This window comes from Thermococcus sp. M36 (assembly GCF_012027355.1).
In the GTDB taxonomy this organism is placed as follows: Archaea; Methanobacteriota_B; Thermococci; order Thermococcales; family Thermococcaceae; genus Thermococcus.
Map to the genome: position 1 here is coordinate 165,975 of NZ_SNUH01000002.1, position 109,309 is coordinate 275,283.

The window sequence follows — 109,309 nt, forward strand, 5'->3', positions numbered from 1 at the left end:
AACACAGAACCCATCGTTGAAGATCGTATTGGCGTTTCTAAGCGCCCCAATCTGGGCATTGGCAATGGTCTCGGATTTGGCAAGGGTGAAGTTACCGAAGTAGACAGCCAGAACAGTGAGGGCAAAAACTAAAAGGAAGGCACCAACCTTTTTCACGTTCAGCACCTCAGGCACTTCTAAGGAATTGATCAAGCTGGGAAGCAATTTCGTTTGCAATCAGTTTGTATGGGTCGCCTCCGCTCAGCATTCCAACCTTTGCCTTCATGTTCCACCAGTAGGCAACGGCACAGCTCTGGTTGACTATTCTCATCGAGAGAAGTCTCTCTTTGCTTGTCTGGCAGAGCTTATTGGCGGAGTTTGATATCTCGCCCTCAGAGAATACGAGGCCATTCTCAATAGTCTCCACAGCGGATTTGGCATCGCCTGCGTAGGAGTAGTAGAGGATTCCTGAAACGTACCTCTCCTTTGAGAGCATCCAATCACTTCTCCCGATTACCGGGAAGTCGGTAATCACGATCCTGCCCTTCAGGTCATACATTGAAACGTTTTCAACAACAACGGGCTTTAATCCGTGGGAACGGACAACGCTCACCAGCGCTTTCTCAATGTAGTCTCTGTAGGGTTCTAGAACCGGGATGGCTATGTAAACGACCTCCGGGTCTTGAGGGGCACTCTTCCAGCCGTAGTTTTTATCAACTATCGTCATACCCCCGTGCTGAGCCGCTCCAGAATATTCCGAGAGAACATAGGACTCGCTTGCTGTGGCAACGCCAAGGATAAAAAGTACAAGGATTGCAGTGACACCCAAAACAACAAAGATGCGTCTCATTCACCTCACCGAGTATTGGTTTAAGATATTACTTTAAAAAGTTATCGTGTCAAACCTCAGTCCCGATGTAAATCCCGTGCCTCGTCCGGACAATCTTAACCTTCACCCTGTCGCCGACTTCCGCATCGGTGTTTATGACCTCTATGAGCCTGTTCCTTGCCTTAGCCAACATCTCTCCCTGAATCCTGCCGGGGAGAACAATTTCCGCCCTGACAATTTCTCCAGGACGAAACGCTAGGGGGATGAACTCCTGTTTTTCCATTCCGAAGTGCTTCGGCTTCAGGACGAGGGGCTTCATCCCAGTCTTCTCCTCAAGTTTTCTGAGCCAGGCGTAGAACTCCTTGAACGGGACGAGCTTGGCGATGGTGGGGTTCCTCCCGAACTTGTAGGGTATATAGTTCTGGAAGCCCAGGGCCGGCCAGCGCCTCCCTGCCCCGATTTTTCGGGCGAACTCGATAAAAGCTTCGGCCTCGTCGTCGTTTATCCCAAATATTATGACCGGAGCGATGAGCACGTCGATTCCAGCGTTTACCAGTGCCTCCGCCATATCGAGGACGTGCTCCAGGTCGTAGTCCTTCCTGCCCATGAGCATCCTCGCCTTGTCCGGGTCGAGGGAATGGAGCGATAGGTTCACCCTATCCAAGCCAGCCTCAGCTAGTTCTTCGATGAGTTTGTCGTTCAGTAGCGTGCCGTTGCTCTGCATGGAGATTACAGAGACGTTCGGGTGCTCGCGGAGGGCCTGCACCAGTTCGACGCGGAAGGGATAGATCAGCGGTTCTCCCTGGCCGTCGAGGTGGGCCTCCAAACCCCTCCCCTTTATGCGCGCGACATCATTGAACCACTTCATCAGGTAGTCGATGTCAACAACGTAGTCGAGCTTCCTTGTCCTTGAGTAGGGCCCCTCATCGACGGAGCAGAAGACGCAACTCAGGTTGCAGCCGCTTACGCCCCTCACCTGGATGAGGTTTGTCCCCCGGTCAATTAAACCAAAGGCGTTGTATCCAAGGAGGGGAACATCCATACCCTCGTGGATATAGAGAACCTTCCTGCCGGTGTAGCGGTTTTTGAGAAGGGCACCAAGGTTGTTCTGGATATAGATGGCTATGTATTTCTCCATGTCAGGATAGTCCGTATCAATTACAAGGGTGCCATTTTTGACGGCAATATTCGTCTCAACACGGTACTTCTTTTTAATTACCCTTATAAGGTCGTCTTTTCTGAAGTCTGCGTAGAGTGTCTCGCGCCAGATGAGCCTGATGACGTCCCCGATCTCCTGAAAGGCGACGTGGGGAAGACGAACCTCGATCATGTTTGGTGGTTCCAGGGCACGGCTTAAAAAACCGCCGATGGATAAAAAATCCGAACCCTGATGTCCCAAAAAGAAGTCTCATGGGCAAAGATTTTTAAGGAAACGCCTTTTGCGGGCATGTGGACATGGAAACATTTTAATATTATTGAATTAAAGAGTCTAGTGATGGACTATCATGGGTGAGTGGACATGTGGGGGAAGATAGAGCATTATTTTGATGAATATCCTGTCAGGAAGCAGATAGCCAAGACTCTCCTCAAGTACGGTCTGAGGGTCTCGGACGACATGAAGATCAAGGCCGGCGACATTGAAGTCCCATACACTAAGATCGCCAAGGCTCTCGATGTCGACAGGAGGGTCGTCAAAGAAACCGTAGGGATGATACTCAAAATACCCGAGCTCAAAGAAGTGTACACCAACCTCGAGCCGACGGTTCACATGAAGTACGTAGGCAGACACGTCGGCTATGGGGTCATAGAGATAGAGCCTGAGCCGAGGGCGATAGGGATACTCGCCAAAATTGCCCAGAAGATCGCGGAGAGGGACATCAACATCGTTCAGGTTGTTGCGGAAGACCCGGAGCTATACCCCGAGGCTACCCTCACGATAATCACCGAGAAGCCGATTCCGGGCGACCTCATCAACGAGCTCTCAAAGCTTGAGGGAGTCAAGAGGATCTCGATTTATTGAGTGTCTTCCCACCCTTTTCTTCCCAATTGAACTTACATTCAATTTTACAAACATCAAGTAACAAAATTTGGGAGTTCTCCGGCTCTTTTGAGCCATGCGCCATGAAGAACCCTTCCTGCCATCAAAGGACAATTCTGGACGCCTCATTTTAACCAAAAGTTTTAAACCTTTGTTCTTCGTAGGTAACGTTTATAAGCAATTGTTTTGAACCAAAGATTAGCTTCGCTTAACTCTGTTCGGACATGTCCACCAACCGCTGGAGGTTGATGATATGGAAGAAGCAAGCAAAATAAGCAGGTACCTGTACACGGTAATCGTGCTGTTCTTGATATGGCTGTTTCTAACGGCCAGTCTGGACCCCCAGGAGCTTGGATTCGGGCTGCTGCTGTCGCTCATCGCCGCAGCGTTTACCTACGAGATATTCACCACGGGCGGCTTAGCGAACCTCCACCCGAAGAAGGTCGCCTACGCAATAGCGTACATCCCCTACTTCCTCTGGGCCATGATCATGGCTAACCTTGACGTTGCCTACAGGGTCCTCCACCCCAAGAGGCCCATAAGGCCCGGAATCGTCAAGTGCCGGACCGTTCTCAACAGTGACGTTGGCAAGCTTGCCCTTGCAAACTCGATAACACTTACGCCCGGAACAATAACCCTCGACGTTGACGGCGAGAACTACTTCATCCACTGGATATGGGTTCCCGACGAGGCCATGACTGAGAAAGAAGATGAACACGTCAAGGCCGCCTCCGCCAACATAACCGCTCCTTTTGAAAAGTTCCTGAAGGTGATCTTCGGATGATAGGGATAAACGTCTACCTCGCCCTGATAGCGATAGCAACGCTCCTCAGCATGTACAGGGTCTTCAGAGGGCCGACCACCGTGGATAGGCTGGTCGCAGTCGACATCATGACAACAATAACAACGGGCCTGATGGTGCTCTTTGCGCTCTACTACCAGAGGATGATATTCCTGGACGTCGCCCTGGTTTACGCCATACTGGCCTTCGGTGGGGTCATCGCCTTCGCGAGGTACATGGAGGGAGGCCTATGAGCGCGCTCACTGCAATTGGGGAAGTCCTAGTACTGCTGGGAACGTTCTTCTATATCCTGTCCGCCCTTGGCCTCATCAGGATGCCGGACGTTTACAACAGGATGCAGACAGCCACCAAGAGCGCCACCCTCGGTTCCCTCGGCGTCATAATAGGCGTCGGGATCTGGGCGCTCGGCACCGACTTCGGAAGCGCCGCCTGGCTCACCAAGACGATAGTCATCGCGGTCTTTCTCCTGCTGACCAACCCGATAAGCGCCCACGCCCTCATCAGGGCAGCGTACAAGAGCGGCATCCCGCTCTGGGAAGGCAGCGTCGTTGACAAGTACCGCGAGCACATCGATGCCAAGACCACTGAGACCGAAACCCCTGAGGAAACCCCCGAGGAGGGTGGTGAGGAATGAACGGAATAGCCCTTATCGAGTACCTCATAGTTGGCATAATGGTAATTTCCGCAATACTCGCGGTCGAATGGAAGGACCTGCTCGCGGCCGCTGTTGGAATGGCGGCAGTCAGTCTGTTCGCCTCGCTGCTGTTCTTCATGCTCCAGGCCCCGGACGTTGCGATGACCGAGGCTGCGATAGGCGCGGCCCTCAGCGCGGCGATATTCATCTTCGCCATCAAGAGAACCCAGCGCTTTGAGACTGAGGAAGATGAGAAGCCCGGCTGGTGGGTGAGGTGGTGAAAATGCTCAAGCGCGCGCTCGCGATAATCACGCTCCTGATAATCGGCTACTGGCTCGCCCAGGGCCTCGCTGGAGTGCCATTCGGCGAGGACAAGATGCTCGTCGGTCAGTACTACCTCGACAACGTTAAGGAGCAGACCGGTGCGGTCAACGCTGTAACAGCGGTCGTCGTCAACTACCGTGGCTTCGATACCCTCGGCGAAGTCACGGTTCTGTTCATAGCATCAACCGGCGTTGGGGCACTTCTCTGGAAGAGAAAGAAAGAGAGAACCGCAGAGACCCAGGGATCGATAGTCCTCACCACCGGAACGAGGCTTCTGGTTCCCTTCGTGATGCTCTTCGGTGCCTACATCTTCATCCACGGACACCTCACTCCGGGCGGAGGTTTCCCCGGCGGAGCCACAATAGCGACTGCCTTCCTGCTGCTGTACATGGCCTTCGTTCAGTATGAGATACCGCACAAGGCCTTCGAGAAGATCGAGGGAGCCGTCGGAATGGCCTACGTCCTGGTCGGTCTCATCGGCCTGGCCATAGGCGGCTACTTCCTCTTCGACTGGATATGGCAGACCTGGAGCTTCGGCACTGAGAACATCGGCAGGCTCATCAGCGGCGGATTCATACCGATAATCTACACCATAATCGGCCTCAAGGTCGGCACCGAGCTCAGCGGAATCATCGACAACATGGTCAAAGAGGAGGTGAACGAATGATCAGCGTCTACTACTTCGGTTCCATCTCCCTGATACTCATCGGGCTCTACGCGGTGCTCGTCAAGAGGAACGTGCTCAAGATGCTCATCGGGATCAGCATAATGGAGACCGGTGTGAACCTTCTCCTCATCAGCATAGGATACGTCTCCGGAAAGAGCGCCCCGATACTGAGTGAGGGGATAGGCCCGAGCCAGGCCGTCGATCCGATTCCGCAGGCGCTGGTTCTTACGGCGATAGTCATAGGAGTCGCAACCACAGCCATGGCCCTTAGTGTTGCCGTGATCCTGTACGAGAAGTACGGAACCCTTAACGTTGAGGAAATAAGGAGGTTGAGAGGATGAACGGGCAGTACGCTTCACTCCTCATAGCGTTGCCGCTCATCAGCGCCTTCTTCGTACCCCTGATTAAGGGGCTCGGGAAGAAAGCCGTCAAGTACTACCTCGTCCTGGTAACCGCACTCCAGACAGGAATAGCGGTCTGGACCTTCCAGCAGGTCTATGGCACCGGCCAGCCCATAATAGTCATGGCAGGCGCCTGGAGGCCGCCCGTCGGAATCAACCTCTACATCGGCCACTTTGCGGCACTCTTTGTGCTGATAGTGGCGGTCGTCAGCTTCCTCATGGCAGTGTTCAGCGTCAGGGCAATTGAGGTCGAGCCGATAGACAAGTACGTCATGCTCTTCCTGCTCCTCATGCTCGGTGCGACGGGCATGATAGCGACTGGGGATATATTCAACCTCTTCGTCTTCATGGAGATAACGGCAATAAGCGCCTACGCACTCACAGCCTACAACAAGACCGGGGAGGCGGCTGAAGCCTCACTCAAGTACATAGTCCTCGGAGGAATCGGTTCAAGCTTCTTCCTCATCGGCGTCGCCCTCATCTACGGTGCGCTTGGAACCCTCAACATGGCCCAGATAGCCCAGCTCGCGAGTACCATCGACCCGACCGTCGCCCAGGTGGGGTTGGCGCTGATAATCTTCGGACTCGCCGTTGAGGCCGAGCTCTTCCCGCTCAACGCCTGGGCGCCCGATGCATACCAGGCAGCTCCTCACCCGATAACGGCCATGTTCTCCGGCTTTGTCGTCAAGGCGGGCCTCTACGCCATGGCAAGGATACTCTACCTCATGCAGGCTTCCGCAGGCTGGAGCTCCATCCTTGGACTGCTTATAACCCTCGGCACACTGACCGTCATAGTCGGTGAGCTTGCGGCCCTCAGACAGAGGGACGTGAAGAGGATGGTTGCCTACTCCAGCATTGCCCAGGTAGGATTCATCGCGGTGGGCTTTGCCCTCGGCACCCAGGCGGGCGTGAACGCGGCAGTGTTCCACATGGTCAACCACGCGGTGGTTAAGGTTCTGATGTTCCTTGCCATCGGGCACGTGGCAGTGGTTCTCGGAGGGTCCGAGCTGGAGAGGTTCAAAGGGCTTGGAAAAAGGATGCCACTCACGGCGTTTGCCATAACCATCGGGGCCATAAGCATCATCGGAATCCCTCTGTTCAACGTGTTCTGGAGCAAGATGCAGCTTGTAATGGCTTCGATGGCCGCAGGCAAGACTGGAGTCATAGCCCTCATACTGGCCGCCAGCGTCGTGGAGGCGGTCTATTACCTCAGACTGATACACACGATGTGGTTCGCGGGGGAGGGAGAAAAGGCCAGCGAGGGACTGGTCATCAGCCTGATGCTCCTTGTGCTCGTGGCCATCGTGGTGGTCATAGGCATCTACCCGGACTACGTATGGAGCCTTGCCCAGAGGGCGGGAAGCGACATCTTCAACGTGGCTGACTACATCAAGAACGTTCCACTTATGGGGGTGGGAGCATGATCAACGAACTCCTCATTATAATCTTTGCACCCCTGATAGCGGGAGTCATAGCCTGGGCACTTGACATCAAGGGGGTCAGGGAGATAATAGGTGTCATCGGTGCGGCAGTCCCGCTGGCATACCTGATAAAGCTCTACTCTGAGGTTGACGCAGGCAACACCATCCGGTATTCCACCAACTTCGGGGGGTTCACCTTTGATTTTGCGCTGACCCATCTCAGCTGGATCTTTGCCATGATAGCCGGAGTCGTCGGGCTCGCCGCAGTGCTGGGAATGGTCTCCACCTCCAGAAACAGCTACGAGTGGCTCTTCGCCCTCATGAGCCTCAGCGGTGTCTACGGCGTCTTCCTCGCCTACGACCTCATGGGCTTCTTCCTGTTCTGGGAGCTCATGACCTTCGGCTCGTTCATGATGGTGCTTAAGTACAACAGAAGCGCGTCCCTTAAGTACTTCGTGCTCAGCATCATAGGTGCCTACGCCATGCTCCTCGCAATAGGCATGATATACGCGAAAGTTGGATCCTTCAGCTTCATAGAGGTCTACAAGGCCCTATCCCAGGACGCCGCAATGGGGGCAGTGGGTGCGGGCACCATATTCAGCAGGGGCGAGATGGCGGCCATATTTGGCCTCTTCCTGGTAGCGTTCGGCGTCAAGGCAGGAACCTTCCCGCTCCACGTCTGGGCGCCCGATGCATACAGCGAGACCAACCAGAGCTACACCGCGATGTTCAGCGGCGTCCTCAGCAAGACCGGGGTCTACGGCTTTATACTCATCTACATGCTCCTGGGATACAGACTCATCGTTGAGTTTGGAACCTTCAGGAGCGTTCCGAAGTTCGGCTACATCATAGCATTCCTGGGTGGACTTACAATAGTCATCGGCGGCATTCTCGCTGCACTCCAGGAGGACATCAGGAAGCTCTTTGCCTACTCGAGTATCAGCCAGATAGGCTACATTCTCGTTGCCATCGGCGTCGGCAGCGCGCTCAGCATAGAAGCAGGGATCTACCATGCAATAAGCCACGCCCTCTTCAAGGGGCTGTTCTTCCTCATAGTTGCCACGATAGTCTACCGCACCGGCAAGACGGAGTTCAAGGACATGGGAGGACTGGCAGAGAAGATGCCCTTCACCTTCGCCATGGCGTTCGTGGCGATACTGAGCCTCGCGGGAATACCCCCGATGGTCGGCTTCGCGAGCAAGTGGCTGATATTCGAGGCAGTAATAAGCCAGAACATGCCGATCCTGGGAGGCATGGTGTTCTTCGGAAGCGCCATAGGCTTCGTATACCTCATCAGGTTCACCTACGCTGTCTGGTTTGGCCAGAGGCCGACGGACCTCGACGACGTTAAGGATGCTCCCCTACCGCTGGCGATAGGCATGGCCATACTGGCGCTCCTCAATGTGGTCTTCGGCATAGCGCCCGGTATTGTAGCCCAGGAGCTCAACAAGGTGTTTGGAAGCGACGTCATAGGGGGAACCATCTGGGAGCTTAACATCGGGGTCGGCAAGTACAGCGGCCTTCTGATAACCATATGGCTTGTCATTGGCATGCTCGTGGCGGCGATAATATACTTCCTCGGGGCCAGGGTCAGGAGGGTCCCGGTCACCGACACGTACCAGTCAGGCAACCCAGTAACCATGGACTACAACCTCACCATAAGGAGGAACTTCTTCCTCCCGCTCAAGGAGGCCCTGTCATTCTGGCTCAGGATAAGCTTCGACAAGCTCTACAGGGACATCGCCAAGACCACGGAAGATTTTGCTGACACCCTTAGGAACTACGTCTACAACGGCAATGTCCAGAGCTACGCCTGGTATCTCGCAATAGTGCTCCTGATACTCGCAATATGGGGGGTGTGAAAGATGCTTGAGGTGGCCCTGAAGGCTCTCTTCCTCTTAGTTTATGCAACCCTTGTCGGTTTCCTGTTCATGGGAATAATCAGGAAGGTCAGCGCGAGGATACACAGGAGGGTCGGTCCGCCGCTCTACCAGCCGATACTCGATACCATAAAGCTCCTCTCAAAGAAGAGCAACATAACCCACGGCCTCATCTACGACTTCGGCATCGTCTACGCCCTTGGAGCAACGATACTGGCGCTGTTCTTCATACCGATAGGCAGCGTCAGCATACTCAGGGCGTACGGTGACCTCATCCTCATCACCTTCCTGCTTGAGATACCGATGCTGGGAATAATGTTCGCCGCAATGAGCTCGGGCAACCCCTGGGCTGGCCTCGGTGCCCAGCGTGCACTGCTCACGCTGCTCGCCATACAGGTTCCGCTCGGCTTTGCCATAATAGCACTGGCCGAGTTCTACGGAACCTTCAGCACGTACCAGATAGTCATGGCCCAGCAGGTCAGCGGGTGGAGCATAACCCACGTATCGCTCCTCCTCGCGGCGATAGCCTACGACATAGTGCTCCAGGCGATGTTCGGAAAGGAGCCCTTCGACATCATGATCGCGCCGGGTGAGATATCCCTCGGCCCCATGGTCGAGTTCGGCGGCAAGCACATGGGAATCCTTCAGATACAGCATGCCATAGCCCTCTTCGCTGAAACATTGTTCTTCAGCAACATCTTCCTCGGCGGTGCGGTGGTTACCGCCTTCGCCAGCCCGGTGCTCAACACCATAGCAAGCCTCGCAATACTGCTGGTCAAACAGATAGCGGTGCTCATGATTGCAATATTCATCGGCAACATCTTCCCGAGGTTCACCATAGACCAGGCGGCCAAGTTCTACTGGAAGTGGCCGACCATCATAGCGGCCCTCGGTGCCGTGTTAGCGAGTCTGTGAGGTGGTGAGAAATGGATTGGAAGCTCTGGGAACCGCTTATTGAATTCGCAAGGAAAAGGAGCCTTTGGATAGTGTCGTTCTGTACCGGGTGCGGCGGTATAGAGATGCCGCCGCTCATGACCTCCCGGTACGACCTCGAAAGGTTCGGTATGATGCCGAACCCAGCCCCAAGAATGGCAGACCTGTTCCTCATCACCGGCTACGTCACACCGAAGACCCTCAAGAGGATAATCATAACCTACGAGATGCAGCCGGATCCAAAGTACGTCATAGCGCACGGCTCGTGTACCATCAACGGAGGCATCTACTGGGACGCCTACAACGCCATCAAGAGGCTAGACGCGTACATCCCGGTTGACGTCTACATAGCCGGGTGCATGCCGAGGCCCGAGTCGGTCATGGAAGGCATCAACAAGATGATGGAGATGATCGAGAACGGCACAGCCGACAGCTGGAAGCGCTACAAGGAGAACTACGAGTGGTACAAGAAGAACCAGGATGAGCTCTTTGGAGAGGGATGGCGCGAGAAGGAAGCCAGAAGATGGATTCCCTGGATAATGGACGATCTGAAGAGAGCCGAAAAGGAGCGTGAGAAGAATGACTGACTACGAGGCCCTCGTCGCCAAAATCCTCGAAAAGGCCCCCTACGCTGAGGGAGAGGTCAGACGCGAGAGGAGGATAGAGTTCAGGATATCCCCTGACAGGATAAGGGACTTCCTCAAGCTGCTCAAGGACAATGGCTTTGAGCTCCTGCTCCAGATTACGGCCGTTGACTGGCCTGACAGGGGAGAAATCGAGCTAATATACCAGGTCTTCAGCATAACCCACAGGACACACACCTTCGTGAGAACTGCCATACCGAGGGACAACTCAGTGGTGCCCACCGTCATGGACATCTATCCGGTTGCGGAGACCTACGAGAGGGACGCCCACGAGTTCTTCCAGGTCGTCTTTGAGGGCAATCCCAAACTTGAGATGCCCTGGATACTGGAGGAGGAAGACAAAGAGGCTGGGCTTTCCTACAGGAAGGACTTTGACATGCTCGGCTACGTGAAGAGGAAGTATAAGATACTGGACAGGTTCGATGAGGATAAGGGCACCTACGTGATCTGAGGTGGTGATAATGGTTTCACAGAGCGAGCTTATACGTGAGGCAAGGGAGAACGGCATGGATCTGCTCCCCCTCGATAAGGACACCTACGAACTGTTCTTCGGTCCCCAGCATATGGCCACCGAGAACTACAGCATAATCCTTAAAATGGACGGCAACAGAGTCGTTAAGGCTATAGCAAACCCCGGCTTCCTCCACAGAGGGTTTGAGAAGCTCGCCGAGTACAGGCCCTGGCACACCAACATAGCCCTTCTCCTCAGGGTCTGTGTTCCCGAGCCCGATGTGCCGGAGGTCATATACTCAATGGCTGTCGAGGAAATACTCGGCTGGGAAGTCCCGGAAAGGGCGCAGTGGATCAGGACAACCGTCCTCGAAATGGCGAGGGTCTCAGCGTACCTGTTCTGGACGATGGGTATGGCCTTCAAGCTCGGTGTCTACACCGCCGGCCAGTGGGCTGCCGCCTACCGTGAGAGGTTCATGGCTCTCTTCGAACAGCTCACCGGGGCCAGGGTCTACCACATCTACACAATCCCCGGTGGAGTCAGGAGGGACATACCCAGCGACGCCTGGCTAAGGCGCCTCAGGGACACCGTGGAGTACATAAAGAGCAAGCTCCCCGACTTCGACGAGATACTCTTCGAGAACTACATCACCCATAGGAGGCTTGAGGGGATAGGTGTAATGGACAGGAAGTTCGCCCTTGACGAGGGCGTTACCGGGCCCAACCTCCGTGCCACTGGAGTCCCCTACGACGTGAGGCGCGTTGACCCCTACCTCCTCTATCCGGAACTCGACTTCGAGGTGCCTGTACTGAAGGACGGAGATGCCCTCGCAAGGGTTATGGTGAGGCGCTTTGAGATAGAGCAGGACCTATACATTCTTGAGCAGCTCCTCGACATGGGGCCGCCCAGCGGGCCCTACAAGGTCGAAGACCCGAGGCTCAAGAACCTGCCGAGGTTCAAGGTTCCGGCCGGGGATGCCTTCGCCCACGTTGAGAGCACAAAGGGTGACTTCGGCGCCTATGTCGTCAGTGATGGAAAGAACAAGCCGTACAGGCTGCAGCTCAGAGGGCCGAGCATATCCCACGGAATCAGGGTCATCGAACAGCTACTCGTCGGAGCGAGAATAGCCGACGTGCCCGTGATACTCGTAAGCCTTGACAACTGCCCACCGGACATAGACAGGTGATGGGAATGGAGGTCGATTTTAAGGTCGCCCCGGAGAGCAAGATCAGGAAGAAGCCGTCCTACATAAAACCCTGGATGGGGCTGAAGTACCTCTTTAAGAAGCCAGTCACGATAAAGATACCCCAGGAAAAGACCCAGATCGCAAAGGAGTACCGCGGTCTTCACACTCTTGACTGGAAGAAGTGCGTCGGCTGTAACTTCTGCGGCCAGATATGTCCGGCGAGAGCCATAGAGATGACATGGCTAGAAAAGGACGGCCAAATGGAGAAGAGGCCGCACCCCAAGATAGACTACGGAAGGTGCACCTACTGCCAGTTCTGTGTGGACGTCTGCCCCACCGGAGCCCTGGGCTTCGTCGAGACCTTCATGATAACCACCACCTGGCAGGAGGAGCAGCTTGAGGTGTTTGACTGGGTTCCGATACACCCCGACGAGTTCAGGAAGTACCAGGACGAGTACGGCGACTACCGCTTCCCCGTGGAGAAGATAGAGTTCAACAGGGAGACCAAGGAAGTTACCTACCACCTCAGGGACGGCACTGCCTTCAAGTTCAAGATACTCGGCTACGGCATAAGGCCGCCCAAGAAGCCGACCCCCGCCAAACCCGCTCCAAAGCCGGCGGAGAAAAAGGAAGCCGAGCCCGCCGAAAAGGCCGAGGAGAAGAAGGAGTGACTCCTTTCCTTTATCCTAACCCTTTTCTTGGTTTCAATATCAGGTTCAACCTTCCAGACTCAACAACCGCAACTCTTTAAAGTAATAAAGCTAACCCAATCTTGGGCGATTCCATGGTGGTGAACCTCAGAACCGAAAAGAACCTCGGGCTCATTGGGTCGATATTCATTCTGGTAGGCGGATTTGTAGGCGTGATTCCGGCAGTCGGGGTGTTTAGAGGGACGCTCTCGCTCATAGGAGAGATACTGGTGCTGATAGCTCTCAAGGGCATCGGCGACAAGCTCGGGGACGACAGGCCCTTCAGGTACTACCTGTACTCGATAGTAGTCTTCGTCGGTGGGCTTGTCCTGGCCTTGATCCTGGTTCTCATTGGAGTGTTCTCACTTTCCGGCTCGACAATGGCTTTCGGACATGTCCACAGCCCCATGGGGATTTTCGGAGCGACCATGCTGGCCGTTGGCTTCCTTGGGATTGTCGCCGTGCTGGTGCTTGGCATATACTTTACCATCAAGGCCTGGCGCGCGACATACGAGATAACCGGCGTGGATGAGTTCGATAAGGTCGCCACCTGGGCCAAGTGGGGAGCGATAACACTGATAATCCTCGTTGGGGCCATACTGCTTCTCGTTGCCATGGTCTACCAGATAATTGCCTTCGCGAATCTCCCTGAGGAGCTGGAACCGCACTGGAAACCTAAACAGTTCAGCCCCATCTCGTAGTCAGCCCATCCCTTTCTACCTTTTGGGGTAGGTTTTTTAAGCCCTAAGTTGATTTTTCTCTGGTGGTCACCGTGGCCGTGAACGTGAGGAGCGAAAAGAACCTCGGTATGTGGGGTTCGATCTTGGCACTGCTTGGAGTCTTTATACCGTACCTCGGCAGTGTGCTTGCCCTGGTGGGCTTCATCCTCGTGCTCGTTGCACTCCACGGGATCGGGAAAGCCGTCGGGGATGACAGACCGTTCAAAAACTACCTCTACGCGCTGATCGCGGGGATAGCGGTTCTCGTAGTATTCATCTTCGCCGTCTTTGCAATGCTAACGTCTTCCACGATGATGGAAGTTCAGATACATGAGGAGTTCCCCGGGCAGGACATGATATCCCCTGGGGAGCACACGACAATAACCCGCGACTACAGCGGAGGACTTTCCGTGTTGTCCATACTAGGCGTATTCCTCCTCTTCGTCCTTATAGCGATCGTCAACGCCTACTTCGAGATGAGGGCGTGGGACGCTATGTACGAAATAACAGGGACTAAAGAGTTCGAAGACGCCGCCAACTGGTTCAGATGGGGAGCCATAACCGCAATCGTGCTTGTTGGACTGCTTCTGATCTTCATAGCAAAGATATTCGTTATCCTCGGCTTCAGCAACATGCCGGAAGAGCTGGAGGAAAAGAGGCCCGCAGAAGCCTTGGCGGACTCTCCAATAGTGTGAGCACCTCATTGTTCCCCCATTTTTAAATTAAAAGGGAGTCAGAGAACCCTCTCAAGGATTATCGCCGTTAGTGCACCAACGGCCATCCCCGACTCCAGGATGCTTGCTATTATTTCTGGGAACTGGGCCAGGAACTCGGTCGGAAGCTGTGGCGCACCCAGACCTGCTATGAGCGCCGCCGCAAGGATAAGGGTGTTCCTGTCTGTGAACTCGACCCTCTCCTTTATCAGCCTCAAGCCGGTGACGCTTATCATGCCGTAGAGCGCCAGGGTAAGCCCCCCGAGAACCGGGGCAGGCATCGAGGCAAGGATTCCGGCGAACTTCGGGAGCAGGGAGAGGAATATCAGAATAATCGCCCCGACCTGAACCACATGCCTGCTGCCCACTTTGGTGAGCGCCACGACGCCTATGTTCTCGGAGTAGCTCGTCGTCCCGCAGGCGCCGAGGAGGCCCGCTATCGAGCATGCCAGCCCCTCACTCCCTATGCCCCTGGTTATGTGCTTTTCTGTTATTTCCGAGCCGGTCACTGTGGCTATCGCGTGGTAGTCGCCGACGCTCTCGATTATGCTCACCATGAAGGCAAAGAGGAGGAGAACTACCGCGGTGGTGTCGAACACTGGACTGCCCCACGGAAACGGCTTCGGAACGCTGATGACAGGCAGGCCCTCTACCAGCCCGAAGTCCACCAGTCCCAGAGGGACGCTGACGAGGTAGCCCACGAGCGCGCCGACCACAACGGGCATCGCCTTCAGGCTCCCCCTGGCCTTAAGGGCCACGAAGACAGTCGTCAGGAAGGTTATCAGTGCCACCAGGGTAGCCTTGACAACCGTTCCGCCGGAGGGGTCGGCGTAGAAATTGAAGAAGTTCTTTACCGCAACGTCGGCGAGGCTGAAGCCGATGAGGGTTATCGTAACGCCGGTGACCAGCGGTGTGAAGAGCTTCCTGACCTTCCCGATTATCCCAAGCCAGCCTATTGCGGCCTCGATTAGGCCGCCGACTATCAATGCCCCCTGAACCGCGGCCATTCCCAGGGAAGAGCCTATGGCTATCAGTCCCGGTATGAAGGCGAAGCTCGAACCCTGGACTATAGGGTAGCGCGACCCTATCGTGGTCTGGAGGAGGGTCGCTATCCCCATCGCCAGCAGAACCGCCTGTATCATCAGCGCCACCTGGTCGCCGCTCAGACCAATGGCACCGCCAACAACGAGCGGGACCGTAACGGTCGCGCCGAACATGGCAAGAACATGCTGAAGGCCGAAGACTAAAGCCTTCACGGGCTCAACTTTCTCCTCAATCCCAACCTTTAGAACCTGCTTTTCGATTACTTCGACCTTTTCCATTGAAGCCCGCTCAAGCTGTGTAAGAGTTTGTTTAAAAAGTTTTTGGAAAGATGAAAAACCAACAAAAATTTGTCAAAAGCCTGGGCTCACCATCCCTGCACCTTCGCCAAGACGTTGTCTGGCACCTTTCCCTCCTCGACGTCAGATATTGCGCGCTCAAGCCTGTCGAGGCCCTCGTCCAAGAGCTCCTTCTCAATCGTGAGCGGCGGCTGAATCCTAAGCACGTTGCCCTGGAGGAACGCGAGTACGAGACCGAGCTCATATGCCCTCCAGACGACCTTTCTGGCCTCCTCGTAGGCCCTTTCCTTCGTCTCCCTGTCCTTCACAAGGTCAACGCCGAGCATCAGGCCGAGGCCGCGAACGTCACCGATGAGTTCGTGCTCCTCCTTCATCCTTTCAAGCCTCTTCCTGGTGTATTCTCCGAGCTTCTTGGCCCTCCTCAGGAGGTTTTTCTCCTCAATCTCCTCTATCACAGCCAGCGCCGCTCTGCTCGCCACGGGGTTTCCACTGAGGGTGAAGGTGTGGCCCAGGGACGGGAGGGAGTCCATTATCTCCTCTCTCCCTATTATTGCGCTTATCGGCAGTCCTCCTCCGAGGGGCTTCGCGAGGGTTATTATATCCGGTTCAACCCCGAAGTGCTCTATCGCAAACCACTTTCCGGTTCTTCCCATCCCGCTCTGAACCTCATCGACAACCAGCAGGATGCCGTGCTCGTCCAGAATCTTCTTGACCTTCTTGAAATAGCCCTCCGGCGGAACCACCATGCCTGCGTCACCCTGTATGGGCTCGGCAAATAGTGCCGCAACGCCGTCAGCGTACACCTCACCCTCGAACTTCTCCTTTATGTAACCCACGCACTCCATCTTACAGCTCTTCGGCTCCTTTCCAAAGGGGCAACGGTAGCAGTTGGGATACGGGATGTAGTGGACGTCGCTCAGCTCGCCCACCTTCGAGCGGACCTCGAACTCAAGCCCCGTTATGCTCATCGCCCCGTAGGTGGCACCGTAGTAGCTCCTCAGGTAGCTCAGGATTGTCCGCCTACCCGTGTAGGCTCTCGCGAACTTTATGGCACCGTCGTTAGCGTCGCTTCCGCTCATGCCGAAAGAGACCTTTACATCTTTCATAGGAGCTATCTCGGCCAGCTTCTCGGCCAAGAGGAGAGGCTCAACCGGAAAGCCGTAGATGAAAGTGAAGTGAATCAGCCTGTCTGCCTGTTCCTTTATCGCCTGAACAACACGGGGGTTGTTGTGGCCGACGTTCTGAACTGCCGCATCGCTCAAAAAATCGATATATTCCCTTCCCTCGATGTCCCAGACGCGAGCGTTTTCGGCCCTGACGCCCACGATGGGAGCATAGGTGACCCGTGCAGACCTGGGAAAAATCCGGGAGTAACGCTCCACAACCTCCTCTTTGCTCTTTGGAAGCCTCATGCTCTCACCTCTTTGCTGTATGCGTTTGAAACTAATAGGAATTTCGGTCAAATTTTGCGAATTTCGTGAAAATATTTAAAAAGAATTAGCCAACACAACAAAAATTGAGGTGATATAATGCGTAATAATGAGCAGCTTGACAGCCTCGACAGGATGATACTCCACATCCTGCAGGAGGATGGAAGGGCGAGCTATTCCGAGATAGCAAGGAGGCTGAAGGTGCCGGAATCGACGGCTAGACTCAGGGTGAAGAAGCTGGTTGAAAGGGGGATCATAAGGAAGTTCGCGGCGCTGATAAATCCCTTCAAGGCTGGCTACTCGATAGTCGCATTCATAGCCGTGGACGTCGAACCAAGCAGGGTGAAGAAGGCCGCCGAGGAGCTGAGTAAGCTACCGGAGGTGGACGTCCTCGGTATTGCAACGGGTGCCCACGACATCCTGATGCAGGTTACCGTCAAAGACCTCCAGGAGCTTGAGAGCTTCCTCATCGAGAAGCTCGGAAGAGTGGAGGGGATAAGGAGCACGGAGACGTCTATCCTAACGAGCGTACGCAAATGGGGTTACGCGAGGGTCTTTTAGGTGACCCTCTCCAGTCCGTTCTTCTTCACTATGTAGGTGTCCTCGTGCTTTATCGCGCCCTCCGGGATCATCAGTGGCGGGTGAATTATGCTGAGTACCATGTTTTCCTGAACCCTGGTGGCCCTCTGGGGGACGACTATGGTTGTTATCGGGGGTTCCTCGATTAGCAGGCCGACGCCGTGGGTGTAGCCGGCTAGATAAGCGTCGCCGAAACCTTTCTCCTTGAAGAAGTTCGCCAGCTTCTTCTCAACACTGGCCAGGGAAACTCCAACTCTGGTCTCGTCGAGGGCAATTTTAAGGGCCTCCTCTTTTGCCTCGATGGCCCTTCTAACGCGCTCGCCGGGGTCACCAAGGACGAATGTTCTTGCCATGTTGGCGTAGTAGCTGTTCCAGTCAGCACCGATGACAACGGTAACGACGCCATTCCCCGGGACTTTAAGGTCTCTGAAGGGCTCTGCATGGGCCCTCGGGGTTGTTGAGACGTAGACCTTCGGGTCTTCGCTCCCGTTAAGCATGAGCTCCCTAACTACCTCCGCCGCTATCTCAAGCTCGCTCCTTCCGGGCTTGATAGCTTCCTCAGCGACTTCTATGCCCCTCCGCGCTATCTTTCCAGCTTTCCGGATGTTGTCGAGCTCCCACTCGTCCTTTATCATTCTCAGACCCATGGTCAGGTCAAGTACATCGACTATCTCAACCGTAGGGTTCAGACGCTCGAAGAGTTTGAGGAATATTAGATAAGCATCCCTCTCGATGCCGAACTCCAGACCGACCCTTGTCATGCCGTTCCGGCTCACCCATGTTACCACGCCGGCCATCAAATCCTCGACGCGCTGAAACTCGATGACGTTCTCGATCCAGCTCCTCTCCTTGAAGAGCTCGGCCTCGCCCTTAATGACGTAAACGAGGGGCTCTCCCTCGGCGGGGATAAGAAGACTCGGCCTAAGCCACTTGGTTCCGGTGAAGTAGATGAAGCTTGAGAGCGTCCTTATGACCGCACCGTCAATCTCGTTCTCTCTGAGGAGCTCCTGAAAGCGCTCCACCCTTTTTCTGAATACTTTGGGGTCTCCCCTCATCATTTACACCACCTTGACAACGAGGAGGGCCATGTCCAAGCTCCCCTCATTGAACACCGCGTGGGGAACATCCTTTGGAAGATATACGGCGGTGCCCTTTTTAACCTCGACCCTTTCATCCCCAACTTCCACCGTTCCCCTCCCCTTGATGATGTAGAGGAACGCGTCCACGGGTGTGCTGTGCCTCCTCAGAGCCTCCCCGGGCTTGAGGGTGATGTGAAGTATCTGGGCCTTCTCAGTCGCTACAAGTTTTCTCACGTCTACACCGTGGGGATTTTTAACCCTCTCGGCGCTTTCCAGGCTGGACACGAGCATTCTCAGTCCCTCCAGTCGAGGAGCCTCTTCTCACCTTCAATCTTCTTGTACTCAGCGATGTCCATCGTCATCTCAAGCGTCCCGATGTAGTTCCCGTCTTTGTCAAAGAGCGGCACATACTTGATGTAGACGTACTTCGGCCCGAGCCTGAGCCAGAAGGTCGCCTCCTTTTTCCTGCCCTCCTTGAAGGCCTTGAGTATCTTGTTGACAATGTGGACGCTCTTCGGTGGGTGGCACAGCTGGACCGGCCTTCCGAGAACAGAGAGAGTTCTTGTGAATATCCTTTCGCCCGGCGAGAAGAACCTAACACGGTCGTCCTTGTCAATGAAGGTAACATCTACCGGGAGGGCCTCAAAGATCGCCTTGAGCTCCTCAGCGCTGAGGTAGCCGGTTTCAAGGTCTATGTCACCCTCGCGCTTGAGCTGAGTTCTGTCAAACTCAAGGGGCCTTCCCTTCAATGCCTGCTGAACTTCCTTCGGGAGGTCGAGCAACTGTTCAACGCTCAGCTCGGGCTCTATCTCCCAGGGGTGGAGGGGCTTAACGTCCTCACCCGGATCCCAGGCGGGCGGGTTGACCTTGTAGTAGCCTATCTCGTCTTCCTGGAGTCTTATTGCCTTCCACTCGCCCTCGGTGAGGAGAGCTTTAAGCGTCGGATAGTAGATGTTGTTCTCCCTGAACACCATATCGCTGAGCGCAAAAGCGGCTTCTCCTGCCTTGGCCTTGAAGCGCTCGACGAACTCCTCCCACGGCATTTCATCTCTCCTCATCAAAAGTTCCGCCAGACGCTTTATCATGAACCTTATCTCGTCGTGCTTCGTCCAGAGAACGGTCGCTATGGCAGTTAGACCCCTGCGCTCAATGTAGGGGAAGGTGAGCATCTCCTCCCGGTTGTAATGGGTGAAGCCGACTTTTCTGAGGTTGTTCACTATCTCCTCAAGAACCCCAAGAATTTCCTTCCTCATGCGCTCGTCTTTGGTTGTCGCCAAAGTCCTCGCGTAGAGGTTGAGCATCTCCGCGTCTTTCATTATCTCCTTATTCTCAAGGTATAGCGTCTTCAGGGGGTGGCCCTCGGGCAGGCCTTTCTCCTCAAGCTCTTCCGTCCCCTTGACCGCCTCGCGGAAGAGTTCGACGTGTAAATCGCACATCTTGGCGATGTCCTTGGCGGAAATTCCCTCCTTTACGAGCTCCTGCTCGATGAGGGGTATCTCAAGGGGCGAGATGCCGCTGAGAACGGCCCTGAACTCCTCCTTGAGCTTGTTAACATCCTCTCCCTCATGGATCCTCAGTAAGAGCTTCTTGAGCTGTTCTTTCTTATATTCTCGATTGTTCAGTAACTCGGTCATCATTATCACCTTCATGACGAGTGTCATACTGAGTACTTTTAAGCGTTTCTGGACAGATGTGCCCAACAAATTTTATATGTCGCATGTCATAGGTTGGGGTGGTGATGCAAGAATGATGCTCGACGTTCGCGGTTTGAACCCGCCCCAGCCGGCGGTTATGATCGTAGAGGCCCTCGGGAAGCTTAAGACTGGGGAAACGCTCGAAGTAATCGGCGACAAGCCCTTCGTGGGCATTATTCCAAAGCTTGAAGAAGCGGGCTATAAAGTAGAAGTCAAGGAGGTCTCGGGGTTCTTCATCCTCAAAGTCACGAAGACCGAAGAATCAAAGGAGCTGAGCATGGAGGTGGAGGAGTGCGACGATAAGTTAGAGGAGATAACGGAAGACACCAACGTGGCCAAACTCCTAAAGGCCTATCCCGAATCCCTGAAGATACTTGTGAAGTACGGCTTCTCCCCCCTTGAGAACCCCGAGATGAGAAAAACACTCGCAAGGACGATTACTTTGAAGCAGGCAAAAGATCTCATTGGAATGAGCGACGAGAAGTTCAAAGAGATGGTGGAGGAGCTTAAGGCCCTGGAAAAGGGCTGAACGCTTTCTTTAATTCTTGGATTCTTGAAATCAATAATTAAACAATTCTGTGCTCTGGGAATTCAGAAAAGAAAAAACGAGGGTAGAAGATCAATCCAGCTCCTCCGCGAGGGGAGAGTCCTCTTCTACCTTTATTCCCTTGCTGAGCATGTCCCTGAGGTCAGCCTCCGGGTCGCCGGTGAGCCTGAGGTCAAACTGCCTCCTGAGGATTTCAAACACATTGGGAGTCAGGAACTCCGGAGCCTTAGGTCCGATGTAGATGCCCTTGATCCCGAGGTAGAGGAGCGAGTAGAGTATCGCTATGGCCTTCTGCTCCATCCAGCTCAGGACAATGCTCACGGGCAGGGAGTTCACGTCGGTTCCGAGCTCGTTCGCAAGTGCTATTGCAATCTCGATTATCGAGTAGACGTTGTTGCACTGACCGAAGTCGAGGAACCGCGGGATTCCCTCGATGGTGCCGTAGTTCCTCGCGTTGTAGCGGAACTTGCCACAAGCCGCTGAGAGTATCAGGGCATCGTCGGGGATCAGCTCGGTGAGCCTCTCGTAGTAGCCCATGCCCTTGTGCGGGGTGTCACAGCCACCCACGACGAAGATGTGCCTTATCTTGCCCTCCTGAATGAGCTCTATCAGCCTGTCTTTCATGGCCAGAACGTTGGTGTGGTGGAAGCCCGTGAGAAGCTTTCCGCCGTCGTAGGGGTTCATCTCCGGTGTCTCAAGGGCACGCTTTATGAGCGGCTCGAAGTTGTAGTCCTCTATGTGGGGAACCCCCTCAAGGCCAGCTATTCCAACGGTGAAGATTCTGTCCTGATATGCCTTCGTGGGCTGCTGAACACAGTTGCTGGTTCCGAGTATTACACCCGGGAACTCTGCGAATTCCTTCTTCTGGTAGAGCCACGAGCCTCCCCAGTTGCCGTAGAGGGCTTTGAACTTCCTCAGCTCGGGGTAGGCGTGGGCCGGGAACATCTCTGCGTGGGTGTAAACTTTAAGCTCATCCTCAAGACCGAGCTCCTCTATCTGCCTGAGGAGTTCATACAGAGCCTTGTAGCTGTGGCCGGTAACGAGTATGCCCCTTCCTTCCGCAGTTCCGGTCGGGACTTCAATGGGCTCGGGTCTGCCGAAGGTCTCGACGTAAGCTCTGTCGAGAAGCTTCATCGCCTCAAGGTGAACCCTTCCGTTCTCAAGGATGAGCTCCAGAAACCTGTTTTTATCAAAGTTGACGTTGGTGAGCGTCGAATAAAGGGCCTCCGCCAGGAAGTGGCCTATCCTCGGGTCGTCGTAGCCGACCTCAAGGGCATGGTAGTAGTAGGCCGAGGTTCCCTTTATGCCGTACAGCAGGGCCTCCTGGAGCGAGTTGAGGTCAGGATCCTTGCCGCAGACACCCCTTATCGTACATCCTCCCGCCAGGCTCATGGAGCACTGGTTGCAGAGCATATCAAACGCTTCCGGAACGCGTATCGCCATATCCATCAACCTCCGTTTTTATGACACGTGTCATATTCTTCGATCATAAATGAAGTGACCTTCATAAAAGTTTTGCGGTTTATTAACCTAAAGTGGTCTTATGACTTATGTCATGACAAGATCCTAAAAGGCTTGGCAGAAAGGTTTAAATATTCCACGTGTCATAAAGGGTACCATGAAGACCAACGCCTTCGAAGTTGCTTCGCGTTACATCTACCCGTCACTTAGGAGGCGCCTCGTTGAGGTTCTCCGCGAAAAGGGGTTAACGCAGACGGGAATAGCCGAGCTGCTCCACATCACCCAGTCAGCGGTTTCCCGCTACCTGAAGATGGACAGGGGTGCGCTGATAGATCTGAAGGCTTTTCCAGACATTGATGAGGAGGTTAAGGCGCTCGCGGAGAGGATAATCCGAGAGAGGCCTGACGAGTACGAGATACACGCTGAGCTCGTCAGAATATCGCTGAGGCTCCTTGGAAAGGGGTACGCCTGCTCTTTCCATGCCCGGATAGACCCTGACATAGACCCCTCCCTCTGCAACGTCTGTATAGAGCTTTTTGGCTGACCTCAGCGGGCCCAACAGGGGCCCGTGAAGTGACATCCTGTTCAACACCTGGGATGCAACCAGATGAAACATTAAAGCCGGTTCTAAATTCGAAATTGTTATAAGACATGAGGCCCAACTTTTTTAGAACCTCTTCCCCCGGGGTGGTAAATATGGTATCGGGCCCCATACTGCTGCTGTTGCTGGCCATTGCCGTGGCCCTGATCGTGGTGTTTACCTGAAAGTACAGGGTACATGCATTTTTAGTCCTCCTGGGCGCAGCGTACTTCGTTGGCGTATTCTCCGGGATGGGTCTTCCTGAGACAGTGGATGCCATTGCTGCAGGATTTGGGGGCACCCTCAAGTCCATAGGCATCGTGATAGCCGCGGGCACTATGATCGGATACGTTCTTGAGAAGTCCGGTGGTGCGCTGTCCATGGCAGAGGCCGTCTTGAAGGTGGTCGGCAAAGACAGAGTCCCGCATGCAATGAGCATAATAGGATACATCGTCTCGATCCCGGTGTTCTGCGACTCTGGATTCGTCATACTGTCACCCCTCAACAAGGCCCTCACAAAAAGGGCAGGACTATCAATGGCTATAACCGCAATCGCATTAAGTACAGGTCTGTATGCAACCCATACGCTGGTACCTCCCACGCCGGGGCCTATCGCGGCCGCTGCAAATCTGAACGCGGATCTGGGTCTGGTCATAATGCTTGGCCTGGTGGCATCAATCCCCGCAACCATAGCAGGCCTTCTCTACGCCATGAAGGTCGGTGGAAGGATATATATTGAGCCCGACATAGAAGAGAGCTATGAGGACCTGATGAAAAAGTACGGCAAGCTGCCCCCAGCAAGATGGGCATTCGCTCCCCTCGTGGTGCCCATACTCTTGATTGTCCTGAAGTCAATAGCTGACTATCCCTCCCACCCGTTTGGAACGGGCGCACTCAAGAACCTGTTTGATTTCATTGGACATCCAATAACGGCGCTTCTCCTGGGAGTTCTGCTTTCCTTCAAGCTGGTTGACAGTCTAGGCGAACATGTCTATGGCCCAAATGGCTGAGTGGCTGAAGGACTGAAGAATTCAGCTGTCATCATTCTAATAACCGGTGCAGGCGGTTCGTTCGGTTACGTCCTCAGACAGACAGGAATCGGCGAATACATCGGGACAACACTTTCAGCGTATCACATGGGGCTCCTGCTGCCATTCCTCATTGCAGCGCTCCTCAAAACCGCGCAGGGTTCATCAACCGTTGCCATAATCACGACTTCCGCGTTGCTTTCCCCGCTGATGGACTCCCTGGGCCTAGCCTCCACTTACGGAAGGGTACTCACCGTGCTCGCAATAGGCGCAGGTTCAATGGTCGTCAGCCATGCAAACGACAGTTACTTCTGGGTTGTCACCCAGTTCTCCAACATGGACGTTACCCAAGGATACAAGCTTCAGACAATGGCAACCCTGGTGGAAGGTATCGTCGCCGCAGCAGTCATACTGATCCTTGGTGCCGTTCTCCTATGAAGTGCTTTCTTCCTGTTCTTTTTTAACCGTAAAAATTCCAGTCAGTTTCCCAGGCAATCTTAAATATGGGTTGGGGATAGATACAAGTGAGGTGGTACCATGAAAAGGGCCCTCGTTACGCTCACATCCCCGGAGAGCAAGAGGCTGATCGCCAAGGCAGTTGTGGCAATGCCCGAAGTCCAGCACGCCCTCAAGCACGGCTTCGTGTACATAGCCACCGGAACCACGGCGGCTTACATAGCCGAGGAGATACTGGGAGAGGAAATTGAAAAGGAGAAGTGGACGGTTGGAGTAATAAGCAAGGGCAGAACCTGCGTTACCCCAAAGGCCACCTGGCCCAAGCACCTCGTCCTCTACAAGGGCGAGCCCTTCGACGACCCGCTTGAGGCCCTCAAGAGGATGGGGCCGAAGGACGTCTTCATAAAGGGCGCCAACGCGATAGACATCAACTGGAACGTGGCAGTTTTTGCCGCCGCTCCAGATGGCGGAACCATAGGGAAGACCTTCGGATGGACAATAACCAAGGGAGTCTTCACAATAACGCCGGTCAGCCTTGAAAAGTTCGTGCCGACACCGGTCGAGGAGAGCGCAAAGCTCACTGGCATCTACTCCTTCGACTGGGGAACTGGGCTTTACTCCGCCCTCGTGCCGATACCCCACTCCCACCCGGTTACCGAGGTGGAAGCATACAGGATTCTGGCAGGTGTCGAGGCCATACCGATAGCGGCCGGCGGAGCAGGCGGGGCTGAGGGCAGCGTTACCCTCGTCTTGGAAGGCGACGACGAGGCAATGGAGAGGGCGAAGGAGATAACCAAAGCGGTCAAGGGTGAGCCCTACCTCAAGCCGTACACCGAGGACTGCTCGGTCTGCCCGTTCGCCAAGATCTGCGGCCTTGGGAGCGGCGCTTTCTGAGGTGGTGCCGGTGAAGCGGGTTCTCGTTTTCTTTCTTTTGATCCTTCTGATGGCTCCCCTTGTCCTAGCGGACGATGACGGGGAAGAAAATGAGTATGAGGCAGGCTACAGCGGGCTCGCGGCCCTTGGGGTGGGCCTTATAGCGGTTGGCGTCGTCTACTACTCCCTGACCAAGAGAAAGCTCGTCATAGTCCACAAGAAGTCCAGTGAGTGGGGCTTTGAGATAAGGCCAGAGCACCCATACATGACGATTTTTGGCCCGGTGTATCCCCTCACCATCCACCACGTCCTCACCATAACGGGAACGCTGCTGGTCTTTGTCCACTTCTTCTCATGCGACAACTACGCAGGACTCACGGGGGGCACCGGACTGGCGATGGGCATCGTCCTGGTTCTACTTAACCTGAACGGGTTCATCGGCAGGTACATACACGGAAAGGTTCTCCTCGCGGCGAAGAAGCACGACAGGAAAATGGCAAAGAAGTTCGTGGGCATACTGGGTCACTGGAAGAAAGTCCACATAGCTCTGGCCATCCTGTTCGCCGTTCTGCTGGCCATCCACCTTGCAACTGGCGATTAGTGTCCCATGAACTCTTTTTCAAAAATTTCTTTTTAAATTCTCCCGCGCCCTTTTCTCTTGGGGGTGAGAGTATGGACGAGCTTGAGATGATACGGAGGAAAAAGATGCTCGAACTCATGAAGCGGGCCGGGATGATAGAGGTGAAGCCAAAGGGGCCAAGGGTCGTGATAGAGGTCATAACCTCGCCAGGCTGTCCGTACTGTCCGATGGCTGTGGCCATGGCAAAGGAGCTTGAGAGGAAGTACGAAGGGGTCGTTGCGAGGGAGCTGAGCGTGGCCACCCCAGAGGGACAGAGAAAGGCGATGGAGCACAACATATTGGGAACGCCGACGGTGCTCATAAACAACAGGGTGGAGTTCATAGGCGTGCCGAACTTCGTGGAGTTCGAGAGAAGGGTGAAAGAAAGGCTGAATCAGGCGTAGAGTAGCACCCATACTCCAATGGCCACGAGGAGCAGGCCGGCTATCACCGAAAGCTCCCTGCTGTGCCGCACCATGGCCTGAGAGAAGCGCTTGCTCTCGGTCACGCTTCCCATCGCCAGCAGTATGACCACTAAAGGCAGCACGAAAACGAGGTTGTAGAGGCCAAGGAGCAGAAAGGCCAGGGCTTTTCCGGCTTTCGATATTATTATCGCGTACACGAGGTAGCTCCCTGCGGAACACGGGAGGAGGGTCGTGGAGACTATGACACCGAGGGTGAACGCACCGAGGACCGTAGCCTCCGAGCTGAATATCCTTTTCCGTATGCCCCCCTTGTCCCCTATCCTTGGCTTCTCCATCAGCCCCGTGGCTATGGTATAGGCACCAAAGATTATCGCTGCAACGCCCGCAACCCACAGCGGCAGGTATCCTGCGAAATAGAGGAGGCCGATTCCTAGGAGATAGTAGGAGACGTAAACCGCCGCTATAAAGGCAAAGCCTATCACGTAGAGCCTCCTCTTGGATATTTCCCTGACGGAAATGGCTATGAGGAGCATCGTATATATGACGAACGTGCATGGGTTTATCGAGTCGCTCATCGCGAGGGCAAAGAACTTGGGGAGGAAATCAACCATGCCCAGTGCCCACAGGGTAAGGGAGCTGACCCCAAAGGACGCCAGAAGGATAACGGCGAGCCCTTTGACCTCCGTCCTCAATCCACCCACCACCGTATAAAAATAGGGGTGCGTCAGCCGCCCTCCGGCATCCTGTGCTCAACGTAGATCGCGTAGAGCTTGTCTATAACCGATTTGTCCTTTATAATGTACGCTTGGCCCCCTACAAAGAGCACCATGCCATCGTTGTCCATGGCTGCTTTGATTATCCTGGGGGTCGCAGAGACGTTGTACTCCCCCTCTATTATGGCGTAGAGTGTTCCGTTGTACGTTATCGCTATTGCAGGAACCCCACCTATCCCAGTGTACTTATACTGCTCGCTGAACAGTTTGGTGTTCTCCTCGTTGTCGAGCAGCTCATAGTACACCAGGTGATCCGCACCGTACTCTTTTGGTATCTCCTCCTTCATCTTCTGACAGTGGGGGCAGGTCCTCATGCCGTACATGTAGAAGTACACCTCACCGAGGTATATCTTTGTCCCGTTCACGATGACGTACTCCTTGTCACCCATCTGAGTGGTTTGTGGAGTCTGTGTCGCCGGAGGTGCTGTCTCTGTAGCTGAATCCCCACTAGAGATGCATCCCGATGCAAATCCCACCAGAACTATGAGCAGAACAACCAGTCCAATTTTTCTCATACAATCACCGGGTATAACTTGTGCGTCGGGTTATAAAACCTTACCTTTCGGCCGGAGCACGACAGAACGCTTAAATCCTCCGTCATCAAAGATAACCCGGGGATTATCATGCAGGAGTGGTACCGCTCACGGGGCCTTTATGAGGCCGTACTGAAGCTAGTAGATTCGGGGAGGATAGAAGATGCGCTTTCCATGACAGAAGAAATCCCCGACAGGGTCATAAGGTTCAAAGCGTTCTCCCACATAGCAGTGGAAGTCGCCAAGATGGGAAAGAACTTTTCGGAACCCCTGGAGATGGCAGTAAAGGCAGCCCTCGACATAGACAGCAAGGAAGAGAGCACAAAAGCCCTCATGAGCCTGGCGTTTGAGTTTCTCAACATGGACAACCCGGAGGAAGCCCTCCGCATAGCAGGCTACATAACTGACCTCCCAAATAAGTCAAAAGTTGAAGCGGAGGTTGCCCTTGCACTCGCCAAGAGGGGGAATGTGGCAGAGGCTATGGAGATAATCAACGGAATAATGGATGATGACGTCAAAACGTGGGCCATGTCGAGGCTCGCGAGCCAGCTTTAGCTCAGGCCTGTTTATTTTCCCATTAGGGTAGGGCTATTTTGACACAAAACCATCCACAACGCTTTTTTAGCTTCCTTCGTCTCCCGTCCGGGTGAGGAACATGAACGGCGGAGCAATAATAGGACTCATAGGAATGCTTCTCCTAGTGAGCTCATGGGTGCCCCAGACATGGGAGACCATAAAAACGAGGAAGTGCCCCCTGAACATGCAGTTCATCATAATCTACGTGACCGCATCAACGCTGCTGACGATATACTCCTACCTCATAGGTGACTGGATATTCTTCGCCCTGAACTTCCTCGCGGCGTTCCAGAGCGCTGTGAACCTCGTAGTAAAACTGAGAGAGAAGTGACTCACTCCCTCCCGTAGAGGCCCACCAGCTCGCCCGTCTGGATAACGTGGCCTTCCATGGCCCTCTCCAGTTCTTTTCTTGTCGCTCCCGGATCGAGCTCAAGGACTGTGTCCAGCGCATAGACCCTGAAGTGGTAGTGGTGGACGCCATGTCCACGCGGCGGACACGGCCCGCCGTAACCTATCTTCCCGAAGTCGTTTCTGCCCTGAACCATTCTGATGGGAGCCTCAACCACGCCCCTCTGGGGGACACCCTTTGGAATCTCGCCGAGCGGCGGGATGTTCCAAGCTATCCAGTGGGTGAACGTTCCTCCCGGAGCGTCAGGGTCGTCCATGATGCTGGCCAGGCTTTTGGCCTTGGGGTCTATGTGGCCGATGAAAATGGGAGGATTGACGTTCTCACCGTCGCAGGTGAACTCAACGGGTATGGACTCCCCGTTGTGAAATATCGAACCGATCTCCAAATCCATACTAACCCCTCCTTCGGGCTTTTCATGGGACGTGCACCCAGCGGCGAAGGTCCCAAAAATCAAAACCAGCACTACCGCGAATTCCTTCATATGAATAATTCAGTTTTCAAACGTAAAAATATTTCGGCCTTAGACTTTATTAAGTTCAAAGGCAAAGGAGAAGTCGGTGATGCGTGTGGAGCTGACCGGGAAGGTTGCCCTAGTTACCGGCGGCGGAAGGGGAATAGGAAGGGCAATAGCACTTGCCCTCGCAGCGAAGGGGGCAAACGTTGCCGTAAACTACGCCCACAGCAGGGAGAAGGCGGAAGAGACCGCGGAGCTCTGCCGTTCCTACGGGGTTGATGCGATTGCCGTAAAGGCCGACGTGAGCGACAGGGAAGAGGTCAGAAAGATGGTCGAAGAGATCATCAACCACTTCGGGAGGATAGACATCCTTGTTAACAACGCCGGAATCCTTGGAAAAGCCCTGAAGCCGATGGAGGTCACCGACGATGACTGGGACGCGGTTCTCGGCGTTAACCTCAAGGGAGCCTTCATCGTCACTCAGGAAGTCCTCAGATACATGAAGAAGGGAAAGATAGTCAACATAGCCTCGATAGCGGGCAAGGACGGCGGAACCGTGGGGCCGCACTACGCGGCATCGAAGGGCGGACTGATAGCCCTCACATTTAACCTCGCGAGGCACCTTGCACCGGATATTCTCGTCAACGCAGTCGCCCCCGGGCCAGTTGATACCGAGCTGATAAGCCCTGAGATAAAGGAGAGGCTCCGCTCGCTCTCGCTGACTGGGGGGATAGCCAAACCGGAGGAGATAGCCCACACGGTGATTTTCCTCCTCGAAAACGACCACATAACGGGTGAGGTGATAGACGTCAACGGTGGCAGGCTGATGGATTAATTTTTAAGCTCCGGCTCCATTTTTTCTTGATGCCCCATGAAGGTGCTGTGGGAGAAGGAAATTCCAGCGGATGAGATAACCGTCTCCCCCAGACCGGTCTGGAAGTGCCGCTCCTGCCCCATGTACGGCAAGAGGCCGAGCTGTCCGCCCCACGTCCCGGACTGGCGGGAGACCAGAGAGTGGGTTGCTGCCTTCAAAAAGGCGCTGATAGTGAAGTTCGAGATAGATATGGAACACTTTGAGAGAGATAAGCGGGAAGCCCTTCTGTACCTCCTGAAAAAGGAGGAAGAACTCTTCCGGGAGGGAAAGATGTACGCGACAGCCCTATTCCCCGGCAACTGCAACCTCTGCGACGACTGCCCATTTGAGAGAGGAGAGCCGTGCAGGATGCCGACCAAGGTCAGATCAAGCATAGACGCGGTGGGTATTGAGATTGGGAGACTCGTGAAAATTGACTTCTCCGAAAGCGTTTTGTACGGGATGGTGCTAGTTGAGTGAGGAGCACAAAGGCGGCGCACCGCCCGCAGTGCCGGAGGAATAGCGATGGTGAGCCCCAGGAAGATAGCGTACGTTACCCTGCTGGGCCGCTCTGAGTGGGCCCTCGTGAACACATACTACGCGGTCGTTTCAAGGGGAAGAAAGCCGAACAAGGTCTTCATATTCACGGAAGAGACGTACCGCAAAAAGCTCCCCAGAGTTGTGGAGGCATTAAAGGCAATCTCGCAGGCCTACAACTTCACCCCCGAAATTGAGGCTGTCGTGATTCCAGACAACAGCTTTCTTGAGGCTGACAGAAAGTTCAAAAAACTCTTCCAGAGCCTTGAGCGGGAAGGGTACACCATCGGCCTGGACATAACATCCGGACGGAAGGCCCTTGCCACCGCCGCGGTGGTCCAACTCAGGGAGTTCCCGGTGGACAGGATAATATACATGGCTCTCCTCGACATGGACTTCCCGGACAGGCCCTACATGATGATACCCGCCCACATGCAACGCCTCAAGAACTTCCTTGGTGATGGTGATGCGCCCCGCCAGTGAGGTAATTGAAAAGCCCGAACTCCAGATCCTCATGAACGTCCTCGGGGAGATAGAGGTGAGCTATCCCCTCTACGAGCTGCCCCTTATAAGGGCACGTCCCTCGGAAACAGGCTACATCATTGATGTGGTCGCCAGGAGGAGAGAGTTCAACGAGAAGGTTCCGGAACACCTTTCAAACGAGCTGCCGACGTACACTGACTTCTACGGGTGCTTCATGTCCTCTGGGATAATACGCTACGACAACCTGGACGAGTTCCTGCAGAACCTTGAGCTTTACGAGAGGCTGAAAAAGGGCGTCGCCTTTGCCCCAGACACGAACATTTTCTACCACCGCTTTGTATCGTCCTTCCGGCCGCTCGACGGCTACCAGATAGTCGTCGCCGAGGGCGTCAAGAAGGAGATAGAGAACGCGATGAACTACAAGTACAGGAACAAACAGCTGGAGGAGATATGGAGAGAGGTCAGAAACGCCTCGCTCCTGCGGGAGTTCAACAACAGGAGAGCAAAGAAGAGCAGAAAGGCGGCATACATAGCCCTAAAGGAGTTCGAGGCCCTCAAGAGCAGGATAATCATAGCGGAGAGCGTCAAGGAACCGGCCCACAACAACGACGAGATAATTGTCAAAAGCCTAAGGCAATACGACAAAATGACCCCAACCCTCCTCGTCTTCCTGACGGCGGACATAGCGGTAACGGACGTGGCGGAGATGGAGGGCCTTGAGTACTTCCTCTTCAGATACCCACGGGAGAGGCCTGGAAAACACGACGTTACCGCTTACCAGCTCAGGACGCTCCTCTTCAACCTTGCGGCGGTGTTTGGAGTCATAGAGATAAACGGGATACTCGTCTTCGGCGAGTTTGGAGGCAAGCAGGGACTAAACGAGCTGAAGCTGGTCTTCCCGGTGGAGAACAGAATTTACCATGAGTTCGAGTTCCATCTAAAGCTGTCGAGAAAGCTGATTAGGATAATGAACGACTAAGCCTTCAGTTTGAATTTCACGAAAAGGACCGTCAGCTCAAGTATGAACATGAACAGGGCCAGTAACTCCGCAAGAGCCTGGTGGATGGGCATGAGAACAACCGACATCGAGATGCCAAGTGCAATCAGCTCCTCTCCGTCCTTACTCTCGCCGCCGTATCTGTACTCAAGGGCAAAGGTCAGCCAGCCAAGGGTTACTATTATCAGCGGTGTTTCTCTGAGGTCCATGAAGAGATACAAAACCCCAATGGCAAGGAAAGGGAGGGCAAAAAAGAGGCGCCTCATACTACCACCCAAATGAAAGTCGGAAAGAAATTTAAAAATTTTACTGCAGCATCCCCTCAAGCTTCTCGACAAACTCGGTGCTCCTCCTGAGGTCGGCGAAGTACTCTTTAGCCTTCTCAACGTGCTCCTTCTCCACCCTTCCCCCCTTAGCGAGGACGCTCGCCGGGGCGAGGAGCTGAACAGCGTAGCGCAGGCTGGTTTTCTCCCCGAGCTCCGCGAGGTACTCAATGGCATCCTTGCTGACCTCAATCTTCTCCTCCTTCGCGCGGATCTTGACTATCTCGCGAATTTCCTCCTTCCTGTAAGGCTCGGTGTTGATTATGAGCAGTCTGTCGAGCATGTCTATTGGCATTCCGTGAGGCGCTTCAAGGTCGGTTCCCCTGATCTTCGTCCTTCCGCGGTTGGTTGCTAAGATGAGTATCGGCGCCAGCTCGCTCTCCATGGCCCTCGCGAGGAAGGAGAACGCCTCGATATCAAGCATGTGAACCTCGTCAATGAAGAGCACGCCCGGAACGAGGGTGGCTTTACCCTCCTCGATCCACTGCTTCACTGTCTCGTCAACCCTCTGCCTTATCTCGTCGCTTATCTCAGCACCGGTGCTGAAGAGCAGGCCGAAGATGTTGCCCCTCGCGTTCGCCACGTCGAGGTCGTGAAGCGTAACCGTGTAGGTGAACTCCTTTATCTTGAGCACCGGACCGCTCGGAAGGTTGACCTTCCTCTTGAAGAACAGCCCTTCATCCTCCTTGGTAGTCCCAACCTTCGAAACCCTCCCGGTTTCGGCATCGATCTGTATCACGTCTCCCTCCTCGACACCGAGCTCCATGAGCTGGTAGGCTATCTCCTTGCCGGCCCTGATGGTCTTCTCGTCGTCCTTGGTGCGGAGGGTTATGAGGACACTCTCCGGTATCTCAACGTAGGGGTTGAACGGGTGTCTCGTCTTGTTTATCTTAACCTCCCTGACCTCACCCTCGTAGACCTTTCTTTCCTCGCTGATTCTAACGCCAATGGCCCTCCTGAGGGCCTCTTTCAGAAATTCGGTCTTCTTTATCTCGGCAGAATAAATCTCGCTTCCCGCTATCTGGACAAATGGGACATCCTCACCAAGTTCTCTCGCTATCCCCATGGCTATGGCGGTCTTACCGGTGCCAGTCGGGCCGACGAGGAGTATTCCCTTTCCTGCGAGCTTGCCGCGCTTGATGAGCTCAACGGCTATTCCCGCTGCCTCTCTAGCTTTGACCTGTCCCACCATGCCGTCCGCCATAAAGAGGGCCTTCCCATTCTCGTCCAGCCCAAGGCCCTTTATGTGGGAGTGGCTCCCAACGCGCTCGAAGCTCTTCGGGGCAGTCACTTCCTCAATCACTGGCATGGCACCACCCCCTTTATCTTTCCGGAGGTTACTAAAAGAGCAGAGATTTAAAAATTTGACGGAGGCTCAGGCCGTCGATCCCGGGCATCAATTACCCCAAAGGCCAATGTCATCATCGCCGGGAGAAGTTGGGGAGGAGCTTTAAAAACCCTCTCAAAGCACGTTGAGGTACTTGTGCACCTGGAAGCTCAGGCCGACGTTCTTCCCCCCCATAATCCTTGCCGCTTCACGGTAGAACTCCATGAGCCTAGCTTGGGAAATATCTATTGGTTCCATAGGCTGGATGACGAGGGGGGCCAAACCTTTCAAAAGCTCCGCATACCAGCGGACGTTTTCGAGCTTTGTTTCCCTGGTGACCACGAGCTTGGCGTAGGTCTTCGCCCCTGCTTCCTTCAGGATCCTGATGCTCTCGACCTCGCGGAGAACCAGGTTTTTCCAGTCTTCCGCCGCCCAGGCCGTTTCGTCCTTTATGTCAACGCTCGCGTAGTCCACAAGATAGGCTATCTCCTTAACCAGCCCTGGGAGACCGCCGTGGGTTTCAAGGAAGTTATCGAAGCCGAGCTCCTTCATGCGCCCCATGAGGGTTTTGAGGGGTTCTACCTGGAGCGTCGGCTCGCCGCCTGTGTAGCTTATCGAGTGTATATCACCGGTGTCGAGGCGCAGGATGGCGTCAACAACCTCATCGAGCTCCGCTGGGTTTGGTTTGTATTCGAACCTTCCTGTGAAAGGCTCGATCTCGTACCGCCAGCGTGAAACGCGGGAGGCGTCTATATACTCTCGGGAGTCGCACCAGAGGCAGTTAAGGTCGCAACCAGCGAATCGGACAAAAATCTGTCTCCTTCCAAAGGCAGAGCCCTCAACGCTGCCGCCCTCCCCCTGCCAGCTGTTGAAGACCTCGGCCATTACGAGCTTCATGCCAACACCTCACAGTTTATCCACATCAATCCCCTTCACATGTTCGCTGACGTATCCTTCGAGTATCTCAACCTTAACGCTCCTGTCCTCACCGGTCATGTCTGCCATCAGCTGGACGGCCCTCGTATAGTCCCAGAGGCGCCTTTTTGCCTCAAGGGTTACCGATTCAGCCATCACTATGAGCTCCCTCTCCTCAGGGTGGGCGCTCATCCACTCAACTACCTTCCTCGCGTCCTCCTCATTAAAGATGCCCTTCTTCTTGAAGAGCATGCTTTCACCACCTACCAATTAAGTCTGCAATTACATAATTACTGAATCAAACAGTTATTCACTCAAACGTACCTCATCAGCAGCTCGACGGCTTCCTCGAATATCTCCCTGTCGCGACCCTCAAGGACGCTCTCAAGGTAGTGGAGGTTCGCGATGTTAATAATAATGTAGGCAGTGTTCCTGTCCAGACCGAGGTCGTAGGCCTCGTAGAACACCAACTCCCGGCCCAAGGCCTCGTTGAGCATCTCGACAAAGTAGGCTATATCCTCCACCCTTAGCTCGTCCCACTTGCTCTCCATCTCGTCGAAGTAGCGCTCCATGACCCTGAGCGTTTCCAGGTCAACCTTCAGCGTGCCCTCGAAGTAGGGGAACTCACCCACGCGGAAAATCTTGAGGCCCTCCTCGTCCTGGACGCCAATGTAGTCCCACAGGAGAACGCCCTCTATCGGGTTGTGACCGTACTTGGTCGCCAGGTATGAGAAGCGCTCCATTGCGGCACTCATATCATCGAGGAACTCCTCCTCATCGTGAAAGTGGATTATTCTGCTCACGGTTCCGGCCATGTTTTGCACCCATGGGTGAGTTAGCCCAACTGTTATAAGGTTTTGTGCATAGAAAGAACCGCCCGACGAGTATCGGGTTGCGATGACGTCGGGACCCCCAGGGGGCCGACATCTTTACTGGCCCCCTTCCAGCATCGAATTTATAAATCCACCGACAAAAAAGCAGCAGGTGATGGAAGTGATAAAGATCAAGGTTCTTGGACGAGGAATAGAGCGAGAGGTGGAGTGGAGGAAGGGCATGAAAGTAGCGGACGTCCTCAGGGAGGTAGGCTTCAACACCGAGAGTGCAATAGCAAAGCTCAATGGCAGGATTGCCTTAGAGGACGAAAACGTGAAGGACGGAGACTACGTTGAGGTCATCCCTGTCGTTTCTGGAGGGTGATTTTCCTTCTTCAATCCAACGTGATCCACCGGAAAATGAAAAGGAATTACCGGCTCATCCCGCGAGCCTCTTCCTCATGAAGGCCTCGAAGTTGTCCATGGCCTCCTCAAGAACCTCCACAGGCGGCAAGAAAACGGCCCTGAAGTGCCACTCACCCTCTTTTCCAAAGCCCGAACCGTGGACGAAGAGTACATGGGCCTCTCTGAGCACATCGAGGACGAACTCCTTATCGCTCTTCCACCTGGAGCGCTCCTCAATGCGCGGGAAGATATAGAAAGCTCCCTGCGGTTTCTGGGTGCTTATTCCGGGAATCTCGGTGAGGCGCTTGTATATATAGTCCCTCCTCTCCCTGAGCTTGGCCATGTATTCCTCCAGGTAGTCCATTGGGCCGGTCAGACCCGCCACCGCCGCGAACTGGGCGGGGGTATTCGGACAGAGCCTTATCCTAGCCATCTTGTCTATGGCCTCTCTGACCTCGGCGAGCTTGTCCTCTGGATCAACGTAGTAGAAGTAGCCAAGCCTCCACCCGGTGGCAAAGTAAACCTTTGAGAGGCCGTTCATGACTATTACCGGCACGTCCTTCGTGAGCGAACCCGGCGAAACGTGGTTTCCTTCGTAGGTCATGAGGTCGTATATCTCATCGCTTATAACGGGCAGACCATACTCCCCCGCAAGGTCGAGGAGCTCCTTGATGGTCTTTTTCTCGTAAAGCGCACCGGTCGGATTGTTCGGGTTTATGACGGCTATGGCCTTGGTATTCTCGTCGATCTTTTTTCTTATGTCGTCTATGTCAGGCTGCCAGCCGTTCTCTTCAACGGTCAGGTACTCCCTTGGTTCGGCGGCGTAGAACTTAACGAGCCCTGTGTAAGGTGGATAGCTCGGGCTTGGGACGAGTATGTTGTCGCCCGGGTTGAGCAGGGCACCGAATATGAGCTGGAGTGCCTCGGTAACGGCAGCGGTAACGCGGACGTCGTCAGCGGTTATCTCAACGCCGTTCTTTTTCCTCTCGCGCTGGACTATCGCCTCCCTAAGCTCAGGAATGCCCTCGCTAGGGCCGTAGTAGTTGTGACCCTCCTGGATCGCCCTGCAGTAGGCGTCCCTCATATGCTCCGGCGGCTGAAAATCAAACTTGCCAGGGTCTCCTATATTGAGCCTTATGACCTTTATTCCCTTCCGCTCAAGCTCCCTAGCGGGGAGAACAACGTCCCTTATCGCGTATTCAATCCCCATTGCCCGTTCAGATGCACGGATCATGCCAACCACCGTTTGAATGAGGGAAGGTTCATAATAAAAACCTTGGCTTTTGAGGACAGGTTTAAAAGGGTGCGCAGTGAACCCAGATGGGGCAATGACGACTAGCAAGCAAACTGAACGCTCACAAATGATGACGTGAACACCCTCCGAGCCCCTCGATAATTTTATTAACATTCAGAGATATCTCGTTGCATGAACATTTTCATCCCCCTGCTGGCTGGAGTTCTGATAGGATATCTCCTCAGGAAGCGAGGGAAAAAGCTCGGTCTGGATTTACCTATGAGTGCCGCACTTCTCCTGCTGATATTCTTCATGGGCGTCGAGGCGGGGAAGGTGAAGATAGACGCAGGGTGGCTGCTGGTATCGTCCGTCGTATTCGCGGCCCTCACCATAGCGGGAAGCGTTGGAATGGCCCTTCTGGTGGGGGGAAAGCGATGAGGTTCCTGGCGTACGTTCTGGTTTCCCTTATAGCGGGAATTGCCGTCGGGCACTTCTACTCCCCAGACTTCGGCAACCTGTATGAAATTATGCTCTATCTGTTGATACTCATTATTGGCATTGACCTCGGCCAGAGTTTCCGGCTGAAGGAGATCAAAAAGCTTGGAAAGATGGCTGTGAAGCTGCCCCTCGGAACCCTTGCCGGTTCCCTCCTGGGTGGTCTGGCCACTTCGCTCCTCCTGGGCATCGAGCCCAGATGGGGGCTGGCCGTCTCGGCCGGCTGCGGCTGGTACTCCTTGACTGGCCCGCTGATTGGGCAGTATTCAGTGGTTTACGGGACACTGGGCTTCCTCGCAAACCTCACCCGGGAGATATTCACCGTCCTGCTCTACCCCCTGGCCATAAAGAAGATTCCCAAGGAGCTAGCCGTCTCGATAGGAGGGGCGACGACGATGGACACGACGCTGCCGATAATGACAAAGTTCGGGGGAAGCGAGGTTGCCCTGATAGCCTTCGCCCACGGCTTCGTCCTCACCGCCCTCGTCCCATTTGTAGTGCCCTTCATCCTTCAGCTCTAAACAAACCAATAACCTTTTAAGTTCGAATTGTGTTAGTTATAGTGACAAACCGAAAAGGTGATCCCAATGGCCGAGGTTGAACTCGTGTTCAAGGTTCTGAAGGAGGCTGGGAGGCCCCTCAAGAGCAAGGAGATAGCGGAGCTCGCGGGGATTGACAAAAAGGAAGTTGACAAAGCCATCAAGGTTCTCAAGAAAGAGGGGAAGATAATCTCTCCAAAGCGCTGCTACTACGCCCCTGCGGAGTGATGCATACCCCTTCTCCACTAATTTATACCCTGCCTGCCTTCCGCCCATCAGGGCAAAAACTTTTTTAAAGCCTCCCGGCTACCGGGGTTTGCAGGCACTATCATGCCTCATGGCTCGGGGGTGTCCGAAGAAACAGTAGGAACCCGCCGGGCCCTCTCCGGAGGTGAGAGAATGAAGTATCCGAAGCAGATAAGGACTTATTGTCCGTTTTGCAAGAAGCACACCATACACAAGGTCGAGAAGGTCAAGAAGAGGCCGAGGAGCGAGCTCAGCCAGGGTCAGAGAAGGTTCAGAAGGATCATGAAGGGTTACCGCGGTTTCCCGAGGCCGAACCCTGCCGGAAGGGAGAAGCCGGTCAAGAAGCTCGACCTCAGGTTCAGGTGCACCGTCTGCGGCAAGGCCCACACCAGGGGACAGGGCTTCCGTGTTAAGAAGTTCGAGCTGGTGGAGGTGTGACCCATGGCGCTCCCGAAGAACCTCATCCCGATGCCGAGGAGCAGGTTCCTCCGCGTCAAGTGCATCGACTGCGGCAACGAGCAGATCGTCTTCAGCAACCCGGCAACTAAGGTCCGCTGCCTCGTCTGCGGCGCGACCCTCGTCGAGCCGACCGGCGGAAAGGGGATCCTTAAGGCTAAGGTTCTTGAGGTTCTTGAGTGAACCTTTCCCTCTTTTCGTTCTCCTAAACTTTAAATACCTCTTTTCGTAACTTAACCCGGCAGAGAAAATTGCGAGGTGGTTAAAATGCCGAGGAAAGCCAGAGAGTACCCCGAAGAGGGAGAGTTTGTCGTCGCTACCGTCAAGAGCATTCACCCTTACGGTGCGTTCCTCAAGCTTGACGAGTACCCCGGAAAGGAGGGCTTCATGCACATAAGCGAGGTAGCTTCGACCTGGGTCAAAAACATCAGGGATTACGTCAAAGAGGGCCAGAAAATAGTGGCAAAGGTCATCCGCGTTGATCCGAGCAAGGGACATATAGACCTGAGCCTCAAAAGGGTGAACCAGCAGCAGAGGAAGGCAAAACTGCAGGAGTACAAGAGGGCCCAGAAGGCAGAGAACCTGCTCAAGATGGCGGCAGAGAAGATAGGAAAGGACTTCGAAACCGCCTGGAAGGAGGTATGGGTTCCCCTTGAGGAAGAGTACGGAGAGGTGTATGCCGCCTTCGAGGACGCGGCCCAAAACGGAATGGAGGTTCTCGAAGACCTCATAAGCAAGGAGTGGATTGAGGCTCTCAAGCCAATCATAGAGGCCTACGTCGAAATACCCACCGTTACCATCGATGCAGAGTTCGAGATAACCGTTCCAAAGCCGAACGGTATCGAGATAATCAAGGAGGCCCTTATACGCGCGAGGGACAGGGTAAACGAGGAGAAAGACATAGATGTCAAGTTCACGTACCAGGGAGCGCCGAGGTACAGGATAGACATCACCGCCCCGGACTACTACAAGGCTGAGGAGGTCCTTGAAGACATCGCCGAGGAGATCCTCAGGGTCATCAAGGAAGCGGGTGGAGAGGCGACCCTCATAAGGAAGGAGAAGCGCATAAAGAAGGTCAAGAAGAGGGGTAAGTGATGCACTTCAGGATAAAGAGATGTCCCAGCTGCGGGCGCTACACCCTCAAGGAGGTCTGCCCGGTCTGCGGTGAAAAGACCAAGGTGGCCCACCCGCCTCGCTTTTCGCCGGAGGATCCCTACGGCGAGTACAGGCGCAGGCTGAAGCGCGAGCAGCTGGGCATAGCCAGGAGGGAGTGAGATGAAGGAGACAACCATTTACGTGCTGGAGAGGCCCCAGCTCAGGGACCCGGTCTTCATCGAGGGTCTCCCTGGAATAGGCCTCGTCGGAAAGCTCGCCGCCGAGCACCTTATCCAGGAGCTCAACGCGGTGAAGTTCGCTGAGCTCTACTCGCCGCACTTCATGCACCAGGTTCTCATCAAGAAGGGCTCGATAGTCGAGCTCATGAAGAACGAGTTCTACTACTGGAGGAACCCCGACAAGGACGGGAGGGACATCATAATCATCACCGGCGATCAGCAGGTTCCCCCAACGGACAGCCCCGGCCACTATGAAGTCGTCGGCAAGATGCTTGACTTCGTGAGTGAGTTCGGTGTGAGGGAGATAATCACCATGGGCGGCTACCAGGTGCCGGAGCTTCAGGGAGAGCCGAGGGTTTTAGCGGCGGTAACCCACGAGGAGCTCGTGAAGCACTATCAAGAGAAGCTCGAAGGCTGCCAGGTGGAGATTATCTGGAGAGAAGACGAGGGAGGAGCCATAGTCGGTGCCGCCGGTTTGCTCCTCGGCATGGGCAAGCTCCGCTCGATGTACGGTATAAGCCTGCTCGGAGAGAGCCTGGGCTACATAGTGGACGCAAAAGCAGCGAAGTCGGTTCTCTTGGCAGTTACAAGGGTACTCGGCATAGAGCTTGACATGACTGCCCTTGAGGAGCGCGCCAGGGAGACGGAGGAGATACTCAGGAAGGTCCAGGAGATGCAGAGGGCAATGCTCGAACAGCAGATGCCCCCCACACCCGAGGAAGAGGACAGGGGCTACCTCTGAAGGTCTTTCTTCTTGTTTTCAACCCCTTCCCCTTTGTTATGGGCCACTGATGGTGCTGTGAAACCTTAGGTTGATAATACCCAGTTGGGGAAACGCTTTTATTTGGTGCCACTATTCAACACATTGATAACACCAAACGGAGACTGGAGGTGTTAAGCTTGCACATCCCGGACGGACTGCTGAGCATGCCGGTGATAGTAATAACGTACGCGGTAACGATAGCAGGAATAGCATACGCCCTCAGGAAGCTAAGGGACTTCCCGGAGGAAAGGCTGCCCCTGCTGGGCCTGTTCGCGGCAGGGATCTTCGCGGCCCAGATGGTGAACTTCCCGATAATAGGGGGCGTCAGCGGACACCTCCTTGGGGCAACGCTCGTGGCGATACTTCTCGGGCCCTACGCAGCGGTAATAGTTATGACCGCGGTTCTGCTCATTCAGACGCTCCTCTTCGGAGACGGTGGAATCACCGCGATTGGTGCCAACATACTCAACATGGGGCTCATAGGAGCATTTATAGGCTATGGGGTTTACTCAAAGCTCAAGAACACCAACGAGACCCTGGCCATTGCGTTCGCCTCATGGCTATCCGTCGTCCTTGGAGCGGGCATGACCGCAGTGGAGATCGGCCTCAGCAAGAGCCTCCCGTTCATGAAAGTGCTCTCCCTTATGCTCGGCTACCACGCCATCATAGGCATCGGTGAGGCAATCCTGACGGTCGTGATAGTCCACGCCGTGAGGGCGAAGCTTCCATCAGTTGAGGGGGTGCCGGCATGAGGTGGGTCGTAAAGGGTCTTCTCGTGATAGCCGTTGTGCTGGCCGTGGTGCTTCCCCTCGCTTCCAGCAATCCCGACGGACTGGAGGCGACGATGGAGAAGGTAGGCCTTACCGAGAGTCCAGTCTACGAGGCCCCCCTTGACTACGGTGAAACGTGGGGCCAGAGCTTTACAATGGGGCTCCTCGGGATAGGGCTGACGTTTGCGGCCGGCTACGGTTTGGCAAAGCTCGCCAGGAGGGGCTGACGTGTACCTTCCCTTCATTTTTGTTTATTCACTCGGGGTCGTGACGAGGAAGAGCCTCTCAGAGCTGGCGTACTTTGCGCTCCTGTTCGCCGCCGTCACCGTGATGATGCGCCCGCCTAGAGCTACCCTGAAAAAACTCGGCTTTTTGCTCGGTTTTGAGGGACTCCTGTTCGTGCTGGCCCTCTTCAATCCGGGCAGGCCGCTCATGGAGACACCCCTCGGGTCGGTGACCTACGAAGGTCTTCACTCGTTCTTCTTGCTAATAGGAAAGGCCTTCCTTTCCGCCGGAACCGCGGTAGTAATAACGAGCTCCGTCGGTTTCTCGCGGATCATCGCCGAGATGGAGGCCCTCGGACTGCCGAGGATACTGACGGTTACCCTCGCATTCACCTACCGCTATCTCGACCTCTTCGCGGAAGAGGCTGTGAGGATGAAAAGGGCGCTGGACTCAAGGGCATTTGGGGTGGGAAGGAGGGAGTACTACCGGTGGCTCGGATCCATGATTGGAGAGATATTCGTAAGGTCGTACCAGAGGAACGAGAGGGTGTACCGGGCCATGCTTTCCAGGGGCTTCGGAGAGTTTCCGAAACTTGAGGAGCCGAGGACAACCCCGCACACAGCAATGCTCATCGTCCTGGCCTTGGGGGGACTGCTGATATGATCGAGCTCAAGGACGTCCACTTTTCGTATTCCGGAAGGGAGGTTCTCAGGGGAGTAAGCCTCAGGATAGGGAAGGGAGAGCTCTTCGGGCTTCTCGGCCCCAACGGGGCCGGAAAGAGCACACTCCTGCTCCACCTCAACGGGATCCTGAAGCCTGTGAAGGGGGAGGTACTCGTCGGCGGACTAAACCCATCAAAGAACCCCAGGGAGGTCAGGCGGAAGGTGGGGATAGTCTTTCAAGACCCCAACGACCAGCTGTTTTCACCGACGGTTCTGGAGGACGTTGCCTTCGGCCCCTACAACCTCGGCCTCCGCGGGAAGGAGCTCAGGGAGAGGGCCCTTCAGGCGTTAAAGGCGGTCGGGATGGAGGACTACGCCGACAGGGAGACGAAGGATCTGAGCTTCGGCGAGAAGAAGAGGATAGCAATAGCAACGGTTCTGGCAATGGAGCCCGAGGTTGTGGTGTTCGACGAGCCCTTCGCCAACTTGGACTTCAGGGGTAAGAACATGCTCAGGAAAATCATACTCAGGCTCAGGGACGAGGGAAAAACAGTAATTCTGGCGAGCCACGAGGCGGAATACCTTGGAATGTGCGACAGGATAGCCCTCATGGACGGCGGCAGGGTCATAAGGGTAGGAACCCCCGAGGAGATACTGGGAACCCCCGAACTTTTGAGGGAGCACAACCTCGACGTGCCCCCGCTGGTGGAGTTGTTCCTTAGCCTCGGCCTGCCGGTTCCGAGGAGTGTGGAGGAAGGGAGAAAACTGCTGGAAGAGTGGAGAAGGGGCTAAGCCCCAATCGCCTTCTCCAGAAGCTTAAGTCCCAGGTTGAGGTACTCCTTAGCTTTTTCCTCGCTCTTTGCCTCGCTGAAGACCCTGATTATCGGCTCGGTTCCGCTGGCCCTGACCAGAACCCAGCCGTCAGGGAAGAGCACCTTCGTCCCATCGGTGGTGTCAACGGTGTAGCCTTCGGCCTTGGCAAGCTCGGCAACCCTGGCGACTATCGCCTTCCTGTCGCCCTCCACCTTTCTTTTCGTCTTGAACTGGTAGTACTTCGGAAGCTCATCGATAAGCTCGCTGAACTTTTTACCGGATTTCGCGAAAATCTCGACTATCTTGGCAGTGGTCATCGCCCCGTCCCTGCCCAGTACAAAGTCCGGGAAGATAACACCGCCGTTCTCCTCTCCCCCAATTGTCCCGTTGTGCTCAAGCAAAGCCCTCGCCACGATGAGGTCGCCAACTTTGGTTCTCATAACCTCCGCGTTGTTCCTCTTCGCTATATCGTCGAGCAGGTTTGAAGTAGCTATCGTCGTGACGAGAAGCCCACCGCCATTCTCCCTGAGTACCGCGTCGGCGACGAGCGCGAAGGTCTTGTCGCCCTGTATGAACCGGCCGTTCTCGTCTATAAAGACCGACCTGTCGGCGTCGCCGTCCTGGGCAACCCCGAAGTCGGCACCCAAGGCCTTCACTATCTCCTTGAACTCCCGCAGGTTCTCCTCGTTCGGCTCGGGGTTTCTGGCCGGGAAGTGGCCGTCGGGGTGGGCGTTGACGCTGACGACCCTGCACCCAAGCTCGCGCAGAAGGTACGGGAGAGTAAGGCTTCCGGCGCCGTTGGAGGTGTCAACGACGACGAACGGGCGGCGCTTCTTTATTACCCCGACGTCAACCCTCGCCTTTATCGCCTCGATGTAGGGCCTGATGATGTCCTCCTCTCTGACTTCACCTATCTCGTCCCATCTTGCCCTGTCAAAATCCTCGTTGAAGAAAACTTCCTCAACCACTGCCTCGCGCTCCTTTTTCAGCCCCATACCGTTGGGTTCGAGGAGCTTTATGCCGTTGTACTCCGGAGGGTTGTGACTGGCAGTTATAACAGCCCCACCGTCGGCGTTGAAGTGTGCCGTCGCCCACTGTATTGCCGGCGTGGGGGCTATGCCGACGTCAATGACATCACAGCCAGTACTGAGGAGACCACCTATCAGCGCATCCTTCAGCATCTCACCGCTCACCCTCGTGTCCCTGCCGACGACGACCAGCGGTTTCTTCCTGCCTTCCCTTTTGAGCATAGTCCCAAAGGCCATGCCCATCCTAAGGGCGAACTCTGGAGTTATATTCTCGTTGGCAATTCCGCGGACGCCAAAGGTTCCAAACAGTTTCCCCATGGTATCACCTCACGTAAGGGCGCTTGCAAAGTTGATTATCATCATGACGAAGATGTAGAGCCCATAAACGAAGGCTCCCGCCTGGAGGAGGGAGATGAGCACCTTGAGGGGCTTCAGCCTCCCTGACAGCAGCGGGACGGGCAGCCCTATGAGGATCGCCGTGAAAAGGTAGATGACTGAGTTCCTTATCGCCGAGTAGTCGACGGGTATGTTTATCTCGGGGTAAGTTATGGTGACCTCCTGGCCCTGGACGGTGAAGGTTATGTCCGCGTTCTGGAGGCCAACAACGATTATGTAAGACATTATGAGCACGAAGAGGAGCGTAGGTAAAAGGCTGAGCGAAAGCGATGAGATAACCTTGCTGAGCTTTTCCCATCCGTCTTCACAGGGGGGAGTTTTACCATCCATTTCATTCACCAACCCGTACTCAACAAAAAGAGTAAAAAGCTTACGGAAAGCTCACAGCAAAGCAAACTCACCGACGAAGGCCGAGCTCGATATGGTGTCGCCGATTCCCACGGTGCTCCTCGGTCTGGCCACTATCTTCGTCGGGACGAAGGCAAGCTGATAGCTGTTCACCTCGGCGACACCTTTCTTCATGCTGTACTCCTTAACCAGGGCCTCCCCGACGGGCTTCGCTCTCTCGTTGACCGGCACGTCCATTGCCTTAGCAACATCGTCTATGCGCCCCACGTCTCCAAGTTTGGCCTTAGCTGCCGCAGCTAAAGCCGCAAATAGGAGCGCGTCCCTCACGAAGTCCCCTCTGTACTCGGTCAGAGCCAGGTAGTAGCCGTATGTGTGGAAGTGTATCCTCTTCACGCCGGTCTTTTCAGCGAGCTTGAGCATGGCTTCGGTTACCGTAATCGGGTCAACCGGGTCGTGTGAGAGGAGCTTTTCTGCAAGGGCCTTCTCTCCCAGCACATCCATTATCGAGGCCAGCTCGACCTCGTTGAGGCCGACGCTGTGGAACATGCCGAGCACCTCAACGAGGGCCTTTCTGACTGTTTCGTCTGGGGTGAAGGCGAACTCAAGATGAACGGGAATGTCTCTCTTGTTGAGGGTCTCAAGGTGTCCCCTCAAGATCTCAAGGGGCTCCCCGTAGTTCTCCTTCGTGAGCGCCTGAAGGCCGCTGATGATGGCGAGCCGGGCTTTTGAGGCTATCTCCCCAAAATAGTCCCGGAACTCGGGCCTTATGTACACGTTCGGGTTGTAGTCGTCGGCTGAGCCTATGAAGCGGTTCTCCCTCGGTGCCTCGAAGTCGAAAACCCTGAACCCGCGCGGGAACTCGTAGATGTAGTGGACGCAGTTCTCCTCGTCCCCAGCGAAGTCCTTCGGGTGGACGAGCATGAGCTTTCCATCCTCGGCCTTGGGGACATAAATCGGCCCGTCCTTGAAGAGCTCCGCCTGGAGCCTTGACAGCTGGGGAACGTGTGCTATGACTGGGACACCGTAGACTCCGCCGAGGAGGTTGGCCATTATTCCGACCTGGCCACCCATCCTGAGCTCGTCCCAGCCCCAGCGCTTCATGTAGAAGCGCACCCTGCAGCTCTCGACGAAAAGCTCCGCCGCTTTCCCGTGCCTGACACTCCAGAGAATTCCGCCGAATAGATGCTCAAGGGAAGTTATCTTCTCCGGAAGCTCCTCCGAGTATCTCAGAACTTCGCCTTTCCCTATGTCCCCTATCCGCCGCTCCAGGTCTGCGGAGTCCAGGTACTTTATGGCATCGATGTTCGTGTTGTAGGCGAGAAGAACCCCTCCAACCTTCCCGATGTTCCCGCGGACTTTATCAAAGGCCGATGAGTAAAGAGCGTCCCAGGACATTGTATCACCGGGAGTGATGTAACCATTGAAAGTTAATAAGAGTTGCGGTCTCCTGAATCATCATCGTATCCCTTCTTTAGCAGTGCCAGAGTCCTCTTAGTGGTGTAGTGGATCATCACAAACACGGCAAATCCAAAGAGGAATCCCATGCTGAGCACGAGATAATCCACTTTGTAGACTTGATTTACAAACGTCCATAAGATTACATACGACACTATATATTGAAGTTCAAGTCTTTTCCTGAATGTATAGAATGCTAAAGATAGGAGTATTAACCCTATCACTATGAGGCTCTTGTTTGGTATACCAAGACACTCCAACATTGAAAGTGCAAAAACAACAGCATTGATTTGTTTGTCCCCCATCTCTATGTGCCTCATTGAGAGTAGTGGAATCAAAATGATCAAACCTGCCAAAAGCCAGGATAGAGGACTTCTGACAGCATATGCAAATGGATAGAACCCAAAGATCGGTAGCACATCGCTCACCCATTTTATATCTTCTTTTCTATTCTTTGCCAGATAATAGCCAGCAAAGAGGAAGGGCAGGATCACTGTTGAAAACAGAGCTCCAGCGGCTATTCCCTCTTCTCTACCGGAGACTTCTACCATTATCTGAAAAGTGGATACCATTAAAAGTCCCGGAAAAATAAGGGGAAGAGAGACACGAATGCTTACTCCCATATCATCACCCCCCGACTATAGAATTATTGTCATTTTCTCCTGCCCCAGGATCATTTATTCCCCAGTGATACTCACCCCACAGATCCCAGAGGAACATGCCCAACGGTTTTACCACGTATTCTGTTGTTGCAGCCCCAGCAATAAATGTTGCTACAAATGTTAGTGAAAGTGGATTCGAACCAGCAGCTACTGCAACTATTGAACCTCCAACAAAGTCCGCGCCTAAACTGGTTGCTTCATCCTTCCAATCCCCCTCTTTCCCTGTGATCATAATGACATCAGACACCGGATAACCCAGACCTTCCAAGTAAGCTTCTATAAGATAAGATGGGGTCTCCAACAGCTTATGGGTATAACCCCACTGGCCAAAATAATAATCTGCTAGCCCGGCATCTATGTTAATGGTTATTGCCAGGTCCTCCTGCATGTTGGTTGGAGTTAGGGTCACAGTTTGCTTGTTAACTGTAACGCTACTTGGCCCGTTCGGCCACACTTTCTTGCCTCCAATTTTAACTCATAGTCTCAGGCATTTTCTTGCATTCTCATAACCAAGCGCCCAGAGAGTCGGCACAGTAATGATCACAAGCAATCTGAATGGAAGGAGATATCCTCTAGCAAATACCATCATCGGACCAAATAAGACACAAACAAATACTAACCACGAGAGTGTGCTACGCCCTCCAATCAGAAACAGGAATGCAAGAAATAATGGTGCTGAAGTTAGGAATATCTTACCTCCTATGTCAAACGGTCCATTGGCCACAAATATTCCCCATATTATTGCTGAAGCTGAAAAGAAAAGAATAGAGAGCCAGCATTCCCTTTTCATCCTAACCACCACCCATGCTCAGAGCCTTCGGTTATGGCCTTTTCTTTTATCCAGTTGGCAAGCCAGTTAATACTTATCTGTCCGATAATTGGTTTTATCTTCTCTCTGACTTCTGGTGGAAGCTTATTTAGAGCATCTTGAATAAACTTAATGTTGGCGATGGGTGTGGATCTTGTCCTGAGTTCGTATGTTAAGAGTGCATCGGCAGCAATGTCTGCAACTACTGCTATGTGGTCTACTTCTACATAGACACTGCTCTGGAGAGTAAAGCGCTGAATCCCGAGTTTATCAAAGGGCACGTCGTGAATTATTTTTACTGGAACCCTCGCTTTATAAACCCCTCTACCTGAATATCATTCCATGCGTCTTCCCAATAGGGAAATATGTCCCCAATAACAAAGATATCAGGTTTTGATATTTTGAAGTGTGCGATAGACGTTATGGTGGAATAACCTCCGGCCGGTATTGTTTTGGGATCAATGTAACTGACTACTGGTGAAGAGCTTCCTGCTGGAAATTGCAGATACTTGTTTAATATTGAAACATCAATATCCGAAACGATGTCCCCTGTCACTCTTAAGTCGTAGCTGTATCCATTGTAAATTGTTAATCGACAAGTGAGAGTCGCCTCATAGTTTCCCATATTGTACTTGAAGTATATTGGATCACACTCCGACGTTACTTGCTTAAGTTGATCACCAGTTTTCACTTCCACCGTCACCTCGCTCCAGTGCTCCTCTCCTGCTCCGTTTGGTTCTCTGTCATAATGTTGATATAATGTAAGTGTATGATGTATAATAGGGTGGTTATTACTCCTAAACCCACTATTGTGTAATTTCTAATAATCGCTATTAAGGCCCAAAGTCCCAATAGTGTGATCGTTATAGCTACTCTTCCAGGCTTTTGACGTAAGGAGATCATTCCCAGCCCGTCTAGTAGGGCTATAGAGGCTATCTTGAGAACAGCGGTAAAGTCTTTGGTGTCTCCTTTGATCACCATGTAACCTACTCCAATAAACCAAACGAGAAGTACAATAATGTGCTCACTTGGAGATTTTTTGCTTTTCTTGTTTTGGGTTCTAATCAGAGAACAGGGTATCCCAAATGAGAGAATTCCAAATCCCAAACCTATGAGAGGAATCTCAAAGGCCTTGCTAAGTGTTAGCACTTCCAGAGACAGTAGTGAAAAAGCAAAAGAAAGCTGGAGTACTCTCCTCCAGTTAGGATATGCCATGAGTCCTAAAATTGGAATGAGGAAGAGAATGTGGATTATGTCCATTCGCAATCACCCCGTAATGTAGTCAAGGTAACCAAATACCCTCCGTGAATATTCAACTGCGTTCCTTGTCCACACTATTACTTTGTTTGATCCCTTCAGGAATATCAGTGTAATAGTAATATCCGCTGTGACTACTTTGTTGTTTTGAGTTATTTTACCACTACCGTATCCCTTGAACTCAACTGTGCCCTCAGAGGTCTTTAATGTATATGGTAGCTGTAGGGAATACGTGCTCCCCCCAGAGCCCCAGTTCTAATACTAAAAGGGGAACCTCTGCACTCGAAGTGAATTTTATGACAACATAATTTTGTGGGATCACTATGTTGGAAGAAATTTCACCATTGAACTGTTTCAGTCCAACATCTAATGCAGTTGGAGTAGCTGTAGGTTGTCCAATGATTAACTCTTCGATAGTTATCTCTTTGTCAGTGGGGTTATATATTGTCGCTATACATTTAACTTCGGCCTGATAGTTCAGGAAAATATTCTTTGTGGACTCTAGGTTTGCCCCCGTGACTCTTTTAGTGAAATACAAATCATTACATTCAAATCCCACCTGCTCTAACTCTACTCCCCTCATTGGATTCACTTCCACTTTTACTTCACTCCAGTGCTCCTCTCCTACTCCGTTTGGTTTTCCATCGTAGTTATCGAGGAAGAGTTTGAAGGTGTGGTTGTCAACTCCAATGAGATTATATGAGAGTGTTAGTATTGAGTCACTGTTCGCATTAGCTGGAATCCTAGTTTCAACGTTTTTAATAACATCCCCGTCAACTTCGATGTATCCTTTTACTTGAATTGGGGATCTGTCATAATTCCATGCCTTTACTTGCAAATACACCTCCCCACCACCTTCGAGCTCATGAGGATATGCAGTCAAAACAACGTTGAATAAGTTGTTAGGGATCCCGCTCACGGTTATTTCCCCACTCCTCGACGCTTCCAGTTTTCCGTCTTCCCAGACTTCTATCCTCCAGTCGTGGTCTCCAGCCTGAGCAGTTTAGGTTAAGGTAACTACTCTAGAGTCTCCGCTACAACTTATGGTTTTTATTCCCTTTTCCTTTCTGCAGTCTTTTCTCCAGTTCTTCTGGGGTCAAGTATTCAATCTCGGTGGAGTCACCAATGATGTAGGGCTCCTTTGGAAATTTTTTATAGTTTTCAAAGTGTTTAATGTCACATAGAATCCACACTAAGAGTAAAGGCCATGAGGGCAGGAGGGCTAAAACTGCGCTCCATACCATAGATTCAGTCACGAAAAAAAGAGGAAGAAACACAATAATATACGCGAGAAAGAACCTCTTAAGATGTTTGCTCATGAGATATCACCCCCATAACTCTCATCTTCAATTAGATACTGGCCGAGCATGCCGATGAAACCGCCAGTAGAGCCACCTAACACGGTTTGTCCTAACCCTGTTGTCGCCATATTTCCAAAAATTATAGGGGCAAGATATGATGCCCCATACATGGAGACTAGTGTAAATGTAGGAGTTATGATAACACACTCTGTCCATCTCTTCTCCACGTATCCGTCGTATTTGACTGTGATGACTTCTTTCTCGCTTTGTGTTAGTGCTTCTGTTGTTGGCATAAAGTTTATTGCCTTGTAAATTTTTAGGCTGATCGTGTGGTTCTTGGGCAAGTGGTAGATTCTTGTCGAGTTGTAGCATACTCCCCGCCGGCATACAGTTCCGCCGCTTTCCTCAACAGTACGAACAAAGCTCAATGCGGTTGCTGATGGCCCATACATAATCTGAGCCAGCCCATCACTGAACTTAACCTCGTACTTTATCGTCAAGCTGGAATTTCCCGATAGAATCCTTGTATTAAGCCAAAAAGTTTCAATACCGTCGATCACAACTCTTGGAGTTATCTGGATTCTTGGACCGTTATTCTTTATATTTGCAGTGCAGAAAACTTTGTCCTTGTCAATTCTCCATTCATACAGCCCAACTTCTTTTGGCATACAGGCGAAGCCTGTAATTTCCAAGTTTGCATTGTTTGTACTGGACGTGTCTTCCTGAACATCTCCGCTAGAATTAACCTCAATACTCTCACCCCTCGACGCTTCTAAATCCAAACTGTCACCAGTCCATTGATACTCCTGACAAAAATATAATGGGTAAAAACAAAGAATCATTGAACTGTCCTCCACCTATTCCGTGATCTCCTTAGGATATCGTTCACTCAGGCAGTTTTTGACTGCGTATTGGGTAAGGTATGCGGATATGTTCCATAGGGCTATAATAATCCAAAACACTGGCTTTTTGTATGCAATAAAGGCTCCAAAGAAAATATAAAACATTGCCAATACAACAAAGTTCCTTGGAGTAACAGCCCATTCAATAGTATCAGTGATCCTATTAATGTCCTGTGCTGAGGGAATATCCCTGAATATGCAGTTTTTAATAAGGGCTTCAATAGAGTAAGGATTGTATATCACAAGAAGGACAAAATACCCAAATGAAAATTTAAATGCATCAAGGATTGAACTCCAATCCCGGCTAGTTATATGAAAAGAAAAAATAACACTGGAAAGTATTGTCATCGTCCATATAATTGCCAAATGTTTTAGGCGTATTTGTTGAATTGCAGCGTGTATTTTTGGCTTTAAGGTCTCCATATACTCACCCACCCCATTCGTCTATTTGGGAAACAATATAATTCTTAATGGGTTTTGAGGCTTATGAACCCAAGTATAGTCTTGCCTCCGGGGACACTAGAGATTTTGCTAGATATCAGACTGAGATGTGGAAGCTTCGTAGCAAGCCAAACTCCTGCTTTTTCTTCAAGTTTCGGTCCGGCTATAAGTATTACTCCGTCTCCTAAGACATCTGCATACACTGTCCCTTCATACACGCTAACTTTTGTTGTACTAGTAATCACTCCTTTCCCTACTACTTTGTTAACTCCCTCGATCATGCCTTCCGTGTAATCAACGTACAGCGGGGGCCGCTGCGAGAATCAACAGAGAGTACAAAACGGCACGCTGATGGTCTCTACATTTGTTAAAGCCCAGTAGGATTCCAGCACCGATTAAGTAATAAAGGAGGTAAATCACCATGCACAAGGGTTTTCCAGTGAGGTAGAAGTTGTAATCACCGCCAAGTAAATACCAAAAGAAGGTAATAGCGAGTATAGCAACAGATGTTCTTTCGTGATGAGTCCCCAAATGCCTAATGCATCTATGTTCGATGAAAACAATAGTCCATGCTTTTAACTAGATAATGCAACCGTACGCTAACTAAAACCCACAAATACGCGATAACACTATTCATGAAAATACCTAAAAGGAATCTAAATCCTGAAAAATTTGATGGAATTATGTAAATCGCCGAACCCAAGACAAAGTAGTATATGAATAACAATAGCTTCTCAATTGTTCCTAAGTCCAAATCCGAAAAAATAAAGCAATTTAAGAATGTGTAAAATAACACCATGCTCCAATATACAATTAAAAAACCAATACCAAGCATTATCGAGTTCACCTCTCGGAGAGCCACTATTAAAAATGGGAAAATAGTAGCGAGAGAAGCAATAGCACCAGCTTTAACTAAACTAAGCTCTTTCAGTTCACGAGACTTGCATCCAATACTCATCTATTCCACCCCCACAGGGTATCCCAGAATTTTTCTATTGTTTTCTGTGCTTCATCATCGTGGCTCACGACATAATTTTTAGCCATTTCTGGAAGATTAATGAACTTTAGCACTATTCCTAGGCCTCCTACTGTCTTTGCTTTATTTGCTATCCCAGATATCTTTGAAATCTTTGTAAACGAAAAAACAAGAAATGTTCCCTCAATGCCACATTCTAAATATATATCCTTTTTGTCAATGTGTATCATGGTTATGCTTTCACTCACTCCTTTCCCCACTATTTTGCTGGCTCCGTTAATCATGCCTTCTATCATGTAGTCAATGTACAGCGTCGCCGTTGTTCCATCAACTTTGCTATAAGCCTGAACTCTGTTCTCCGCGGGTCGATCCCATAGAAGATCACCATAGATAATTTTTCATTTGTCATCTACAATCCACTTTGTTTAGGTATCTCTTGTAGATGCAGTTTTTGACGGCGTATGCTGTAAGATATGCAGATAATATCCATAAAATAGTACTGAGGACAAATTTTGCATCCCTGTATATCATTGGTAAGCTGAAAAATGTGTATAGTAATGTTATGGACCAGAAGTTCTTTATATCACTCGCCCTGTTAGCGGAGTGGAGTGCTTGTGAGAGGCTTTTTTTATCTGGTTTCCTTCTGTTAATGCAGTATTTAATAATAAACTCTACGATAGTTATCTCGTAGAATACAAAAAAGATTCCAAATACAACGGTGATTATTAGAACACCTTCAATTTTCTCTGGGTCAAGGCCCCAGTTTAAAAAAACAAAAAGAGGCATAGAGCAAATAGTAGCCACCCATAATACTGGGAGTGTTAGTATATCCCACTGATCTACGTACTGTTTAATTTTCATGAACATCATCCTCCGAATAACTTGTCTATACCGTACACAATCGCATTTTTGAACGGTTCCAAACTCAGGAATCCTAGTATTTGCTTTCCACCCGGGATTTTGGTAAGTTTGGTGACAACTGGAATTTTGGTTACAATATCTTCTTCAGCTTTTGGTCCTGCGATAAATATGACTACGTCACCTATCACATCAGTATATACTGTTCCTTGGGACACGCTGACGCTTATATCCATCTTCGCCACTCCTTTCCCTACTATTTTGCTGACTTTGTTAATCATGCCTTCTATCGTATAGTCTATGTAAAGAGTTGCCGTTGTTCCATCAACTCTGAGGAGCATTTGTCGGTCTGTCGTGACGGCTTTGCCCTGTATTTGTATTGTGAGGACCTCACTTGGCTTTACGTTCTCGTTCACTGAGACTGTTTTGTGGTCGAAGATTGCTTCTTCTAAATCCGGGGGGCTAACTGAAATGTCGGCGCTTAGCTCTTTGACGTATATCTGAGTATTCCTAACATTTCGGAATTTAAGAGTGCATTCCAGTGGTGAGACATAGTTTCCTTGAGTGTAATAGTTACTGGCTTCAAAGTTAAAGTCTAGGTTACTGCATGAAATTCCAGTAAGTTCTAAGGGATACTCTAAGGGCATGACTTTAACGCTGACGCTGTCAGTTTTGGTTTTAATGTAGTCTAAGAGACCACTGGTATTTTTGATTTTTAACGTGATATTGTGGTTTCCCACACTTACAGGCCAATCAAACTCCTCTATAACCTTAGTCTCCCCAACTAGCAAGTACATTTCCGTTATCACTCGTATCAAACGAGTGTACTTCCTTGCTATCCAAGTACACACTTTCTTCGAGGTACAGTAAGTCTATCCTATTTCCACCGACATCTGGAAGAGCATTGCAATATGATGCCATTACCTTTACATGCACCTTGCCCTCTCCCACCATCTCAGTTGGACTGACCTCCAGCCATGCAGTCCAGTATTCTCCCTTGGAACAAGGGTCACTTGGATCACTCTCATTAGAAGATGTAATATAAACGCTTCCACTCCTTGATGCTTCGAGTTTTCCATTCTCCCAGACTTCTACCCGCCACTGGTGATAACCAGCTTTAGCACTTTCGGATCCTTGGATCTTCGTTATAAGTAGAGAAGATGCAAGGAAGGGAGAGAACCCCGCAAGGAGACTTTTCGCGAAGCTTACCTCTATCACCTCTGCAGTAGTCTCTTACTTTGTTTTTCTTCATTGCGATTCTTCTGCTTGCTTTGATTCGCGGATAGATGTCCTCACCTCCTCAAACATTAAATAGCCACCAAACACTAGCAGTACTGCACCAATTCCCTCAATCCAGTTGTGGGTTGAAATGCCCTCAATAAAAGGATTCAACGAAAAGAATCCCAAAAGAAGTACCCCAAACCATCTGAGTCTAAAATCAGCATTCCCTATTGCTGGTCCTTTTCTGAGGCCGTAAACAACGAGCAGTATGAAACCTGAGAGGACAAGAAGTACCACCAGCAGCAAAGTCGCGGCGAGAGGCTTGATGACAAAGACGCTGGCAAGGATTGCAATCAAGTTAGCCGTGAGAAAACCGTTTGCGGCCTTCTGTGTATTTCTATCTTCCCGTCGGATTAACCAGAGGATCATCGTCCAAACGTACATCACTGAAAGGCTTACGCTGGCTATGGCAAGGGCCACCTCAATGCCTGAAGAGAAATACAAAAGGAAAAGAGACGTGGAGTAAACAATAACGCCTTTCCATTTCATTTGTTATTCCCCCTATGGCCTTCCCAGTATTCCATGCCACACTACTCCGTATATAAATCCCAAAGTACCCCCAATAATACCCCCAACTGCAGCTCCTGTCATGGTACCAGCTCCTGGAATAATGCTACCGACCACTGCCCCAGCTCCAGCCCCTATAACCGCTCCAGCTACTGTATCTGCAACAATATGCTGAATAACACTGTTCCATTCAACTTTTATCTCTACATATTGAGTTGCCGTGTATGCAAGATCGAGTATACCTTGTGAAGTTTTGACGTATGGATGACCGTTGGCGTAGACTGTGAAGTTCACTTGCACTGGAACCTTAGCCCCTCCTAAGTCCTTCAGTTCCAATCCTGTTTCGATGAACCCGCTCTGGGGCAGGACATCATGGAACTCAAGTTCTAATTCTCCAACTCCTCCCGGTGGAACGGTGTGTGTTATTATCGTCTTAGTTGGCTCTATGGTTAAATCCCTTGTACGCGGTGTCTTGAGTACGTGAGCATCTGTGTCAACGCGAGTTATGTTCCATTGAACCTTAGTTGGATTCGTAAAGTACACCTTGCATTTCATGTCTAAAGTTAAATCCCCCTTATCTGCAGATAGTTCCAGATTACTACAATCCATGAAAGCTTCGTGTACTGTTACAGGCCTAACTTCTACGTATGCTGATGCCATTGGCATGCCTCCGATTTCCAGTGTGAGGCTCGTGTTTTGAGTTATGGGGCCTATGGTCGCCATAATTCTCGCAGTCTTACGGGCGTAGATTGTTAGTTGACCACTGGAGATCGAGTAATTAAGCCCCTGATAGCTCTCGTGAGGCCACTGAACGTTTCCGGCACTGTCAACTATTTGTATCGGCCAAGTCTGCTTATACTCCTTCAAGTTCTGGATAGTAATAAAGACCGTCACATCATTACCTGCTTTTACAACGCTTGGCTCGACCTCAAGCCGAGCAGCCAAACCATTCACCACTTTCGAAACACTCAAACTTCCACTCCTCGACGCTTCCAGTTTTCCGTCTTCCCAGACTTCTATCCTCCAGTCGTGGTCTCCAGCCTGAGCAGTCCACGTTAAAGTAACGCTCCCCGTGCTCTCACCACCGATTGTGAGGCTTTTGCTTGACTTTTCAACTCCGTCAATGAAAAGCTTTACCGTTACTGTCCTAGACCTTGATACTGGGTTTTTCACGCTCACATCAAAGCTCACGCTGTCCCCATGAGTTGGATTTGATGGTGAAACATCAACATTAGTTATTGTCAGAGTCCCTGAAGTCACCGTAACGCTCGTTTCGGCGCTCTTTGACTTTCCGTTCCAGTAGATTGAGGCGTGGGTCTCATAAGTGCTGGCGTCTTCATAGGTTATGGTCTTTTCAAGCAGGACTTTCTCCCCGTTCTTGGGAACATCAACCGTTCCGGAGTACGTTCTGGAATTGGCTGGGGAGTAGGAGATTGTGATCGAGTATTCTAAGCCGTTCAAAGGCGCGTCGTTCTCGTTTTTCACGATAACCTTGTAAGTAACGCTCTCTCCTACTGTAATGCTAGATGGTGAAGCCTCAACCTCAAGGTGCACTTTGTCCCAGTCTACAGAGGACGCTAAATCTACTGTGGCCGAGTAGTCTTTAACTATTGTCCTCTCATCGCAGCCTGCGGGGATTGAAGAAGCCTCCGGGCCCTCTTTTGAAAGCGGGACTGCTCCACAGGAGGGCGTGTAAGTAACCTCAACTTTCCCGGTCACTGTCAGTTTTCCGTCGATGGTGTGAGCGACCTCAAACCTCTTGCTTTCCCAAGTGTATGTTTCTCCGGAGTTCAGGAACGAGACGCTCCCACTGTCGGAATCACCACTGGTGTAGTCATCAACGTTAATCTGAATGTTGTTTATCGCGTTGTTCTCTGCCTTTAGCGAGATTTGAATGTGATACTCAACCTTCCCTGGCTGATTCACGTCAACAATGACATTCACCCCAGTTATCTCCAGAACACCCTCGTTGTCGTTTATGTTTAGTGCTTTTTGTGTTAGTGGGTCCGGAGTTTCGTACTCGCTTGTAGCTGTTGGTACTGCTATTGGAGGCTTGGGAGGCTCAATCGGGTCTGTTGGGTCTTTTATTGGGAGCGTTATTGGATTAGCACTTGAGCTCCTCTTATACACGGTTAAAGAGTGCTTTAGCTCGGCAACTTTTTCATTCAAAATCCACTGGACCTTAGGATTGGAATTGCCATTCATGAGTGCCTTCACTAAACTCTCAACGTTACCTATCAGCTCATAAGACTCTAAAGCTCTCGGCCAGTAATACTCATCCTTCCAATCGAGCGTGGATGTGTTGAGGTTTATGACCAAACCCCCACCCTTAACTCTGAGCATCGGAGAGGGTCTTAATCCGTTTATCCTTATTATCCTGAGGCCCTCCCCGTTGAAAGTCGTAACTATTACATCCCTTCCCGTTTGGTACTCATCCATTATCATGAGCTTGTATGCGTCTTCTTTGAGGGCTTTGATGTAGAGGTTCATTCCTTCAACGTTACCATTTTCGTAAGCCTTGTAAAATTTCACCCACTCGTCAGCCAAGAGCGGGTTAATCATTCTCTCTCCCCTGTAAACTGAGGAATCAATATCAATGGCGTTCTCCCATTTCCATTTTTTCAGCGCCCATGCTTCGTATTCGTTGTATTTGAACGCCACGTCGATGAAGGCCGTCGAGAAATCCTCGAGGAAGGCCGTCATGTTGAAGTCCTCGTTAATCTCACCAGCGTTCTGGACAATGTACTCTTCTAAGGCTTGGATTTGCTCGTCGCTCCAACATTGGGCTTTTAAGGTTTGAACCGTCTCTTCCGGCAGGCCGTTCTGGCTAATATTCTGAGCCATTTCTCTTAACTCTTCGGTGGTATAATAAGTTTTGACTCCAGAGGCTTTCAATTCTTCCAAAGCCTGCCAGATTAAGGCTGAAATGTTGGCAGCGTTTTCAGCTCCAAGGCGAGAATTCTGAATTAACTCTTGAGCGAGGGAGAGATTGCCGTTTTCAACTTCAACTACAAGTTCAGCTTCCTTGTTTAGAATCCGCCAGAATTCCTCGTAAGGGTCACTGGTAGTTGCTGCCACAGGATTGCTGAAGAATGCCATGCTCACACTCATTCCAACAATCAGAAATATTAACCACGCCCCACTCCAACGCTTCATGAACTCCCCACCAAAGAAAGTAACATCCGCGAGTATAAATACTTTTCCTATTCAAATTTTGCACACCACTAGAGGAAGTAAACAAAAAACGGAAAATCACTCCTTCCATCTCGGGTTGTCCACAACTTTAACTTCCCCGTCCTCTTCCACGACCAGCTTGGAGAAGCCCTTTTCGGCTATGCTCCCGTAGTCGTGGCCAGCATCGGCTGGATATATCGCCAGGAATATGAAGGGCTCGTCGCCGGTATTGACCGTCCTGTGCGCCCAGTACGGGGGAACGTAAACGACCGTTCCCGGCTTCATCTCTATCCACTCGGCCTTTCCTTCCGGGGTCTGGAGGAGCATTCCGCCCTTCCCCTTGATGCCATAATATATCTCTGCCCTGTCTGCCTTTGAGTGATAGTGTCCTTTGGTAAAGAAGAACTCCTTGCCAACTTTGCCGGGGTAGAGAACCGTCGTGGCGAAGTTCAGGTCTCCGTCTTTCTCTTCCTGCTCGACGGCGTAGACCTCATAGACGACGGGGTTTTCCTTAAGGAGCTCGCTGTAGGCATCTTCATCGAGGAAATAGCCCTTCAAATCACTGAGCCTTCTGACGAGCTTTTTGGCGCCGGGTATAACCCCGGTTTCGAGGTCAATATCAAGGCCTATCGGGCTCTTGTACTCCATGGGGAACCACCGTGATAGAAGTGAGGGCGGGCCTATTTAACCTTTCCCTTCTATATCACTGGAAGTGTTACAACAGTCTGAAGAGGAGGTACGCAAGGCCGATGGAGACCGCCCAAGCTCCAGCGTTCCAGCGGACAACCTTCGAGCCATCCAAGGGTGGGAACGGGAGCAGGTTGAAGAAGGCCAGCCACAGGTTGACAGTTGCGGTTGTCTTGAGAACCCACCAGAGGGTCGTGAATGGGTGAGTGGTTCTCAAAACAACCAGAGCCACTATGCCAACGGCTATGTTGGTCAACGGTCCTGCGAGGGCTATCCTTCCGAAGGCTTCCCTGGAATCAACGGCGTAGGGGGCATAAACCTGAACGGCACCGAGGGCGGCGAATATCCACGTCGTTCCGGTAAGGAGGCGCGTCGCCATGCCCACGAGGAGGGCAAGGAGTACGCCTGTGTCCCAGCGTTTGTAGTACGTCCTGTAGCCGTAGTGTCTCGCCACCTGTTGGTGGGCGAGCTCGTGGAAAAGAAAGGCCGTCAGAACTGCCACCGCGGCATAAGGGACTGAGTATGGCTCAAAGTTGGAAAACAGCAGAGTAAGGACTAGAAAAGAAATCAGCAGATCTTCGATCTCCCCCCTTCCGGCACCCCGGGGCCTGGCTGTGGCGCGCCAGAGTTCGTAGTTCATCAGAACGCCCCGCAGGGAGGCTCACTTGCCCTTTACTTCAATCTTCCTGCCGATTACAAGTTCCGCCGCCTTAACGGCCGCACCACCGCTCCCAACGGCTATCCTCACCTGATCCTCCGGAACGTAAACGACTATCTTGTCCTCAAGCTCCTCGATTTCAAGAATCTTGACGTTGAGCATTTTTTCGAGTCTGTCCTTCATGGTGGATCCCCAAGAATGCTGGAATGGTTCTAAATATAAAAGTAACGAATCAGTCGAAGTCCTAGATGGTTCTTCCATTGTGGAACATCATAACGTAGCCGCAGTTTCTGCAGATGACATCTTCACCCTGTGCGCCGTAAAGCCCCCACTTGCTGTCTATCTTTCTTTCTCCAACCCTGAAATCCGTTCCACCGCAGAGCAGGCAGACTAGATGCCTTCTCCCATCACAGCAGTCCAGTAGGGTGAGAGGAACCTCCTCTCCTCCGCCCTGTCGAGGAGGTGCTCTATCCCCGGCTTGTGACCTAGGCCGACCACAGCTATAACCTTCGGCCTCCTAACTCCATGTAGCTTCAGGTTTTCGACTATGGAGATCAGGTTTCTTGCCATGACCTCGTTCCGCTCCTCTACCAAGACGCGGTAGAGGTAGGGATATCTCCTCCTGAACTGAACCAGCATGACCCGGTATTCGGCCATAGGGTCAGAAACCTGGCCACTTTTAACCGGAAGGAAAAGGCCCAGCGCTTCCAAGGCCATAAGGAGCTTTTCCCTTCCGGGTGCGGTGGCAATCTTGGAGAGTATGACGTTTATGTCCTCGTCTATAAGGTAGAGTGGAACACCGAGGGTCCGGGCGGCGTTTGTGGCAGCTTTCATCTCCTCACCGGGCTTCATGCCAAACTCCTCTCCGAGCTTCTCCTCGACCTTTGCAAGAACGTAGTTTATCAACCCCCTCCTGCCGAAGCGCAGTGACTCCTCAAGGGTTAGGCGTCTGTTCTCGTTCATGGCCAGGAAGCGCGCCCTGTCGAGCTCTATTGCAACGGCATGGGGTCTCTCATTGAGTATCATCCTGACGACCTCTTCCCTGCTCTTCGGCGACACATGCATCGTGCCTATGAGCTTGACGTAGCGAAGGTAGCTCATCTTCTCTCCTCCCGAAGGTTTCTCACGCTGAATTTACCCGATTTAAAGGTTAAAACGTCAAAATCCCGCGGAACTATGAAGTTAACCCCGAACTCCCGGCATATCCGCGAGGCCTCGCTCAGGTATTCATCGTAGGTGTAGCGGAAGGCCCTGTGAAATAGGGCAAGGAGCTTTACTTTGGCCTTCTTGGCTATCTCGCAGGCCTCTTCAACGGTGGAATGGTAGCTCTCGCCCCTGTCAACGGGATTCAGATAAGTGGCCTCGTGTATGAGGAGGTCGGCCTTTTCCGCGAAGAGTCTTGTCCTTTCAGTGGGTTCGGTATCGCCGGTGTAGACGACCTTGACCCCCTTTCTCCTTGGCCCGGTCACGTCCTCAAGACGGATTATCCGACCGTTCCACTCGATTTGACCTTCCCGCTCAAGCTTTCCAAGTATCGGCCCCTCGCTCAGGCCATACTCGGCGAGCTTCTCCGGAAGAAACTTCCCGCGCCGGTCCTTCTCCCTGAAGACGTAACCTAAAGCAGGAACGCCGTGCTCGACCTTAAAGCTCCAGATTTCATAATCATTGAACTTCAGCCTCGTCTCTCCGAGCTCGTGGACGTGCACATCGAAGCCCGGCCTGAAGAAGCCGCTCTGAAGAAAGTGCTGGACGAAATCAAAGGTGTACTTGGGGCCGTAGATGTGGAGGGGCTTTTCCCTGTCCCAGAGGTTCATCGTCTGTATCAGGGCAGCCAGACCAAGGTAGTGGTCGCCGTGGAAGTGCGTGATGAAAATCTTCTCCACCTTCATGGGGCTGAGCTTTGCGCTGTTCATCTGCCTCATCGTCCCCTCTCCGACGTCGAAGAGTATAATTTCCCCCTTGTAGCGCAGCGCTATGGCTGGAACGTTCCTCTCGCGCGTTGGCATTATGCCGCCTGTGCCGAGGAAAATCACTTCAAGCATGTTATGTGTTCATCACCAGTGCTTTTAAATGATACCCGAGCCAAAGTGTTAAATACTCCGCTGGACTTAGTCTATCCGAGGTGTTATGGTATGGACGAAATTCTGAAGGCCATTGAGGAGAGGGACTGTAAAAAGGTCTCGAAGCTCCTCTACTACAAGGTGGACGAGCTTTCGGATGAGGAGCTTAAAGAGATCCTTGAAAGGGCCGAGAAGCTTGCCCTGGAGTGCAAAGACCCCGAACTGTACAAGCTCATCGTTTACTACTTCCACGCCCTCCTCGATGTGGACAAAATAAGTGAGTTCGAGAAGCTGGCAGAGGAGATGGACACGTTTGAGGCAAAGTTCAACCTCGCTGACCTCTACTACCTGATAGGAGAGCTTGAGAAAAGCCTTGAGCTGTACAGGGCCCTCCTTGAGGAGGAGACCGCCAGGGGCAGAAAAGAGAACGTGGCAAAGGTGTACTACAACATGGCGCTGATACACGAGGAAATCCAAGAGTACGAGAAGGCCCTCGAACTTCTGGAGAAGGCCGAGGAGGTTTACAGGGAACTCGAAGACGAGGGGGAGCTCCTGCACATAGCTGTGTACAAGGCATACGTCACCTTCGAGGCGGGTGAACCGTACAGGGCCAAGGCCATGCTCGCCGGTCTCCTCCCAAAGGTCATGGGGAACAGCAGACTTATGTCAGAGATACACCTGAGCTTTGAGGAGATATTTGAAGAGGATGAGAACTACGACGCGGCACTGCAGGAGTGTCTCTACGCCCTAATGAGCGCCAGGGGTATGGAGTACTGGGACATCGCCTTTGACGCCCTTATAGATGTCATCTGGCAACTGATGCTCGAAGACGATTTTGAAACGGTTTACCTCAACATGGACATGTTCGCCAGCGCCATGCCGGAGCTTGCGGACTTCTTTGAGGCCATAAAAGCAGTCGCCCTCTACAAGGACGGTAAAATAGACGCTGAGGAAGCCAGCAGGGCCGTAGAAAAGGTAAAGGACAGACGGCTCATCGACCTGCTTGAATTCCTCGGAGAGGCCGAGTTCTGAATTATTTTTTTCATTTTCACCTTTCATATGCCTGTAAGTTCTGTCTCCTGGATACTCAGTGCGGTGGACTGTGCATATGCACAAACTTTATATCTGAAAATCTATTCATTAATATGGTGATGAGTATGAGGATAGCGGTTCCCGCTGAGGATGGTAGAGGGCTGGAGAGCAACGTCAACGGACACTTCGGCAGGGCCAAGTACTTTGTCTTCGTTGACGTGGAGGAAGGGGAGATCAAGGATGTCAAGGTAGTCAAGGTTCCCTTCGACGAACATGGGACCGGTGACCTTCCGAACTTCGTAAAGGAACACGGTGGAGAGGTCGTGCTCGCCTACGGCATGGGACAGAAGGCGATTGCGTTCTTCAACCAGCTTGGAATTGAGGTTGTCACCGGTGCCTACGGCCCCATTAAGGACGTGGTAAAAGCATTCATAAAGAATGTTCTCGAGGTCGACCCGTACTGGAAGGAGAAGATAGAGAGGGAGAAGGGGCACAAGAAGTGTGAAGAGCCTGAAATCCAAACCGGTTCCAAACTTTGAGTTTGAGAAACATTTTAAAATTTTTTCATATGAAATTTTTGATGAAAGTGCATGGGAATCAACGTTAAAGTCAACACCGCGCTGTTCTTCATCCCCCTGATTCCGTGGCTCCTTCGCTGGCTCAAATACGGGAAAGAAGCTTCCGATTCTCTCTTTACGGCACTCATCAGTACTCCTCAAAACCACTCGATAATGGAAAGCGGGAGGAGGCTTAAAAATATCCTGTGAATTCAGGAAGCCTCAGAAGAACTTCCCGAAGGTGTGCTGGGGAATCGGACACTGGACAAGCTTTCTGGACCAGAGACAGTCAGCACAGCTCGGCTCGTTGCCCCAGCAGTCTATGTCGCTCGTTTTAACGAAGTCGCAGGCATCAACCAGATCGCAGTCGGTGCAGGAGGGGTACATGTAGTTCTTCATTGTGAAGCGGAACCAGGTATAGCGCTCGCTCGTCCATATCTCGGCCAGGCTCCTCTCCCGGACGTTGCCGAAAGAGTAGGCGTTCACTTTCTTCTTTCTGCCGAAGATATACTCGTAGTACGTGTGGAGGAAGCGGTAGCATGGAGCTACTTCACCGTCCCATCTGACTACGGCAACGTTGTTCTCGTCAAAGTCGCAGGCGCGCTCGGTCTTCAGCTCGAACTTGGGGAGCTTGATGTATAGGCCATTGTGTGCTATCTTATACAGCTCGTTGAGGATGGGGCCCATGTCGACGCTCCCGTCGTAGATTATGTCCTTCGTCTGCTCCTTCGTGAGGGGGAGAAGATTAGAGATCAGCATGGAATCAACGCCAAGATCGAGCAGGAAGCGTGCCATATCGGGCAGCTGTCTGTAGTTCTCTTTGGTCACAACCACCTCGACACCTATGCTGGGCCTGTGGGTCCCCGTTTCCTCGCGGTACTTCACGAGCTTTTCTATCCTGCTGGCGGTCGCGGCGGCCGCAAGATGGCCGAGGGTTATGGCGTTCTGGGCTGTCGGAACAGTGTCCATGGAAAAGTATACCAGCTCGACGCCGAGTTCGGCGAACTCCCTCAGCATGTCATCGGTCAGAAGGGTTCCGTTGCTGCTTATTCCGAGGGCGAAACCGCGCCTTTTTACTTCCCTCACCATGTCCATGAAGCGCGGATGAACGGAAGGCTCTCCGATTCCACCGAAGTATATCATCTTAAGCTCCGGAAACTCCTCGGCATCGTCGAGAATCTTGAGGAACAGCTCCCAGTCCATGTCGCCCTCTCCATCCTCCCAGTACTGCTTGAAACACATCTCGCACTTGAGGTTGCACCTGCTGCTTATCTCGATGTAGAGGTACTTCATGTCGAGCTTCGGGCGAACTGTGACCTTCCCGTCCCAGAGGGAGAAAGTATACTCCTTTTCAACTCCATTCCCCAATTCAACCGCCCCCAGTTGGAGGATATAGGTTCGATTGAAGCATGAAAAGGCTCGAATATTGCATGTCACCACCTTAAAACTGAGCTGTTCCGGGAAGGTCTAAAAACCTTACTGGACAAAAACGGGTAAAAAGAGGGAAGTCACAGGAACTCCTCCAGGCCCAGCTCCTTAGCTTTCTCCTCCGGAACCCTTCCGTCCTCCGTCCATCCGCGGAGCTTGTAGTACTTGGGCAGCATCTCCTTCAGGCGAACGACGTGTCCCTTGTTCGGCCCCTCAGGCATGGGCTCCTCAAGGAAGCGCTTGGGCAGTGTGTCGTCCCTCTCCGGGTCGAGGCCGGCCTTGAGGTTGAATATCCTCTCGGCGTTCCATATGCGCTCTCCAATCTTGAGGTAGTCTTCCGTGCTGAAGTCCCAGCCCAAAGCGGCGTTCAGCATGTCGCGGTAGTCGTCGGCTCCAAGGCCGAAGGTCGTGAATATACACAGTCCAGCGGCATCAACGAGGGCACTGAGGTGCTGGAAGATGATGAGCATTTTGATCTTCTCTTCACCTATGTCGTGCGGATCCATCTTATACGGATAGCCGAGAATCTCGGGGCTTATCATGTAGTTCTTGATATGGCACCCACCGCGGTTGTTGGTGGCATACGCCAGCCCGTGTCCCTCGGCACCGCGCGGGTCATAGGCTGGAAGCTCAAGCTTCTTGACGCCCATGAAGTACTCGGTTCCGTTGAACATCTCGGCCAGGCGGTAGCCACCCTCGGCGAGCTTGTCGCCGAAGCCTTTCCTGTAGGCGATCTTCTCGATGTAGTAGTGCAGAACCTCGGTGTTGCCCCACCTGAAGGGCGGTGCTTCTTCCTCGCCCACGTCCTCAGGCTTGAGCAGTCCCTTCTCCCAGAGCTCCATGGCAGTTGCCAGGGTTCCGCCGGTCGAGATGGTATCGAGGCCGTACTCGTCACACATATGGTTTGCCTCGATTATGCTCGCAAGGTCGTTTATGCCGAGGTTGGCGCCGAGCGCCCATATGCTTTCGTATTCCGGACCTTCGGTGACCCCAACGGTGGGGAGCTTGTTGACCCTTCCGCAACCGATCGGACAGGCGTAGCACGGCTTGTTCCCGATCAGGTATTTGGCAGTCATCGCCTCACCGCTCTGCTCCTCGGCGTACTCAAAGACACCGGTCTGGAAGTTCCTCGTCGGGTAGAGGCCGTTCTGATTAATTATGTTGACGAGAACCGCTGTACCGTAGTTGGGCAGTCCGCCGCCGGCAACCGGGTCGTTCTTGAGCTTGTTTATCTTCTCCCTGACGACCAGCATGAACTTCTGCTTGTCCGCTATGGGAACCCTCTTGCTGCCCTCAACGGCTATTGCCTTGAGGTTCTTACTGCCCATGACGGCTCCAACACCGGCCCTTCCGGCGGCGCGGTGGCCGTCGTTTATTATTGCCGCGAACCTGACGAGGTTCTCACCGGCGGGCCCGATGGTGGTTATCCTAAGCCTCTTGCTTCCGATCTCTTTCCGTATGGCCTCCTCCGTCTCGCTGACGAGCTTGCCCCATAGGTGGCTCGCGTCGCGGATCTCAACGTGGTCATCCTTTATGTAGATGTAGACAGGCTTCTCAGCCTTGCCTTCAACGACTATGGCATCGTAGCCCGCAAACTTCAGCTCAGCACCGAAGTAGCCTCCGGAGTTGGCCATTGTTATGAAGCCCGTCGCGGGGCTCTTGGTCACGACGTTGTACCTGCCACCGGTCGGAGCGCTGGTTCCGCTCAGCGGGCCAGGAGCTATGATCAGCTTGTTCTCGGGGCCCAGAGGGTCGACCTTCGGGTCCATCTCCTTCAGGAGGAGGTATATTGCCAGTCCTCTGCTGCCGAGCCACTTCTTGGCCAGCTCTTCATTGTATTCCTCAACTTTCACCTCTCCGGTGGAGAGGTTTACACGTAAAAATCTTCCCCAGTTGCCATACATGGACATCGCCAAAAATATTGTGTACATTAATGCATATAAATTTTGGCGAAAATAAAGGACATTGCGAAAGCAGATGTGTTAAACAGTTGTGTTGACAGAATCGGGGAAACACAGGAAGAATGAAACAGGAATCATCCGTCTGGAAGCCTTTTCGGAACCCCGTACACGTCGCCAAACAAATGGCAGGACAAAAGCCGAACTGTTTTAAACCCGGCCCGCCAAGATTCTGCGGAGGGATTGAAAATGCACGAGTGGGCACTGGCCGATGGTATAGTTAGGACTGCCCTCGATTATGCCCAGAAGGAGGGAGCGACAAAGCTCCTCGCAATAAGGGTCGTCCTTGGAGAGCTCCAAGATGTGAACGCGGAGATAGTCGAGTTCGCCATGAAAGAGCTCCTAAAGGGGACGATAGGAGAGGGGGCGGAGATAGAGTTCGTTGAGGAGGAGGCGGTCTTTAAGTGCCGCGACTGTGGACATGAATGGAAGCTGAAGGAAGTCAAAGGGAGCTTTGATGAGCGCATAAAGGAGGACATACACTTCATCCCCGAGGTAGTACACGCGTTTCTGGCCTGTCCGAAGTGCGGGAGCAGGGACTTTAAGGTCCTAAAAGGTAGAGGGGTCTATATCAGCGGCATAAGGGTAGAAAAGGAGGGGGAGGCATGATCGTTGACCCGCGCGTCAAGGGCATCGAGGGAAGGCTTGAGAAGGTGAAGCGCATCATCCCCGTCGTCAGCGGGAAGGGCGGTGTAGGAAAGTCCCTTGTCTCCACCACGCTGGCCCTCGTCCTGGCCGAGAAGGGTTACAAGGTTGGACTGCTTGACCTCGACTTCCACGGTGCCAGCGACCACGTGATTCTGGGCTTTGAGCCGAAGGAGTTCCCAGAGGAGGAGTATGGGGTTGTTCCGCCCACAGTTCATGGAATAAAGTTCATGAGCATCGTCTACTATTCTGAGGACAGGCCGACGCCAATGAGGGGCATGGAGGTTAGCGACGCCCTCATCGAGCTCCTAGCCATAACCCGCTGGGACGAGCTGGATTACCTGATCATAGACATGCCTCCCGGCCTTGGCGACCAGTTCCTCGACGTGCTGAGGTTCCTCAAGAAGGGCGAGTTTCTGGTCGTTGCAACGCCGTCGAAGCTGTCAATCAACGTCGTGAGGAAGCTCCTCGAAGTTCTCAGGGAGAGGGACTACACCATCCTCGGAATCGTCGAAAACCTCAAGCTCAACGAGGAGACGGAGATAGAAAAGCTCGCGGGAGAGTTCAGCGTGCCATACCTCGCTGGAATCCCGCTTTACAGGGATCTGGAGGCAAAGGTCGGAAACCCAGAGGAGCTGCTGAAGACGGAGTTCGCGGACAGGATAAGGGAGATTGCTCAGAAGATCTGAGCCGACCAAGGGTTTTTCTTTTATTAAATTCAAAATTCTGCGTGGTGGGGTGTTGAGATGGAACTCTCTGACCTCCTCAAAAACGCCGAAAGGGTGGTAATCTGCGGCATAGGGAACGATGCCCGGGGGGACGATGCCTTCGGAGTAATCGTCGCAGAGAGGCTGAAAAAACTCGTAAAAAACCCGAACGTCCTCGTCCTGAACTGCGGAGAGGTTCCGGAAAGCTACACTGGAAAGATAGTGGAGTTCAAACCCGACCTGGTGGTCTTCGTGGATGCCGTTGACTTCGGCGGTGAGCACGGCGAGCTGGTAGCGGCCGACCCGGAGGGGACGCTGGGAGATGCCGTCTCAACGCACAGCCTGCCGCTGAGGGTGCTCGTGGGATACCTGAAGTCCAGAACGGGTGCAGGGTTTGTCCTCATAGGCTGTCAGCCAAAGGTTCTGGGCCTTTTCCAGGCACCGAGCGAAGTCATCGTGGAAAGGGCGGAGGTCTTGGCGGAGTCTCTAGCAGAGCTCCTCAACGGGATGTGATCCAATGGAGCTGAGGGCGCTCCTGCTGGTGGCCAGCGCCTTCTCCATCCTCTCGTTCCTCCTTGACCTAAAGGCGGGAGAAAACCGTAGCGAGACCCTAAAGGACCTTTTTATAGGAATAACCCTTCTGGCGTGGTACATGGACAGGCCGCTGATAGGCTCTCTGTTTGCGATCTCCGCCGCCGCTGTCTACTATCCAGAGATCAAAAAGATATGGATCAGAAGAAAGTACGGCTGGGCTTTTTCAGGTCTTCCTTCCTGTTGACGTTAAAGAGGCTGACAAGCCACTCCTCCGGAACGGACTCAAGGCCGATGTAGCAGGCGTCCGTAGACCGGATAGCCCTGTTCAGGGCGTAGTCGCCGTCTCCAATCCTTTGTTCGAGCACTGACCGGAATTCAGCTGGATATACCGCATGGAGCGGTTCAAGGTAGCCGTTTTCCCACCTTGGGACGCATATTCTTCTCCCGTTTCTTTTGAACCGGGCGATTATGTAATCAACGAATTCAGGAACTATTAGGGGCATGTCGCCGGCGACTATGAAGACATCTCCCAGCCCCAGCGCCGTGTAGACGCCGCTTATCGGGCCCAGGAGCATCCTGTCAACCACCACCCGGTAGCCCAGCTCCTCCAGCGCACGGGCGTTTTCGGGGGAGGCAACAACCACCACCTCGTCAATGCCCTCCGCAAGGGAGAGGCGCTCGACAGCGTGCTGTATGAGGGGAGCCCCGTTTACCCTGAAGAGCAGCTTGTCCCCGCCGAAGCGCCTGCTCCTGCCGCCGGCCAGCACCACCCCTATCATCGGCCACCACTTTCCTCCTCGTCGAGGGATATGTACTCTATCGTGCTTATGTACTTGACGTACTCTATTGTCCTCTCTGGATTGAGCATGTCCCGAACCAGGTTCTGGAAGTAGTTGTCCCTGTCATAGGCGACCTCGTACGCTTTCACCACGTCCATAAATGATGAATGAAAGTTCTCCGCCTCCTCACGGACGTAAAGCTCGAAGGCGACGAAGTACCCAAACTCCCTCTCAACCGGCTCTTTTATGTTCTCGATGAAGTCCGCGACCCTGTTGAGCTTGACCGGGTCGTATGGCTCGTCTATTATAACGAGCACGTCGATTTCATTGAGCTCCCCCCTGAGGTGGGCACCGTAGAATATGACCGAGAGCAGGTTGTCCCCATAGAACTCCATTATCCTCCTGAGGAGACTCTCCTTTGCCGCTTCTATGCTCATCCCATCACCTCCAAAAAGTTAAATCAGGAAAAGAAGGCGGAAGCATACTCAACGGCAGCCTTTATGTAGCCCCCGTAGTCCATCATCTGCGCCGCGGCGGGATCAACGTAGTGCTGGAGCAGGAGCGGTGCGGCAAGGCCCATCAGCACGACGGCCGCAGAGAGGAGAAGCAGCACAAAGGCCATGCTTGCGTGCTCACCCGCCGTGATGTCCTCCCTCGGCTTTCCAAGCCATATCCTGTAAAGGACCCTCATGTAGGCCACCAGCGCTATCACCGAACTGAGCACAATGACCATCGCAAGCGCCAGGCTCCTTTCCATCAGTGCATCGAACAGCAGAACCTTGCTGAAGAAGACGTTGAGCGGTGGGATCCCCACGAGGCTTAGGGTAGCCACAGAGAGCCCAAAGGTAGCCACAGGCATCCTCCTTCCGAGGCCCGTTAAGTCCCCGATGTCCCTTGAGCCGGCTGCGTGAATGAAGGCGCCAGCAGCGAGGAAGAGCAGGGCCTTGGCAATGGCGTGGTTGACCATGTGGAATATCGCCGCCTGCAGGGCCAGCTGGGTTCCGGCACCAACGACCATCGCTAGGTAGCCCATGTGCATTATCGTTGAATACGCTATCAGCTTCTTGACGTCCCTCTGGGCGTTCATCATGAGGGCCCCGAAAAGCGCCGAAACCGCACCGAGCGCCACTAGAACGGCCGCCACTCCGCCGACGACCCTCTCAAGGCCCGGCACAAGCTCACCGCCATAGACGGTGTACAGGAACCTCATGAGTGAGTATATGCCGACGTTAACCACGAGGCCCGACAGGACAGCGGAGATGGGGCTTGGAGCTGCGGGGTGGGCCTCCGGAAGCCAGAAGTGGTTGGGGAAGATGGCAGCCTTAATGAGGAACGCCCACGTGGCAAGGGCCAGCACTATTCCGGAGGCAAGAACAACCTCTCCGACAGGGTTCCCGCTCACGGGGAAGGGAATATCATGGATCTTTGCGCTCAGGTCGGCAAAGTTGACGGTTCCAAATGCCCCGTAGAGGATTCCGAGGGCCAGGAAGTACATCGTCGTGCCGATGGCGCCTATGAAAGCGTACTTTAGTGCCGCATGAACCGCGTCCCGCCTGCCCCTATAGAACGCGACCAGCGCGTAGGAGGCTATGCTGGTAACCTCTATCATGACAAAGAGGTTGAAGGCGTCGCCCGTGAGTACAACCCCGAGCAGGCCGGCCTCAAGGCCGAGGTAGAGCGTGTAGTACCACTCCAGCCCACTTTCGCCCTCAAGGTACCTGTAGCTGTACACGGCTATGACGAACATCAGGAAGGCCGTTACCAGTGCCATCAGTGCCCCAAGCCTGTCCACCTCATAGATTATGCCGACGGGGGCGACCCACTTGCCGAAGGTGTAAATCAGGGGGCTGTCTGAGGAGTACGCTCTCTGGAATAACGCGAACGAGCTTATCAGGGTGAGCCCCGTGCCCAGGAGGGCATAGGCCTGGACGACCCTCCTGTTCCCCTTTATCAGTATCGACGTCAGGGGGAGGGCAAAGGCAAAGAGCAGGGGTATGATTGGAGTCAGCCCTACCGCGTCCATTCTACCACCTCACTCAAAGATTTTTCTCGCAAACTTCTCAAAGTCGGCTGAGATCTCTTTCCTTGCCTCCTCAGGATCCCTCGTGGCGATGTCTATCCAGTTAACGTAGACGTACCTCTCGTCCATATCCACCACAACCGTCCCGGGGGTGTTGGTTATTGAGTTGGCCACGAGGGTTCTCGCGTAGTCCGTGCTGACGTCAATGGGGACCCTCACTATGCCGGGCCGGTAGTTCCCGGTCAGCGTGCGTATTATGACGTCAATGTGGCTCTTGGTCTCTGCCACCAGCATGTACCACAGGAAGTAAACGGCCATCCACAGCCACCTTATCGGGTTCAGGGCCTTTGAGTCGTCCCTGACGGTGTGAGGGCCCATCAAAAGGCCCACCACAACCGCAACTACCGCTCCAGTGGCCAGGTCGTAGGAGGTGAGGGAACCCGTGAACACGATGTAGGTGAGGAACGCCATGAGTGCCGTCGGAAGTACGCCCCTCATTCACCACCACCCCTTCTCGCTATCTCCCTGACGTCAAGGGTCCCGTACAGGCGGTACAGCTGCACCGTCAGGATCGCCAGGAGCATGTTGACGGCCATACCTATGACGACGGCCGTTATCACCAGGGCCTGCGGGAGCGGATCAACTGCCGAACTCAGGAACGCTCCCAGGGCGTCCCTCGATAGGGATGGCAGTATCGGGGGTGCTACCGGGTAGGTGAAACGGTAGCCTATTAGGACAACCATAACGTTCACGGCATCCCCGAGAACCGTGAGGGCTATTATCTTCTTCAGAAGGTTCGGCCTGGCAATGACTCCGTAGAGCGCGACGCCCAGCGTCAGCAGGAGGACTGCCCACATGTATGCCCAGAGGAACTCCTGAACGCTCATTCGTCCACCCCCAGGAGCTTCTTGAACTTCTCCTCAGGAATGGCCAGCAGGAGGAAGACTGCGGTAAATCCGGCACCCACGGCGAGGAACTCGAACAGGTTGTAGTAAATCAGCGAACCGCCGAGGGGCTGGCCTCCAAGCTCGGCCGGAAAAACTGGCTGGTTCTGCATTACGTATCCGCCGTAGAGGAGCGGGATCACCGCAACCAGGGCTATTCCCAGAAGACCGACTGAACGGAGTATAAGTGCCCTCGTCTTGTCAAACCCGCTCTTTTCAAGGGCGTACTTTGAATAGGCGGCTATTATCAGGAGCGGGGCAACCGCGAGGGCTGAACCGCCCTGGAACCCGCCTCCAGGGGTCAGGTGGCCATGGAGCGCTATGGACGCCGAGACCGCGAGGATCATCACAACTATGACCCTTGTCACGTCCCTGACTATGGAGGTCATTTCGGTGGGGGGCCTTTCGGGCCTCTTGACTTCCTCCTCTTGCTCCTTCGTGAGCCTGAAGACGGTCAGGCTGCCTATTATCGCGAGGAAGAACACTGCGGTCTCGAAGAGCGTGTCAACGCCACGGTAGTCCCAGAGAATCGAAGTCACCACCTCCGGGCTCTTCGCAGAGTAGTCCCCGAAGTAGCTGTTGACAAGGTAGAACTCCCCCAGGGGCCTGACCTCAGAACCCGTTCCAAGGAGCCCCGCAGAGAGGACGGCATAGGTCATGAGGGCCGCAAAGGAGAGGATGGCGACTGCTGTGAGGATCGACCTGCCGGCCATTCACACCACCTCGTACCTCTCGGTCTTGCTGATGGCAAAAACCAGGAGGGCGGAGTATATGCCGACCGCTATGGCAACGTAGGCCAGCACTATGTCCGGGGCCATCAGGATGTAGAAGACTATAGCGTAAGCTATCGCCTGAACCGACGAGAACCCCACCGCCTTCAGCAGGTCCCTCTCAGTCACCGCAAGGTAGCTGGCAACGAAGCCGAGCATCAGTGCAAGCACCAGGATAACGAGGTGGAGCTCAACCATCCCCCTCCACCCCCTCCAAGTGATCCACTTCCGGCTCCCACTCCACGAGTCCGGCCTTATGGGCGGCGTAGGCCAGCGCATGGCTTCCTGCGGGAGAAACAATGAGAACCACTATCCCCGTAACGAAGCTTGCACCGGCTATTGCGTACCTGTGGGGAAGGAAGTCCGCCCCAAGCGCCAGAAGGGCGACTCCAAAGAGGGGCACCGCTGCACCGCCGATTATCCCCACGGTCGCGGCATGCAGTCTAACGTAGAAGTTGGGGAATCTCAGCAGTCCCAGCGCCCCGAAGAAGTCGCACAGTGCGCCTATGACGATCAGAAAGGCCCCCATATAGAACAGTAGGCTCACGCTCCCACCTCCCCTTCGGCTATGTGCTTGGCGACGTATATGTCCAGCAGGTAGCCCCAGAGTGCGAGAACCATCGCCCCGCTGACGAGGTAAACGCTCCTGAAGTAAACCGCGAGGATGGCCATGAAAGCGGCAACATCGAAGGAAAGGCAGTCAACGGCGAGGATTATGTCGGCTATGGTCGGGCCTTTGAATGCTCTGACGGCGTAAAGGACGAAGGCCAAGAGGTATATGGGTATGACAAACTTCATGAGCAGCATGAACTGGGATTCGAGGCTCATACGAATCACCTCCTAACTATTTTCAGCTTGGCATCGGGTTCAATGGCCTGGGCGACCTTCAGCAGCAGTTCTCTGTCGGCATCTGGAATCTTCCCCATTGGGATCAGCACGAAGTCGCTCAGGGACAGGTCTATCTCATTTCCCTTTGCCCCGAGGCTCTCCTTGATTATCTCGACGGTTTTCTCATTTAGCGTTCCTATTTCCTCTAACACGGCCATGTCGCCGGCGAAGTGCGCCATCGCCTTCGAGACGTAAGGTGGATTAACGTACACCAGCTTTAACAAGTGCCAGGTGCCTCTTTTCGTAGGCATCCTTCAACCTCCAGTACTCGTTTTCGAGGAACCTTATCGCGAACTTCACACGGGAGTCCTTCTCCCTCAGGAAGTAGCCGATGACCAGCTCGTGGAGCCTCTCCCTCGGGTTCTCGCTCTCCTGGGCCTTCTCCACGAGGGCCATGAAGTCCTCGAGAACCTTCTCCCTGTCGAAGTACCCCACGACACGCCTCAGGGATTCTCTGAGCGTCAGGTAAATCCTCTCCTCAATCGGTCTCTCTGGAAGAACGAACTCAATCTCGTCTGCATAGTAGTACTCGCCCTTCATCTTCTTCTCCTTCAGGCCGAGAAGCTGGGCCAGTCCATAGAGTATCTCCTCCGGACTCGGTGGGCATCCTGGGATGTACATGTCGGGCTTTTTCCCGTACTCCGCCAAAAGAACCTCTATTCCGCCCGTCCTGAGCCTGTCGCTTCCCCTCTCCGGGTTCGGGTTATAGATTGGGTAACCGTTGTAGAATATACCCCCGCTGGACGCGCAGGTGCCTATGGCCACAACTATCCTCGGCTTCGGCGGCATCGCCTCGTAGGCGGCTTTGACAGCGTAGTAAGTCTGCCTCGTGAGTGGGCCTGAAACGAGGAGGGCATCGGCATGTCTTGGACTCGGCACGAGCTTTATTCCGAGCCTCTCGGCGTCGTAGTAGGGCGTGAGCACGTCGAGTATCTCTATGTCGCAGCCGTTGCAGCTTCCACTGTCAACGTGGAAGACCCAAACGGACTTCAACCCGCTCATCTCCTCTCACCCATCACCTTTGAGCCTCTCGGATAGAGGGAAAGGAGAAGGCTATCCGCATAGGGCCCTTGAACCGCCAAGGTCTTGGCGCTCTCCTCCATCCTGCACTCCCTGCAGAGAAAAGCCCTCTCGGCTATGCCGTGCTGGTCAATGACTTCCTTCGGCAGAATCTGGAACATCTTCTGTATCTGCCTCTCGGTGAACTCCTCGTACCGTCCACAGCGCGGGCATTTGTAGAGCTTGTGGTCGACGACCTCGATGAGGTCCTCCTTGTTCGGCGTCGCTATCTCGAACCTCGTTGTGCCCTGCATTGCACCGGTGGGACAAACCTCGACGCAGCGGTGGCACCTTATGCAGCGCGCGGCGTTGAAGACGATTCTCTTCCTCCCGTTCTCGAAGTCCCACTCTATCGTGAGCGCGTCCGGTGGACAGGCCCTAACACAGGCGCCACAGCCAATGCAGAGGTTGGGGTCTATGTGAGGTATGCCCCTGTACTCCGGCGGCTTTTCGATATCAACAAAAGGATAAGGAGTCGTGACGGGGGCCTTCTTAACGTCCTCCTCGGGCCGCTTCCAGAACTTGAGCCTGTCGGTGAATGAAATCGCCTGAGCCATCAGGCCACCTCCTTGCCCTTCTGTATTGAGAGCATGTTGAACTGCTGCTCGTTCAGGGTCTGGGCCTTTCCGGTCTCAACGTCCACTATCTGGACCCTCTCCGTACAGGAGTAGCACGGATCTATGCTCGCTATGATGAGCGGAGCATCGGCGACGCTGTAGCCCTTGAGCATCTCTGGAACGGCGGGCAGGTTGTTGTAAGTCGGCGCCCTGACCTTCCAGCGATAGACCTTGTTCTTCCTGTCAGTCATGACGTAGTGGACGACCTCACCCCTTGGAGCTTCACTGTAGCCAAGGGCCTCTTCATACTCCGGAAGTTCCCCTATCGGCACGAAGACGTCTCCTCCGGGCATTTGGTCGATGGCCTGCTCAATTATCCATATGCTCTCGAACACCTCGTCCATCCTGATGAGGAACCTTGCCAAGACGTCGCCCTCCTTGTAAACCGGCACCTTGAAGTCCAGATCCTTGTAGGCCGCGAAGGGCTGGTCTCTCCTAACGTCAATGTTCCTTCCGCTGGCCCTTCCGTTCGGACCAAGGACTGAGTAGGCCTTGGCCACCTTGTACGGCAGAATTCCAACCCCCTCGGCCCTCTTGACGAAGGTTGCCGTACCGGTGGCTATCTCGATGAACTCCTCGACCTGCCTCCTGAGCTCCTTGATCTTCTCCATTATCATCTCCTTGCGGTAGTCGAGGAAGTCCCTCCTAACTCCTCCGACGATGTTGATTCCGTAGGTCTTCCTGTTTCCTGTGAGCCTCTCTGCGAGCCACATGACAGGCTCCCTGATGCGCCAGGCGTGCATGAATCCCGTGTCAAAGCCCGTCAGGTGAGCCGCAACACCAGCCCAGAGCATGTGGGAGTGAATCCTTTCTATCTCCAGCATTATCGTCCTTATGTACATGGCCCTCTCGGGGATTTCAACGCCGGCTATGTTTTCAACCGCCTGGGCGTAGCTCGTCGAGTGCTGGAAGCCACAGATTCCACATATCCTCTCGGCTATGAAGAGCACCTGATTGTAGGTCAGTCTCCCCTCGCCTATCTTCTCGATTCCCCTGTGGGAGTAGAAGCCGCGGTAGTCAACGTCAACCACCGTTTCCCCCTTGACGAATATCCTGAAGTGGGCCGGCTCGTCGAGCGCCAGGTGGTACGGACCAATCGGAACCGTCATCGTGTCGGGCGGCCCGGGCTTGTAGTAGCACTTTGGCGTATCCATCGGCGAGGCCTTGTAGTCATGGTCCTTCCTGAGCGGGTAAACACCCTCCGGCCAGTCCTCCGGCAGGACGAGCCTCCTCAGGTCGGGGTGGCCTTTGGGGTTGAAGCCAAGCAGGTCGTAGACTTCCCTCTCCGCCCAGAGGGCTGCTGGAAGCTCCGCAGCTATGGAGGGGAACTCCGGGTTGTCCTCGTCGAGGTAGGCCTTCAGAATAACCCAGTAGTTCCTCTTCCCGTTTCCAGGCTCAACGGCAACGTTTATCACCGGAGCGTAGGCGAACTTTCCGGCGATGCTCCTCTCATCGGTTCCGATTCCCATTGAAAAGTGGGGTTCCCCCAGATCCGGATGGTTGTGCCAGTGGAGGACCATCTCCGGAAGTGCCTCCCTATCAACGACGAACAGGTACTGGTTCCTCGTCAGCTTCTTGCACTCGAAGATTGCCCTCCTAAACTTCTCCACGAATTCCTTTAGATGACCATCCTCAAGGACGTCCTCAACTTCAGCTGATCTGCATCCACCTGCACACACGCTGCACTCCATAATTCACCACCCCACCAGCGCTATTATCAGGACAGCAAGGGACATCAGGAAGACCTTCTTGTTAAGGGAAACCGCCTGGTCGATCCTCAGGCGGGCGTTTGCGGCCTCAACGGCCACGGCAAGCGAATAAAGCAGAAACGTAACGACCAGCTGGGCGACGAGCAGTGCCACTGGACCCGTTATACCGAGAGACCTCATGGCGGGAATCACAATCATAGACGCCAGCAACCAGAGCAGGACAACCCTCTTGACGAGCAGGGCGTACTTGAAGACTCCGAGGAGCCTTCCGCTGTACTCGGTGAGCGGGCCCCCGATTACTTCGGTTTCCGCCTCAGCTATGTCAAATGGAACGAAGCCGCCCTCAACGTAGACCGCATAAGCCAGCAGGATGTAAGCGAGGGCAACGGAAAGCGAGAGGCCAGCGCTGAATGGCATCTCAGCGACGTTGAGCGTTCCAAGCTTGAATGCCAGGACACCGAAGACGACGGCCAGCACTGGCTCAATCGAGAGTATCAGCATGACCTCCCTGTGTCCGCCTATGTGCGAGAACGCGTTCTGGACGGAGAAAGCAGCAAGTATCATCACTACGCTGACCATCGCCATGACGTAGAAGAACACTAGGAGGCTCTTTCCAAAAGCTAACACCGGCTCGCTTCCGAAGGGAAGCATTAGGCCGCCGGCAATGGCAGATGCCAGGGCTATGTACGGGGCCAGCCTAAAGATTGGGCTGTCAGTGGGGAGCACTGACGACAGCTTGAGAAGCTTTTCGAGGTCGTAGAACGTCTGCATTATAGGAGGTCCTCTCCTGTACTGAATCCTTGCTTTTATTCTTCTCCCTATTCCGTCAAGGAACGGTGGAAGGAGGAAGAGGACGATTGGAGCGGCGATAATGCTTACGTAGTCCATCACCATCACCTCACAACACGAGGAGTGCGAGTATTATCACAGTGGTCAGCATTGAAGCCAGGAAGAGCTCGTCCATGGACACCGAGATGCCCGCTGCCAGCACGGCGATGTTTTTGACTAGATCCATCATCGGCGCGAAGAATGCCTCGTCCAGGTACCTGACGGTGCGGTGGCGAAGCTCGTCAAGGGTGAAGGAGCGCTTCTTCTCCCTGCCGGTGTAGACGAGGCCCCCGGCGAGAACGAGGTAGACGGACATCAGAGCAGAGAGAAGGACCCTTCCGACCTTGCCAGCGGCGCTTCCAAGCTTGTAGATGCCCTCCATCTCGGTAAAGTACTGCCTGTAATAGTCCCTGGCCTTCGCTCCATACCTCTCCTCCGGCAGGAAGAGCGCTCCAGTGTTCCAAGGTTTGACATCGGCGGTCTTTGGCCTGAAAACGAAGTATGAAGCAACCGCAATGAACGAAACTGCAAGGAGCAGGGCTATTGGTGAGAAGTACTCAAAGTCAGTGGATATCGAGCCCATTGTAACGGTGACGTCGCCGCCATTCAATGAAATCGTTAATATCGGGTAAGCGATAGCCGGAAGTACTCCAACGGCAAGTGAAGTTAAGGCAATGATTCCCTCACCGAGGAGCATGCCCGACGGGACTTCCCTGGCGTTCTCAGTCCTCTCGTTCGGTTCACCTCCAAAGGCAGAAGTGTAGAACTTAAGCGAGTACGCAAGAGTCACCGCACTCATAAACACCGCCATTACGGAGCCAAAGACAAAGAGGCCGATTCCAGAGTAGTAGCCGGCCTGGTAAATCATCCACTTCGAGAGGAAGCCGCTGAAGAGGGGCACTCCAGCGAGGGAAAGCGCACCTATGACGGTGAAGAGCGACGAGTACGGCATTGCCCTACTCAAGCCACCAAGCTCGTTGAGGTCAGCCGTTCCGGCGGAGTACTCGAAGTTGCCCGAGATGAGGAAGAGCAGCCCCTTGAAGAGGGTGTGGTTGAAGGAGTGGAAGACTCCGGCGAGGAAGGCCAGATAGGCCAGGCTCTCTATGCCCCTCGTTAGGAAGACCATACCCATGCCCACCGCGAACCAGATGTAGCCCATTTGTCCAACGCTTGAGTACGCCAGGAGTCTCTTCGCGTGGGTCTCTCTGAGGGCATAGAGGGTTCCGAAGGTCATGGTGAGTATGCCGACGATGACGAGAATGTAGCCAACGCTCTCACTGCATGGCAGGGCGTTGCAGAGGAGTCTTATCAGACCGTAAACCGCCATCTTCTCCATGACGCCGGCCATCAGCGAGGCTATATTGCTGGGAGCGGCTTCGTAGGCATCAGGTACCCAGAACTGGAAGGGCACGCTTCCAGATTTCGCAAGGAAAGTTACGAGGAACATAGCGTAGAGCAGCTTGAGCTGGGCCGGAGAAATGGACGATGCAACCTCCTTAAGCGTGGCGTAATCAACGCTGAAGCTTCCAGTGGCGGAGTAAATTATGCCGAGGGCCACGAAGAGGGGCACCGTGTTGGCGAGCTGCATGGTAAGGAGGTATTTAATTCCAGCGTCCTGCTGCCTCCAGCTCACGAAGACGAAGGAAGTTAGAGTCATCAGCTCCCAGAAGAAGACGAACCAGAGCAGGTTTGACGTCAGAGCCACGAATACAATCGACAGCACGAACGTGCTGTAGAGGAGGGTGTACGCCAGTGGTCTTCCGATATCTCTGTGGACTTCCATATAAGAGATGGAGTACACTGAAACCACGAGGCTGAGCAGGGCGATGATGAACAGGAACGGGAGGGAGAGGCTGTCTATGATTAGGGGAATGCCCAAAAAGCTCTCCTGAACGGGAAGCCCCCTGGATAGGGCATCAGCAGCTATGCTCAGGAGGGATAAGGATGCCATGGCTGAGAGGACGCTCGAAATCTTAATGCTCCGCTTAAAGTCCCCAACCAGGCCGGAAATCGCTGAGAGTGAGTAGAGCGCGATCGGAATTTCCATCATCCCGCATCACCCCATGAACCCTATCTGAGTCACGAGCTTCACGCTCAGGAACGGCGCAACGATGGACAGGACTATTAGGACTACGAGGACAAAGCGCATCAGAGGAGAAACTTCTGCACTCTCCTGGAGGGGCTCGCTGAACACCATCCTCTTAATCCACCCGAGCGATACCGCAAGGAAAACCGTGGCATCGGCCAGCACTAGGAAGAGCGGAATCCAGCCAACCCAGCTAGTTATTGAAGACGCGTTCATGAAGAGATACGCTTTACTGAAGAACAGGCCGAGCGGAGGAACTCCAGCCAGACCGAGAAGGGCTAAGAACCAGCTTGCACCAACGACCGGAACGAGCTTTCCGAGGCCCTTAATCTTCTCCATGTCGAGCGTTCCAAAGGCGTAGCTGAAGGTTCCCGCGGTGAGGAAGGCGAGCCCCTTGACGAAAGCGTGGTTGGCCAGCTGGAACATGGCCGCCTGGAGGCCGTAAGCCGAGCCGAGCACGGCATAGAGCACGCCGACGTACATCACTCCGGCCTCTGCTATGGTGGAGTAAGCAAGGAGTCTCTTGGCGTCCTTCTGGAGCGGGTAGTAGAGAATTGCTATGAGCAGGGTCAGCGAGACGAAGACGAGCATAATGTAGAAAGCTGTCTCTGGAATCGGCTGCATGAACTGGGTAACCCTGGCGAGCAGATAGACACCCATCTCAACCATCGCTGCACCGTGGAGGAAGGCACTCGCTGGGGTAGGAGCGGCCATCGCGTCCGGAAGCCATGAATAGAGCGGGAACTGGGCGCTCTTGGTAAAGGCCGCAACCATTACGCCAAGGAACACGAGAAGCTTGAGCTCATCATTCAGGTTCTGGAGCGCATAGATGCTCAAATCATGGAGCTTGAGGATGCCAATGCCAACGGTGGTATAGAGGCCCACCATGGCACCGAAGTTCGGCACGAGCAGGGCCTTGTACGCAGCCCTCTCGGCTTTCGGACTCTTATAATACCCAACGACACCCCAGCAGGCGAGTCCCATTATCTCGAAGAATATGAGCAGCTGAAGCGTCGTGGAGGAGTATATGAACGCCAGCGTAGCCCCAACGAAGATGACCATCCAGGCGTAGAACCTGCCCTTATCAGAGTAGACAGGGTGCTGCTTGTTCCTCTCGCTCATGTAGTCCACCGCGTAGAGAAGGAACAGCACGCCAGCCAAGCTCACGACAAAACCGACCAAAACGCTCATTGGGTCGATTATAATGCCGTAGACTTCACCGAGGGTGGACGTTTCGAGGTAAACGATGTGATGGGAGCCACCGACTTTCAGGTATTCGATGACTCCGACTAGATTGGCCAGGAAGGAGGAGACAACGGCGATGAGCATGAATACATCAGCCTTTCTTCCGTCCAATTTAAACAGGAACGGACCGAGGAGCAGGGGGATCAAAAAAGATATGATGAAGGGAGAGGCGTTCATCCCGGCACCTCCTTTCATCTGATGATGTAGGCCTCGAGGACGTTGGTCCTGTCGCCGATGTCCTTAAGCTCGGCGACTATCTTTCCTTCTCTGGCCCAGAGGACATCGTTTATGTCGCCGTACTTGAGGGCCTCAGTTGGACACGCTGAGACACAAGCTGGAAGCTTTCCTTCGGCTCTCCTGTGGGCACAGAGGTCGCACTTGTCCATTATCTTGTTGTACTCGTCTATCTTCGGAATGCCGAATGGACAGGCAAGGCCGCACATGAGACAGCCGATACACTTGAGGGGGTCGAGAACGACTGCGCCATCATCGTCCTTGGAGAGTGCGTTGACCGGACAGACCTCCATACACGGGGCCTTTTCACAGTGGCGGCAGTTGAAGGCGACGCTGGTCAGGTCGGGGAACTCAAAAACCCTAATCCTCGCTTCCCCGTGCTCCATTTCACAGGCGACTTCACAGGCCTTACAGGCGATGCAGCGCTTAAAATCGATAAATATCTTCTTGCTCATTTAAATCACCCCTCAACCTTGGAGATTCTACATGCGGCCGTCTTCAGCTCGGGCATCTTGGCGTATTCGTCGAGGACGTCCTTGGTCAGGTAGTTGAAGTCCCAGTGCCACGGTGCGGCAACGACGCCCTCCCTGATGTGCGGTGTGACCTTAGCCTTGAAGACGAGCGCCCCGCGCCTGGTCTCGACCCTCACGAGGTCGCCGTCCTTTATGCCGAGCCTCTTCGCGTCGTTCTCGTTGATCTCAATGTACTCCTCCGGCCACCTCTTGCTCAGGCTCTTGCTCCTGTGACTCATGGTTCCGGTGTGGAAGTGGCCAACGAGCCTGTAGTTGGTGAGCCAGAAGGGATACTCCTCATCGGGAACCTCTCCGGGCTCCTTGTACTCAACTGGTATGAGCTGGGCCTTCCCGCTGGGCGTGAGGAACCCGTCAACGAAGAGCCTCGGGGTCTCTGTCTCCTCGTCGGGACATGGTATCATACAGCCGGAGAGCTTGTTCTTGAGCCTCTCGGGGGTCGCACCCGTGAGGAAGGGTATGGTTCTGTTGATCTCCCTCAGGATGTCGTCAACGTCTGAGTAATTGAAGTACTCCCCGAGACCCAGCTCCCTCGCGAGCAGAACCAGGATTTCCCAGTCAGGCTTTGCCTCTCCGGGAGCATCGGCGGCTTTAAAGCTCCTCTGCACCCTTCTCTCGAAGCTTATGGCGGTTCCGTCTTTCTCAAACCATGCAGCCGCTGGAAGTACTATGTCGGCGTATTTCGCGGTCTCAGTAAGGAAGATATCCTGGACGACGAGGAACTCGATGTTCTTAAAGGCCTCCTCAGCCTTCTTGAGGTTCGGAAGGGCCTTGGCAGGATTGGTTCCCATGACGTAGAGGGCCTTGAGCTTGCCCTCAAGGATTGCGTCAATCATTTCAACGTAAGTGATTCCAGGCTTCTCTGGGATCTTGAAGCCCCATGCCTCCTCGATTCTCCTCTTGTGCTCCTCTGCGTGGAGCGGGAATCTTCCTGGCAGTTCGTGTGGTCCAACACCCATGAGGCCAGCGCCCATACCGTTGTGGGCACCGGGTATAGCTCCAGACATAACGCCCTCCTTTCCAAAGTAGCCGCAGAGAACCATCATCTCAGTGATAGCCATAACAGTCCTCGTTCCGTTGGCGTGCTGGTTCACGCCCTCGTTCGTCAGCAGGGCGGCGGTTCCGGCCGTTGCAAAGGTGATTGCGGCCTTCCTTATGAGTTCAACGGGAACACCGCTGACCTTTTCAGCCCACTCCGGGGTGTACTTTTCGACGGTCTTGGCGAGCTCCTCAAGGCCTTCCGTGCGCTCCGCCACGAAGTCCTTATCATAGAGCTCCTCGGTGATTATGACGTTGAGCATGGCCAGGGCAACAGCAAGGTCGGTTCCAGGATAGGGCTGTATGTGTATGTCCGCGTACTTCGCGGTCTTTGTCTTCCTCGGATCAACGACGATTAGCTTGGCACCGTTGTCGAGGATTGCTTTCTCAATGTACTGGCCGAAGAAGACCGGGTTGGTCGCAGCCGGATTGTATCCCCAGAGGACGATGACCTTGGCCTTAAGAATGTCCTCGAAGGGGTTCGTCAGGCCGGGGTGTCCAAGAACCATTCCTTTACCTGCAACGGCGGTCGACTGACACATCCTACATACATACTCGATGTTGTTGGTTCCCAAAGCCCTTGCCAGCTTCTGGAGAACGTAGTTCTCCTCTATGGAGCACCTTTCACTTCCGAGAAAAGCGAGAGCCTCCGGGCCATACTTCTCCTTGATTTCCTTGAGCTTCTGGGCAATTTCCTTAATAGCTTCCTCCCAGCTTATCTCCACGAACTTGCCCTCGCCCCTCTCGCCGACTCTCTTGAGAGGCTTCTTAAGCCTGTCTGGGTGCCTGAGGTACTGGAAGGCAGCGACGCCTTTCGGACAGAGCTTGCCGTGGTTTCTGGTCTCGTGGTCGTAGTCAAACTCAATCTTCTTTGGATACCCGTTGACGTTCACTATGTAGAACCTACAGCCGACGGAACACCACGGGCAGACCACTGGTACGAGCTTCTCTGCCATACCCACCACCAGCCTGATGACTGACTAGTCAGTTTATTCGAACGGTTTCAGCATGAATCGTTTAAATAATTTTCCCTAACTTTGTGTCCCACACAGGATCCAGTTTTTAATGCAATTTTATGGCCATTCGGTCAATTAGTAACAAAATGTACACATTTTTCCGAATTGGGGAAATCATAGTGTTCAGACGGCCGTGATAATGCTAAAATTCGTAATATCACACGAATATCCATGTACAATCCGAACCTTTTATATCGAAGGACAACAGTGAGCATGATGCAGTAAATTAAACCTCTAAACAAAAGCCGAAGGTGTAAATACAATAGTATACACAGCCCCCAATTTTCCACACCTTAGCAAAAAATTTCGAAAAAATTGGGAAACACAGAATATCAGACATACAAACAAATTAGTTTTTCAAGCTTCTCTCTATCAGGTGTATAATTTCCGAAACATAATCGACATCCGGCTCACAGGAGTAACCCGCGAAGATGAGCCTGGAGAGCAGGGCCCCGTAAAAAGCCTTGAACACAACCATCGCCGTCTGTTCGTCAACCCCTGCAAGCTCCGCTATTTTCTTTGCACCCTTTGATATGGCCTCGGTGCAGAATGTCCTGTGTATCTCCTCAACCTCCCTGATCTTGTTCTTGACCGCGAGGGTATAGAAAAAGAGCGATCTAAGTACCGGGTCGCAGTAGTATCGTATGTACGCGTTGGCGATGCTCTCAAGGAACTCCCGCAGGCTCCCGTGTTCCTTCTCAAGCTCCTCCCTTATGGCAGAGTATGGGAGGGACTCAAGGGCCACGATTTTTATGAGCTCCTCTTTGCTCCGGAAGTAGTTGTAGAACGTACCCTTTGCAACACCTGCTTTCTCAACTATCTCGTCCACGGTTGTCTCATCGTACCCTTTTTCAGCAAAGAGCTTTTCTGAGGCCTTTAAAATCCTCTCTCTGGTGTCCATAGTCCGCACTCCCCGCACACTACTGGATGCGGTTTATACGGCATAATTAAAAAGGTTGCGGAACCACAAAACAGAAAGAACATCCTCTCCTCCACCGATGGCCAATTCAGGGGGGCTCCCGTTGTCCCCGGTTCATTGCATCCCGCTAAAAACCAGCACTACACCCACGGTTACCATTTTTGTCCAGTTAATCCCTTAAACCGAAAGGCACGAAGGAACTCGATGTCATGCAACATTTAAAAAGACCCGGGTAAAGGTAGGGGTAGGTGACACAAAATGTGCTTGGCGGTTCCCGCAAAAGTACTTGAAATAAAGGGAAACGTCGCGATAGTCGATTTCGGCGGCGTTAAGAGAGAAGCGCGCCTTGACCTGCTCCCCGACGTTAAAGTGGGGGACTACGTCATAGTCCACACGGGATTCGCGATAGAAAAGCTGGACGAGGAGAGGGCGAGGGAGATACTTGAAGCATGGGACGAAGTCTTCAGAATAACCAGGGGTGAGGGACTCCCGGGAGGGAACTGAGATGCTGGAGAAGTTCAAGGACAGGGAGCTCGCCCAGAAGATAGTCAGGCAGATACACGAGGAGGCAAAGGGCCTCGACGAGCTGCGGTTCATGCACGTCTGCGGAACCCACGAGGATACGGTAACGCGCTCCGGGATCCGCTCCCTCTTGCCGGACAACATCAAGATAGTAAGCGGCCCGGGCTGTCCCGTCTGCATAACCCCCGTCGAGGACATAGTAAAGATGCAGGAGATAATGAGACAGGCCTACGCCGAGGGGGACAGGATAATCCTTACCACCTTCGGGGACATGTATAAGATCCCGACCCCAAGGGGTAGCTTCGCCGACTTAAAGAGCGAGGGCTACGATGTTAGGGTTGTCTATTCGATCTTTGACACCTACAAGATAGCCAAAGAGAACCCCGACAGGACGGTCGTGCACTTCTCACCGGGCTTCGAGACGACCACAGCCCCGGCCGCGGGAATGCTTAACGCCGTTGCCGAGGAAGGGCTGGAAAACTTCAAGATATACTCGGTCCACCGCTTAACTCCCCCAGCTGTCGAGGTGCTCGTAAAGCAGGGGACAAGGTTCCACGGCCTCATCGACCCTGGCCACGTTTCCACAATAATCGGCGTGAGGGGCTGGGAGTACATAACGACCGACTACGGCATACCCCAGGTCATAGCCGGCTTCGAGCCGGTTGACATGCTACTGGCCATACTCCTCCTGGTCAGAATGGCCAAGAACGGGGAAGCCAGGATAATCAACGAGTACACGCGAGTCGTTAAATACGAGGGTAACGTTACCGCCCAGATGCTCATAGACAAGTTCTTTGAGGTTAAAGACGCCAGGTGGCGCGCACTCGGCGTCATGCCCAGGAGCGGCCTTGAGCTGAGGAAGGAGTGGAAAGATCTGGAGATAAGAACCTACTACGACCCTGAGGTCCCCAAGCTCCCGGATCTCGAAAAGGGATGCCTCTGCGGTGCAATCCTCCGCGGCCTTGCACTGCCCCCGCAGTGTCCGCACTTCGGCAAGACGTGCACGCCGAGGAGTCCGATAGGCCCGTGTATGGTCTCCTACGAGGGGACATGCTCGATATTCTACAAGTATGGGGCGTTATTCTAACACCAAAGGTTCAAAACTCCCCTCCCGTTTTCAACTTTTGGTTTTAGAAACCTATAAAGGCCCGGATCACCAAGAAAAAAGCGGTGGGAGGAATGAAAGCTTACAGGCTTCACGTTCAGGGTATCGTTCAGGCCGTCGGCTTCCGTCCCTTCGTTTACAGGATAGCACACGAGCACGGGTTGAGGGGCTACGTCAAGAACCTCGGCGATGCAGGCGTCGAGATAGTGGTCGAGGGCGATGAGGGAAACATAGAGGCCTTTATCCGCGACCTCTATGCAAAAAAGCCCCCGCTTGCGAGGATAGAAAGTGTGAAGAAAAAAGAGATACCCATCCAGGGATTCGACCGCTTCTACATAGAAAAGAGCTCCCAGGGCGGAGGGGGTGGAGACTCGATAATCCCTCCAGACATAGCGATATGCGACGACTGTCTGAGGGAGCTTTTCAACCCAGCGGACAAGCGCTACATGTACCCCTTCATAGTCTGCACCAACTGCGGGCCAAGGTTCACGATCATCGAGGATTTGCCATACGATAGAATCAACACCACGATGAGAGAGTTCCCGATGTGCGACTATTGTGAGAGCGAGTACAAAGATCCCCTCAACAGGCGCTATCACGCGGAGCCTGTCTGCTGTCCCGTCTGCGGACCATCTTACAGGCTCTACACGAACAATGGAGAGGAGATAACCGGAGACCCGCTGAAAAAGGCGGCAGAGCTCATTGATAAGGGATACATAGTGGCGATAAAGGGTATCGGCGGGATCCACCTCGCCTGTGATGCCACCAACGAGGAAGCTGTTGCGGAGCTGAGGAGGAGAACCCACAGGCCCCAGAAGCCCTTTGCTATAATGGCAAAGGACGTCGAGACTGTGGAGGAGTTCGCCTTCGTCTCGCCGGAGGAGCTTGAGGAGCTGACCTCTTACAGGAGGCCAATCGTGACCCTCCGCAAGAGGGAGCCGTTCCCGCTGCCGGAGAACCTTGCCCCGGGACTGCACACAATAGGCGTCATGCTCCCATACGCGGGAACCCACTACATCCTCTTCCACTGGAGCAGAAGCAAAGTCTACGTCATGACCTCCGCCAACTACCCGGGAATGCCGATGGTAAAGGACAACGAGAGGGCCTTTAGGGAGCTGAAGGACGTTGCGGACTACTTCCTGCTCCACAACAGGAAGATACTCAATAGGGCTGACGACAGCGTTATACGCTTCGTGAACGGCAGGAGGGCGGTTATAAGAAGGAGCAGGGGCTTCGTGCCTCTGCCGATAGAGATACCCTTTGAATACCGCGGCCTGGCCGTTGGGGCCGAGCTGATGAACGCCTTCGGCGTGGCAAAGAACGGGAAGGTCTACCCGAGCCAGTACATAGGCAACACATCCAAAGTTGAGGTTCTTGAGTTCATGAGGGAAGCCATAGGGCACTTCCAGAGGATCCTCCGCGTTAAGGACTTCGACTTAATAGTCGCCGACCTGCACCCGAGTTACAACACGACCAAGCTGGCAATGGAAATGGCCAATGAGCTGGGGACCGAGCTCCTGCAGGTCCAGCACCACTACGCTCACATAGCGAGCGTTATGGCCGAGAACGGTCTGGATGAAATCATAGGGATAGCGGTTGACGGGGTTGGCTACGGCACCGACGGAAACACCTGGGGCGGTGAGGTAATATACCTGAGCTACGAGGACGTGGAGAGATTGGCCCACATAGACTACTACCCGCTCCCCGGCGGAGATCTGGCAAGCTACTACCCGCTGAGGGCGCTTATGGGTGTGCTCAGCAAGATATACGGTGTTGAGGAGCTGGAGGGGATAATAGAGAGGTGCTGTCCCAAGGCGGTAGAGAGCCTCCGCTACGGGAAGGTCGAGTTCAAAGTGATTCTGAACCAGCTCGCGAAGGGAATAAACACGGGCTATGCGTCCTCAACGGGAAGAGTTCTCGACGCTTTCGCTGTGCTCCTCAACGTGGCATACAGAAGGCACTACGAGGGCGAGGCCGCGATGAAGCTTGAGAGCTTCGCGATGCGCGGCAAGAACGACCTCAAGTTCGAGGTTCCGGTCGAGGGCGAGCTGATAAAGGTTGATGAGCTGTTCAGGGACGCTTTGGAGGTTCTGGACAGGGCTGCCCCGGCGGACATAGCCTACTCAGTCCACCTCGCCCTGGGAAGGGCCTTTGCGGACGTTGCGGTGGAAAGGGCGAAGGAGTTTGGCGTGAGGAACATCGGCATCAGCGGTGGGGTCGCCTTCAATGAGCTGATAGTCAAGACGGTGAGGAAGATGGCTGAAGCGAACGGCCTGAACTTCTACACCACCCACGAGGTGCCGCGCGGCGACAACGGGATAAACGTGGGACAGGCTTTCCTCGGCGGCCTGTACCTTGAGGGATACCTCACGAAGGAGGACCTGATGTTGTGAGGAAAGGTTAAATTCAATTTATTCACAACGATAACTGGGGGGAGAAAGATGAAGATCAAGCTCGAACACGGAGCAGGCGGGGAAATAATGGAGGAGCTCTTGAGGGACGTCATACTGAGGACACTGACCCTCAAGAGCGCAGGAGGAGTTGGACTGGATGCCCTCGACGACGGGGCGACGATACCCCTCGGAGATAAGCACCTCGTCTTCACGATAGACGGGCACACAGTGAGGCCGCTCTTCTTTCCGGGGGGAGACATTGGCCGTCTTTCAGTCAGCGGAACAGTGAACGATCTGGCAGTTATGGGGGCAAAGCCCCTCGCTCTAGCCAACTCTATGATAATCGGTGAGGGCTTCGACGGCGAAGACCTGAAGAAAATCCTCCGCTCGATGGATGAAACGGCCAGAGAAGTCCCGGTTCCGATAGTCACCGGCGACACCAAGGTCGTCGAGGACGGCATAGAGATGTTCGTCATTACAGCAGGAATAGGGATAGCCGAGAGGCCGATAACCGACTCGGGGGCGAAGGTCGGTGATGTCGTCCTCGTCAGCGGCACCGTTGGCGACCACGGCATCGCCCTGATGAGCCACCGCGAGGGGATAGCTTTCGAGACCGAGCTGGAGAGCGACGTGGCCCCGATATGGGAAGTGGTTGAGGCCGTGGCAAAGGCCATTGGCTGGGAGAACATCCACGCCATGAAGGACCCGACGAGGGGCGGGCTGAGCAACGCCCTCAACGAGATGGCCAGAAAAGCGGACGTCGGTATACTCATAAGGGAGGCGGACGTCCCAATAAGGCCAGAGGTCAGGGCGGCGAGCGACATGCTTGGAATAAGCCCCTTCGATGTAGCCAACGAGGGCAAGGTCGTCATGATAGTCCCGAAGGAGCACGCTGAGGAGGCCTTAAGGGCTATGAGAGGCACGGAAAAAGGCAGGAACGCCGCGATAATCGGCGAAGTGATAGACCAGTACCGGGGCAAGGTTCTCGTTGAGACCGGAATCGGGGGTAAGAGGTTCCTGGAGCCGCCGGCCGGGGACCCCGTCCCGAGGGTCTGCTGACCTTTTTTCCCAATTCTCACTTTTGTCCCCAACCTTCGGTTTGAGAAAGCCGTATAAGGCCACTTTTCCAAATTTCAAACGGGTGGTGGACATGATAATCGCAAAACCCTGCACCACGATGAAGGGCATCGTTATAAGCGGCTACTCATGGGAGAAGCAGGTTAAGATAGACCTGACGAAGACGGCCCAGTGTCTCAAGCAGAGGGGCTATGCAGTCAAAAAGCTCATCCCCGGCATGATGCTGATCCTTGAGATGGAGGGCTACGAGACGAGCGTTTACCCGAGCGGAAAAATAATAATCAAAATGCTCGAAGACTCCAACAAGGGCCGCGAGATGGCAAAGGCCATATACGACTGTGCCGGAGTTCTGGAGGTGGTTGCATGAGGATCCCTGATGATGTAAGGAAGGACATACCCCTGACTTCTGAGGTCATATACTTCGACAACACCGCAACCTCTCTCACCCCGAAACCCGTGGTAGAGGCCATGGACGAGTACTACCTGAAGTACCGTGCCAACGTCCACAGGGGGATCCACAGGCTCTCCCAGATGGCGACCCACAAGTACGAAGAGAGCAGGAAGATTGTTGCCGATTTCCTCAACGCCAAGTTTGAAGAAATAGTGTTCACCAAGAACACCAGCGAGAGCCTCAACCTCGTGGCTTTGGGGCTCGAACACCTCTTCAAGCCCGGCGACAAGATAGTGACCACGCCCTATGAGCACCACTCCGATCTGCTCCCCTGGCAGAGGCTGGCCAAAAAGCTCAGCCTGAAGCTGGAGTTCATCGAGGGCGACGACGAGGGCAACCTAGACCTGAGCGACGCGGAAAGGAAGATTAAGGGGGCAAAGCTCGTCGCGGTTCAGCACGTCTCCAACGCCCTCGGCGTCATCCACGAGATCGAGGAGCTCGGAAAGATGGCCAAGGAGGAGGGGGCGATATTCGTCATTGACGCTGCCCAGAGCGCTGGCCACATGGAGGTTGACGTCAAGAAGTTCCGCGCCGACTTCCTGGGCTTTTCTGGCCACAAGGGGCCGATGGGGCCCACGGGAATTGGGGTCCTCTACATCAATGAGGAGTTCTTTGACACCTTCGAGCCTCCTTTCCTTGGAGGTGGAACCATAGAGGATGTTGACCTGTGCTGTTACAAGCTAACCGAGCCGCCGGAGAGGTTTGAAGCAGGAACGCCCAACATAGGCGGAGCAATAGGTCTCGCCGCTGGAATAAAGTACATCGAGAAGATAGGCCTCGACAAAATCGAAAGGCAGGAGTACAAACTCGTGAAGCGCATCACGGAGGGCCTCGACGAACTTGAAGTCCCGTGGTACGGGCCGAGGAACCTGAAAAAACACGCCGGTGTTGTGAGCTTCAACGTTCCGCCGCTCCACCCGCACGACGTCGCGGCGATACTCGACGAGCACAGGATAATGGTTCGCTCCGGCCACCACTGCGCCCTGCCGGTCATGAAGAGGCTGGGCATCAACGGAACCGTGAGGGCCTCGTTCCACGTTTACAACAGCATTGAAGAGGTGGAGACCTTCCTGGGAGTCATGGAGGAAATAGTGAAAAGTCTGAGGGGCTAAAGGGGCATCTCGCCCCACTCCACACCTATTGTTTCGGGCGTGCGGTATATAAATGCCCCCGCCCATTAGGACGTGCTTTCTCATCGGGCCGGCGGAACGCCGTTGGCCTCATAGGCCTTATCATTAAGTCCCTCCTTTTTCTGACCACGCGCTCACGACGAGGAAGGCCATTCCCGCGATGGTTATGCTGTAGGTCTCTCCTAGATCCACCAGGATGTTTCCTCCAAACTTCGGCGGGTTTCCGGAGTAGAACGCTTCGTCCAGGGGTGTGTATCTCTTCTGGATGCCTTCTGCATACTTGTTCTCGGACTTCGCCACCTCCAGAAGGCTCTTCACCTTTCCCGGCCACTCGTCCATCCCGAAAACCTTGGGGGTTCTTCCGCGATAGACCGAGTCGTAGAAAACGTCCTCGCCCTTCCTCTAAAAAAGCCTGACGGCTATCTTGGAATACCCCATAAGTCCACCGGTTAAAAATACGGGGAGGTTGTATAAACGGGTTCTGGTTCGCTCCCCTAAACGACCCTGACTACCCGCTCCATCCACGGACTCACGCGAACCCTGATGTAGCCCCGGAGCTTTTCGTCAACTTCCCTGTCGCCCGTGTAGACCCGAACCGCGCTGCCGGCTATCTTCGATGGCGTTGCCACAACGAGGATGTTCTCCTTCGGGATCCTCCTCAACACCTCGGCGGAAAACTGCTGGTTACCCCTTCCGAAGAGAAAGCCGAGACCCCCTATCACCGTAACGACTATTTTCGGACCTCTGTCAGTGAAGTGGAGGAGGTCCCTTTCAGCCGCGTCCTTCACGAGCAGTTCCGCCTTCCCGTCCCTGACTTCAACGACATCAACACCAAGGAGAGTTCCATCTATACCAAGCCTGTCCTTTATCCTCTTGATTGTCGAACCGGAGCCAAGGAAATAAACTCCATCCCTTTCAAGTATCTCCTCTGCAACCGCTTCGGCTATGGCCTCAAGCTCTTCCTCTTCATCGAGTGGAAGTCTCTCCTTGCTCCCCTGGACAAGGGTCTCGACAACCGGGACGATGGCCTTCCCGTAGGTCCTCGCTTTAACCTCGTCGTGGCGGTAGGCGTCTTCATCTATGTCCCTTACCTCACGCTCTTCAAGCTTTACACTACCATGGAGAAACTCCACCAGAACCCTCGCCGCGTCCTCTGGCGAGGTGGCAAAAACACCAGAGTACATCTTAACCCCGGTGGGGATTCCGAGGATCGGGAGATTCTCATCGATTGCCTCAACCACATCCCTGGCCGTTCCGTCTCCGCCCGCAAAGAGGAGGAGGTCAACCTTTCCGAGCATCCTTCTCGCGAGCTCCTTGGTGTCCTCTGAAGTCGTGTCGGGAATTTCGACACCGTCAAGGACGCGGTAGCCTATCTCCCTGTGCCCGATTACCTCAAATGGGATGTCAAACTCCTTTAAAACGTCCTCACCGAGCGGCCTCGGGCCGGTGAGGAACTCGATTTTTCCAGCTTTACCGTAGTGGTCCAGCTCGGCCAGGAAGAGCCTCACCAGGTCGGCCGCCACGGGTCTGGCACCCCTCCTGACGGCCTCATCAACAACACCGTCCGTGCCCTTGAGGGCGACCTTCCCACCCATCCCGGCTATCGGGTTGATTATAAGCCCAACGCGCATGGGATCACCTCATGTACTTTCTCGCGAAGACTGTCAGGAACACTGCCCACATAAACATTCCAAAGAGGGCCTCCACCGAGGCGATGACCCTGCCGACGCCTATCGGGTGGTAGTCACCGTAGCCCAGGGTCGTGGCCGTTACGACGCTGAAGTATTCGTAGTCGAGAAAGGCCATGCTGCTTGATAGTCCCTCTACACTGTTAGTCAGGAAGAACAGAACCGGGAAGAAGACGTTGACAGCTAGGATCCATATGAGTATCGGCCTCTTCCAGTCGGTTCCATACCTGCAGGTCAGGTCGGCAAAGAGCCACTCGAAAATGCCCTCCAGTTTGAGAAAGAACTTTTTGAGGCCCTTTCTCCTGCCGCTCAGCCGGGAGTTCCTCTTGGCGACCATCTCAAGGTAGTAATACCCGTCCGCCCTCTCAAAGTCCCCGTTCCTCTCCCAGCTTATCCTGGCAAGACGGTAGAAGACTTCCGCCGCGCGGTAACTGTTGAACCTGCAGTCTTCAACTTCAACAAAACCCTCAACGCTCAGTTCGACAGGTATGTTGGGAAGGACAGTGGAATTCCACGTGAAGTCCCCGTGAAAGGACGTCTTCCGGAATATCATGTTGCCCATAACCTTCGTATGGACGAACTCGGGGTTCTTAAGCCAGCTACCAAGTATCTCGGCGTGGCCGAAGACCCTTAGGTTCTCGAATACGAGACCGCCGTGGAAGCGCCTCACGCTCAGCCTGACCTGCCTCTTAAACCTCGCCGACTGGTCGAACTCTATGTCCCGCAGCATTAACGCCGTTACCTTCACGCTTCTTTCAGAGGATGTTGCCGGCTTTATGCCGTGCTCCTCCAGAATGCGTTTCATGAGCGGGTAGCGGACGTTGATTCCAATTCTCCTTACGTCTCTGAGGCCGCCCAGCTCTATCCGCCCGAGTGCCCTCTTTTCGCCGTACTCCTCCTCCCCCCGGAGGCCCCTCCCGATGTACTCGACAGAGTTTATCATGACGTAGCGGACGCTTGAATCCCAGACGTATACCGAATTTGAGAACTTTACCATGATGATGTTTAGGCCGAACACCTGCGAGTTGTGAATCAGTATCGTCCCGAGCTCACTCCCAAAAACGACAATTCTGCCAACGTGGGAACTGTAGACAGTCAGGCCCCTAAGGCTTACGGAGTCCAGAAGCAGGTTCATGATCCTGGAGTTCTTGAACACCAGGGGCCTCTCCGCCCTAAAACCGCTTACCTTAATGTCATACAGGTAAACGCCTTCGAAGTACGTCTGGCCTGCTTTCAGCCTCCTCAGAAAAGCCTTCTCCTTGATTTCTCTTATTCCCTCCCCCAGAAGCCGCTCGCCTTCATCGTAGGGGATGTGCAGGGGGCAATACTTTGAACCCTCAACTGGTTTTAGCCTGCATCTGTGCCCGTTCTCGTAGACGTACTCGCACATATGCCTCCCGGACAAACTGGGTCTGGGGATTAATTAAGGTTTTCTCCACTATCGGGATGAAGCACAGTATGCTAGGTAGCCACACTTGAACATCCAGGTAGGTTTTCCACCAGCAACCTTTTTAAACCGATCCCCACTCCCGAAGCCCTCAGGGTGAAAAAATGAGTCAGAGAACGGCGGTCGCAGTGAGAAACGCCACCATAGCAAACCGCTACCGCTATATACCCACCATCCCAAGGTGGTTCTACTCCTTCGTGCCCTTCAAGGTAGCCACGGGTGGAAGCTCAGCGCTTGTCAGCCTCTACCTCCTCCAGCTCGGCGGGAGTGCCTCAACGGTCGGGGCCGCCTTTGCCCTGGCCAGCCTTGCCTCGATGCTAGGGGCCCTCTTCTGGGGCAGGCTCAGCGACAGAACCCTGAGGAGAAAACCCTTTATAATCCTCGGCTTCATCAGTGTGCCGGTATTCCTCCCTCTTATGGCCTTTGCAAAAACTCCATCCCAGCTCATAGCTGTCAACACAGCGTACGCCTTCTTTCTGGCATCCACCCTTCCGGTTCCCATAGCGTTGGTCTTGAGGAGCGTTAGAAAACACAGCTGGGGCTACGGCATAGGAAAGTTTAACGAGGTAAGCGGCTGGGGCTGGGTTCTCGGCTTGGTCCTTGGTTTCGGTCTTTCGCGCTTCCTTACCATACCTCAGCTATTCCTTGCGTTCGGCCTGATAGGCCTCCTCGCTGTACCAATGGCCCAACGCCTGATACGCGAGGCGCCCGTGTACATCAACAGAAGGTCAATAGCCGCTTTCGGAAACTACGTTATCGAAAAGGCCCGTTATATGCCCTCCTTTATACTCCACACCAACTTCAGCCTGCCCAACGAGCTGAAGAGGTTCTACGTAGCGTTTTTCCTGTTCTGGGTAGCGGCAGGGCTGTACTTTCCCCAGATACCGGTTCTCCTCACGGAGAGCGGCTTTGGCAGGGGAACAGTTTACCTCGCCCTTATCGTGAACTCCACCATAGCGGCACTCAACTACACTCGTGTAAGTCTCAGTATGGGGCAGGAAAAAGAGAGAACCCTGAGGAAGGGTCTGCTACTCCGCGCCGGGGCTTTTGTGACGGTACTGGGTGGACTGGTTGCATCGCCGGCCCTGTTGCCCCTCATCCTCGTGTCATACGCCCTGGCTGGCTACTCCTGGACTTTTATCGGGGTCTCCTCGACGGCCATAGTGAGCGAGAGGGCGGGAGAGAAGGAGAAGGGCAGCGCTATGGGAACCTACAACGTGGTTAGTTCGGCGGGATACATAACGGGTAGCGCCCTGAGCGGGGCCGTCATATCAGGGGCAGGATTTGGGGGTGCCTTTGGCCTGGGACTGCTCCTTCTCGGGGGCAGCCTAGTACTGATGAAGAGGTAAAAGAAAAGCTCAGAACTTCAGAACCCTAGCGAGGACTATTAGCGGATCCCATACTGGAGCGAAGGGCGGTGCGTATGCCAAGTCAGTGAAGAACACATCCTTCGTGGTGAAGCCGGCCTGAATCATCACCGCCGCTGAATCAATCCTCGGCAGTATCTCGGCACCGACCGCCTGAACGCCGAGGAGCCTGTTGGTCTCATTGTCAACCACGCCCTTGAGCCAGATTTCCCTGCCCCCCGGGTAGTAGTGCGGCTTCGTTCTGGCCTTTATGAAAGCAGTCCTGACGTCATAACCTTCTTTGATTGCCTCCGCCTCGGTGAGGCCTGTCTTTCCTATCTCAAGGTCGAGGAACTTGGTTATGCTCGTGCCCAGAACACCGGGGAAGTATATTTCCTTTCCGGCTATGTTGCTTCCAGCCACGTAGCCCATCTTGTTGCCGGCCGGTGCGAGGGGCATCCAGACGCGCCTGCCGGTTATTACGTGCTTGGTTTCAGCGACATCGCCGGCGGCATAGACGTTCTCAACACTCGTCTGCATCTTCTCGTTCGTCCATATTGCACCTGTCTCCCCTATCCTGACGCCGAGCTGCCTCGCAAGTTCTGTGTTGGGCTTTATTCCAGTCGCTATTATGACAAGGTCGGCTTTGTACTCGCCGGCGTCGGTAACCACCTTCTCGACCCTCTCCCTGCCCTCGAAACGCACAGTGAGCTCCTGAAGGCGAAGGTTGAGGTTGCTCCTGAGTTTCTCCTCAACGATGTCGGTTATTTCCTTGTCAAAGGTTTTCCTCAGCACCCTCTCGCTCCTTCCGATAAGGGTTACGTTTTTCCCGCGTTCAACGAAGGCCTCGGCCATTTCAAGGGCTATGTAACCGGTACCTATGACCACAACGTCCTTGACATCGTGCTTCTCCATATAATCGGCTATTGCAACCGCATCCGGTGGGAGATCCGCGGTGAAAACTCCCTCAAGCCCAATAACCTCAATCCCAGGAACCTGTGGCGAGGCACCGTTGGCAAAGACCAGGTAGTCCCATTCGTAGGTGTGCTCCCCATCCTCTTCCCTGACGCGGACACTACCCTGCTCGACCTCTATGACTTCGGCCTTCATGTGGAGGTCTATGCCGCGCTTCTTGATGAAGACTTCGGGGGGATAGTGCATGAGCTTCTCCTTCGGTGAGATGCCCTCGACGACGTATGGCACGCCGCAGGGAGCGTGGCTGACCCATTCCGTTGCCTCGAAGACCTTGACGTCCCACTCAGGTTTGAGCCTCTTGACGCGAGACGCGGCACTCATTCCGGCCGCTCCACCGCCTATGATAACCACCGTTTTTCTCATTCTCCATCACCGAGAAGGGTTCAAAACCAAAGGTTAAAAAGGTTGATGTGCAGAAGCGGGTCATTCCTTCTTGGAGAGGAAGTACCTCTTCCCATTAACCTCAATCATGCTGTAGATTTCCCCTTCACGAAGGCTTATCCCGGGCTTTTCAAGCTCGTAAGTCTCGTAGGTTTCCATGTCCATGAGCTGAACCTCCTTTGGAGTAATGCTCGTCACCATGGCCTCGCTCCTCTCGTGCTCTACAATCTCTATGCCCTCCCTCTTCACGGTCTTCCAGTCCCTGTGCTCCTCCCTGTGGGTGGAGAGGTTCTTGATTCTGAGTCCCTTCCCGTCGACCTTCTTGACCTCGTAGACGTTGCCCCGCTTATCGGCCACTATATCGCCCTTCTGGAACTTTGGAATCCTTACGCTGACGCTTGTCCTGTAAACTTCCCTGCTCGTCTGCCTGTCCACCCCAACGAGTTCGTAGGCCTCACTTATCGTCCCGCCAAAGCGCTCCTTTATGGCTTGGGCGAGCTTTCTTGCTGAAGAAGTCGAGCCCATGTAAAAGTCAAGCCCTTCCTCCTTCTCTATCGTGTCCTGGATGAAACCCATCCTGTCCTTTCTCATTATCTCATCTACCTTCTCCTCGACGAGCTTTCCGATGACCTTCCTCTCCTCCTCGGTCAGGGGCCTGTCCTCGGCGCGAACCTGGAGAATGGCCTCAAAGTAGCCCCCAAGGAACTTCTGACAGCGTGGACAGACAGTCTGGCGGACATAGACCGTGACGTGCTTTCTCTCGTTGTGGAGCTCCATCTGGAGTTCATGGGTCCTGGCCTTAACGCGGACTTCGTAGGTTATTATCGCGGGGAAGTACTCGATGTGCCAGTCCACGGGCTGGAACGCTATGACGGCTCTCCCCACAGGAAGGCTCTCAATTCCCTCAATCTCCTCAGCAGGAACGACTTCGTACTCCCTAACTACCCCGCTCAAAGAGTCTTCCATGGCCTCAATAAGGGCGCTGTCAGCAACCTCAAATATAAGCTCCTCCAGCTCGTAGCTGCTGGGGTCGACCCACACGCCCCGTTTCCGATAGCTCCCGCAGTTCTGGCAGAGTTCTGTGCTTATCTCGCTCTCTATGAGCAGTACGGGGTTCTCCTTACGGTAGCAGACCTGACAGAGTCCCTCTATGAGCGGGCCACCCTCACTCTCGCTTATTCCACACCGATAGCAGAATCTCTCACTCATACGTCTCACCGGAGGGAGAATCGAAAGGAGAGTTTAAAAACCTTCAGAGAAACAGCCTGGCCATCTGGGCGTGGGGGACTCCGTCTATGTACAGAATCCGCTCTCTGTCAACGTAGCCCAGCTCAATTGCCTTCGACACGCATCGCTCTCCGGTAAGGTTGGCTATGGTGGCCTCCTCCAAGAGGTTCTCCAGTGCGTCCTCCTCCACCAGATTGCCCTTATAAAAGCGCTCCTTCACCTCCAGCTTCAGTTCGCCCTCGCGGAATGTCTTCCCGAGGAGCTCTTCGTCGCATGCCGCAAGAAGGACCTCACCCTGAACGCGGTAGATTTTAACGTATATCATGGGAGCCACCGGGTCAAAACAACGTATCTACTCTTAAAAACCTTGGGGAGATGGAAAAATCGTAAAGTAAAAAGAGGGGAAGTTCAGCCCTAAGAGCTCTCAAGAGCCTTTATGGCATCCTGGAGCAGCTTGGTTGCCTTGTATATCGAGCTGTACGCTGTGCTGAGGTACTGAAGTGCCAGTATCTCCATCACAGATGGCTGGTCAAACCGCTGGGTTCCGTGGAGGTATACGGATGCCTGCTGGTAGTACTCTTCCGCCTTCTTCTTGTACTCCATGGCTTTTGCGAGGGTCTCGTTGTCAACGCCCATCTTGACGGCTTTCTCATACAGTTTGTCGAAGTCCGAGCTGTACTGGTTGTAGAGCATGTTCCAGACGTAGTTAATCGTAGTTATTGCCATCAGATCCTCCCTGCTGATGAACGTAACCTTGATGTCTCCTGGCGAGTGGAGGCGGATCTTGACGTAGAGGATAAGGGCTCTGGGCGTCCTGTCTTCCGTAATGCCGAGGAGCGTCGCGTCCTCAACCTGGATGTTGTAGTTTATCGTGTCGGGCGGCAGGAGCATCAGTACCGTGACGATTGTTCCGTGGTCACCGTCCACAGTCACCCGGTAGGATCTCCTTGTCTCAATGGTGGTGGTTATCTGAGCCTCTCCAAGGCTCTCAGCTATCTCGACGTTCTCCTGAGCGGTTGTTTCCTCTGCAGGTGTGGCTTCAGGACTCTCTTCGAACTGAGTGAGGTCAATGGCCTTAATGTAGACACTCTTCTGGTTATTGTCGAGATTGATATCGTCGGAGGTCTCCACGACGACGGTGTACTTGTGCTGCTCAGTGTCTGCTATCGGTACGAGGAACGATGCTGAGTACACCTCACCGGGCCCTATAACTGGGATCACTGCCTCAAGCTCCGTTGGAACACCGTCCTTCATGAGGTACACCCTGACGTTGGTGGCGTTCAGCACTCCATCGTTGGTTATGTAAGCTGTCAGGTTGTAGGTCTCGCCAACCTTGTTCTTACCGTTGGTCTCAACGCTAGTAATCCTGACGTCCACCGGGCTTGGCAGGAGCTTTACTGGAACCGTGAACATTATCGGGAACTTGTCGCTTCCGATGATTATCATTCCCATCAGCGGCTGGGTAGCGTTCATGTTGGTCTCGGTGAGGTTGTATGCCGCGGTTATGGTGTAACCGTCCTCCCCTGGGGTTATGTTGGTTACCTCAAGCTCGGTTCCCTCGACCTTTGTGATGCTGAGGTCATAGGTTGCCGCCCCAGGGGCGGGGTTGCTCCAGGAGTAGACTTCAATGATGTACTGGCCGGGCATCGGGTACTCAATGGTAACGCTCTCATCCGATGTGGAGGTGGTTGAAAGCCCCATCAGGATCCAGGAACCGTTGTAGTTATAGTATACGTAGAGGTCGAGGTCAACGCCGGCCATGTCATCCCAGTCGCTCTTGAGTTCGATGCTCAGGAGCGGTGAGTCAGTGATGTTAACTGTGTAGTAGTCCGAACTGCCGGTCTCGGGTGCGGTTACACCGTAGTATTCTATGGGTGCGCTGAATCCGTATGCGGTCGCGGTGATGTCACCGATCCAGTCTGGAACTGTCAGGTGGAAGGTTGTTTCGTCGCTGTCCTCCTTAACCACAACCCACTGCTCAGGATAGAGCTTGGCGATGTCCACACGTCCCTGGAAGGGTATTACCGGTACCATTGAATGTGGAGTGTAGACCCAGAGAGCATTGAGGCCGGGTACAGCTTTTGCCATTACGACGCTTTCGCCCCTTACGCCAATGTACAGAGTGTCTCCTCTGGCAGAGTCCACAAGGGTGTACGGGCCGAAGACGTCGGGGTACTCAAGGCTCCATGCGTCCACCATGGGCTGGAGCAGTGCGGGCTCGACTGTTGCCACTCCTGTCCAGTTGACATCCACGAGTATGTACCCGTTCTTGGCATCTTCCTCAGGGACGTTGAAGTAGTACAGCCTGGCGTCTTTTACATAATCTGCACCCTGTGTACCATAGAGGTAGGAGTTGTCGTAGAGGCCAGTGGAGTTGGCTCCACCTCCAAAGGCGAACGATGGGCTCGGCGACGCCACAATGACGCTGACCGGGATAGTCACTGTTCCTGTTCCGTAGTCAACGTATATGGCGCCCTCATAGAGGCCATACGGAGTGTCCTTCGGGACGGTCAGGGTTGCCTTGAACGTCATGCTGGCCTTGGAGTCCAGGTCAATGCTGGTTGGCCACACCTGAACCCACTTCCAAGGCACTATCCTGTAGAACTCAAGCTTGATAGTGCCGTTGAAGGTGGCGTCTCCGTACTGCCTGACCTGCAGGTAGAGGCCCTCCGACCTCTCAAGCGGCTTCTTAACTGTGAACGACACGACGGACCCAAGTCCACCCTGCTGGATGAGCCCGTAGTCACCGTAGAGCCTGACCAACATATCAACGCCGCTCATCGGGGTGTCCGAGTAGACAGTTACCCTCATCATGTCGGTTCCGCTGGGAACGTAGCCTGATATCGGAACGAACGGCCAGTTTGTTGCGTTGACATTCTGAACCGGTATTTCCACCTCTCCGACCTTCTCCAGCACGCCAGTCGTTATGTTGACCCTCGTGGGTTCTGGGTTGTAGTTGGTGATTGTGAACTCCTGGGTGTCCTTCTCGCCTGGATACATCACATTCGGGAATGCCTTGTGATCCTTGCCTTCGTATGATCCTGCCTGCCAGTTGTTTGGACTTACCAGCACTCCACCAATGCCCATGGCAAGTTCAACTGCCCTAGTAGCGTTGAGGTAACCCGCACCCTGCTGGAAGACGTCGTTGTACACGTTTTCAGCCGATGACATGAGTATTGACCTCATCTCCTCGGTGGTCGGATATCTTCCGTGGGCCTGGTAGAACGCCTGAGCGACCAGTGCACCCACACCTGCGGCCATGGGCGTGGCGAGACTGGTTCCGGACCAGACCTCATTGGCATACTTGCCTCCAAGGACCGGCCAGAACCTCCATGCCTGCATGTTGAGCGTGGTGCTTCCAAGTCCGAACATTCCAGTAGCAAGGACATCCGGCTTAGGTTGCCCGAGGGCGTTGGGTCCCCTGCTGGAGAACTCAACAACGTCTCCGTAGTAGTCAACAGCGTTCCATCCAACCGCTATGCGGTAGCCCCACTCGGTGGCAGCTCCCACAGTTATGGCACCGGGTGAAGCGCCCTCACTCGGCCCCGTTGCATACCCCGGTCCCTCGTTAGCGGCGGCGAAGAAGTGAACCGTTCCCGGCCTTTCCAGTGTCAGGTTCATCAGGAACCTGTCCGGGAAGCTGAATCCTCTGTCAAAGGAGTAGTAGAGTCCCCTTCCGTAGCTGTTGCTGGTTATCTGGGCCTCATCGCCAGTTCCTGGAACGCCGTCGTACCCCTCAGTGGCAAAGTACATCATGTCAATCCAGTTGGCAGTCCACGTGTACAGGTCTCCTTCCGCTATTATCTTCGACTCGTATGCGTTTCCGACCACAGGATAGAAGTTGCCCGGAAGTCCAAACTCTGCAGGCCCAATAGTCCTTCCTCTAGCGGCGATTGCTGCAGCACAGAGGGTTCCGTGCTCAAGACCTCCTGCAAATACCGTACCGAGCATGAATGCAACGAGGGAACCGTCTTCAGGAACCAGCTTGCTTTCATTAACACCGTAAGCGCCGAGGTTCCACCTGTCATACACCTGCTGGGCATAGGGTATCGGAGTTTCGCCGTCAGCTATGTAGTAGATCATTCCTCCGGATATGTCAGCGTATCCGTCCTGTCCCGGGAAGCTGACCTCCCCGTAGTACGGGACGAACTCAGTCTGGAAGATGTCCCATGCGACGACGGGGTTGTCCTTTGTGTGGCCCTCATCCTCGTTGAAGTCTATGAAGTAACCCCACTCGCTGGTCAGGTCAACGTAAACCTTGTCGGTTACATTATCGCCGTTGGAGTCGACAGCGAGTACCATTCCGGGATAAAGGTAGTATGAATCCGGTGGGGTGTTTATGTAAGCCAGGGCAAAGTCCGGATGGAGTCCTATGTGGAGGGTGCTGTTGTAGTTGAAAGGCAGTGTCAGGTCAGTGTTGAGCGGCAGTCTGAATGGCAGGAGCCCATAGTCGGGGCTGTATGGAAGTGCCATATAGCCAATGCTTATCACAGTTCCGTTTGCATCGGGTATAACAGGGTCTGCCAGGAAGTCCGTTAAGGACGGAACCAGGTAGTTGTAGAGGATTCCTATGTATCCCAGTCCAAGGTCAACTGCACCCCTATTGATAGCCGAGACGCGGAAGGTTTCACCTCCCACCTGGCCGACGCTGGGTATTCCAAAGTTCATCGTGGAGAGAGTGTCAATGCTTATGTGGAGGTAGTCGGAGGTGAACTCCTCGGGCTCAGGCGGGTAGTATTTTATGGTGTTTGCATGTATTGTGTAGGTGGTATTGCCCGGGTTGTACCAGCTTAGAACCATTATTGTATAGTTGCCGATCATCGGGGAGTCTATGGTCACGCTCTCGTTGGAACCGGCATATGCTGAGAATCCAATGAGAGTTCCATTTACAACCGTTCCGTTCACTACCGTGGCATTGTAGAAGACGAGGAGATCAACGTCAAGGCTCTCGTTGGCACTGTGTGTGTGGACAAATAGCTCATCAACGGAGGAGTTTATCTGCACCTGGTAGAGGTCATAGTACCCCGTGGGCGGGGCTGGAACGTCCGGGGCATAGAGAAGGGTGTCCACGGCGTACGGGAACTCGAACCCGCTGGTGTCAAGGTAGTTAGTGCTTATGAGGAACAGCCTCCCACCGCCATCGAGGTATGCGCTGAGGTTTTCAAGCTCATAATAGTAGAACGGCTTCTCGTTCATTCCGGTGAACCACACGACGGCAGAGTAGTTAGAAAGCACCGTGGAGTTCGGTCTCGGACCGTCAACGCCCACACGGTACATGGTGTAGTTGTAGCCCAGCAGGTCAAAGGCCTCCGTATAGTACTGGTCAAAGTCATACCACATTGACCCGTTGTTGTTGGGGCCGTCGTCATCATCGACGAGGAGTATCGTTCCGGTGGGAGTCCCATTGAAGAGGAACTGCAGGACGCTGTCGATGACGTATGCCCTGTAAGTCGCGTTTGGTATGTTGGCCAAGCTCATTCCCGAGAACGCCGTGGAGAACGTGTCACCCTGATAGCCCGTTATGTATGGAGCGTACATGAGGTAAGGAACCGCGGTTATGTAGGATGTGTTGGTGTACCATGGCATGATACCGAAAAGAGGTACTGCCTCTGGGAACACGAGGTCGTACATAAGGTAGTCCATCATGGACGCACTGTCAAAGGCTATAGGCCAGCCGTAGTAGGGGGAGTCTGGATTGGTGTCAACGGCGTAGGCATCGTTCAGGTCGGGGTTTCCGAAGTCAACGCCGCTATCTATAACTGCAACGTTAATTCCTTTTCCAGTTATGTTGAACTTGTCCCAGACATCGGCTGATCCAAGGTTGTAGACCGCATAGGCATCCTGCGGACTGGGAACCGGGTAGTTCTGCCTTATCTTCTGTCCAAGGCCGATTTTGGCTTTTAGAATTGGGGAAACCTCCGGGACTGTCATGAACTTGGGCAGAACCGCCTTCATGTCAAAAAGCGTCTTACCGTCGAACTGAACCGGCCTGCGGGCCATAGCAGGGTACACACTGCTGAGCCCCGGAGAGTTGTGCTCTTTGAGGGCCTTAATGAGTTCTGAAACGTCCAAGCCCGGGGCGTCTGCTTCCCTGATGGTTTCAATGAGGGGCTCAACATCGCTCATTGGAGAGATCTCAATGACCCCTTTGATCTTTGAAATGCTCTCTACGGTTCTCAGGGCGTCCTCTGAAATCTTGATTCCAAGTATATAAACGTCAACACCCCCGATCCTCGCGTGCCCCATGACCCGCACTCCGCCGATCTTCAGGTTCTCAAGGGGATACTGCGACACGACTCTGACAGGGAACCAGAATTCGTGGTCAAACTTGGCCTTTTGGAGTTCCTTAATAAGGTCTATCAAATCCTGACTTACAGTCGCACCTGGAACCTGCTGGAATTCACTGGTTGATGGGGAACTGCCGGATGGCACTTTCTTTAGAATCACTCTGCTCGACGGCACCGCCTGTGAATACGACGCGCCGGAGACAACGGGAGCTGGTAGCATTGCTGGTATTATGGACAGCAGCATCACTACCGCGATCAAAAGGCTCAAGGCCTTCTTATTCATTTTGACACCTCCCAGTCGTAATGCTCATCTTTATTGTGATAGAAGCATTAATATAAAGATTTCGCCTTTCAGGTAGTGTTTGATACCGAACAGGACTGATAAGAGCATGACAGAGTAAATATGGGCATTAAGGTTTCATTTCCAGTGATAATTTATTCAATGATCAGTTACGCCCAGACACAAGGGTGGCACATGACCAAAATGTATAAAATATTGTTCTCACAGAGGCCAATAAGCAGGAAGTGTGGTGAGTCTCGATGGAGACACGAAAGCTGGTAATTCTCATAGTGGTGGCCCTGGGCCTGGCAGGGATGCTGTTTAACTACTACATCCCCCATTATCAGGGAGGCGAGATTTATGAGGCAGCCAATGATGCATTCCACCTGCTGACCCAAGGGTTTAATGTGACCGTGAGTGTAAACACAACGGAGGGAAAAACGGTAACTGGAACCCTGGTAAGCGTCCAAGGCTCCACGATAAAGATAAACGTCAAAGGAAAACTGTTCACTGTCGGTGGTCCGAGTTCCACAAAAGAAGACCTAAGGGCGCGGTTTATAGGGGTGGAGTACCATGGGAAGGTCTATGTCTACGAGCTCCCCCCGAGACAGGGCCCTTTCAGGGAGATAATTAATTCCATAACCGTGGATGCATACTCCGAGAGGTTTACTGGAATGATATATATAGAAGGGAACGTGTCCCCGATAGAGCTGGGCATGCTGAAGTATCAGGCGGATTACATGGCATACGGTTCTATAACGATAAATCAGATAGCCCCAAACGGGGCGATAATAACGGCGAATATGGTCCCCATCGAATACCTAAAGAGGTACCTCGGAAACCATATCGCATACGTATACGGCATACTTTACGTTAACTCCGATAACAGAACTCTTCCCCTAAAGATAATTGAGGTGAGAAGTGGATGATAAGACCCTCCTTTCTTATACCCGTCTTCTTCATGGTGTTCCTGGCTGTTGGGCTGTCCCAGCCAAAGACCCTGCTTGTGGCATCTGCGTTTTCCGTGGCAATGGTGCTGGGGATATCACGTGGGGATCAAATAGAGTGGCGAGATGAGGGGATTCCCATAGAGGAGAGGCATGTTTTATGGGCGTTCTGGGCGTCCATATTGATCGTGATTATCCAGATCATAATGGTAAAGTCCGTTCCCCTCCTGAATCCATCAGTGAGGACACTGCTGAACCCAAGACTCACCGCCATAACGTATTTCCTCGGGGTTCCATCAAGCATCTACCTGTTCCTCAGGGGAAAAAAGTACTCGCTGGTTTATCCCGCGGCAGTTGCGCTTTATGCATACCGAACGCCCGTGGTCGTCAGCCTCTTGGGTATCGGGATCGCGTACTATGAGTCCTCAGGAGGGCTCAAAAAGATCAGGCGCTGGTACGTTCTCGGCCTTGTCGCCCTCCTCTTGGGGATGGGTCTTCTAGTCACTGTCATGAGGGGAGAATCCCTTTCCACCCTTGCGGTCAGAGTCCAGGCAACAACCTCCGCCCTGGATGTGATAGTCTGGAGGGCCGGATGGAAGGGCCTGTACCATGGGCAGCTCCAGTGGAGCGGGGTAGCATCGTACATCACGGGGGGGTACTCCCCGAGGGGCCTGATAGCCAGGTTTCTGTACGTTAAGGACGTCACCGTCACGGCCACCCTCATGGGGGGCATGTACCTAGATTTCGGGGTGTTCTCGATAGTAGAAGGGTTCCTGCTTGGGGTGTACTACGGGCTTATCCAGAACTCCAGAACCGTTCTCAGTAAGTCCATATATTACTCCACACTTGCTTATGGATTGGTGGGAATAGAAACCGGTATACTGGACCTTCCTGTGTACATGTTATTTATAATAGGAATATACATCGTTGTCAGGGGCACGCTGTTAAGGGGTCTGAATGTTAAAAAATCCGAAACGTGGTGAATAATGGGGTCTGACCGAGTCTTCTGGGCTGCTGCCATAATATACATTGCAGCTGCGGTGGTGTCAAAGGCAGTATACTCGAGCCTCCTTCCGGGACCCGCCCCCGGGCCCCTTGCGTATTCGCTGCTGTTTCTTGGGGTGATGAGGGGTTCATACCTGCTGGCGCCCAGGATAGACCCGCGCTTCAAGCTCGGAACTTACGGAGCACTTTTGGTCACTATAATGGTTCTAAGCCTGGGCCCGGAAGCTCTCGCAATACTGGCCAGCCTCGGCATTATAGCCCTGTTCCTGATCAGAAGACCAGCTCCTGCAAGGACAGCCCTGCACTTATCGCTCGCCATTACCGGGATTCTCCTCAGCGCCGTCCCGATATTCATGGGAGCCATCCCCCTGGCCCACCCTGAACTCAGGTACTCGTCCTACAGGGTTCTGTACCTTGCGGCGGGGTACCTCATAGTGGCCGCGATTTCAATACGTGCGGATTTCCGGCTGTTCCTGATAGGTGAGGTGATTGCTCTCGTCTCAACGTTTAGGACGACGGGTCTGGCGGTTGCACTGGCCTATTTCCTGAAGCTCTTACAGAGGGGCCGGCCCAGAACATGGGGCATTAAACGGATCCTTGCCCTCAGCGTGGCGCTATCAGTCATAGCAGGTGTTTTTTTGGCAAGGTACCTGGCAACTGTGAATACCTACTCCCGTTGGGAACTGGGCTTCTTGGAAACGCTCCTTTACCGGCCCGGCGCAACATACACCGTCTACGAGAGGCTCTTTGATCTGGGGATGCCATGGGGGAAAGGATGGATACTCCTCCGGACAGACCCCAAGATGTTCGTGGGGGCGCTTTTCGGGAGGGACGTGGGGTACACCTACACACTCTTTGGCCAGCCCGTCTACGACTTCGGAGTGGTTGGACTGGCCGAGGCAGTAATCCTCGGTGCTGCTCTCCGCGATTCCATGACAATGGAGGAGGCAAAAATCCTGTCAGTCGTGTTGCTGACGCTGGCTATTCCCATAGGGCTTGATGCATTTTTCATGTCTGGCATTGTCTACCTGGCGCTCCTGTCCACGTGGGACAAACTATCGAGAGAAACTACGGCAACCCAAAAGAGGCCATCTTGATCGGAAGGGCTCGATGAACACATTTTAAACCAATTCCATTTCTGTACTCCATAGAACAGCCATGGATAGTTAATTTTAAATACGGGCCCTCGATATATCACCCGCAGTAATAGTTGTGGAGGGATTCGCATGAGCGAATACAAGTTTATAAAGTGGTTTGAGGAGCTCAGCAAGAAGGATGTGCCCCTTGTCGGTGGAAAGGGTGCCAACCTTGGAGAAATGACCAACGCCGGAATTCCAGTTCCGCCCGGGTT

The 109,309-nt window shown here is 53.5% G+C and carries 129 protein-coding genes and 1 pseudogene (2 of these 130 only partly in view); 60 read left to right on the forward strand and 70 right to left on the reverse strand.

Annotated features, from left to right (window positions below; translation table 11 throughout):
* The 3 genes from E3E36_RS08665 to E3E36_RS08675 all read right to left on the reverse strand — a co-directional run.
* A protein-coding gene (locus tag E3E36_RS08665; RefSeq protein WP_167895037.1) for a hypothetical protein crosses the window boundary here: on the reverse strand, positions 1 to 156 show its beginning. It extends 423 nt beyond the left edge of the window; only the first 156 of its 579 coding nucleotides appear in the window; its start codon is at positions 154 to 156; its stop codon lies off the left edge, out of view.
* 10 nt (positions 157 to 166) lie between these two features.
* The gene (locus tag E3E36_RS08670) at positions 167 to 706 is read right to left on the reverse strand and encodes a hypothetical protein (RefSeq protein ID WP_167895038.1); all 540 of its coding nucleotides are present in this window, start codon (positions 704 to 706) and stop codon (positions 167 to 169) included.
* A 172-nt stretch (positions 707 to 878) separates the two neighbouring features.
* The gene (locus tag E3E36_RS08675; protein WP_167895039.1) at positions 879 to 2,138 is read right to left on the reverse strand and encodes a radical SAM protein; all 1,260 of its coding nucleotides are present in this window, start codon (positions 2,136 to 2,138) and stop codon (positions 879 to 881) included.
* Positions 2,139 to 2,327: 189 nt separating this feature from the next.
* Between E3E36_RS08675 and E3E36_RS08680 the strand changes: the two genes are divergently transcribed.
* The 16 genes from E3E36_RS08680 to E3E36_RS08755 all read left to right on the forward strand — a co-directional run bounded on the left by E3E36_RS08680 (position 2,328) and on the right by E3E36_RS08755 (position 14,292).
* Positions 2,328 to 2,828, forward strand: coding sequence for a regulator (locus E3E36_RS08680; RefSeq protein WP_167895355.1), 501 nt, complete (start codon positions 2,328 to 2,330; stop codon positions 2,826 to 2,828).
* A 271-nt stretch (positions 2,829 to 3,099) separates the two neighbouring features.
* Positions 3,100 to 3,630 (forward strand): Na+/H+ antiporter subunit E, encoded by a 531-nt coding sequence (locus E3E36_RS08685; RefSeq protein WP_167895040.1) that lies wholly within the window; start codon positions 3,100 to 3,102, stop codon positions 3,628 to 3,630.
* Complete coding sequence (locus E3E36_RS08690) at positions 3,627 to 3,881, forward strand: monovalent cation/H+ antiporter complex subunit F (protein WP_167895041.1); 255 nt, start codon at positions 3,627 to 3,629, stop codon at positions 3,879 to 3,881. The genes E3E36_RS08685 and E3E36_RS08690 overlap by 4 nt, the downstream gene beginning before the upstream one ends.
* Positions 3,878 to 4,282, forward strand: coding sequence for a monovalent cation/H(+) antiporter subunit G (gene mnhG / locus E3E36_RS08695; RefSeq protein ID WP_167895042.1), 405 nt, complete (start codon positions 3,878 to 3,880; stop codon positions 4,280 to 4,282). The genes E3E36_RS08690 and mnhG (E3E36_RS08695) overlap by 4 nt, the downstream gene beginning before the upstream one ends.
* Positions 4,279 to 4,563: a DUF4040 domain-containing protein gene (locus E3E36_RS08700; RefSeq protein ID WP_167895043.1), complete on the forward strand. Its 285-nt coding sequence runs from the start codon at positions 4,279 to 4,281 to the stop codon at positions 4,561 to 4,563. The genes mnhG (E3E36_RS08695) and E3E36_RS08700 overlap by 4 nt, the downstream gene beginning before the upstream one ends.
* Positions 4,564 to 4,565: 2 nt before the next feature.
* The gene (locus E3E36_RS08705; protein WP_167895044.1) at positions 4,566 to 5,273 is read left to right on the forward strand and encodes a Na(+)/H(+) antiporter subunit B; all 708 of its coding nucleotides are present in this window, start codon (positions 4,566 to 4,568) and stop codon (positions 5,271 to 5,273) included.
* Positions 5,270 to 5,614 carry an NADH-quinone oxidoreductase subunit K gene (locus E3E36_RS08710; RefSeq protein WP_167895045.1) on the forward strand — a complete coding sequence of 115 codons (345 nt, stop codon included), beginning with the start codon at positions 5,270 to 5,272 and terminating at the stop codon, positions 5,612 to 5,614. The genes E3E36_RS08705 and E3E36_RS08710 overlap by 4 nt, the downstream gene beginning before the upstream one ends.
* Positions 5,611 to 7,098 (forward strand): proton-conducting transporter membrane subunit, encoded by a 1,488-nt coding sequence (locus E3E36_RS08715; RefSeq protein WP_167895046.1) that lies wholly within the window; start codon positions 5,611 to 5,613, stop codon positions 7,096 to 7,098. The genes E3E36_RS08710 and E3E36_RS08715 overlap by 4 nt, the downstream gene beginning before the upstream one ends.
* Positions 7,095 to 8,957 (forward strand): proton-conducting transporter membrane subunit, encoded by a 1,863-nt coding sequence (locus tag E3E36_RS08720; RefSeq protein ID WP_206203568.1) that lies wholly within the window; start codon positions 7,095 to 7,097, stop codon positions 8,955 to 8,957. Before E3E36_RS08715 ends, E3E36_RS08720 begins: the two co-directional genes overlap by 4 nt.
* 3 nt (positions 8,958 to 8,960) lie before the next feature.
* Positions 8,961 to 9,890: a respiratory chain complex I subunit 1 family protein gene (locus tag E3E36_RS08725; RefSeq protein WP_167895047.1), complete on the forward strand. Its 930-nt coding sequence runs from the start codon at positions 8,961 to 8,963 to the stop codon at positions 9,888 to 9,890.
* A gap of 11 nt (positions 9,891 to 9,901) precedes the next feature.
* On the forward strand, positions 9,902 to 10,495 hold the full coding sequence (locus tag E3E36_RS08730; protein ID WP_167895048.1) for an NADH-quinone oxidoreductase subunit B family protein: 594 nt from the start codon (positions 9,902 to 9,904) through the stop codon (positions 10,493 to 10,495).
* Positions 10,488 to 11,003: an NADH-quinone oxidoreductase subunit C gene (locus tag E3E36_RS08735; RefSeq protein ID WP_167895357.1), complete on the forward strand. Its 516-nt coding sequence runs from the start codon at positions 10,488 to 10,490 to the stop codon at positions 11,001 to 11,003. Before E3E36_RS08730 ends, E3E36_RS08735 begins: the two co-directional genes overlap by 8 nt.
* A 10-nt stretch (positions 11,004 to 11,013) precedes the next feature.
* The gene (locus E3E36_RS08740) at positions 11,014 to 12,189 is read left to right on the forward strand and encodes an NADH-quinone oxidoreductase subunit D (RefSeq protein WP_167895358.1); all 1,176 of its coding nucleotides are present in this window, start codon (positions 11,014 to 11,016) and stop codon (positions 12,187 to 12,189) included.
* Between the two features lie 5 nt (positions 12,190 to 12,194).
* Positions 12,195 to 12,860 (forward strand): NADH-quinone oxidoreductase subunit NuoI, encoded by a 666-nt coding sequence (nuoI, locus tag E3E36_RS08745; RefSeq protein ID WP_167895049.1) that lies wholly within the window; start codon positions 12,195 to 12,197, stop codon positions 12,858 to 12,860.
* Between the two features lie 113 nt (positions 12,861 to 12,973).
* A complete protein-coding gene (locus E3E36_RS08750; protein WP_167895050.1) occupies positions 12,974 to 13,579 on the forward strand; it encodes a DUF996 domain-containing protein in 606 nt (201 codons plus the stop codon).
* Between the two features lie 62 nt (positions 13,580 to 13,641).
* The gene (locus E3E36_RS08755; protein WP_342764399.1) at positions 13,642 to 14,292 is read left to right on the forward strand and encodes a DUF996 domain-containing protein; all 651 of its coding nucleotides are present in this window, start codon (positions 13,642 to 13,644) and stop codon (positions 14,290 to 14,292) included.
* Positions 14,293 to 14,330: 38 nt separating this feature from the next.
* Here the strand turns inward: E3E36_RS08755 and E3E36_RS08760 are convergent, their stop codons facing one another.
* Positions 14,331 to 15,632 (reverse strand): uracil-xanthine permease family protein, encoded by a 1,302-nt coding sequence (locus E3E36_RS08760; RefSeq protein ID WP_167895051.1) that lies wholly within the window; start codon positions 15,630 to 15,632, stop codon positions 14,331 to 14,333.
* 86 nt (positions 15,633 to 15,718) lie between these two features.
* Positions 15,719 to 17,062, reverse strand: coding sequence for a leucine/methionine racemase (locus tag E3E36_RS08765; RefSeq protein WP_167895052.1), 1,344 nt, complete (start codon positions 17,060 to 17,062; stop codon positions 15,719 to 15,721).
* 117 nt (positions 17,063 to 17,179) lie between these two features.
* On the opposite strand from E3E36_RS08765, the gene E3E36_RS08770 reads away from it, so the two are divergent.
* Positions 17,180 to 17,641, forward strand: a complete 462-nt coding sequence (locus E3E36_RS08770) for an Lrp/AsnC family transcriptional regulator (RefSeq protein ID WP_167895053.1) — start codon at positions 17,180 to 17,182, stop codon at positions 17,639 to 17,641.
* Here E3E36_RS08770 and E3E36_RS08775 read toward each other — a convergent pair.
* Genes E3E36_RS08775 through E3E36_RS08785 form a run of 3 tightly spaced genes read right to left on the reverse strand, consistent with a single transcriptional unit; the run spans position 17,638 to position 20,372 of the window.
* Positions 17,638 to 18,714, reverse strand: coding sequence for a Xaa-Pro peptidase family protein (locus E3E36_RS08775; protein WP_167895360.1), 1,077 nt, complete (start codon positions 18,712 to 18,714; stop codon positions 17,638 to 17,640). The two genes, E3E36_RS08770 and E3E36_RS08775, sit on opposite strands and share 4 nt — an antisense overlap.
* Positions 18,715 to 18,717: 3 nt before the next feature.
* Positions 18,718 to 19,029 (reverse strand): cupin domain-containing protein, encoded by a 312-nt coding sequence (locus tag E3E36_RS08780; RefSeq protein ID WP_167895054.1) that lies wholly within the window; start codon positions 19,027 to 19,029, stop codon positions 18,718 to 18,720.
* 2 nt (positions 19,030 to 19,031) lie between these two features.
* Positions 19,032 to 20,372 (reverse strand): DUF438 domain-containing protein, encoded by a 1,341-nt coding sequence (locus E3E36_RS08785; protein WP_167895361.1) that lies wholly within the window; start codon positions 20,370 to 20,372, stop codon positions 19,032 to 19,034.
* 112 nt (positions 20,373 to 20,484) lie between these two features.
* Between E3E36_RS08785 and E3E36_RS08790 the strand changes: the two genes are divergently transcribed.
* The gene (locus tag E3E36_RS08790) at positions 20,485 to 20,961 is read left to right on the forward strand and encodes a DUF1858 domain-containing protein (RefSeq protein ID WP_167895055.1); all 477 of its coding nucleotides are present in this window, start codon (positions 20,485 to 20,487) and stop codon (positions 20,959 to 20,961) included.
* A 90-nt stretch (positions 20,962 to 21,051) separates the two neighbouring features.
* On the opposite strand, the gene hcp is transcribed toward E3E36_RS08790, so the two are convergent.
* Complete coding sequence (hcp, locus tag E3E36_RS08795; protein WP_167895362.1) at positions 21,052 to 22,422, reverse strand: hydroxylamine reductase; 1,371 nt, start codon at positions 22,420 to 22,422, stop codon at positions 21,052 to 21,054.
* Positions 22,423 to 22,597: 175 nt separating this feature from the next.
* Between hcp and E3E36_RS08800 the strand changes: the two genes are divergently transcribed.
* From E3E36_RS08800 to E3E36_RS08820, 5 genes and pseudogenes are all read left to right on the forward strand, one after another.
* A complete protein-coding gene (locus E3E36_RS08800) occupies positions 22,598 to 22,984 on the forward strand; it encodes a transcriptional regulator (RefSeq protein WP_167895056.1) in 387 nt (128 codons plus the stop codon).
* A 233-nt stretch (positions 22,985 to 23,217) separates the two neighbouring features.
* A pseudogene (locus E3E36_RS13220) lies at positions 23,218 to 24,486 on the forward strand (GntP family permease); the annotation flags it as partial.
* Between the two features lie 99 nt (positions 24,487 to 24,585).
* Complete coding sequence (locus E3E36_RS08810) at positions 24,586 to 25,398, forward strand: hypothetical protein (protein ID WP_167895057.1); 813 nt, start codon at positions 24,586 to 24,588, stop codon at positions 25,396 to 25,398.
* Between the two features lie 4 nt (positions 25,399 to 25,402).
* The gene (locus E3E36_RS08815; protein ID WP_342764400.1) at positions 25,403 to 25,978 is read left to right on the forward strand and encodes a hypothetical protein; all 576 of its coding nucleotides are present in this window, start codon (positions 25,403 to 25,405) and stop codon (positions 25,976 to 25,978) included.
* A gap of 71 nt (positions 25,979 to 26,049) precedes the next feature.
* The gene (locus E3E36_RS08820) at positions 26,050 to 26,400 is read left to right on the forward strand and encodes a thioredoxin family protein (RefSeq protein ID WP_167895058.1); all 351 of its coding nucleotides are present in this window, start codon (positions 26,050 to 26,052) and stop codon (positions 26,398 to 26,400) included.
* On the opposite strand, the gene E3E36_RS08825 is transcribed toward E3E36_RS08820, so the two are convergent.
* Positions 26,391 to 27,113 (reverse strand): cytochrome c biogenesis protein CcdA, encoded by a 723-nt coding sequence (locus E3E36_RS08825; RefSeq protein ID WP_167895059.1) that lies wholly within the window; start codon positions 27,111 to 27,113, stop codon positions 26,391 to 26,393. The two genes, E3E36_RS08820 and E3E36_RS08825, sit on opposite strands and share 10 nt — an antisense overlap.
* A gap of 32 nt (positions 27,114 to 27,145) precedes the next feature.
* Positions 27,146 to 27,709: a glutaredoxin domain-containing protein gene (locus E3E36_RS08830; protein ID WP_167895060.1), complete on the reverse strand. Its 564-nt coding sequence runs from the start codon at positions 27,707 to 27,709 to the stop codon at positions 27,146 to 27,148.
* A gap of 108 nt (positions 27,710 to 27,817) precedes the next feature.
* On the opposite strand from E3E36_RS08830, the gene E3E36_RS08835 reads away from it, so the two are divergent.
* Both E3E36_RS08835 and E3E36_RS08840 read left to right on the forward strand, forming a co-directional pair.
* On the forward strand, positions 27,818 to 28,282 hold the full coding sequence (locus tag E3E36_RS08835) for a hypothetical protein (protein ID WP_167895061.1): 465 nt from the start codon (positions 27,818 to 27,820) through the stop codon (positions 28,280 to 28,282).
* A 100-nt stretch (positions 28,283 to 28,382) separates the two neighbouring features.
* Complete coding sequence (locus tag E3E36_RS08840; protein ID WP_167895364.1) at positions 28,383 to 28,634, forward strand: hypothetical protein; 252 nt, start codon at positions 28,383 to 28,385, stop codon at positions 28,632 to 28,634.
* Position 28,635: 1 nt separating this feature from the next.
* On the opposite strand, the gene E3E36_RS08845 is transcribed toward E3E36_RS08840, so the two are convergent.
* Entirely contained in the window at positions 28,636 to 29,103 is a 468-nt protein-coding gene (locus tag E3E36_RS08845) for a YbhB/YbcL family Raf kinase inhibitor-like protein (RefSeq protein WP_167895365.1), read from the reverse strand.
* Between the two features lie 169 nt (positions 29,104 to 29,272).
* Here E3E36_RS08845 and E3E36_RS08850 point away from each other — a divergent pair, with 169 nt between their 5' ends.
* Genes E3E36_RS08850 through E3E36_RS08865 form a run of 4 tightly spaced genes read left to right on the forward strand, consistent with a single transcriptional unit; the run spans position 29,273 to position 32,018 of the window.
* Entirely contained in the window at positions 29,273 to 30,001 is a 729-nt protein-coding gene (locus E3E36_RS08850; protein ID WP_206203585.1) for an SDR family NAD(P)-dependent oxidoreductase, read from the forward strand.
* A 36-nt stretch (positions 30,002 to 30,037) separates the two neighbouring features.
* Entirely contained in the window at positions 30,038 to 30,499 is a 462-nt protein-coding gene (locus tag E3E36_RS08855) for a DUF2284 domain-containing protein (RefSeq protein WP_167895062.1), read from the forward strand.
* Between the two features lie 45 nt (positions 30,500 to 30,544).
* Positions 30,545 to 31,039 carry a hypothetical protein gene (locus tag E3E36_RS08860; RefSeq protein WP_167895063.1) on the forward strand — a complete coding sequence of 165 codons (495 nt, stop codon included), beginning with the start codon at positions 30,545 to 30,547 and terminating at the stop codon, positions 31,037 to 31,039.
* A complete protein-coding gene (locus tag E3E36_RS08865; RefSeq protein WP_167895367.1) occupies positions 31,023 to 32,018 on the forward strand; it encodes a PIN domain-containing protein in 996 nt (331 codons plus the stop codon). Before E3E36_RS08860 ends, E3E36_RS08865 begins: the two co-directional genes overlap by 17 nt.
* On the opposite strand, the gene E3E36_RS08870 is transcribed toward E3E36_RS08865, so the two are convergent.
* The 5 genes from E3E36_RS08870 to E3E36_RS08890 form a co-directional block, all read right to left on the reverse strand.
* Positions 32,015 to 32,302 carry a hypothetical protein gene (locus E3E36_RS08870; RefSeq protein ID WP_167895064.1) on the reverse strand — a complete coding sequence of 96 codons (288 nt, stop codon included), beginning with the start codon at positions 32,300 to 32,302 and terminating at the stop codon, positions 32,015 to 32,017. The two genes, E3E36_RS08865 and E3E36_RS08870, sit on opposite strands and share 4 nt — an antisense overlap.
* 40 nt (positions 32,303 to 32,342) lie before the next feature.
* Positions 32,343 to 33,668: a RuvB-like helicase gene (locus E3E36_RS08875; protein ID WP_167895065.1), complete on the reverse strand. Its 1,326-nt coding sequence runs from the start codon at positions 33,666 to 33,668 to the stop codon at positions 32,343 to 32,345.
* A gap of 153 nt (positions 33,669 to 33,821) precedes the next feature.
* Positions 33,822 to 34,583, reverse strand: coding sequence for a 7-carboxy-7-deazaguanine synthase QueE (locus E3E36_RS08880; RefSeq protein ID WP_167895066.1), 762 nt, complete (start codon positions 34,581 to 34,583; stop codon positions 33,822 to 33,824).
* A 9-nt stretch (positions 34,584 to 34,592) separates the two neighbouring features.
* Positions 34,593 to 34,853 carry a hypothetical protein gene (locus E3E36_RS08885; RefSeq protein ID WP_167895067.1) on the reverse strand — a complete coding sequence of 87 codons (261 nt, stop codon included), beginning with the start codon at positions 34,851 to 34,853 and terminating at the stop codon, positions 34,593 to 34,595.
* A gap of 62 nt (positions 34,854 to 34,915) precedes the next feature.
* On the reverse strand, positions 34,916 to 35,416 hold the full coding sequence (locus E3E36_RS08890; RefSeq protein WP_167895368.1) for a hypothetical protein: 501 nt from the start codon (positions 35,414 to 35,416) through the stop codon (positions 34,916 to 34,918).
* A 178-nt stretch (positions 35,417 to 35,594) separates the two neighbouring features.
* Between E3E36_RS08890 and E3E36_RS08895 the strand changes: the two genes are divergently transcribed.
* Entirely contained in the window at positions 35,595 to 35,798 is a 204-nt protein-coding gene (locus E3E36_RS08895) for a MoaD/ThiS family protein (protein ID WP_167895369.1), read from the forward strand.
* 54 nt (positions 35,799 to 35,852) lie between these two features.
* Here E3E36_RS08895 and E3E36_RS08900 read toward each other — a convergent pair whose 3' ends face one another.
* The gene (locus E3E36_RS08900) at positions 35,853 to 37,052 is read right to left on the reverse strand and encodes a pyridoxal phosphate-dependent aminotransferase (RefSeq protein ID WP_167895370.1); all 1,200 of its coding nucleotides are present in this window, start codon (positions 37,050 to 37,052) and stop codon (positions 35,853 to 35,855) included.
* Between the two features lie 192 nt (positions 37,053 to 37,244).
* On the opposite strand from E3E36_RS08900, the gene E3E36_RS08905 reads away from it, so the two are divergent.
* The 12 genes from E3E36_RS08905 (at position 37,245) to E3E36_RS08960 (ending at position 43,334) form a co-directional block, all read left to right on the forward strand.
* Positions 37,245 to 37,490 (forward strand): hypothetical protein, encoded by a 246-nt coding sequence (locus E3E36_RS08905; protein WP_167895068.1) that lies wholly within the window; start codon positions 37,245 to 37,247, stop codon positions 37,488 to 37,490.
* Positions 37,487 to 38,068: a lysine exporter LysO family protein gene (locus E3E36_RS08910; protein WP_167895069.1), complete on the forward strand. Its 582-nt coding sequence runs from the start codon at positions 37,487 to 37,489 to the stop codon at positions 38,066 to 38,068. The genes E3E36_RS08905 and E3E36_RS08910 overlap by 4 nt, the downstream gene beginning before the upstream one ends.
* A 66-nt stretch (positions 38,069 to 38,134) precedes the next feature.
* Positions 38,135 to 38,314, forward strand: a complete 180-nt coding sequence (locus tag E3E36_RS08915; protein ID WP_167895070.1) for an HTH domain-containing protein — start codon at positions 38,135 to 38,137, stop codon at positions 38,312 to 38,314.
* A 171-nt stretch (positions 38,315 to 38,485) separates the two neighbouring features.
* Positions 38,486 to 38,770 (forward strand): 50S ribosomal protein L44e, encoded by a 285-nt coding sequence (locus tag E3E36_RS08920; protein WP_012571193.1) that lies wholly within the window; start codon positions 38,486 to 38,488, stop codon positions 38,768 to 38,770.
* A 3-nt stretch (positions 38,771 to 38,773) separates the two neighbouring features.
* Positions 38,774 to 38,971: a 30S ribosomal protein S27e gene (locus tag E3E36_RS08925; protein WP_167895071.1), complete on the forward strand. Its 198-nt coding sequence runs from the start codon at positions 38,774 to 38,776 to the stop codon at positions 38,969 to 38,971.
* 84 nt (positions 38,972 to 39,055) lie between these two features.
* Entirely contained in the window at positions 39,056 to 39,883 is an 828-nt protein-coding gene (locus E3E36_RS08930; protein WP_167895072.1) for a translation initiation factor IF-2 subunit alpha, read from the forward strand.
* Positions 39,883 to 40,062 (forward strand): RNA-protein complex protein Nop10, encoded by a 180-nt coding sequence (locus tag E3E36_RS08935; protein WP_167895073.1) that lies wholly within the window; start codon positions 39,883 to 39,885, stop codon positions 40,060 to 40,062. The genes E3E36_RS08930 and E3E36_RS08935 overlap by 1 nt, the downstream gene beginning before the upstream one ends.
* 1 nt (position 40,063) lies before the next feature.
* A complete protein-coding gene (locus E3E36_RS08940) occupies positions 40,064 to 40,864 on the forward strand; it encodes a proteasome assembly chaperone family protein (protein ID WP_167895074.1) in 801 nt (266 codons plus the stop codon).
* Between the two features lie 158 nt (positions 40,865 to 41,022).
* On the forward strand, positions 41,023 to 41,637 hold the full coding sequence (locus E3E36_RS08945; protein ID WP_167895075.1) for an energy-coupling factor ABC transporter permease: 615 nt from the start codon (positions 41,023 to 41,025) through the stop codon (positions 41,635 to 41,637).
* Positions 41,634 to 41,882 (forward strand): PDGLE domain-containing protein, encoded by a 249-nt coding sequence (locus E3E36_RS08950; RefSeq protein ID WP_167895076.1) that lies wholly within the window; start codon positions 41,634 to 41,636, stop codon positions 41,880 to 41,882. The genes E3E36_RS08945 and E3E36_RS08950 overlap by 4 nt, the downstream gene beginning before the upstream one ends.
* Before the next feature lies 1 nt (position 41,883).
* A complete protein-coding gene (locus E3E36_RS08955; protein WP_167895077.1) occupies positions 41,884 to 42,543 on the forward strand; it encodes a CbiQ family ECF transporter T component in 660 nt (219 codons plus the stop codon).
* Positions 42,540 to 43,334, forward strand: coding sequence for an energy-coupling factor ABC transporter ATP-binding protein (locus E3E36_RS08960; protein ID WP_167895078.1), 795 nt, complete (start codon positions 42,540 to 42,542; stop codon positions 43,332 to 43,334). The genes E3E36_RS08955 and E3E36_RS08960 overlap by 4 nt, the downstream gene beginning before the upstream one ends.
* Here the strand turns inward: E3E36_RS08960 and glmM are convergent.
* From glmM to E3E36_RS09085, 24 genes are all read right to left on the reverse strand, one after another.
* Positions 43,331 to 44,701 carry a phosphoglucosamine mutase gene (gene glmM, locus E3E36_RS08965; protein WP_167895079.1) on the reverse strand — a complete coding sequence of 457 codons (1,371 nt, stop codon included), beginning with the start codon at positions 44,699 to 44,701 and terminating at the stop codon, positions 43,331 to 43,333. The genes E3E36_RS08960 and glmM overlap by 4 nt on opposite strands.
* Before the next feature lie 9 nt (positions 44,702 to 44,710).
* Positions 44,711 to 45,109, reverse strand: coding sequence for a hypothetical protein (locus tag E3E36_RS08970; protein ID WP_167895371.1), 399 nt, complete (start codon positions 45,107 to 45,109; stop codon positions 44,711 to 44,713).
* 51 nt (positions 45,110 to 45,160) lie between these two features.
* Complete coding sequence (locus tag E3E36_RS08975) at positions 45,161 to 46,522, reverse strand: ADP-specific glucokinase (RefSeq protein ID WP_167895080.1); 1,362 nt, start codon at positions 46,520 to 46,522, stop codon at positions 45,161 to 45,163.
* Between the two features lie 32 nt (positions 46,523 to 46,554).
* Positions 46,555 to 47,205, reverse strand: coding sequence for a hypothetical protein (locus E3E36_RS08980; protein WP_167895081.1), 651 nt, complete (start codon positions 47,203 to 47,205; stop codon positions 46,555 to 46,557).
* A 4-nt stretch (positions 47,206 to 47,209) separates the two neighbouring features.
* The gene (locus E3E36_RS08985) at positions 47,210 to 47,632 is read right to left on the reverse strand and encodes a hypothetical protein (protein WP_167895082.1); all 423 of its coding nucleotides are present in this window, start codon (positions 47,630 to 47,632) and stop codon (positions 47,210 to 47,212) included.
* An 87-nt stretch (positions 47,633 to 47,719) separates the two neighbouring features.
* A complete protein-coding gene (locus E3E36_RS08990) occupies positions 47,720 to 48,043 on the reverse strand; it encodes a hypothetical protein (protein ID WP_167895083.1) in 324 nt (107 codons plus the stop codon).
* Positions 48,031 to 48,333 (reverse strand): hypothetical protein, encoded by a 303-nt coding sequence (locus tag E3E36_RS08995; protein WP_167895084.1) that lies wholly within the window; start codon positions 48,331 to 48,333, stop codon positions 48,031 to 48,033. The genes E3E36_RS08990 and E3E36_RS08995 overlap by 13 nt, the downstream gene beginning before the upstream one ends.
* Before the next feature lie 14 nt (positions 48,334 to 48,347).
* Positions 48,348 to 48,749, reverse strand: coding sequence for a hypothetical protein (locus E3E36_RS09000; protein ID WP_167895085.1), 402 nt, complete (start codon positions 48,747 to 48,749; stop codon positions 48,348 to 48,350).
* 2 nt (positions 48,750 to 48,751) lie between these two features.
* On the reverse strand, positions 48,752 to 49,312 hold the full coding sequence (locus E3E36_RS09005) for a hypothetical protein (protein ID WP_167895086.1): 561 nt from the start codon (positions 49,310 to 49,312) through the stop codon (positions 48,752 to 48,754).
* Positions 49,313 to 49,502: 190 nt separating this feature from the next.
* Positions 49,503 to 50,228, reverse strand: coding sequence for a hypothetical protein (locus E3E36_RS12900; protein ID WP_206203571.1), 726 nt, complete (start codon positions 50,226 to 50,228; stop codon positions 49,503 to 49,505).
* 115 nt (positions 50,229 to 50,343) lie between these two features.
* Positions 50,344 to 50,628, reverse strand: coding sequence for a hypothetical protein (locus tag E3E36_RS09015; protein WP_167895087.1), 285 nt, complete (start codon positions 50,626 to 50,628; stop codon positions 50,344 to 50,346).
* The gene (locus tag E3E36_RS09020; RefSeq protein ID WP_167895088.1) at positions 50,625 to 51,392 is read right to left on the reverse strand and encodes a hypothetical protein; all 768 of its coding nucleotides are present in this window, start codon (positions 51,390 to 51,392) and stop codon (positions 50,625 to 50,627) included. The genes E3E36_RS09015 and E3E36_RS09020 overlap by 4 nt, the downstream gene beginning before the upstream one ends.
* A gap of 75 nt (positions 51,393 to 51,467) precedes the next feature.
* A complete protein-coding gene (locus E3E36_RS09025; protein WP_167895089.1) occupies positions 51,468 to 51,935 on the reverse strand; it encodes a hypothetical protein in 468 nt (155 codons plus the stop codon).
* Between the two features lie 972 nt (positions 51,936 to 52,907).
* The gene (locus tag E3E36_RS09035) at positions 52,908 to 53,225 is read right to left on the reverse strand and encodes a hypothetical protein (protein ID WP_167895091.1); all 318 of its coding nucleotides are present in this window, start codon (positions 53,223 to 53,225) and stop codon (positions 52,908 to 52,910) included.
* A gap of 109 nt (positions 53,226 to 53,334) precedes the next feature.
* Positions 53,335 to 53,799, reverse strand: coding sequence for a hypothetical protein (locus tag E3E36_RS09040; protein ID WP_167895092.1), 465 nt, complete (start codon positions 53,797 to 53,799; stop codon positions 53,335 to 53,337).
* Positions 53,796 to 54,578, reverse strand: a complete 783-nt coding sequence (locus E3E36_RS09045; protein ID WP_167895093.1) for a hypothetical protein — start codon at positions 54,576 to 54,578, stop codon at positions 53,796 to 53,798. Before E3E36_RS09045 ends, E3E36_RS09040 begins: the two co-directional genes overlap by 4 nt.
* Positions 54,559 to 55,005, reverse strand: coding sequence for a hypothetical protein (locus E3E36_RS09050; protein WP_167895094.1), 447 nt, complete (start codon positions 55,003 to 55,005; stop codon positions 54,559 to 54,561). The genes E3E36_RS09045 and E3E36_RS09050 overlap by 20 nt, the downstream gene beginning before the upstream one ends.
* 30 nt (positions 55,006 to 55,035) lie before the next feature.
* Positions 55,036 to 55,557: a hypothetical protein gene (locus E3E36_RS09055; protein ID WP_167895095.1), complete on the reverse strand. Its 522-nt coding sequence runs from the start codon at positions 55,555 to 55,557 to the stop codon at positions 55,036 to 55,038.
* A 12-nt stretch (positions 55,558 to 55,569) separates the two neighbouring features.
* Positions 55,570 to 58,731 carry a hypothetical protein gene (locus tag E3E36_RS09060; RefSeq protein ID WP_167895096.1) on the reverse strand — a complete coding sequence of 1,054 codons (3,162 nt, stop codon included), beginning with the start codon at positions 58,729 to 58,731 and terminating at the stop codon, positions 55,570 to 55,572.
* A gap of 96 nt (positions 58,732 to 58,827) precedes the next feature.
* The gene (pgiA, locus tag E3E36_RS09065) at positions 58,828 to 59,397 is read right to left on the reverse strand and encodes a glucose-6-phosphate isomerase (protein WP_167895097.1); all 570 of its coding nucleotides are present in this window, start codon (positions 59,395 to 59,397) and stop codon (positions 58,828 to 58,830) included.
* A 67-nt stretch (positions 59,398 to 59,464) separates the two neighbouring features.
* Entirely contained in the window at positions 59,465 to 60,076 is a 612-nt protein-coding gene (locus E3E36_RS09070; protein ID WP_167895098.1) for a site-2 protease family protein, read from the reverse strand.
* A gap of 21 nt (positions 60,077 to 60,097) precedes the next feature.
* A complete protein-coding gene (locus E3E36_RS09075; RefSeq protein WP_167895099.1) occupies positions 60,098 to 60,277 on the reverse strand; it encodes a KH domain-containing protein in 180 nt (59 codons plus the stop codon).
* A gap of 207 nt (positions 60,278 to 60,484) precedes the next feature.
* Positions 60,485 to 61,195 (reverse strand): TraB domain-containing protein, encoded by a 711-nt coding sequence (locus E3E36_RS09080; protein WP_167895100.1) that lies wholly within the window; start codon positions 61,193 to 61,195, stop codon positions 60,485 to 60,487.
* Positions 61,192 to 62,136, reverse strand: coding sequence for a ribonuclease Z (locus E3E36_RS09085; RefSeq protein WP_167895101.1), 945 nt, complete (start codon positions 62,134 to 62,136; stop codon positions 61,192 to 61,194). Before E3E36_RS09085 ends, E3E36_RS09080 begins: the two co-directional genes overlap by 4 nt.
* Before the next feature lie 90 nt (positions 62,137 to 62,226).
* Between E3E36_RS09085 and E3E36_RS09090 the strand changes: the two genes are divergently transcribed.
* From E3E36_RS09090 to E3E36_RS09100, 3 genes are all read left to right on the forward strand, one after another.
* Positions 62,227 to 63,186: a tetratricopeptide repeat protein gene (locus E3E36_RS09090; RefSeq protein ID WP_167895102.1), complete on the forward strand. Its 960-nt coding sequence runs from the start codon at positions 62,227 to 62,229 to the stop codon at positions 63,184 to 63,186.
* 125 nt (positions 63,187 to 63,311) lie between these two features.
* Complete coding sequence (locus E3E36_RS09095) at positions 63,312 to 63,725, forward strand: NifB/NifX family molybdenum-iron cluster-binding protein (RefSeq protein WP_167895372.1); 414 nt, start codon at positions 63,312 to 63,314, stop codon at positions 63,723 to 63,725.
* 51 nt (positions 63,726 to 63,776) lie between these two features.
* Positions 63,777 to 63,953, forward strand: a complete 177-nt coding sequence (locus E3E36_RS09100; RefSeq protein WP_167895103.1) for a hypothetical protein — start codon at positions 63,777 to 63,779, stop codon at positions 63,951 to 63,953.
* A 12-nt stretch (positions 63,954 to 63,965) separates the two neighbouring features.
* Here the strand turns inward: E3E36_RS09100 and E3E36_RS09105 are convergent, their stop codons facing one another.
* Entirely contained in the window at positions 63,966 to 65,036 is a 1,071-nt protein-coding gene (locus E3E36_RS09105) for a tungsten cofactor oxidoreductase radical SAM maturase (RefSeq protein WP_206203587.1), read from the reverse strand.
* Between the two features lie 215 nt (positions 65,037 to 65,251).
* The gene (gene aor, locus E3E36_RS09110) at positions 65,252 to 67,075 is read right to left on the reverse strand and encodes an aldehyde ferredoxin oxidoreductase (RefSeq protein WP_167895373.1); all 1,824 of its coding nucleotides are present in this window, start codon (positions 67,073 to 67,075) and stop codon (positions 65,252 to 65,254) included.
* Positions 67,076 to 67,318: 243 nt separating this feature from the next.
* On the opposite strand from aor, the gene hypA reads away from it, so the two are divergent.
* The 4 genes from hypA to E3E36_RS09130 are packed head-to-tail and all read left to right on the forward strand — an operon-like array spanning position 67,319 to position 69,259.
* Positions 67,319 to 67,738 carry a hydrogenase nickel incorporation protein HypA gene (hypA, locus tag E3E36_RS09115; RefSeq protein WP_167895105.1) on the forward strand — a complete coding sequence of 140 codons (420 nt, stop codon included), beginning with the start codon at positions 67,319 to 67,321 and terminating at the stop codon, positions 67,736 to 67,738.
* Positions 67,738 to 68,463, forward strand: coding sequence for an ATP-binding protein (locus E3E36_RS09120; RefSeq protein WP_394353051.1), 726 nt, complete (start codon positions 67,738 to 67,740; stop codon positions 68,461 to 68,463). The genes hypA and E3E36_RS09120 overlap by 1 nt, the downstream gene beginning before the upstream one ends.
* Before the next feature lie 57 nt (positions 68,464 to 68,520).
* Positions 68,521 to 68,994, forward strand: coding sequence for a hydrogenase 3 maturation endopeptidase HyCI (locus tag E3E36_RS09125; protein ID WP_167895107.1), 474 nt, complete (start codon positions 68,521 to 68,523; stop codon positions 68,992 to 68,994).
* Positions 68,995 to 68,998: 4 nt separating this feature from the next.
* Positions 68,999 to 69,259, forward strand: a complete 261-nt coding sequence (locus E3E36_RS09130) for a hypothetical protein (protein WP_167895108.1) — start codon at positions 68,999 to 69,001, stop codon at positions 69,257 to 69,259.
* On the opposite strand, the gene mobA is transcribed toward E3E36_RS09130, so the two are convergent.
* From mobA to E3E36_RS09225, 19 genes are all read right to left on the reverse strand, one after another.
* On the reverse strand, positions 69,213 to 69,794 hold the full coding sequence (gene mobA, locus E3E36_RS09135; RefSeq protein WP_167895109.1) for a molybdenum cofactor guanylyltransferase MobA: 582 nt from the start codon (positions 69,792 to 69,794) through the stop codon (positions 69,213 to 69,215). The genes E3E36_RS09130 and mobA overlap by 47 nt on opposite strands.
* A complete protein-coding gene (locus E3E36_RS09140; protein ID WP_167895110.1) occupies positions 69,791 to 70,231 on the reverse strand; it encodes a nucleotidyltransferase in 441 nt (146 codons plus the stop codon). Before E3E36_RS09140 ends, mobA begins: the two co-directional genes overlap by 4 nt.
* Positions 70,232 to 70,254: 23 nt before the next feature.
* The gene (locus E3E36_RS09145; RefSeq protein WP_167895111.1) at positions 70,255 to 71,817 is read right to left on the reverse strand and encodes a proton-conducting transporter membrane subunit; all 1,563 of its coding nucleotides are present in this window, start codon (positions 71,815 to 71,817) and stop codon (positions 70,255 to 70,257) included.
* Between the two features lie 9 nt (positions 71,818 to 71,826).
* Positions 71,827 to 72,312, reverse strand: a complete 486-nt coding sequence (locus tag E3E36_RS09150) for a Na+/H+ antiporter subunit E (protein ID WP_167895112.1) — start codon at positions 72,310 to 72,312, stop codon at positions 71,827 to 71,829.
* Positions 72,309 to 72,701 carry a sodium:proton antiporter gene (locus E3E36_RS09155; protein WP_167895113.1) on the reverse strand — a complete coding sequence of 131 codons (393 nt, stop codon included), beginning with the start codon at positions 72,699 to 72,701 and terminating at the stop codon, positions 72,309 to 72,311. The genes E3E36_RS09150 and E3E36_RS09155 overlap by 4 nt, the downstream gene beginning before the upstream one ends.
* Positions 72,698 to 73,417: an MnhB domain-containing protein gene (locus E3E36_RS09160; protein ID WP_167895374.1), complete on the reverse strand. Its 720-nt coding sequence runs from the start codon at positions 73,415 to 73,417 to the stop codon at positions 72,698 to 72,700. Before E3E36_RS09160 ends, E3E36_RS09155 begins: the two co-directional genes overlap by 4 nt.
* Positions 73,418 to 73,471: 54 nt before the next feature.
* Entirely contained in the window at positions 73,472 to 73,726 is a 255-nt protein-coding gene (locus E3E36_RS09165; RefSeq protein ID WP_167895114.1) for a hydrogenase subunit MbhD domain-containing protein, read from the reverse strand.
* Complete coding sequence (gene mnhG, locus E3E36_RS09170; RefSeq protein ID WP_342764401.1) at positions 73,719 to 74,075, reverse strand: monovalent cation/H(+) antiporter subunit G; 357 nt, start codon at positions 74,073 to 74,075, stop codon at positions 73,719 to 73,721. The genes E3E36_RS09165 and mnhG (E3E36_RS09170) overlap by 8 nt, the downstream gene beginning before the upstream one ends.
* Positions 74,072 to 74,356, reverse strand: coding sequence for a monovalent cation/H+ antiporter complex subunit F (locus tag E3E36_RS09175; RefSeq protein WP_167895115.1), 285 nt, complete (start codon positions 74,354 to 74,356; stop codon positions 74,072 to 74,074). Before E3E36_RS09175 ends, mnhG (E3E36_RS09170) begins: the two co-directional genes overlap by 4 nt.
* 5 nt (positions 74,357 to 74,361) lie before the next feature.
* Positions 74,362 to 74,628 carry a hypothetical protein gene (locus tag E3E36_RS09180; protein ID WP_167895116.1) on the reverse strand — a complete coding sequence of 89 codons (267 nt, stop codon included), beginning with the start codon at positions 74,626 to 74,628 and terminating at the stop codon, positions 74,362 to 74,364.
* A complete protein-coding gene (locus E3E36_RS09185; RefSeq protein WP_012571232.1) occupies positions 74,618 to 75,418 on the reverse strand; it encodes an NADH-quinone oxidoreductase subunit B family protein in 801 nt (266 codons plus the stop codon). The genes E3E36_RS09180 and E3E36_RS09185 overlap by 11 nt, the downstream gene beginning before the upstream one ends.
* Positions 75,415 to 76,032, reverse strand: a complete 618-nt coding sequence (locus E3E36_RS09190; protein ID WP_167895117.1) for an NADH-quinone oxidoreductase subunit I — start codon at positions 76,030 to 76,032, stop codon at positions 75,415 to 75,417. The genes E3E36_RS09185 and E3E36_RS09190 overlap by 4 nt, the downstream gene beginning before the upstream one ends.
* The gene (locus E3E36_RS09195; protein ID WP_167895118.1) at positions 76,032 to 77,783 is read right to left on the reverse strand and encodes an NADH-quinone oxidoreductase subunit C; all 1,752 of its coding nucleotides are present in this window, start codon (positions 77,781 to 77,783) and stop codon (positions 76,032 to 76,034) included. Before E3E36_RS09195 ends, E3E36_RS09190 begins: the two co-directional genes overlap by 1 nt.
* A gap of 3 nt (positions 77,784 to 77,786) precedes the next feature.
* On the reverse strand, positions 77,787 to 78,695 hold the full coding sequence (locus E3E36_RS09200) for a respiratory chain complex I subunit 1 family protein (RefSeq protein WP_240911834.1): 909 nt from the start codon (positions 78,693 to 78,695) through the stop codon (positions 77,787 to 77,789).
* Positions 78,696 to 78,699: 4 nt separating this feature from the next.
* Positions 78,700 to 80,679, reverse strand: a complete 1,980-nt coding sequence (locus tag E3E36_RS09205; RefSeq protein WP_167895119.1) for a complex I subunit 5 family protein — start codon at positions 80,677 to 80,679, stop codon at positions 78,700 to 78,702.
* A 6-nt stretch (positions 80,680 to 80,685) separates the two neighbouring features.
* On the reverse strand, positions 80,686 to 82,137 hold the full coding sequence (locus E3E36_RS09210) for a hydrogenase 4 subunit D (protein WP_167895120.1): 1,452 nt from the start codon (positions 82,135 to 82,137) through the stop codon (positions 80,686 to 80,688).
* Positions 82,138 to 82,151: 14 nt separating this feature from the next.
* Positions 82,152 to 82,649 (reverse strand): 4Fe-4S dicluster domain-containing protein, encoded by a 498-nt coding sequence (locus E3E36_RS09215; RefSeq protein WP_167730515.1) that lies wholly within the window; start codon positions 82,647 to 82,649, stop codon positions 82,152 to 82,154.
* Between the two features lie 5 nt (positions 82,650 to 82,654).
* Entirely contained in the window at positions 82,655 to 84,718 is a 2,064-nt protein-coding gene (gene fdhF / locus E3E36_RS09220; protein WP_167895121.1) for a formate dehydrogenase subunit alpha, read from the reverse strand.
* A 409-nt stretch (positions 84,719 to 85,127) separates the two neighbouring features.
* Positions 85,128 to 85,679, reverse strand: coding sequence for a TetR/AcrR family transcriptional regulator (locus E3E36_RS09225; protein ID WP_167895122.1), 552 nt, complete (start codon positions 85,677 to 85,679; stop codon positions 85,128 to 85,130).
* A gap of 276 nt (positions 85,680 to 85,955) precedes the next feature.
* Between E3E36_RS09225 and E3E36_RS09230 the strand changes: the two genes are divergently transcribed.
* From E3E36_RS09230 to E3E36_RS09255, 6 genes are all read left to right on the forward strand, one after another.
* Entirely contained in the window at positions 85,956 to 86,201 is a 246-nt protein-coding gene (locus E3E36_RS09230; protein ID WP_167895123.1) for a HypC/HybG/HupF family hydrogenase formation chaperone, read from the forward strand.
* Between the two features lies 1 nt (position 86,202).
* Positions 86,203 to 87,306: a hydrogenase formation protein HypD gene (gene hypD / locus E3E36_RS09235; protein WP_167895124.1), complete on the forward strand. Its 1,104-nt coding sequence runs from the start codon at positions 86,203 to 86,205 to the stop codon at positions 87,304 to 87,306.
* A 92-nt stretch (positions 87,307 to 87,398) separates the two neighbouring features.
* The gene (gene hypF, locus E3E36_RS09240) at positions 87,399 to 89,717 is read left to right on the forward strand and encodes a carbamoyltransferase HypF (protein WP_167895125.1); all 2,319 of its coding nucleotides are present in this window, start codon (positions 87,399 to 87,401) and stop codon (positions 89,715 to 89,717) included.
* 48 nt (positions 89,718 to 89,765) lie between these two features.
* Positions 89,766 to 90,776: a hydrogenase expression/formation protein HypE gene (gene hypE / locus E3E36_RS09245; protein ID WP_167895126.1), complete on the forward strand. Its 1,011-nt coding sequence runs from the start codon at positions 89,766 to 89,768 to the stop codon at positions 90,774 to 90,776.
* 91 nt (positions 90,777 to 90,867) lie between these two features.
* Entirely contained in the window at positions 90,868 to 91,161 is a 294-nt protein-coding gene (locus tag E3E36_RS09250) for a hypothetical protein (RefSeq protein WP_167895377.1), read from the forward strand.
* On the forward strand, positions 91,158 to 92,357 hold the full coding sequence (locus tag E3E36_RS09255) for a cysteine desulfurase (RefSeq protein ID WP_167895127.1): 1,200 nt from the start codon (positions 91,158 to 91,160) through the stop codon (positions 92,355 to 92,357). The genes E3E36_RS09250 and E3E36_RS09255 overlap by 4 nt, the downstream gene beginning before the upstream one ends.
* A gap of 123 nt (positions 92,358 to 92,480) precedes the next feature.
* On the opposite strand, the gene E3E36_RS13230 is transcribed toward E3E36_RS09255, so the two are convergent.
* The 3 genes from E3E36_RS13230 to E3E36_RS09270 form a co-directional block, all read right to left on the reverse strand.
* Positions 92,481 to 92,714, reverse strand: a complete 234-nt coding sequence (locus tag E3E36_RS13230) for a hypothetical protein (protein ID WP_240911835.1) — start codon at positions 92,712 to 92,714, stop codon at positions 92,481 to 92,483.
* 155 nt (positions 92,715 to 92,869) lie between these two features.
* The gene (locus tag E3E36_RS09265; protein WP_167895128.1) at positions 92,870 to 94,006 is read right to left on the reverse strand and encodes an ATP-NAD kinase family protein; all 1,137 of its coding nucleotides are present in this window, start codon (positions 94,004 to 94,006) and stop codon (positions 92,870 to 92,872) included.
* Positions 94,007 to 94,010: 4 nt separating this feature from the next.
* Positions 94,011 to 95,453 (reverse strand): potassium channel family protein, encoded by a 1,443-nt coding sequence (locus E3E36_RS09270; RefSeq protein WP_167895129.1) that lies wholly within the window; start codon positions 95,451 to 95,453, stop codon positions 94,011 to 94,013.
* Between the two features lie 161 nt (positions 95,454 to 95,614).
* On the opposite strand from E3E36_RS09270, the gene E3E36_RS09275 reads away from it, so the two are divergent.
* Positions 95,615 to 96,859: an MFS transporter gene (locus tag E3E36_RS09275; protein WP_167895130.1), complete on the forward strand. Its 1,245-nt coding sequence runs from the start codon at positions 95,615 to 95,617 to the stop codon at positions 96,857 to 96,859.
* Positions 96,860 to 96,868: 9 nt separating this feature from the next.
* On the opposite strand, the gene cdr is transcribed toward E3E36_RS09275, so the two are convergent.
* From cdr to E3E36_RS09295, 4 genes are all read right to left on the reverse strand, one after another.
* Entirely contained in the window at positions 96,869 to 98,194 is a 1,326-nt protein-coding gene (cdr, locus tag E3E36_RS09280; protein WP_167895131.1) for a CoA-disulfide reductase, read from the reverse strand.
* 60 nt (positions 98,195 to 98,254) lie between these two features.
* Complete coding sequence (locus tag E3E36_RS09285; protein ID WP_167895378.1) at positions 98,255 to 99,421, reverse strand: 60S ribosomal export protein NMD3; 1,167 nt, start codon at positions 99,419 to 99,421, stop codon at positions 98,255 to 98,257.
* 43 nt (positions 99,422 to 99,464) lie between these two features.
* Entirely contained in the window at positions 99,465 to 99,764 is a 300-nt protein-coding gene (locus E3E36_RS09290; RefSeq protein ID WP_167895379.1) for a DUF424 domain-containing protein, read from the reverse strand.
* A gap of 89 nt (positions 99,765 to 99,853) precedes the next feature.
* Positions 99,854 to 106,009 carry a S8 family serine peptidase gene (locus E3E36_RS09295; protein WP_167895132.1) on the reverse strand — a complete coding sequence of 2,052 codons (6,156 nt, stop codon included), beginning with the start codon at positions 106,007 to 106,009 and terminating at the stop codon, positions 99,854 to 99,856.
* 257 nt (positions 106,010 to 106,266) lie between these two features.
* Between E3E36_RS09295 and E3E36_RS09300 the strand changes: the two genes are divergently transcribed.
* From E3E36_RS09300 to ppsA, 4 genes are all read left to right on the forward strand, one after another.
* A complete protein-coding gene (locus tag E3E36_RS09300) occupies positions 106,267 to 106,935 on the forward strand; it encodes a hypothetical protein (protein ID WP_167895133.1) in 669 nt (222 codons plus the stop codon).
* Positions 106,932 to 107,936, forward strand: coding sequence for a hypothetical protein (locus E3E36_RS09305; protein WP_167895134.1), 1,005 nt, complete (start codon positions 106,932 to 106,934; stop codon positions 107,934 to 107,936). Before E3E36_RS09300 ends, E3E36_RS09305 begins: the two co-directional genes overlap by 4 nt.
* Before the next feature lie 141 nt (positions 107,937 to 108,077).
* Entirely contained in the window at positions 108,078 to 109,055 is a 978-nt protein-coding gene (locus E3E36_RS09310) for an oligosaccharide repeat unit polymerase family protein (protein WP_240911836.1), read from the forward strand.
* Positions 109,056 to 109,184: 129 nt separating this feature from the next.
* Positions 109,185 to 109,309: the beginning of a phosphoenolpyruvate synthase gene (gene ppsA, locus E3E36_RS09315; RefSeq protein WP_167895136.1), read on the forward strand. It continues 2,230 nt past the right edge of the window; 125 of the gene's 2,355 nt are visible here — the first part of the coding sequence; the start codon lies at positions 109,185 to 109,187; the stop codon falls past the right edge of the window.

Bases quoted from the DNA above. Each gene is read 5' to 3' on its own strand.
- E3E36_RS08740 (WP_167895358.1), top strand. From the start codon at position 11,014: ATGGTTTCACAGAGCGAGCTTATACGTGAGGCAAGGGAGAACGGCATG.
- E3E36_RS08980 (WP_167895081.1), bottom strand. From the start codon at position 47,205: ATGGGAGTAAGCATTCGTGTCTCTCTTCCCCTTATTTTTCCGGGACTT.
- E3E36_RS08670 (WP_167895038.1), bottom strand. From the start codon at position 706: ATGACGATAGTTGATAAAAACTACGGCTGGAAGAGTGCCCCTCAAGAC.
- E3E36_RS08790 (WP_167895055.1), top strand. From the start codon at position 20,485: ATGATGCTCGACGTTCGCGGTTTGAACCCGCCCCAGCCGGCGGTTATG.
- E3E36_RS09205 (WP_167895119.1), bottom strand. From the start codon at position 80,679: ATGATGGAAATTCCGATCGCGCTCTACTCACTCTCAGCGATTTCCGGC.
- E3E36_RS08905 (WP_167895068.1), top strand. From the start codon at position 37,245: ATGAACATTTTCATCCCCCTGCTGGCTGGAGTTCTGATAGGATATCTC.
- E3E36_RS09310 (WP_240911836.1), top strand. From the start codon at position 108,078: ATGAGGGGTTCATACCTGCTGGCGCCCAGGATAGACCCGCGCTTCAAG.
- E3E36_RS08925 (WP_167895071.1), top strand. From the start codon at position 38,774: ATGGCGCTCCCGAAGAACCTCATCCCGATGCCGAGGAGCAGGTTCCTC.
- E3E36_RS09145 (WP_167895111.1), bottom strand. From the start codon at position 71,817: ATGGACGCGGTAGGGCTGACTCCAATCATACCCCTGCTCTTTGCCTTT.
- E3E36_RS09035 (WP_167895091.1), bottom strand. From the start codon at position 53,225: ATGATAGAAGGCATGATTAACGGAGCCAGCAAAATAGTGGGGAAAGGA.
- E3E36_RS08675 (WP_167895039.1), bottom strand. From the start codon at position 2,138: ATGATCGAGGTTCGTCTTCCCCACGTCGCCTTTCAGGAGATCGGGGAC.
- E3E36_RS08865 (WP_167895367.1), top strand. From the start codon at position 31,023: ATGCGCCCCGCCAGTGAGGTAATTGAAAAGCCCGAACTCCAGATCCTC.
- E3E36_RS08710 (WP_167895045.1), top strand. From the start codon at position 5,270: ATGATCAGCGTCTACTACTTCGGTTCCATCTCCCTGATACTCATCGGG.
- E3E36_RS08690 (WP_167895041.1), top strand. From the start codon at position 3,627: ATGATAGGGATAAACGTCTACCTCGCCCTGATAGCGATAGCAACGCTC.
- E3E36_RS09190 (WP_167895117.1), bottom strand. From the start codon at position 76,032: ATGGCTCAGGCGATTTCATTCACCGACAGGCTCAAGTTCTGGAAGCGG.
- E3E36_RS08860 (WP_167895063.1), top strand. From the start codon at position 30,545: ATGGTGAGCCCCAGGAAGATAGCGTACGTTACCCTGCTGGGCCGCTCT.
- E3E36_RS09140 (WP_167895110.1), bottom strand. From the start codon at position 70,231: ATGAGCATAGAAGCGGCAAAGGAGAGTCTCCTCAGGAGGATAATGGAG.
- E3E36_RS08680 (WP_167895355.1), top strand. From the start codon at position 2,328: ATGTGGGGGAAGATAGAGCATTATTTTGATGAATATCCTGTCAGGAAG.
- E3E36_RS08915 (WP_167895070.1), top strand. From the start codon at position 38,135: ATGGCCGAGGTTGAACTCGTGTTCAAGGTTCTGAAGGAGGCTGGGAGG.
- E3E36_RS08715 (WP_167895046.1), top strand. From the start codon at position 5,611: ATGAACGGGCAGTACGCTTCACTCCTCATAGCGTTGCCGCTCATCAGC.
- E3E36_RS09285 (WP_167895378.1), bottom strand. From the start codon at position 99,421: ATGAGTGAGAGATTCTGCTATCGGTGTGGAATAAGCGAGAGTGAGGGT.
- E3E36_RS08900 (WP_167895370.1), bottom strand. From the start codon at position 37,052: ATGATCCGTGCATCTGAACGGGCAATGGGGATTGAATACGCGATAAGG.
- E3E36_RS08935 (WP_167895073.1), top strand. From the start codon at position 39,883: ATGCACTTCAGGATAAAGAGATGTCCCAGCTGCGGGCGCTACACCCTC.
- E3E36_RS08820 (WP_167895058.1), top strand. From the start codon at position 26,050: ATGGACGAGCTTGAGATGATACGGAGGAAAAAGATGCTCGAACTCATG.
- E3E36_RS08940 (WP_167895074.1), top strand. From the start codon at position 40,064: ATGAAGGAGACAACCATTTACGTGCTGGAGAGGCCCCAGCTCAGGGAC.
- hypE (WP_167895126.1), top strand. From the start codon at position 89,766: ATGAAGATCAAGCTCGAACACGGAGCAGGCGGGGAAATAATGGAGGAG.
- E3E36_RS09225 (WP_167895122.1), bottom strand. From the start codon at position 85,679: ATGGACACCAGAGAGAGGATTTTAAAGGCCTCAGAAAAGCTCTTTGCT.
- E3E36_RS08785 (WP_167895361.1), bottom strand. From the start codon at position 20,372: ATGACCGAGTTACTGAACAATCGAGAATATAAGAAAGAACAGCTCAAG.
- E3E36_RS08930 (WP_167895072.1), top strand. From the start codon at position 39,056: ATGCCGAGGAAAGCCAGAGAGTACCCCGAAGAGGGAGAGTTTGTCGTC.
- E3E36_RS08970 (WP_167895371.1), bottom strand. From the start codon at position 45,109: ATGGATGGTAAAACTCCCCCCTGTGAAGACGGATGGGAAAAGCTCAGC.
- E3E36_RS08725 (WP_167895047.1), top strand. From the start codon at position 8,961: ATGCTTGAGGTGGCCCTGAAGGCTCTCTTCCTCTTAGTTTATGCAACC.
- E3E36_RS08800 (WP_167895056.1), top strand. From the start codon at position 22,598: ATGAAGACCAACGCCTTCGAAGTTGCTTCGCGTTACATCTACCCGTCA.
- cdr (WP_167895131.1), bottom strand. From the start codon at position 98,194: ATGAGAAAAACGGTGGTTATCATAGGCGGTGGAGCGGCCGGAATGAGT.
- E3E36_RS08830 (WP_167895060.1), bottom strand. From the start codon at position 27,709: ATGAGAAAAATTGGACTGGTTGTTCTGCTCATAGTTCTGGTGGGATTT.
- E3E36_RS08950 (WP_167895076.1), top strand. From the start codon at position 41,634: ATGAGGTGGGTCGTAAAGGGTCTTCTCGTGATAGCCGTTGTGCTGGCC.
- E3E36_RS08850 (WP_206203585.1), top strand. From the start codon at position 29,273: ATGCGTGTGGAGCTGACCGGGAAGGTTGCCCTAGTTACCGGCGGCGGA.
- E3E36_RS09195 (WP_167895118.1), bottom strand. From the start codon at position 77,783: ATGGAGTGCAGCGTGTGTGCAGGTGGATGCAGATCAGCTGAAGTTGAG.
- E3E36_RS09175 (WP_167895115.1), bottom strand. From the start codon at position 74,356: ATGAGCCTCGAATCCCAGTTCATGCTGCTCATGAAGTTTGTCATACCC.
- E3E36_RS09165 (WP_167895114.1), bottom strand. From the start codon at position 73,726: ATGGTTGAGCTCCACCTCGTTATCCTGGTGCTTGCACTGATGCTCGGC.
- mobA (WP_167895109.1), bottom strand. From the start codon at position 69,794: ATGATAGGGGTGGTGCTGGCCGGCGGCAGGAGCAGGCGCTTCGGCGGG.
- E3E36_RS08765 (WP_167895052.1), bottom strand. From the start codon at position 17,062: ATGAGGCTTCCAAAGAGCAAAGAGGAGGTTGTGGAGCGTTACTCCCGG.
- E3E36_RS08750 (WP_167895050.1), top strand. From the start codon at position 12,974: ATGGTGGTGAACCTCAGAACCGAAAAGAACCTCGGGCTCATTGGGTCG.
- E3E36_RS09130 (WP_167895108.1), top strand. From the start codon at position 68,999: ATGGAGCTGAGGGCGCTCCTGCTGGTGGCCAGCGCCTTCTCCATCCTC.
- E3E36_RS08960 (WP_167895078.1), top strand. From the start codon at position 42,540: ATGATCGAGCTCAAGGACGTCCACTTTTCGTATTCCGGAAGGGAGGTT.
- E3E36_RS09105 (WP_206203587.1), bottom strand. From the start codon at position 65,036: ATGAAGTACCTCTACATCGAGATAAGCAGCAGGTGCAACCTCAAGTGC.
- E3E36_RS09300 (WP_167895133.1), top strand. From the start codon at position 106,267: ATGGAGACACGAAAGCTGGTAATTCTCATAGTGGTGGCCCTGGGCCTG.
- E3E36_RS08735 (WP_167895357.1), top strand. From the start codon at position 10,488: ATGACTGACTACGAGGCCCTCGTCGCCAAAATCCTCGAAAAGGCCCCC.
- hypA (WP_167895105.1), top strand. From the start codon at position 67,319: ATGCACGAGTGGGCACTGGCCGATGGTATAGTTAGGACTGCCCTCGAT.
- E3E36_RS09040 (WP_167895092.1), bottom strand. From the start codon at position 53,799: ATGATGTTCATGAAAATTAAACAGTACGTAGATCAGTGGGATATACTA.
- E3E36_RS09025 (WP_167895089.1), bottom strand. From the start codon at position 51,935: ATGGAGACCTTAAAGCCAAAAATACACGCTGCAATTCAACAAATACGC.
- E3E36_RS08855 (WP_167895062.1), top strand. From the start codon at position 30,038: ATGAAGGTGCTGTGGGAGAAGGAAATTCCAGCGGATGAGATAACCGTC.
- E3E36_RS09055 (WP_167895095.1), bottom strand. From the start codon at position 55,557: ATGAAATGGAAAGGCGTTATTGTTTACTCCACGTCTCTTTTCCTTTTG.
- E3E36_RS09080 (WP_167895100.1), bottom strand. From the start codon at position 61,195: ATGAGCTACCTTCGCTACGTCAAGCTCATAGGCACGATGCATGTGTCG.
- E3E36_RS08705 (WP_167895044.1), top strand. From the start codon at position 4,566: ATGCTCAAGCGCGCGCTCGCGATAATCACGCTCCTGATAATCGGCTAC.
- E3E36_RS08920 (WP_012571193.1), top strand. From the start codon at position 38,486: ATGAAGTATCCGAAGCAGATAAGGACTTATTGTCCGTTTTGCAAGAAG.
- E3E36_RS08700 (WP_167895043.1), top strand. From the start codon at position 4,279: ATGAACGGAATAGCCCTTATCGAGTACCTCATAGTTGGCATAATGGTA.
- E3E36_RS08885 (WP_167895067.1), bottom strand. From the start codon at position 34,853: ATGCTCTTCAAGAAGAAGGGCATCTTTAATGAGGAGGACGCGAGGAAG.
- E3E36_RS09290 (WP_167895379.1), bottom strand. From the start codon at position 99,764: ATGATATACGTTAAAATCTACCGCGTTCAGGGTGAGGTCCTTCTTGCG.
- E3E36_RS09185 (WP_012571232.1), bottom strand. From the start codon at position 75,418: ATGAGCGGGTTGAAGTCCGTTTGGGTCTTCCACGTTGACAGTGGAAGC.
- E3E36_RS09060 (WP_167895096.1), bottom strand. From the start codon at position 58,731: ATGAAGCGTTGGAGTGGGGCGTGGTTAATATTTCTGATTGTTGGAATG.
- E3E36_RS08985 (WP_167895082.1), bottom strand. From the start codon at position 47,632: ATGCAGGAGGACCTGGCAATAACCATTAACATAGATGCCGGGCTAGCA.
- E3E36_RS08775 (WP_167895360.1), bottom strand. From the start codon at position 18,714: ATGAGGGGAGACCCCAAAGTATTCAGAAAAAGGGTGGAGCGCTTTCAG.
- E3E36_RS08730 (WP_167895048.1), top strand. From the start codon at position 9,902: ATGGATTGGAAGCTCTGGGAACCGCTTATTGAATTCGCAAGGAAAAGG.
- mnhG (WP_167895042.1), top strand. From the start codon at position 3,878: ATGAGCGCGCTCACTGCAATTGGGGAAGTCCTAGTACTGCTGGGAACG.
- E3E36_RS08780 (WP_167895054.1), bottom strand. From the start codon at position 19,029: ATGCTCGTGTCCAGCCTGGAAAGCGCCGAGAGGGTTAAAAATCCCCAC.
- E3E36_RS08770 (WP_167895053.1), top strand. From the start codon at position 17,180: ATGCGTAATAATGAGCAGCTTGACAGCCTCGACAGGATGATACTCCAC.
- E3E36_RS08845 (WP_167895365.1), bottom strand. From the start codon at position 29,103: ATGGATTTGGAGATCGGTTCGATATTTCACAACGGGGAGTCCATACCC.
- hcp (WP_167895362.1), bottom strand. From the start codon at position 22,422: ATGGCGATACGCGTTCCGGAAGCGTTTGATATGCTCTGCAACCAGTGC.
- E3E36_RS09200 (WP_240911834.1), bottom strand. From the start codon at position 78,695: ATGGTGATGGACTACGTAAGCATTATCGCCGCTCCAATCGTCCTCTTC.
- E3E36_RS09100 (WP_167895103.1), top strand. From the start codon at position 63,777: ATGGGAATCAACGTTAAAGTCAACACCGCGCTGTTCTTCATCCCCCTG.
- E3E36_RS09095 (WP_167895372.1), top strand. From the start codon at position 63,312: ATGAGGATAGCGGTTCCCGCTGAGGATGGTAGAGGGCTGGAGAGCAAC.
- E3E36_RS08910 (WP_167895069.1), top strand. From the start codon at position 37,487: ATGAGGTTCCTGGCGTACGTTCTGGTTTCCCTTATAGCGGGAATTGCC.
- E3E36_RS08875 (WP_167895065.1), bottom strand. From the start codon at position 33,668: ATGCCAGTGATTGAGGAAGTGACTGCCCCGAAGAGCTTCGAGCGCGTT.
- E3E36_RS09160 (WP_167895374.1), bottom strand. From the start codon at position 73,417: ATGACCTATGCCGTCCTCTCTGCGGGGCTCCTTGGAACGGGTTCTGAG.
- E3E36_RS08760 (WP_167895051.1), bottom strand. From the start codon at position 15,632: ATGGAAAAGGTCGAAGTAATCGAAAAGCAGGTTCTAAAGGTTGGGATT.
- pgiA (WP_167895097.1), bottom strand. From the start codon at position 59,397: ATGGAGTACAAGAGCCCGATAGGCCTTGATATTGACCTCGAAACCGGG.
- E3E36_RS08975 (WP_167895080.1), bottom strand. From the start codon at position 46,522: ATGTCCTGGGACGCTCTTTACTCATCGGCCTTTGATAAAGTCCGCGGG.
- E3E36_RS08835 (WP_167895061.1), top strand. From the start codon at position 27,818: ATGCAGGAGTGGTACCGCTCACGGGGCCTTTATGAGGCCGTACTGAAG.
- glmM (WP_167895079.1), bottom strand. From the start codon at position 44,701: ATGGGGAAACTGTTTGGAACCTTTGGCGTCCGCGGAATTGCCAACGAG.
- E3E36_RS09155 (WP_167895113.1), bottom strand. From the start codon at position 72,701: ATGAGCGTTCAGGAGTTCCTCTGGGCATACATGTGGGCAGTCCTCCTG.
- E3E36_RS09275 (WP_167895130.1), top strand. From the start codon at position 95,615: ATGAGTCAGAGAACGGCGGTCGCAGTGAGAAACGCCACCATAGCAAAC.
- E3E36_RS09305 (WP_167895134.1), top strand. From the start codon at position 106,932: ATGATAAGACCCTCCTTTCTTATACCCGTCTTCTTCATGGTGTTCCTG.
- E3E36_RS09215 (WP_167730515.1), bottom strand. From the start codon at position 82,649: ATGAGCAAGAAGATATTTATCGATTTTAAGCGCTGCATCGCCTGTAAG.
- E3E36_RS09255 (WP_167895127.1), top strand. From the start codon at position 91,158: ATGAGGATCCCTGATGATGTAAGGAAGGACATACCCCTGACTTCTGAG.
- hypF (WP_167895125.1), top strand. From the start codon at position 87,399: ATGAAAGCTTACAGGCTTCACGTTCAGGGTATCGTTCAGGCCGTCGGC.
- E3E36_RS08720 (WP_206203568.1), top strand. From the start codon at position 7,095: ATGATCAACGAACTCCTCATTATAATCTTTGCACCCCTGATAGCGGGA.
- E3E36_RS09085 (WP_167895101.1), bottom strand. From the start codon at position 62,136: ATGCTTGAAGTGATTTTCCTCGGCACAGGCGGCATAATGCCAACGCGC.
- E3E36_RS09125 (WP_167895107.1), top strand. From the start codon at position 68,521: ATGGAACTCTCTGACCTCCTCAAAAACGCCGAAAGGGTGGTAATCTGC.
- E3E36_RS09265 (WP_167895128.1), bottom strand. From the start codon at position 94,006: ATGCGCGTTGGGCTTATAATCAACCCGATAGCCGGGATGGGTGGGAAG.
- E3E36_RS09210 (WP_167895120.1), bottom strand. From the start codon at position 82,137: ATGAACGCCTCTCCCTTCATCATATCTTTTTTGATCCCCCTGCTCCTC.
- E3E36_RS09070 (WP_167895098.1), bottom strand. From the start codon at position 60,076: ATGAACTACGAACTCTGGCGCGCCACAGCCAGGCCCCGGGGTGCCGGA.
- E3E36_RS09075 (WP_167895099.1), bottom strand. From the start codon at position 60,277: ATGAAGGACAGACTCGAAAAAATGCTCAACGTCAAGATTCTTGAAATC.
- E3E36_RS09015 (WP_167895087.1), bottom strand. From the start codon at position 50,628: ATGAGCAAACATCTTAAGAGGTTCTTTCTCGCGTATATTATTGTGTTT.
- E3E36_RS09230 (WP_167895123.1), top strand. From the start codon at position 85,956: ATGTGCTTGGCGGTTCCCGCAAAAGTACTTGAAATAAAGGGAAACGTC.
- hypD (WP_167895124.1), top strand. From the start codon at position 86,203: ATGCTGGAGAAGTTCAAGGACAGGGAGCTCGCCCAGAAGATAGTCAGG.
- E3E36_RS09250 (WP_167895377.1), top strand. From the start codon at position 90,868: ATGATAATCGCAAAACCCTGCACCACGATGAAGGGCATCGTTATAAGC.
- E3E36_RS09295 (WP_167895132.1), bottom strand. From the start codon at position 106,009: ATGAATAAGAAGGCCTTGAGCCTTTTGATCGCGGTAGTGATGCTGCTG.
- E3E36_RS08685 (WP_167895040.1), top strand. From the start codon at position 3,100: ATGGAAGAAGCAAGCAAAATAAGCAGGTACCTGTACACGGTAATCGTG.
- E3E36_RS09270 (WP_167895129.1), bottom strand. From the start codon at position 95,453: ATGTGCGAGTACGTCTACGAGAACGGGCACAGATGCAGGCTAAAACCA.
- E3E36_RS09150 (WP_167895112.1), bottom strand. From the start codon at position 72,312: ATGAGGGGCGTACTTCCGACGGCACTCATGGCGTTCCTCACCTACATC.
- E3E36_RS08840 (WP_167895364.1), top strand. From the start codon at position 28,383: ATGAACGGCGGAGCAATAATAGGACTCATAGGAATGCTTCTCCTAGTG.
- aor (WP_167895373.1), bottom strand. From the start codon at position 67,075: ATGTATGGCAACTGGGGAAGATTTTTACGTGTAAACCTCTCCACCGGA.
- E3E36_RS09005 (WP_167895086.1), bottom strand. From the start codon at position 49,312: ATGGACATAATCCACATTCTCTTCCTCATTCCAATTTTAGGACTCATG.
- E3E36_RS13230 (WP_240911835.1), bottom strand. From the start codon at position 92,714: ATGGACGAGTGGCCGGGAAAGGTGAAGAGCCTTCTGGAGGTGGCGAAG.
- E3E36_RS08890 (WP_167895368.1), bottom strand. From the start codon at position 35,416: ATGGCCGGAACCGTGAGCAGAATAATCCACTTTCACGATGAGGAGGAG.
- E3E36_RS08880 (WP_167895066.1), bottom strand. From the start codon at position 34,583: ATGAAGCTCGTAATGGCCGAGGTCTTCAACAGCTGGCAGGGGGAGGGC.
- E3E36_RS08870 (WP_167895064.1), bottom strand. From the start codon at position 32,302: ATGAGGCGCCTCTTTTTTGCCCTCCCTTTCCTTGCCATTGGGGTTTTG.
- nuoI (WP_167895049.1), top strand. From the start codon at position 12,195: ATGGAGGTCGATTTTAAGGTCGCCCCGGAGAGCAAGATCAGGAAGAAG.
- fdhF (WP_167895121.1), bottom strand. From the start codon at position 84,718: ATGGCAGAGAAGCTCGTACCAGTGGTCTGCCCGTGGTGTTCCGTCGGC.
- E3E36_RS08810 (WP_167895057.1), top strand. From the start codon at position 24,586: ATGAAAAGGGCCCTCGTTACGCTCACATCCCCGGAGAGCAAGAGGCTG.
- E3E36_RS09090 (WP_167895102.1), top strand. From the start codon at position 62,227: ATGGACGAAATTCTGAAGGCCATTGAGGAGAGGGACTGTAAAAAGGTC.